Here is a 114,069-nt window from a genome sequence, read left to right on the forward strand (position 1 = left end):
AGGCGTGGTTCTGCGATCCGCAAGCACCGTAGCAAAAGGGTTCAGTCGAGAATCTGAACAAGCGCGCAAGGCGATATTTACCACGGGACGCGCCTGTGGCCGCACTCTCAAATCGAGATATGAAGTCCATTTGCGACCGCTTGAACGGCACCCCCAGAAAGTGCCTGGGATGGCGCGCACCGACTGAGGCCTTCAGGGAAGAACTGATGAAACTGAGATAGCGGAACAAGTCGCAACGTGTCTTGAGATTCCACGGGTTGATTCACAATTAAGTGCAATTTCTGTGTCATAACAAAACCTTGCAACAATGGGACGCTGCTACCTTCAGCTGGACATGGATGAACGATTGCCGATCTTCTGAGCCGTGCGCCCTGCACGATCTACCGCGAGATCCGGCGGAACTTCTATCGTGATGTCGAATTGCCGGAGCTCAACGGCGATCATGCCGTGACGGCGCAAGACCGGTCCGAAAGTCGCCGGGCTGTACATCGCAAGTCGATCCAGCATCCCCAGGTCATGACAGCGGTCCGCGATGGTCTGGATGCTGGCTGGTCCCCGGAACAGATTGCAGACCGCAGACACCGGCGGAAGTCTTTCGGGCCAATTGATGGAGCAACAGGACTCTTCCTGATACGGTAAGGCTGTGGAAATTGCGCTTCGCCGTGAGTTCACAATAGAAGAGATGATAAAACTGAGATCGCGGAAATTGTCGCAACCACTCTTGCGCCATCAAGAGCCAGACCCGCCCATTTCGCAGATTGACGATGGTTTGACGCGACACTGATGCGCTCGTGCTATCCCCAAAGCCCCGCAACCCCGATATTCTGACATCGGCTACGGGGACTGCACCGGGCCGACCAAAGGTGCCGTTGCGTAAATCGCTCGACATTGACGTACCTGCCCGGCTATTTCGTGGGTGGGAAAACAGGAAAATTTATATGACGTCTGTTCTGATACTGAACGGACCCAACCTCAATTTGTTGGGTCAACGCCAGCCGCAGGTCTATGGCCGCACCACCCTGGACGAGGTTGCCGGCATGTGCCGCACAGCCGCCGAGCGCCTGGGCGTCGACATTGTGTTTGAACAATCCAACCACGAAGGCACGATGATCGATCTGATCCATGCCACCCGCGGTCGCCATCAGGGCCTGATCCTGAACGCCGGTGCCTATACCCACACCTCGATCGCGCTGATGGATGCGATCAGTTCGTCCGAAGTTCCGACGATCGAACTGCATCTGTCGAACGTTCATGCGCGCGAGGATTTTCGCCACAGATCGTACATCGCAAAGGTCGCGCTTGGCGTGATCTGCGGCTTCGGGCCGCGGGGCTATGTCTTGGCTCTGGAAGCGATGGCGGCACATCTTCTGGAGGACAGATCATGATCGAGTATCTTGAACGGATTGTCGATGCCGCAAGTGTCGAGGACGTCTGGCAGCTGCATTGCGACAAGATGGAAACCTATGGTTTTGACCGGCTTTTGTACGGGTTTACCCGCTTTAGGACCGCCAGCGGGTTCGGTGACCGCGAAGATTTTCTGATCATGACGAACCACACCAATGATTATACGGATGAATTCATCAACGGCGGTCTGTTTTTTCACGCTCCGATGGTGCAATGGGCGCTGCACAACAATGGGGCTTGCAGTTGGAGTTGGTGGGCAGAAAATGCCGAAAGCATGAGCGCAAGCGAACGCAAAGTGGCGAAGTTCAATCGCTCCAAGGGCGTCGTTGCCGGTTATTCGATCAGCTTTCGCGACGCGTCAATTCGCAACAAGGGTGCCATTGCTCTGACCGCAAAGCCCGGTATGTCGCAGAAAACTGTCGATGAAATGTGGGTCGAACACGGACGCGATATTGTGGTGATGAACAATGTGACGCATCTGAAGCTTATCCAGCTTCCGTTCTCCAGCCCGAACCGGCAGTTGACGCCGCGCCAACGCGAGGCGCTGGAGTGGATGCGTGACGGCAAAAACACCCAGGATGCGGCCGAAATCATGGGTTTGACCCCTGCGACTGTGGAAAAGCACCTGCGTCTCGCGCGTGAGGCGTTGGACGTCGAAACCACCGCGCAGGCCGTCCTGAAAGCGTCGTTTCAAAACCAGATATTCGTGCTTGAGCGTTGAATATCGACCGATTCGAAGGGTAGGGAATCCAGTACTTTCATTCAGCCGGGCAGGCGCTCATGATTTAAATGTTCCGCACCTGTGGCATTACCGCCTTGGAACCGCCCCCTGACCTGTCCGCGATATCGGTTTCGATCAGGGGGCAACCGAACCACTTATTTCGGATTTATGGGTCCCCGCCCGACCGAAAAATGCCCGACCGACAAAAAAAGGCGCCATCGCTGGCGCCTTTTTCTTTAACGGTAGGTCCGTCGATCAGCCCATGGCGGCTTTTGCGACCTCGGCGGCGAAATCTTCTTTCACCACTTCAATGCCTTCGCCAACTTCCATCCGCACGAAACCGGTGATGGTCGCGCCGGCCTCTATGGCGGCGGCGGCGACAGTCAGGTCAGGGTTGACCACGAAAGCCTGCCCAAGAAGCGTGACTTCGGACATGAACTTGGCCATCCGCCCGACGATCATCTTTTCGATCACCGCTTCGGGTTTGCCGCTTTCGCGGGCGATGTCCATCTGGACCTGCTTTTCCTTCTCGACCACTGCGGGGTCAAGATCGGCTTCGGACAAGGATGCGGGGCCGGTGGCGGCGATATGCATCGCGACCTGTTTGCCGAACGCTTCGTCACCGCCGGTCAATGCAACCAGCACGCCGATCTTGCCCATGCCGGGGGCAGTCGCGTTGTGCACATAGGACACGACGCTGTCACCCTTCAGTACGGCCATCCGGCGCACCGACATGTTTTCGCCGATTTTGGCGATGGCATCGGTGATCATGGTTTCAACCGGCTTGCCGTCGACATTCGAGGCCTTCAGAGCCTCAACGTCGTCGACTGTCGTCGCCGCTTCGGCGATCTTGGCAACCATTCCCTGAAATTCGGCGTTCTTGCCGACGAAATCAGTTTCCGAGTTCACTTCGACGGCCACGCCCCGGCCACCCGACACGTTGACGGCCACAAGACCTTCGGCGGCGGTGCGGCCCGATTTCTTGGCGGCCTTTGCCAGACCCTTGGTGCGCAGCCAATCGACGGCTGCTTCCATGTCGCCATCGTTTTCGGTCAGTGCCTTCTTGGCGTCCATCATGCCTGCGCCGGTTGACTCGCGCAGTTCTTTCACTTGTGCAGCAGTGATTGCCATATCTTTGGCTCCTCGAATGTATGTCGGTCGATACCGGCGCGGCATGGCCGCGCCGGATGGCGGTTCCGTGATACCCTGTCTGGTCCCGGAACCGACCATCGGATCAAGAGGCGGCGGGCTCTACGACCGGTTCGCTGGCCTTTTCTCCGGCCTGCTGTTCAGCAAGCACTTCTTCTACGGCGGCTTCTTCCATGGCACCCATGTCGATTCCGGCGGCGCTCATCTGGGCCGACATGCCGTCAAGGGCAGCACGGGCGGCCAGATCGCAATACAGCGCGATGGCACGGGCCGCATCGTCGTTTCCGGGGATGATATAATCGATGCCATCGGGCGAACAGTTCGAGTCGACGATGGCGACAACCGGAATACCCAGTTTACGCGCCTCGAGGATCGCCAGATCTTCCTTGTTGACGTCGATGACGAACAACAGATCGGGAACGCCGCCCATTTCGCGGATCCCGCCCAGCGATGCGTTCAGCTTGTACTGGTCACGCTCCATGCTCAGACGTTCGCGCTTGGTCAGACCCTCGGCGCCCTGCTCCATCTTCTGGTCGATCATCTTGAGCCGTGAAATCGACTGCGAGACGGTCTTCCAGTTGGTGAGCGTGCCACCCAACCAACGGTGGTTCATGTAGTATTGCGCGCATTTTTCTGCGGCGTCAGCGATGGGCTTTTGTGCCTGACGCTTGGTGCCGACGAACAGGATGCGGCCGTTCTTGGCGACCGTGTCACGGATGACTTTCAGCGCCTGATCCAGCATTGGAACGGTTTGCGTCAGATCCATGATGTGGATGCCGTTGCGGTCGCCGTAGATGTATTCCTGCATCCGCGGGTTCCAGCGCTGCGTCTGGTGACCATAGTGAACGCCAGCTTCAAGAAGCTGACGCATAGAGAAATCGGGGAGCGCCATGTCCATAATCCTTTTCCGGTTTCATGCCTCGGCGGGACGAACAGAGCTTACGCTCAACCGGCGGACCGAACAGGATTTCTCCCCGTTACAGCCCATGCCCCACCTGTGAAGTGCACGCGGGATATGCCGAAACGCGTCCGGGCGCAAGGCCAAAGTCAACGGAGCGATCCGGTTGCGCCGAAGGTTAACCAATGTGTCGAAGCAGGCGGCGCGGAATCGATGTCATATATATTGCCCGATTGGCAGCCGAATTGCCATCCGTGCTTGACGGTGCGCATTACGGCCCCTGTTTGACAGCCAATGCTGCAGCGCCACGTCGGATATCGGCTTGTCGCGGCGATGGACCTCGCGCACAACATTGCCATGACACCGCCAGACGTCCTTTGTATCGGCTCGGTCCTCTGGGACATCATCGGCCGCGCGCCTGCCACACTGCGGGTGGGCAGCGATGTGCCCGGACGGATCACCCGCCTGCCCGGCGGCGTGGCGATGAATATTGCGATGACCCTACGCCGCTTTGGGATGACCCCCGGCTTGCTGACCGCCATCGGACGTGACGCCGAGGGCGACGATCTGGTGGCCGACGCGGCGCGGCGTGGCATGATTACCGACCATATCTATCGCTCGGACGATTTGCCCACCGACCGTTACATGGCCGTCGAAGGTGCCAACGGCCTGATTGCCGCCATTGCCGACGCCCACTCCCTTGAGGCAGCGGGCGACAAGATCCTGCGCCCGCTGGTCGACGGACGTCTGGGCAGCGCCGCAAACCCCTGGGCGGGGCCCATCGCGCTTGACGGAAACCTGACCACAGCGCTGCTGTCGGAAATCGCCGCCAGTCCGCTGTTTGCCGCCGCCGACCTGCGTGTCGCGCCTGCGTCGCCGGGCAAGGCCGAACGCCTGCTGGCGCTGCTGGCCCATCCGCGCGCGACGATCTACGTCAACCTCGAGGAAGCCGGATTGTTGATGCATACCCGTTTTGACACTGCGCTGACGGCGGCCTGCGCGCTGCATGAACGGGGCGCGCACCGGGTTCTGGTGACCGATGGCGGCCGCCCCGTGGCCGAGGCGGGCCCGGACGGGACCAACGAGGCGACACCCCCTGCGGTGCTTGTGACCCGTGTCACCGGTGCCGGTGACACTTTCATGGCGGCCCATATCGCCGCCGAGATCACGGGCGCCCCGCCCCAACAGGCGCTGCGCGATGCCCTGCGCGCCGCCGCAGACTATGTATCTGGAGATATTGCCTGATGGCCTTGCCCCTGAAGTTTTCGCCTGAAATGATCGAGGCGCGCGCCGCGCGCTTTCCCATCGTCGCGTTGGAAAGCACGATCATCACCCACGGCATGCCTTATCCGCAGAATGTCGAAACCGCGATGCTGGTCGAACGCACGGTGCGCGACAACGGTGCTGTGCCGGCAACCATCGCGGTGATCGACGGCGCCCTGCACATCGGTCTGAGCGAGGGCGAGCTGCAGGCGCTGGGGCGGGCACAGGATGTCGCCAAATTGTCCCGCGCCGATATTGCCGCCTGTATTGCAACCCGGGGCACCGGGGCGACCACGGTCGCCGCAACGATGATCGCCGCCCGGCTCGCCGGGATCGAGGTCTTTGCCACAGGTGGCATCGGCGGGGTGCATCGCGGTGGCGAACTCAGCTTTGACATCTCGGCAGACCTGCGCGAACTGGCACAGACTCCGGTCAACGTCGTCGCGGCGGGGGCAAAGGCCATTCTTGACATTCCAAAGACGCTGGAAGTGCTTGAAACTCTTGGCGTTCCGGTCATCGCCTTCGGACAAGACGCTTTTCCGGCGTTCTGGTCGCGGGACTCTGGGCTGGCTGCGCCGCTGCGGATGGACAGCCCCGCCGACATCGCGGCGTCCCATGTGATCCGGGGGCGCATGGGCATTCCGGGTGGACAGTTGATCGCAAATCCGATCCCCGAGGCGGAAGAAATTCCCCCCGCCGATCTTGCCCCGGTTATCGCCCGCGCCCTGTCCGAGGCGACAGAGCAAGGGATCGCGGCCAAGGCGGTCACTCCTTTCCTGCTGGCGCGGATATTTGAACTGACCCATGGCCGTTCGCTGCGCGCCAACATAGCGCTGGTTCTGAACAATGCGCGCCTGGCGGCCGCGATCGCCCGGGAAATCAGCGAAATGCGCATCGGCGCGTCGCAATCGCCTCTCTGAACGGATGAGCGACGTTGCACGCGGCCATTTCAGCCCCTAAATATGTGTCCTACTTCTGAAAGCCCACCAGACAATGACACGCCCCACCAAGGACGACCACGAAATCAAGCGGCGCCGGACCCTGTTCGGCAGCCTGCGAAGCAGCTTTCTGACCGGTCTGGTGGTGATCGCACCGATCTGGCTGACCATCTGGCTGATGTGGTCGGTGATCGGCTGGATCGATGGCTGGGTCCTGCCATTCGTCCCGGGAAAATTCCGCCCGGAACAATATATCGGCATCAACCTGCGCGGAGTCGGCGTCATCATCTTTTTGGTGTTTACGGTGATCGTCGGCTGGCTGGCCAAAGGGCTGATCGGGCGGTCGCTTTTGCGTTGGGGCGAAGGGCTGGTCGACCGGATGCCGGTGGTAAGATCAGTCTATAATGGTTTGAAACAGATTGCAGAAACCGTTTTCGCCCAGACCGATACATCCTTCGACACCGCCTGCCTGATTGAATATCCGCGCAAGGGAATTTGGGCGATCGCCTTTGTCTCGACCGCCGCCAAAGGGGAAATCGCCCAAAGCATTCCGGCCGACGATGCCAAGGTGTCGGTTTTTCTGCCGACCACACCCAATCCCACGTCTGGATTCCTGCTGTTTGTGCCACGCTCCGAAATCATCGAGTTGGACATGACCGTCGAGGATGCGGCGAAGCTGGTGATATCCGCCGGACTTGTCTATCCTAACCCGAAAAAACCGGGCAGTATTAAGGTGTTGACTCCGGATCAGGAGATCGCACAACCCATTGGCCAGAGCGATAGAGTCGAGTAACGGTTCAGCCGAAGATCTCGGCAAGATCAACGGTGCTTTCGCGGCCCAGATCGTCGAAATGAGCGTCAAGAAAGCGGCCCGCTGCCGCCCGGCCCGCCGATTTCAGCTGCGACAGGATTACGGTGGTCGGAATCTTCTTGGTCGCCACACCAAGGTCGTTCATCAGCGCATTATCGGCGATCATATGCACCAGAACCCATTTCATCGCCCCTTGCGGAATTTTGCCGGTGGCCAGTAGGTCTTGAACGAAGCGGATCGCAGGGATCGCGTCGGTGCTGATCGCGTCGCCACTGAACACGCGGATCTTGCCGGTGCGCACATTGGTCGCGCCAATGGAGAGCGCTGGACCCTCGGTGGCGCAGACCTTGTCGAAACGGAACTGCCGGACGGCCCGGCGCAGCGGATTGTCGATCAAATCGCCAAAGGCATAGGGGCTGGAAATCCGGGTGACCGCATCCAACGCCAGATAGGCCGGCGATGCTTCAAGCGTGGCGCTGATAAAGGATGAAGGCGGGGACGATGCGGCCAGCCATCCGGCGAACAGCGGCGGGGTCATGCCACCGACCTCGCCCCTCAACGCGTCAAGCGTGGCCCTGGCGCTGTCTGGCCCCTGTGATACAAGACCGACCTTGAGTTCCGCGCCGTTCAGCGCCGCCGCCGAGGTGTCCGAGGTGTCCGAGGTGTCCGAGGTGTCCGAGATGGCTGCGATCTCGATCCGTTCGTCGTCAAGCAGCCGGTCCAGCACGCCCCAGGTAGATGCGCCGTGCACGCCGACGCCTTGCAGGGCAAGATTGATGCGTTTCACCCCGGCGAACGCTCCTCGCGATGAGGGCCCGCAGGACCGAAGAGCGCGCCGCGCAGTCCGGCAATTTTTACAACGCCGTCCAACCGCCGTCGACCGAGATCGTCGTTCCGGTGATCTGCGCCGCTGCGTCCGAGCACAGGAACACCGCCGTGCCACCCAGTTGCTCGACGGTCACGAATTCCCTCGACGGCTGACGCGCCAGCATCACATCGCGCACCACGGTGTCTCGGTCCATGCCGTGGGTCTTCATCTGATCGGGAATCTGAGTCTCGACCAGCGGCGTCAGGACGTATCCCGGGCAGATCGCATTGCAGGTGATCGGCTGTTCGGCAGTCTCAAGCGCGACGGTCTTGGTCAACCCGACAATCCCGTGCTTTGCCGCGACATATGCGGACTTGAACGGTGATGCGGTCAGACCGTGCGCTGAAGCGATGTTCAGCACCCTGCCCCATCCCGCCTTGCGCATCATCGGCAACGCGACTGCGGTGGTGTGAAACGCGCTGGTCAGGTTGATCGCGATGATTGCATCCCACTTCGCGGCGGGGAATTCGTTGATCGGTGCCACATGCTGAATCCCGGCGTTGTTCACCAGAATATCACAGACCCCGGCCTGTTCGATCAGCGCCCGCGCCTCATCACCCTTTGTCATGTCGGCCTTGATATAGCGCGCCTTGACCCCAAATTCAGCCGCGATTTCTTTGGCCAGTGCGTGATCTTCTGTGCTGTCGGTAAAGGAATTCAGCACCACATCCGCGCCAGCCTTGGCCAGTTCGCGGGCAATGCCAAGCCCGATACCCGAGTTTGATCCGGTGATGATGGCGGTCTTTCCGGCAAGGGACATGGTGGCAGCTCCTGTTTTGTGCGCTCGCAGCATAACAGGCACAGCAGGATTGAGAAGCCGCCACGAAGCGGCTCAGCAAAACATGAAGTCCGATGAATCGACCAGCCTCCAAAGCTGTTTTTCCGGCAGATCCGGCGTTGGTGTCCCCCAGATCGCTGAAGCTCGAATCTCCTCTGGCGTAGAACCGCGTTCGATGGTCTTGGGCGTGGTATCGAATCGCGGCAACATCTAGGCGGGGATCGCATCGGGAAACAAAGTTGACTGAATTCATTTCATTCAGAAGTGACCAGATTCGATTTGACTGCGATGATGAATCCGCACGCTGTGACGAATAATTAGCGGACTTCGCAGGAGGGGGATAAAATCTCGTCAGCCAAAAAAAACGCCCGCACAAGGCGGGCGTCAAGTTATTGAGGCAGGTTTCATACAGGCAAGAAACCTATCGAGCAGTGACTTACTTATACTCGTTCTTGATCAACTGTCCAACCTAAAAGTTTGATTGTGCACAAGTCTCCCCTTAGGATCGGGTTCAATTCTTCTTGATCCCGGGAGCGGAACCTTTGATGACCCTACGGCGCTTCACTCAGCTATGGAAAGCAGGGCTTCTGGCCGTTTCGACGCTTTTTGCCACTCCTGCCCTTGCCGAACCCAGTCATGGTATCGCTATGTACGGCGACCCGGCCCTGCCCGCCGATTTCACATCCCTGCCTCAGGCGAATCAAGACGCGCCAAAGGGGGGGCGAATCGTCCAGGGCGAGGTCGGGAGCTATGATTCGCTAAACCCGTTCATCCTTAAGGGAACGGCTCCGTGGCAGCTGCAATTCCTTGCATTTGAATCGCTTATGGGGCGCAATTACGATGAGCCTTTTACGCTTTATGGTCTTTTGGCCGAAACTGTAGAAACTGATCCTGAACGGTCTTGGGTGGAATACACTCTGAATCCGGCGGCTAAATTTTCGGATGGATCGCCGGTTACTGTTGCCGATGTCATGTGGTCCTATGAAACGCTCGGGACTATCGGGCATCCGCGATATCACGACACCTGGGCCAAGGTTGAAAAGATGGAGCAGACGGGTGAGCGTTCCGTGCGTTTCACCTTCAACGTGGCTGACCGAGAACTGGCACTGATCATGGGGATGCGCCCGATCCTGCAAAAGGCCCAGTGGGAGGGCCGCGATTTCACCGCCAGCGGCATCGATGACATCCCCATCGGCAGCGCCCCCTATACCATCGCGGATTATCAGCCGGGCCGGTTCGTGACGCTGCAGCGCGATCCAAATTACTGGGGCGCCGACCTGCCGTTCCGCAAGGGCACGATGAATCTTGACGAGATCCGCATGGAGTTCTTCGGCGACGGTTCGGTCATGTTCGAAGCGTTCAAGAGCGGCATTCTGAACACCATGCGCGAAACCAACGCCGCCAAATGGGCCGAGCAATACGATTTTCCCGCCGTGCAGTCCGGCGAGGTGGTGAAATCCGAAATCCCGCACCAGCGTCCCAGCGGCATTCAGGGGCTGGTGATGAACACCCGCCTGCCGCAGTTTTCCGACTGGCGTGTGCGCGAGGCGATGATCCGCGCCTTCAACTTCGAATTCACCAACCAGACGATGAACGGCGGGGTGAACCCGCGCATCACCTCGTATTTCTCGAACTCGGTTCTGGGGATGCAACCCGGACCGGCGACGGGCAAGGTTCTGGACTATCTCGAACCCTTCACTGCCGATCTGCTGCCCGGCGCACTTGAAGGCTATGACATGCCCCGGGGTGATGGATCTGCCCGCAATCGAAAGAACATCGTAAGCGCGGTCGATTTGATGGCCGAGGCCGGTTGGACCGTAAAGAACGGCCAGATGCAGGATGCGAACGGCAGGCCCTTCAGCTTTGAAATCCTGCTGGATCAAGGCTCGAATGAAACTCAACAGATCGTTGATCTCTATCTCTCGGCGCTGTCACGGATGAGCATCACGCCAAAGATAACCGCGATCGACGGCGCACAGTACAAGCAGCGCACGAACACCTTTGACTTCGGGATGGCGTTTTATGTTCGCGGATTGTCGCTCAGCCCCGGCAACGAACAGAAACTCTACTGGGGCACAGAGGCCGCCGATCAGGAAGGCTCGCGCAACTGGATGGGCGCGAAAAACCCCGCCATCGACGCGCTGATCAACGAGATGCTGAATGCCGCCGACGGTGAGGATTTCATCGCCGCGACCCGCGCGCTGGACCGGGTGCTGACCACGGGGCGATATGTGATTCCGATCTGGCACAACCCTGTGTCCTATCTGGCCCATGCGAAACAGCTGAAGTATTCTGATCGCCTGCCGGTCTATGGCGACTGGCAGGGGTTTCTGCCCGATATCTGGTGGTGGGAGGATTGACCCGACAACCTGAACCCCAAAGATGCAGACTGGCCTGTGCATCTGCGCGCGCTTGAACTTGCTTTGTCCGGGGGGTAGCGGTGCACAATGAGTGCATTTAACCTGACCGCGCATATCCTGCGCCATGCCGACCGGCTGGGCGATGCGCCTGCCTTGCAGGTGATCGGCGAAGATGTGGAAAGCTGGAGCTTTCGCGCCTTGCAAGCGGCGGTTCTGGGCACTGCCACGGGCCTTTTGGCGATGGGTCTTGCGCCGCGTTCGCGCATCCTGATGCGTTTGGGTAATACGGTCGACTTTCCGATCCTGTATCTGGCCGCGATGGCCGCCGACATGGTGCCGGTGCCGACCTCGGCGCAACTGACCGTGCCCGAGATCACCGCGCTGACCGGGCTGATCCGTCCCGCGCTGATCGCCGGGGCGCCGGGGGTTGCGATGCCGGATGCGCAGGTGCCGGTGATGACACTGGATGACTTGCGGGCACTGCGCGACAATCCCCCGGCCACGCCCGTCATGGGCGATCCAGAGCGTCCGGGATATATCGTATTTTCGTCAGGCACCTCGGGGATGGCGCGGGGCGTCGTTCATGCCCACCGCGCGATTCTGGCGCGCGAGCGGATGATTTCAGGCTGGTATGGGATGACCGGCGATGATCGCATGCTGCATGCGGGTGCGTTCAACTGGACCTATACTCTTGGCACCGGGCTGATGGATCCGTGGAGCGTGGGCGCAACTGCGCTGATCCCCGCGGGCATTGCACCCGCCGATCTGCCGCGCGTTCTGGCGGACCATCGCGCGACGATCTTCGCCGCCGCGCCCGGGGTTTATCGCCAGATGTTGCGCCATGGCATCGCGCCCCTGCCCGCCTTGCGGCATGGGCTGTCGGCGGGCGAGAAGTTGCCCGATGCAACCCGCGCCGCGTGGGAAACCGCAACCGGCAAGCCGATATTCGAAGCCTACGGCATGTCCGAATGTTCGACCTTCATATCAGGCAGTCCCGATCATCCGGCGCGGCCCGGCACTCTGGGCCGTCCGCAACCCGGGCGGCGAGTGGCGATCCTCGGGCCCGACGGCCCGCTGCCCGCCGATACCCCCGGCATCATCTCGGTCGCCACCAACGATGCGGGGCTGATGCTCGGATACCTCGACGCGCCCGATGCCACGGCGGAAAAGCTGCGCGACGGCTGGTTTCTGACCGGCGACACAGGCGCGATGGCGGCGGATGGATCGATTACCTATATGGGCCGCGACGACGACATGATGAACGCCGGCGGATACCGCGTCTCGCCGGTCGAGGTCGAGGACGCGCTGACGGCCTTTCCCGGCGTGACCGAAGCGGCAGCGATCGAGGTTGCGGTGAAATCCGACACCACGGTGATTGCAGCGGTCTACGTCGCGCAGGATGCCATCGATGAAACCGCGCTGGCGGCCCATTGCGCCGCACGGCTCGCCCGGTACAAATGTCCCCGCCTGTTCATGCGGGCCGAGACCCTGCCCAAAGGCGCAAACGGCAAGATCCTGCGCCGCACCCTGCGCCAGACATGGCCGCAGACGTGACCACACTCCCGAAAGGCACCGCAATGCTCAAGCTCGACATCATCTCCGATCCGATCTGCCCCTGGTGCCTGATCGGCAAGACATGGCTGGACCGCGCGTTGGAACAGCGTCCCGACCATCCGTTTATCATCGAATGGCACCCGTTTCAGTTGAACCCTGACATGCCCCGCGAAGGAATGGAGCGCCGCGCCTATCTGGAGGCCAAATTCGGTGGCAAGAAAGCGGCGATCGAGGTTTATGGCAGGATCGAACAGGCGGCGAAAAGTGCCGGGATCAACGTGAATTGGGAAGGTATCACCCGCACCCCCAACACGCTAGACGCACACCGCCTGATCCATTGGGCCGGGCTGGAAGGGCGGCAGACGGCGGCAAAAAGTGCATTGATGCGGGCCTATTTCTTCGAAGGGCGCGATATCGGCAATGCCGCAGTTCTGGCCGATATCGCCGAAGCCATCGAGATGGACCGTGAAATGACCGAACGCCTGCTGGCGGGCGACGCCGACTCCGACAATATCCGAGCCCGCGACGCCCATGCGCGCGAGCGGGGCGTGAGTGGCGTTCCGACATTCATACTGGCAAATGCCCATGTTCTGACCGGTGCGCAGCAGACCGACATGTGGCTGAACATCATGGATGACCTTGCCGAAAAACAGAATCCGCAATGAGGCCGACAACACCCCTGTCGCAGGGCGAATTCATCGCGCTGATGGCAGCGCTGATCGCCACCGTGTCATTTTCCATCGATGCCATGCTGCCCGTCCTGCCCCAAATTGCGCAAGAGCTGAGCCCGGGATCGCCGAACAATGCACAGCTGATCCTGACCTCATTCGTCATGGGTATGGGGATCGGCACCCTGTTCGCCGGGCCGATCTCCGATGCGACAGGGCGCAAGGTGGTGATTCTGGGTGGCGTTGCCATCTATATCGTCGGCGCGATTCTGGCGATCTTTGCGCCGACGCTGGAAACCCTGCTGGCCGCGCGGCTGTTGCAGGGCTTGGGCGCGGCAGGCCCGAGAATCGTATCGACAGCGATGATCCGCGACCGGTTTGAAGGCCGGCGAATGGCGCAGATCATGTCATTTGTAATGACGATTTTCATTCTGGTTCCTGCCGTTGCACCGTTTATCGGATCGCTGGTGATCAATGCGTTCGGCTGGCGGGCGATCTTCGTCGCCTTCGTGATCTTTGCCCTGATCGGCGCAGTCTGGATGTCCCTGCGCCAACCCGAAACACTCGCACCCGCCGCGCGCCGGCCATTGGCTGTCGGGGCGCTGCGCAGTGCAATGTCCGAGGTTATGGGTCACCGGACGGTGCGGATCTATATCGCCGTGCTGACACTGGGCGCGGGGCAGATGTTCGCACTGCTCAGTTCGATTCAGCAGTTGTTTGGCGAAACCTTCGGCCGCGCCGAGAATTTTCCGTTGTGGTTCATGGGGATGGCTCTGATTTCGGGAACCAGCACGATCCTGAACGCCCGCTTGGTGATGCGAATCGGGATGCGGCGGCTTGCGATTTCCGCCTATGGCACACAGACCCTGCTGTCCGCGCTGTTTCTGATTGCCGGGGTGTCGGGGCTGATGCCTGCCGCGCTGGCGTTTCCGGCGTTCCTGTTCTGGGCGGTGTCGGTGTTCTTCATGGTGGGAATGACATTCGGCAATCTGAACGCGCTGGCGCTGGAGCCGATGGGTCATATCGCGGGTATGGCGGCCTCGGTCGTCGGAGCCATTTCAACCGTTCTGGCAGTGTTGATTGCCGTGCCTATCGGTCTGGCCTTTGACGGCACACCGCTGCCGCTGATGGCGGGCACGCTGGTCTGTTCCGCGCTGGCTTGGTGGCTGATGCGCAAATCGCGTGAGGCGGACCCCGCACCAAGGACCGTACCGCCAGAGATGGGTTGATTGCGGTGCGCAGGATCGCCCTTGCCAAGGGCACGGCGATGCAAACCGTCTGACCGCAGGAAACAGGGAACGGGCATATGGGATCGGTCAACAAGATGAACGGAGAACCGGTTGTTCTGGTTCTGGCGGCGGGCGCATCGTCGCGCATGGGGCCGGGGCGTGACAAGCTGCTTGAACCGGTGTCCGGCGTGCCATTGATTGTCCATGTGGCGCGACTTGCTCTTGAAACCGGGCTGCGGGTGATCGTTACCCTCCCCCCTGATCGCCCTGCCCGTCTGGCCGCATTGCAAGGCGCGATGGTCGCGCAGGACGGTGCAGCAGTCGAAACGCTGATCGTTTCCGACGCAGCCAGCGGGATGGCAGCGTCATTTCGCGCCGGGGTCCGCGCGGCATGGGATGCGCCGGCGTTGATGACAGTTTTGGGCGACATGCCGGACCTTGACGCAACGGATATCGCGGCAGTCCTGTCCGCATGGCGCGAAAGCCCGCACCGGCCTGTGCGTGGTGCCAGCGCCGAGGGCATCCCCGGTCAGCCGGTGATTTTCCCGGCATCGCTGTTTCCCGCACTTGCCGAACTGACGGGAGACGCGGGCGGACGATCGGTGCTGGCGGGGCAGGACACGCGGCTGATCCCCCTGCCCGGCCAGCACGCGATCACCGATCTGGACACACCCGAAGACTGGGCCGTCTGGCGGGCTCGGCGTTAAAATCCACAAGGCGTCCGGAACGTCAAAACCCGCCAGAGGCGGGCGCGGCGGGTTGCCGGACATCAGGCGATGAGACGTAAAAATGACCGGAGAGCAGCCCACCCTCCGGTCACGATGCGACAGCGCCGGGGACATTTCCTCGGCGCTGACAGCTGCTTAACTTGTTGGGTTACTTGAGCAGAAGCGCGGCTTCGTGCTTTTTCAAGGTGCGGCGGGCCGCTGGATAATCGGCCAGACCATCGGCATGTTCCAATTCGGGGAACAGTTCGAAGATCTCGGCGCGCTGAGCATCTGCCAGACCCTTGAGCGACCAGTCGCCGGGCTGAAAGCTCTCGGTCCAGGCACCGTCCGACAGGACGACCTCGTGACGGTCGAACATGAAGTGGATGTATGTCGTTGCAGTCGCTTCGACCTGCATGATCCCTTCATTGTCGACCAGATGTTTGGCCGCGACCAGCACTTCGCGTTCTTCAAAGTACAGCGCGGTCTTGTCGTTGGCCACCAGAACACGGTGGTTGGGCGACACCAGCATGTCACGCTCGGGCAAACCGTTGCCAAGCGCCCCTGACTTGATCAGAACCGGCTGCAAATGCGGCGCGACATGCAGATCGCGGGCTTCCAGAACTTTGTGGCCCACCCAGCGAATTTCCTGGATGCCGTTGTCGCGGGTGATCACCCGGTCACCGATTTCCAGAGTTTCGACCAGACGCTCGCCCTTTGGGGTTGCGATCAGGGTGCCGGGGGTGAAGCAGGGGATGATTTCCTCGATATTGGTGAAATCGATCTGACCCACTTGGTTGTCGTTAGCGTCGAAATACACCACCGAGCCATCGATCCCATTGCCGTCGCTGTCGGTCACGGTGTCCTGAACCTCGAACCGGACGGCGCCCGGCGTGGCCGCGACTGAGCCTGTCAGATCCATGGTGTCAAAGTCGATACCGCTGGGTCCATTTCCAGAACCACCAAGCACGGTGTCGCCACCGTTCAGCCCGTGAATGTAGTCAGCGTCAGAGCCGCCGTCGAGGTAATCATCGCCGGCGCCTCCAGTCAGGGTATCATTACCCGCACCGCCGTAGAAGTCGTTGTGACCCTCGCCGCCGATAAGGACGTCGTCCCCGGCCGACCCGATCGCACCTTCAATGCGCGATCCGCCGTCGATGCTGTCATCCCCGGCGTCGCCACCCGATAGGGTGTTGGTGTCGAGGTTGACGTTCACCGGTGCCGCGGATGCGGAATAGTCGATGATGTCATGGCCTTCGCCACCGAAGAAACTGTCGGCACCCTCGCCGCCGATGAACACGTCATCGCCTGCGCCGCCTTCAAGAAAGTTCTGGCCCGACCCGCCGACCAGCGTGTCGTCGCCATCACCGCCGCGCAGAGTGTCATCCCCGGTGCCGCCTTCGAGATAGTCGTCGCCGGCTTCGCCATAGACATCGTCGTTGCCTTCGCCGGCAAAGACCGTGTCGTTGCCTTGACCCGCCTTGATGATGTCGTCGTTCGATCCCGGATTCGGTCCGCGAATCGCATCGTTGTTGTCAACCCGGTCACCTTCGGGATCGGCACCGTAATCGATGTCGATCAAATCGTTCTGGTCCGCAGGATTCTGGTCGCCCTGAACGACTCCGCTACCCGGCGGCAGAGCGCCAGTCTGGGCATTGGAATTTGCAGCAGCAGTATTTGACGGGTCTTTAGTACTATCCGACATCGTTCGGCTCCATCTTTAAGCGACGCGCGACACTGCACCGGTTTGGCGCGCCGTCGAGCAATCAAATTCGAAATGTCCCATCGCTTGACGATGCGGACACTCCCATTCCGACCGCCCCGCTGTTCTGCGGAGCATATATAATGAAAGGCTTGGGCCGTTGGCAGCCCCTGCAGACAATCATTCGGCCCCTGCGATGCAATAATATGCAACGCCTTGGCCCGGTCGCCCCCCAACGACACTCGAAACCCAGTTCGCACCTCAAGTTACCCTACCAAGCGGCGGGTCCAAGGGGAAAATTGTCTGAAAATTGACATCGGGTCGAAAAACGCTGCGTCGCGGTGTCGCGAGCTAGACTGACGCTGGTTGTTTTCAGGGTGAGATTGTTGCTGATTTGGGAGGCTCTGCCAGGCGTCTCGGATAGGTGAGTCCCTTAAGGATATCGTCTAACATGTTGTTATATATGTTATATACCGTTTCCCGCCCTACCGAGCCGAGTTCGACACCGAAACGAAAAGCCTCATTTGTATTTTTGATTGAAACAATCCGGCAGTTTTTGCGGCCCAATACTGGCCGGTGTTGCGGGGCCATCAAGTTGCCGCAATCTTCGGAGGGGGCCGGGTCAATCCCGACGTAATCGCGGTATTGATCGCGTTCAGCGAACGATCTGATCGAATCAGAGTCAAATTCGTTCGGTCTGCGGGGATAACCGTCGCTTGTCAGAGAGCCAGAGGACCGTATTTCTTTAGAAGGATTGGATGACGGTCGAAATCAGATTGTTCCGCTCTGCCATTAATTTAAATGGCAGTGTGACAAGGAAAAGAGATTGAGAAAAAAAATCCGGACAACGGGAAGGTGCGATAAATCGCACATTCCGGAATAATTCGGAAAAAAAGGTGGTACCCGAGGCCGGACTCGAACCGGCAAGCCTTGCGGCGGGGGATTTTGAATCCCCTGCGTCTACCATTCCGCCACTCGGGCCCGGGCGCAGTGAATCGCGCCGAACGTATCTGCGTCTAACCCGGGATTGCACGGGGGAAAAGCGAAAAAAGCGCTGTCACAGCCGGTTGGCCGAAAACGTGTCGCAACTGCGCAGATCGCCCGACTCGAACCCCTGCGCGAACCACCGCTGTCGCTGGGCAGATGTGCCATGGGTAAAGGTGTGCGGTGCGGGCACCCGCCCGGCATTGCGTTGCAGCGTGTCGTCACCGATTTGCCGCGCGGCGTTCAGCGCTTCTTCCATATCGCCGGGCTCGAGCGAGCCGAATCGTGCATCGGCACTGCGCGCCCAGATCCCGGCATAGCAATCGGCCTGAAGTTCGATCCGCACCGATATGGCGTTCGACTGTTCTTCGTTGGACTGCTGGCGCATGCTATTGGCTTGACCGAGAATTCCGAGTTCGTTCTGCACATGGTGGGCGATTTCATGCGCGACCACATAGGCGGCGGCAAAATCGCCCCCGGCCCCCAGCCTTTGCGACATGGTGACAAAGAAACTGGTGTCGAGATACGCCTTTTTGTCCGACGGGCAATAGAACGGTCCACTTGCACCCGAGGCACCGCCGCAGGGGCTTTGGGTCACATCCTTGAACAGCACCATGGTCGCGGGCTGATAGGTTTCACCCACCTGTGTGCGAAACAACTCGGCCCAGACCTCTTCGGTGTCGGCAAGGGTGACGCTGACGAATTGCGCCGCCTCTTCGTCTTCGCGGGTCAACTCGGTCTGTTGACCGCCACCGCCCGGAGCGCCGCCTTGCAACAAAGGCGTCACGTCGATGCCAAGGACCCAACCGATCAACAACACGGCGACCAGACCCACGCCGCCGATCCCCCCCACAGCGCCGCCTGAAAGGCTGCGCCGATCCTCAATATTGCGGCTGCCCCGCCGTCCACGCCACTGCATTCGCTACCCTCCGGTTTGAATCACCCTAACTGATCGGACCATCATGACAATCTGCCACGTCCCGCCCCTGCGACCTTTGCGTTGACCTTGGTCAGGGCGCGTGGTGCAAGGGGCTAACGCGGGAACAGGCGGAAAAGATGCTGCGAAAACTTTATGATCGTGTCCTTGGGCTGGCGCAATCTCCCCACGCCCTTTGGGCGCTGGGAATTGTCGCGTTTGTGGAAAGTTCGATCTTTCCGATTCCGCCCGATGTTTTGATGATTCCGATGATTTTGGCGCGACCCTCCCGTGCCTGGCTGATCGCCGGCGTTGCACTGGTGGCCTCGGTTCTGGGGGGGATGCTGGGCTATTGGATCGGCGCGGGGCTGTTCGAATCTGTGGGCCGGCCGATTCTGGAGTTTTACGGCAAGGATGCGTATTTCTCCGACTTCGCCACGCGTTACAATGAATGGGGCGCCTGGGCGGTCCTGATCGCCGGTGTCACGCCGTTCCCGTATAAGGTGATCACGATTCTGTCGGGCAGCACGGGTCTGTCGCTGCCGGTGTTCATCGTTGCCAGCATCGTCGCGCGGGGCTTGCGTTTCTTTCTGGTTGCGGCGCTTTTGTGGAAATTCGGCGCGCCGATCCGCGATTTCATCGAACGGCGGCTCGGGTTGCTCTTTATTGCCTTCGTCGTAATTCTGGCGGGTGGCTTTTATCTGGTGAGGTACATGTGACGGAGCGAACCCCTGTGACCAGACGAACATTGATCCTGATTGCTGCGGCCGGATCTTTCGCCCTGCTGGCGGGCGCATTCATCTTTCAGGCGATGGGTTATGCGCCCTGTCAGATGTGCCTGTGGCAACGCTGGCCCCACGCGGCGGCGATTTTGCTGGGCGCGCTCGGAGCGGTGTTTCCCCGCGCCATCATCGCCGCAGCAGGGGCATTGGCGGCACTGACCACCGGGTTGATCGGCGTGTACCATGCGGGTGTCGAGTGGAAGCTGTGGGAAGGCCCAAGCTCGTGCACCGGCACCGGCGGATTATCCGGCCTGTCCGGGGCCGATCTGTTGGCCACCGACATTCCCGAAACTCTGGTCATGTGTGACGAGATCGTCTGGTCGCTTCTCGGCCTGTCCATGGCGGGCTGGAACGCGGCGCTGTCGCTGGTGCTGGTTGTGATCTGGCTGGCCGCAATCCGGGCGCGGTAGGGCTGGCTGACGGTGCAGTTTTGAGTATTTGTTCAAGGAGAAGGCAAAGCCCGGCGCGTGCTCAGCAGCAGGTTGGTTTCGCTTGATGTGATGCCGGGCAGTTCGCGGATTTCGGTCAGGGTGCGGTCCAGCTCCTCAAGTGTGCGGGCGTCCAGTTCGACGATCAGATCCCATTTTCCATTGGTGGAATGCACCGCCTCGACCTGAGCCAGACCGCGCAGACGATGCACGATCCGCGCGGTTCCGGCGCCCTCAATCCCCAGCATCATCAAACTGCGCACCGGGGCGCGGTCGCCCTCTCCGGTCAGCACGGTAAAGCCGCGGATCGTGCCGTCGGTCTGCATCCGTTCGATCCGAGCGCGCAAAGTGGCGCGGGAACGACCCAGCCGTTTGGCCAGTTCGGCAAGCGGCAGGCGAGCGTCGCGGCGCAGGGCCGCCAGAAGGGCGCGATCTGTATCGTCCATATCGGCGGTATTATCTTCCATTTTGGACAAAGTCAGCCCGGAATGTACATTCTATCGGCTTTATGCTGGCCCAATCCGGTCGGATAAACCTTGCCAAAGCCAAGGAGGCCAGATGACCCACATATCCCTGATCGGCGCACCGGTAGACAGCGGCAAGACCACGCGCGGTTGCCTGATGGGCCCGGACGCATTGCGCGTCGCTGGTCTGATCGAAGCGCTGGCCAGTCTGGGCCATCAAGTATCCGATCTTGGCAATCTGGTACCGGGCGCAGCCGTGGCGGCATCCGGCCTGCCCGCCCACCTGCACCAGCCGGGCGAAACCCTGGCCTGGACCATCGCCCTGCGCGAGGCTGCGCAAGCGGCGATGGCAGACAGCCTGCCGGTGTTTATGGGCGGCGATCACGCGCTGTCGCTCGGCACGGTTTCGGGGGTGATGGCCCATGCCGAAGCGATCGGGCGGCCACAGTTCGTGCTGTGGCTGGACGCGCACAGTGATTTCCACACGCCGCTGACCACATCCAGCGGCCATCTGCACGGAACGCCTGTGGCCTATGTCACCGGGCGCCCGGGCTTTGATACCTTCCCGCCCATCGCCACTCCGGTGCCCGACGCAAATGTCTGCATGATCGGCATCCGGTCCGTCGACGCGGCCGAACACGCCGCGCTGATCGACAGCGATGTGGCGGTGCACGACATGCGCCAGATCGACGAGACCGGTATCGGTGCGCCGCTGCGCAGGTTCCTTGACCGGGTGGCAGCGGCAGGCGGCATGCTGCATGTGTCGCTGGATGTTGATTTCCTCGACCCCGCCATCGCGCCCGCTGTCGGCACCACCGTGCCCGGCGGCGCGACCTTCCGCGAGGCGCATCTGGTGATGGAAATGCTGCATGAAAGCGCGCTGGTCACATCGCTGGATCTGGTCGAGCTGAACCCATTCCTTGACGACCGTGGGCGCACCGCCGCTCTGATGGTCGACCTGACCGCATCCCTTCTGGGGCGCAGGGTGTTCGACCGTCCGACGCCAAGCTTTGCGTAACCAATACCGACCCGCCTTGCCAGACAACTGCCGCGCAAGCGGACTGGCCCATCCAAATCTGACCGGAGACAAAACATGACCACCCTGCCCGGCCACCTGGCCTTTGTTCCCTTCGTATCCGTCGATAACATGATGCAGTTGATCCATCACATCGGGTTGGAACGGATGCTGATCGAACTGGCCGCCGCAATCGAGGATGATTTCAAACGGTGGGAGTCTTTCGACAAGACGCCGCGTGTCGCCTCCCATTCCGCCGACGGCGTGATCGAGCTGATGCCCACTTCGGACGGCGACATCTATGGGTTCAAATATGTAAACGGCCACCCGAAGAACACGAAATCAGGGCTTCAGACGGTCACCGCCTTTGGCATGCTGGCGGATGTGGCGACGGGGTATCCGCTTTTGCTGTCAGAAATGACGATCCTGACCGCCCTGCGCACGGCTGCGACAAGTGCGCTTGCCGCCCGCCACCTTGTCCCCAGAGGCGCGCGTTGCATGGCAATAATCGGCAATGGCGCACAGTCGGAATTTCAAGCGCTGGCGTTCAAGGCGATCTGCGGCATCGATACGGTGCGGCTTTATGACATCGACCGGGCCGCGACGGAAAAGGCGATGCGCAACCTTGCCGGACAGGGGCTCGCTCTGATCCCCTGCGACAGTCCCGAGCAGGCGATCGAGGGCGCGCAAATCATCACGACGGTCACGGCGGACAAGCAATATGCGACGATCCTGACTGACAATATGGTCGGCACCGGCGTGCATCTGAACGCCGTGGGCGGCGATTGCCCGGGCAAGACGGAACTGCACCGCGATATCCTGCTGCGGTCCCGGATATTCGTGGAATATCCGCCCCAAACCCGGATCGAAGGCGAAATCCAACAACTGGCCCCGGATCATCCGGTGACCGAACTCTGGCAGGTGATCACCGGTGCCGTGCCCGGGCGTACCAATGGCGATCAGATCACGCTATTTGATTCGGTCGGGTTCGCCACCGAGGACTTCAGCGCCCTGCGCTATATCCTTGGTCAATTGCAGCGCACCGGCCTGTTCCAGCGACTTGACCTGCTGGCTGACCCGGACGATCCGCGCGATCTGTTCGGCATGGTCCAGCGCGCAGCCCCCGGTCAGCCCGGCGGCAGGGAATAGGTAAGCGAGGCGCGTGCAACCGGCACCTCGCTGCCATCCGAGCGGATCAGAACGTCGCCCACAGCCAGAACACGGCCCAGTTTCAGCAACCGCACATCGGCGATCAGATCGACACCTGCGACAGGTTTGCGCATGAAATCGATGGAACAGCTGGTCGTCACGGCCAGCGCCCTGGGCCCCACACGGCTGAGGATGGCAAGGTAAACCGCCACATCGGCAAGCGCGAACATCGCAGGCCCCGACACGGTGCCGCCCGGGCGCAGGTGTCGGTCGCCAACATTCAGGCGCACACTCAACCCATCGGGCGAGAGGGTTTCGATGGTGAAATCTGCGGCCACCTGTCGGAACTCGGTGGCCAGAAATGCCTCCAGCGCCGCGCGATCCATCTTCAACATGCTTTTTCCCCGGCCCGTTCCTCGGTAAGGTCCGTTAAAACCGGCCGGAGGGCAAGATGACGATCCTTGAAAGACATGACATCGGGGCGGTGGCACATCTGACGATGAATTCACCTGACAACCTGAACGCGCTGTCCGATGCGATGCTGGCAGCGCTGGCAGCGGCTTTTGCCGCGCTGGAGACAGATACCGCTATTCGGGTGATCGTGTTGAAAGGGACAGGCAAGGCTTTCTGCGCCGGGCATGACCTGAAAGAAATGACCCGCGCCCGCCAGATGCCCGACGGCGGCGCCGAAGCCTGGGCGGACCTGTTCGCGCGCTGTTCTGCGGTGATGCAGTCGATTCCCCGCCTGCCTCAGCCGGTGATCGCCCAGGTGCACGGCATCGCCACCGCAGCCGGATGCCAACTGGTTGCGAGTTGCGACATGGCGCTGGCAGCCGAGGATTGCCGGTTCGGCGTGAACGGTGTGAACATCGGTTTATTCTGCTCGACACCCATGGTTGCCCTGTCGCGCAATATCCCCCGGAAACAAGCTTTCGAGATGCTGACGACAGGCGCGTTCATAACCGCCGCCCGCGCCGCCGAACTGGGGCTGATCAACCGCGCGGTACCCGCCGACACTCTGGCAAGCGAGACCGCCGCCCTGGCCGAAATCGTTGCGGCAAAACTGGGCAGCGCCGTCAGGGTCGGCAAGCGGGCGTTCTATGAACAACTGGAACTCGACCTCGCCGGCGCCTATGCGCACACCGCTCAGACCATGGTGACCAACATGCAGCGCGACGACACCGCCGAAGGCATCGCGGCTTTTCTGGCAAAGCGGCCACCGGAGTGGCAGCAATGATCGGTGTATCTGTCTGCGGCCATTGCGTTGTGAGTATTTATACAAAGAAGAAACCGGCTTCTTCTTTGTCCAAATACTCCCGCCGGAGGCTCCGACGCTGATCCAGATCACATGGCTCTGAAGCGATGCTCCTGACGGGCCGTCCAGTGTACGGCTAGGGTGAAACCTTCGTCGGTCTGGGTTTCAGACTCGACCACGCCCTGATCGTGCAGCCAGGCGCGCTTGCGTCCATCGGCGAAGGTAAGCCTCAGATCGCGGTGAGTGCGCACATCGTCGAGGTTGGCCGCGATGGCGGCATAGAGTTCATCGAGACCGGCCCCGGTCAGCGCAGAGATTGCCAGCACGCCGTCATGCCGTTCTACCCGGGTATCAAGCGCCGCGCGCGCATCATCCGAAAGCGCGTCGGTCTTGTTCAGCAGTTCCAGAAGTGGGGTTTCCTCGCCGACGCCAAGGTCCTTGAGGATCGTCGCCACATCACGAGCCTGTTCTTCCGTGTTCGGATGGCTGATGTCGCGAACGTGCAGGATCAGGTCGGCGCTCAACACTTCTTCCAGCGTGGCGCGGAAGGCGGCAACCAGTTGCGTCGGCAGGCTCGAGATGAATCCGACAGTGTCCGACAGGATTACCTTTTTCCCCGATGGCAGCTCGACACCGCGCATCGTGGGGTCCAGCGTCGCGAACAACATGTCCTCGGCCATCACATCGGCCCCGGTCATGCGGTTGAACAGCGTCGATTTTCCGGCGTTGGTATAGCCGACCAGCGCGACGACCGGAAACGGCACCTTGGCGCGGGATGCGCGGTGCAGTTTGCGGGTCTTGACCACCTTGGCCAGTTGTTTCTTCAGCCGGACGATATGATCGTCGATGGCACGCCGGTCGGACTCGATCTGGGTCTCCCCCGGCCCGCCGACAAATCCGACCCCGCCGCGTTGCCGCTCCAGGTGAGTCCAGGCTCGCACAAGGCGTGTGCGTTGATAGGACAAGGCGGCCATTTCCACCTGCAGCACACCTTCGCGCGTGCGGGCGCGATCCGAGAAAATCTCGAGAATCAGCCCGGTGCGGTCCAGCAGTTTGACCTGCCATTCCTTTTCCAGATTGCGCTGCTGAACCGGGGTGACCGGTCCGTCGATCAGCACCAGTCCGATCTCGTTCGCCTCGAGCATGGCCTTGATCTCGGCGATCTTGCCTTTGCCGAACAGCTTGCCGGGTTGCAATTTGGGCAGACGCACCACGTCACCACCGATCACCTCCAGACCGGGCAGAGCGGCGGCCAGCGCCAGCCCTTCGGCCAGCGCGATATCCGGATCGCGCCGATCACGGTCGGATTTCAGCTCGGGATGCAGAACCCAGGCGCGCATCGCCTGAGCATGGGTTTCATCCATGATCAGTCTTCACCGTCATAAAGACTGATCGGCGTCGACGGCATGATGGTGGAAATTGCATGTTTGTACACCAGTTGCGATTGCCCGTCACGGCGCAGAAGCACGCAGAAGTTGTCGAACCATGTGATAACGCCCTGAAGTTTCACACCGTTGATCAGAAATATCGTGACCGGAACCTTGGTCTTGCGAACATGATTGAGAAACGCATCCTGCAGGTTTTGTCTGTCGCCAGCCATTGTCCAGTCCATCCTGTTCTTATTGGCCAGACCTTTGTGTCCGGCATGTTTCAAACCCGTCCTATATGGAGCGGCGCGGCGGATTATTCCAGTGAAAATAGGATCAAAGCCGCCACTTAGGGTTGATTGTGCCTATCGACGCCAGAAATCGGGATTCAACAGCGCAATCAGGGCCAGTGTCTCCATCCGGCCCAGCACCATGGCGGCGGCAAAGATCGTCTTGGCCACCCCGCTGAGCTCGATCATCATAATCGGGCTTGAGGCTGCCAGATCGACCAGTGGCCCGGTGGTTGTCAGGGCGGCCAGGGTCAGCACCGTCACCGTTTCGAACGGCAGACCGGTCAGCGAGAATGCCACCATCACCAAAGCGATCGACAGCGCGAACAGCATGAAGAACACCCAGGCGACATAAGCGCCCTCGCGCCGGATCCGCCGCGCCGCCGATCCGGCACCGCCGACCGATGTGGGGTGCACCAGCTTTTCCAACTCGCGCACACCATGTTTATAAAGTGCATAGATCCTGAGAAGTTTGACGCCGCCCGCCGTGGTCGCCACCCCGCCGCCGATCAGCGCCAGCGCCATCAGTACCAGACCGGGCGTCTCCAACCCTGACCAATTGCGCGCCGTGTCCCAGTCGGCGCTCTCATATCCTGTGGTCGTCAGAAACGACATCGTGGTGAACACCGCCCCCCACAGCGCCCGCAAGGCAGCGGAGCCGGTCATCTGGTCTTCGACCTCAAACGCGCCAATCCAGTGGCGCAGAAACAGGAAAAGCGGCAGGATGGTGACACAGATCAGTCCCATCTGCATTTCCGGATCGCGCAGCAGGTTGCGGTTGCCACGGATCGTGCCCTCGGAGGAAAAGGTCAGGCGCGAGACGGCAAAGAACAGGAACACAAAGACCAGCATTTCCGCCGGAATGCCACCTTCACCGCCCTGCCCGGTGGTGATTCCACTGGTTGCCAGCGTCGACATGGCGCGGCAGACGGCGGCCAGCGGTGTTTCGCCCGCGATATACAGCCCGATCCACAGCAGCGCCGTAAGCCCGGCATAGACAGGCGCCAACCGGGCGGTGAACCGGACCAGCCGTTCCGAGCCATCGGCGACGCGGGTGATCTGCGCGGCGCCGACACCGGTTCCTTCGCCGATCTGTTCGCCTGACAGCACCTCGAATCCGCCGAGGTTCATCGGCGCGATGATCGCCACCGCCGTCACCCAGACCAGAAACCCGCCAAGCCAGCCGACCATGGCGCGCCACAGGTGAAGAGTGTCGGGCAGGCGCGCAGGTTCGTACAGGGTGGTGCCGGTCGTGGTCATCGATGAAATCATCTCGAACCATGCGCTGGTGAAGGCCGTGGTGCCCAAGGCCTCGTAGAACGGCACGGCCATAAGCGCGGGCACGACGGTAAACGCGACGACGATCGCGATGAGATATCCCCGCGCCCGGCGGCGCACGACCATGCCATTCGTTGCAATGGCGATCAGCACAACCATGATCGAGAACAGCACAAAGGAATAAAAGAACGCCCGCGCCACGGACAGGTCGCGCAGGATATAGGCGTGTATCGCGGGCACGACCATGGCCAGAGTCGCGATCCCCAGAAGGATCACGATGAACGGCAGGCGGATCAGCAGGCGTTCCATCGCCGTTTCCCTTTCCGTGACTCAGAAAAAGTCGATGCTGACCTGAAACAGCCGCTCGACCTCGGGCACGTCGCCGGACATGGCGAACAGCACGATCAGGTCGCCCTCTTCAACCCGCGTCTTGCCGTTTGGAGTGATCACCTGATCGCCCTTTTGCACCGCGCCCACAAGTACACCTTCCGGGAACGCGATGTCGCGGATCAGTTGCCCCGAGATCGGCGAGGTTGAAAGCACCTGCGCCTCGATCACCTCGGCCTCGGCATCCCCGATGGAATAAACGCCGCGCACCCGCCCCTGACGGATATGGCGCAGGATTGACGACACCGTGGTGGATCGCGGATTGACGAAAGCGTCGATGTTCAGCGGCCCCATCAGGGATTGCAGCGTCGGATCGTTCACCAGACAGATCGCCATCTTGCACCCCGCCGATTTCGCCCGGACCCCGGCCAGAACGTTGACCTTATCGTCGTCGGTCACGCAGAGCACCGCATCGGCCTTGCTGATGCTGGCCTCGGTCAGCAGTTCCATGTTCAGCCCGTCGCCGTGCAGAACAATGGTACGCTCCAGCATGTCTGCCGCGCGTTCGGCGATCGGGCGCGAGCGCTCGATGATCTTGACGCGCACCCGGTCGGTGCGTTTTTCCAGAGCAGTGGCAACCGCCAGCCCGACGTTGCCCCCTCCGATGATGACAACGCGGCGCTGTTGGGCAAAGGATTTACCAAAGATCTCCAGCGTGCGTTTTACATCGTCGCGGTGCGCCAGCACATAGATCTGATCCTCGGCGAACAGTTGGTCACCGGCATCCGGCGCGAACAGCACTCCGTTGCGCCGCACCCCCACGACAAGGGCGCGCAGGGTCGAAAACAGGTCGGTCAGCTGGCGCAGCGGCGTGTTCAGAACCGGGCAATCCGCGTCCAGCGCGATGCCGACAAGTTGGGTCATGCCGCCCAGAAACGCCTGAGTGTCAAAGGCAACGGGTGCCGCCAGCCGGCGCAGCGCGGCATCGGCCACTTCACGTTCGGGGCTGATCACCACATCGATGGGCATGTGATCGCGCCGGTAAAGATCGGAATACAGTGCGTCGAGATAGCTTTGCGAGCGCAGGCGCGCGATCTTGCGCGGCACCGAAAACACGGAATGGGCGACCTGACAGGTCACCATGTTCACCTCGTCCGAATGGGTCGCGGCAATCAGCATGTCGGCGTCCCGCGCCCCCGCCCGGTCCAGCACATCGGGATAGGAGGCGAAACCCGCGACCCCCTGCACATCCAGCGTGTCGGTGGCGCGGCGCACCAGATCGGCGTTGTTGTCGACCACGGTCACGTCGTTCTTTTCGCCCGCAAGGTGGCGCGCGATCTGCCAGCCGACCTGCCCCGCACCGCAGATGATGACCTTCATGTCGTTCTCCTGTCGGATTGCCAAAGGGCATGCCGTGTGGACAATTGCCGGGTTCGGTGTGACCCTCGCACCATCAGAGTGCAACCTGGATCACCCTGCGCCGTTGAAGCGCAGTCATGGCAACAGAAAACCGAGGAAGCAATGCAAAACCGAACGCCGCTGTCCCTGCTTCTCCTTGCGCCGGTGCTGATATCGGCCTGCGCGCCCTATTCGGGATATTACCGCGATGGCCAAAGCGTGGCGCGGCTGAATGCCGACCAGACCGGTTGCGACGTGCTGGCGGTGAATTCAGTCCCGCCCGACAAAAGGGTGCGCACGACGCCCCTTAGGGTGGTACCCGGAGAAACGGTCTGCAACAGCGAACAGGTCTGCGTCACGTCGGCGCCTCAGGTGTTCGGCGGCGAGATCTATACCGTCGATGCCAATGCCGGGTTGCGCAAACGGGTTGCGGCGCAATGCATGATCGACAAGGGATATCGCAAGGTTTCGGTGCCCGCCTGCACACCCGCTGTGGCGAAAGAGGCCGTGGCCCGGGCGCCGCAGGTTCTGCCGCCGCTGACCGGCAATGTCTGTGCGGCGCGTTCGCCCGATCAGGGTTACGTCTTTGTCGCCACAGTGCCCGCGTCCCGCGCGGGAACACCCTGAACGGTCAGGAACCGCAGAAGCATCGGATTGAACAGGTCGGCGCGTTCGCGCATCGGCCAGTGGCCGGTCTCCATCACCTCAAGCCGCGCATTCGGAATCAGCGCCGCCGCGCTCCGGGCGTGGCGCAGGGGGACCACCCGGTCGGCACTGCCATGGATGAACAGCACCGGCTGCTGCAACCCCGGCAGACGTGCCGTCAAATCACCGCGCAGCCCCTCAGGCGTCAGTTCTGCCGCCAGAAACCCATCGAATGTCCGCCGCCGCGCCTGATCGCGCGCCACCGCGCGCAGTTCGGCCACCGCCGTGTCCGTAACCCGCAGCCGGTTGCCATAGCTGGCGCCCAGACCGATCCGCGCCAACGTGCTGTTCTTTGCCGCGGCATAGACCAACCCAAGGACTCCGGCGCGGGCCGCCCGCGCGCTGATTGCGTGAAACGGCAGCCGATCCGTCAGCCCGTAAGCCCCCACGGGCACAACCCGCCTGATACGGTCGGGGTGTTCCAGCGCCACCCACAGCGCCATGCCACCGCCCATGGACACCCCCGCCACATCAGCCTGTGCAATCCCCACGATATCCATGAAATCGACCAGCCACGCTCCAAGATCGGCCAGCGAATGGGGTCCATCGAACCCTTCGCTTTCGCCGTATCCTGGCAGATCGGGCACCACCATGCGCAGCCGGTGCCGCAAATCGCGCACCGTCAACCGCCAGGTCAGTTCCGCATGATCGAACCCGCCGCCATGGAGCAGCAGGACCGGGAATCCATCGCGCGGCCCCTCATCGACATAGCCGGTGCGCCGACCCTGCACGGTGGCGAACCGGTCGGCAAAGGGCATGGTTCAGCCGTCCGCCTCTGCGTCCTCGATATGGGCGATCCGGTTGCCCATCTTTGACGATGTGACCACATTCAGCGACTTCAGCTTGCGGTGCAGCGCGCTGCGCTCCATCCCCACGAAGGTCGCCGTGCGGCTGATGTTGCCGCCGAACCGATTGATCTGGGTCAGCAGATACTCCCTTTCGAACAGTTCGCGCGCCTCGCGCAGCGGCAGCGTGGCCAGCGACCCCGACAGAACCACACGACCGTCTTCATCGGGCGAGGATTCGGTTCCGGGCAGTTCGGACGCCGCGATATCGCCCTTGTCGGCACCAAGGATCAGCACCCGTTCAATCACGTTCTTCAACTGTCGCACATTGCCCGGCCACAGCATTGTTTGCAGCAGGGCAACCGCTTCGTCGCTGAGCCGACGCAGGGGCAAGCCTTGGGTCTTGTTGAAGCCCGCGATGAAATGTTCGGCCAGTTCGGGAATATCCTCGCGCCGGTCATCCATCGACGGAACGGCGATCGGCACCACCGCCAGACGGTGAAACAGCTCTTGGCGGAAACGCCCGGCCTTGATCTCGGACGCCAGATCACGGTTGGTCGACGAAATCACCCGCATGTCCACGCGGATCTTTTCGGCCCCGCCGACGCGGGCAAAGGACTGATCGACCAGCACGCGCAGGATCTTGCTCTGGGTGCCGGGCGGCATGTCGGCCACCTCGTCAAAGAACAAAATGCCGCCGTCGGCCTGTTCCAGCAGCCCGGGTTCTATGCCCCGCTCGGCGCTTTCCCGGCCAAACAGCACGTCTTCCATGCGATCAGGTTCGATCGTCGCCGAGGAAACGGTGACAAAGGGTGCCGCGGCGCGGTTCGAATTTGCGTGGATATAGCGCGCGGCGACTTCTTTGCCGCTGCCCGCCGGACCGGTCAACATCACGCGGCCGTTGCTTTTCGTCACCTTGTCGAGGTTTGATTTCAACGTCTTGAACGCCGAACTTGCACCAATCATTTCGGAAACCGTGCCATCGCGCCGCTTCAGCTCGGTGTTTTCCCGGCGCAGGCGGCTAGTCTCCATCGCGCGGCCGATAACCATGGTCAACTGATCGATGTTGAACGGCTTTTCGATGAAGTCATAGGCGCCCTGCTTGATCGCCGCGACGGCAATTTCCACGTTGCCATGGCCCGAGATAATGATGATAGGCACGCCGGGATGATCGCGCTTGGTCGCCTTCAGGATGTCGATCCCGTCCATCTGGCTGTCTTTCAGCCAGATATCGAGGATCATCAGCGAAGGGAGTTCTTTCGCGATCTCGGCCAGACAATCGTCCGAATTTCCGGCCATCCGGGTCGTATAGCCTTCGTCTTTCAGGATGTCCGAGATCAATTCTCGAATGTCCCTTTCGTCGTCTACGATCAGAATGTCGCCCATTTGGAATCTCCTTTCGTCATACTGCCACCTCGTGTTGCTTGCCCGTGTCCTGATCGACCAGACGGGGCAATCTTATGTCGGCCCGAGCCCCGCGATGGGGGTCGTTTCCGAACGGTTGGGCGTCACTCAAAATCAGAGTGCCGCCATGTTCTTCGATGATCTTCTTGACGATCGGCAGGCCAAGGCCGGTGCCCTGGGCGCGTGTCGTCACATAGGGTTCGAACAGCCGCGTGCGATCTTCGGGCAGGCCGATCCCGTTGTCTTCGATGGTGATGTGAATGTCACCCGGATCGAACGTCATTGTCACCCGCACTTCGGGCACGTGGCCTTCTGGCTTGCCTTTTTCGTTAAGGCTTTCAATCGCTTCACCGGCGTTCTTGATCAGATTCGTCACGGCCTGACTGATCATTGTCGCGTCGAAATCGGCCATTACCGCCCCTTGCGGGATGTCCGAGGTAAATTTGATACCCGTCCGGTCCGCCTCTTGTCCCGCCTCTTGCAACGTGACGGCATCGCGCAGCAACCGGGCGATGTCATGGGTGCGGCGTTCCGGTTCGGGCATACGCGCGAACTTGGAAAATTCATCAACGATGCGGCGCAGATCGTTGGTCTGACGCACGATCACATCGGTGTAATTGGCGAGCGAGGCCGCGTCTTCTTCGTTCATCTGACGGGAGAATTTGCGCTTGATGCGTTCAGCAGAGAGCTGAATCGGGGTCAGCGGGTTCTTGATTTCATGGGCGATGCGCCGGGCCACGTCGCCCCAGGCCGCCATCCGTTGTGCCGCAACCAGATCAGTCACGTCGTCAAAGGCCACGACATACCCCTCGAGCTTGCCCGATTCCGATCGGCGGGTGGACACGCGCACCAGCAGGCTTTCCAGTGCGCCACCCCGGCTGACCTTGATTTCCTCCTGTGCCACCTCGGTGCGGCGTGCATTGCGCAACCGTTCGAACAGCGGGCCGAATTCGGGCACAGCAACCGCCAGCGCCACCTTCTGTCCCTCGCTCCCGTCCAGATTCAACAACCGCTCGGCAGACCGGTTCACAAAGGTCACACAGCCCTTGGAATCCAGCCCCACCAGCCCCGCCGTCACCGAAGACAGTACCGAATCGAACAACCGCCTGCGTCGGTCGATCTGCTCATTGGTGGCCAGCAACGTATCGCGCTGACCTTTGAGCTGTTTCGTCATCTGGTTGAACATGCGGCCCAGAACGGCGATTTCGTCGTCGCCATCTTCTTCGCGCACGCGCACATCCATATCTCCGGCCCCGACCCGCTGTGCCGCGCCCGCCAGCCGTCCGATCGGCCCTGAAAGACGTTCGGCAAACCAAAGCCCCAGCCAGATCGCCGCGAGAATCAGGATCACGGCGAACCCAAGGTACAACAGTCCGAACTCGAACAGGATTCGGCCGCGTTCGCTTTCCAACTGATTGTAAAGACGCACGGTTTCCTGCGTGTCGTCCAACAGGGCCAGAATTTCTCCGTCAACATCGCGACTGACGTACAGATATCGGTTGCCGATCCCACCCAGCCGTTTCAGAGCGCGGAATTCGTTCTGCGCCCAATCCTCGATGACCACCGTTTCACCCTTGGCCGCACGTTCAATGTCACGAGCGTCGGGTTTTTCAAAGTCGAAAAGATATGACCCCTCACCCCGGGCGCGAATTTCACCGTTACTGTCGATCACAAAGGCTTCGCGCAACCCGCGTTGAATCCGGACCTGTGCCTGCGCCAGCACCTGACGCATTTCGCCGTCCGACACCTGAAAACTCTCGCGTTGCAGCGACGACAGGAATTCGGCCAGCACATCGGTATCGGTGCGCAAATCCTGCCGCTGTTCGTCCTCATAGGCCTCGGCTGCCGAAAGCGAGGCCCCGACCACATCGCGCACCCGTTCGGAAAACCAGCCCTCAAGCCCGACATTCACCGTCAGCCCGGCAAAGATCGCCACCGTCACTGTCGGCACCAGCGCGATCAGCGCAAACACTCCGGTCAGCCGCAGGTGCAGCCGCGATCCCGCCGATTGCGCCCGCCGTGCCGCCACCATTCGCGCCAGTGCTCCAAGCACCAGAGCGGCAACCACAATCACATAGACAAGATCGGCCAGCAGCACCAACCGCAGCGACAGCGCCGATCCGCCGCCATCCAGCGGGCCGAGAACCAGAAAAGTGGCAAGCGTCAGCACCGGCCCCAGAACCACCAGACCGAAGGTCGCGAGGTTCTGCAGCCGCTTTTGTCGCCTGAGACGCACAAGGCGTTCCCAGGTGGCCATGCGGACGCGCCCCGTAACGGGCAGGCTCACGGGCATACTCCCAAATCATGTGTCGCTTTGCGCGACGTACCGCTCTATCTGGTGGTCTCTGTTCGGCCTGATACCGAACGGCCACCATTATGTTGCGGTTTTACATCAATTTGCGGCGCCGTGTCACGCGGATTTCAAGGTCGGTGATCTTTTTGCGCAATGTATTTCGGTTGATGCCCAGAAGTTCGGCGCATTTAGCCTGATTTCCGCCCGTCGCATCCAGTGCAATTTCGATTAACGGCCCTTCGACCTCTTTCAGAATCCGCTGGTGCAGACCCGATGGCGGCAGGCTGCCACCGTGCAGATCAAAGTATCGTTTCAAGTGCTTGGCGACCGCCCCTGACAGTTTTTCGCCCGGGGTGACGGGCGCACTGACCATTGCGGGCTGATTGGCCAGCGCCGCCTGCGCCTCGTCGTCGCCGATGGTCGCCTGACTGCCGGTGATCGCGATGCTGCGCACGGTATTTTCCAGCTGTCGCACGTTGCCCGGCCAGCTATAGCTGCGAATCAGGTGTTGCGCCCGGTCGGAAAACTGCCGCGCGGGCAGGCCGTCACTTTCGGCGCGTTGCAGGAAATAGGCCGCCAGCAGAGGAATGTCATCGACCCGTTCGCGCAGCGTCGGCACGGCGACCGTCACCCCGCCAATGCGATAGAAAAGATCCCGGCGAAACGCCCCGGCGTCCATGCGCGCCGCCAGATCGGTTTGCGTGGCGGCCAGGATGCGCGGCGCATTATCGCCCAGCCGGTCCAGCATCCGCACGACATTGCCTTGGGTTTCCTCATTCAGATCGCCGACTTCATCGAACAGGATCGATCCGCCGCGCGCCCGGGCGATCATTGTCGCCGGCCCATCCGTGGCCGACAGATCGGTGGCACCGGCCACCACGAAGGGCAGCGAACGGCGGTCAGAGAAATCGTGAATTGCTCGCGCGATCAGCGATTTGCCGGTGCCCGATTCGCCCGTGATCAGCACCGAAAGATCGGCGTTCAGCACGCGCGCGACCAGCCGGTACAATTCCTGCATGGCCGGGGTGCGTCCGACCAGCGGCAGATCGTCGGCGGGTTTGGCCGGGCCTTTCGATTCCGGAGCCTTGACGCGTCGCTTGATGTCCAGCGCCCGCGCCGCGCGTTTCAACAGATCGGGCAGGTCGAAAGGTTTGGGAAGGTAATCAAAGGCGTCCGCCTCGGCGGCCTTGATCGCTGTCATGATCGTGTTCTGAGCGGAAATCACGATCACCGGCAGGCCGGGACGTTCAAGCGCGATCCTCGGCAGCGCCTCAAGCCCGTTGCCGTCGGGCATGATGACATCCGAAATCACCAGATCACCCTTTCCCTCTTCGACCCAGCGCATCAGCGTCACCATCGAGGATGTGGCATGCACCTTGCAGCCTGCCCGGGTCAGCGCCTGGGTCAGGACTGTGCGGATCGTGCGGTCGTCATCGGCGACAAGTACGGTGCCATCCATGGTTCAGTCCTTTGACAGTCTGTCGAGGTGCCGGAAAAAGCGGATCATATCACGGGATCTTCGCGCGCCGCGACTGACAAGGCGCGACGGGCAGAGATATGCGGAACACCGTGCGCCCGGGCTCCGAGTCGACGCTGATCCAGCCGTTGTGGTCGTTGACGATCTTGGACACCAGCGCCAGACCCAAGCCGGTGCCGTTCTCGCGCCCCGAAACGAAGGGTTCGAAGATATCGGCTTCCAGGTCGGGTGGCAGACCGGGGCCATCATCGATGATTTCAACCTGCAACGGCAATGCCCCGTCACTGCCGTCCTTGCGGCGCAGGCGCAGCGACAGATCGAAAAAGGTGCGCAGTGTGATCCGCCCGCCCTTGACCCCCGCGGCCTCGGTCGCGTTGCGGATCAGGTTCAGGAACACCTGCAACATCTGGTCTTCATCGACAAAAGTAAGCGGCAGCGACGGGTCGTAATCCTGTGCGATATGCATATGCGCGGCAAACCCCACCATTGCGGATTTACGCGCCCGGTCCAACAGATCATGCACATTGATCGCGTGCGCAACCGGTGGGCGCAGATTGCCGAACTGTTCGACCTGATCCAGCAAGGCGACAATGCGGCGGCTTTCTGCAACGATCAACTCGGTCAGCTCCAGATCGCCACCCGACATGCCCATCGACAGCAGTTGCGCCGCGCCCGTGATCCCGGCCAGCGGGTTCTTGATCTCATGGGCCAGCATTTCAGCCATGCCAATGGCCGACCGGGCAGAGGATTTCGTAAGGTGCGAGCGGCCTAACCGGTCGGCCATCTGGCGGGGCTCGATCAGGATAAGAATATAATCCGGCATACCGGTCACCGGAGCGATCTGCATGTTGCACTGCACCGGCGGACGTTTTTCAGAGCCCGCGTCCACATTGTTGATAAACAGCGCGGCGTGATTCTGGCGAACTCGGCTGAATGCCTGCTTGACGGGGGTGTCGATGACCAGCCGGTCAAACACCAGTGCGCCCACCAAAGACCGGGACGAGGCGTTGAGAAACTGTTCGGCCGCCGGATTGACCTGCGTGATCACATCATCGGGGCCGAGAAGCACCGCAGGGACCGGCAACGAGGCCCAGAGCGTTTCAAAAAGAGCGGTCATGCGGCCAGCACCGGCGCCATATCCATCGCATCGGGCAGCAATGCGATGACCCGCTTGGGGGTGTCAGCGGTCAGAACGCGGCGCCGCAGATCGGCGGGCGTTTCGGCGTGATCCATGAACCATCCCAAATGCTTGCGCGCCACCTTTGATCCAAGGACCGTGCCATAGAACGACACCATTGCCTCGTAATGTGCCGATATCATATCGGTCAGGGCCGCACCTTGCGGCACCTTTTGTTCCGGCCTGCCATAGAGCTTTGCCGCCACCTGCGCCAACAGCCATGGCCGCCCCCGCGCACCACGCCCGACCATCACGCCATCACAGCCCGAAAGCGCCAGCGCGCGGCCCGCATCAATTGGCGTGCAGATGTCACCATTCGCGATCACCGGGATTGTCACCGCCCGTTTCACTGCCGCAATTGCCGCCCAATCCGCCGCGCCCTTATAGAACTGGCAGCGGGTACGCCCGTGGATCGTGATCATTTGAATCCCCGCATCCTGTGCCCGCCGGGCCAGTTCGGGCGCGTTCAGCCTGCAATCGTCCCAGCCCAACCGGGTTTTCAGTGTCACCGGCACATCAACTGCGGCCACCACCGCATCAATCAGCGTCAGCGCGTGATCCAGATCGCGCATCAGCGCCGACCCTGACAGCCCCGAGGTCACCCGTTTGGCCGGGCATCCCATGTTGATGTCGATGATCCGCGCACCGTTGTCGGCGACCATACGCGCCGCCTCGGCCATCCAATATGCCTCGCGGCCTGCCAGTTGCACCGCCGTGTTGGCAACGCCGAAGCCCAGTTCGGCCTTGGCCCGCATCCCGGGCGCAGCCTGCACCATTTCCTGACTTGCCACCATCTCGCTCACCACCAGACCCGCGCCGAATGACGCAACAAGCTGGCGAAACGGCAGGTCGGTAATTCCGGCCATGGGTGCCAGAAGCACCGGAGGATCAAGGGTCAGCGTTGTCACCGGATCTGGCCTGTTGTTGGGCATCTGTCGAAGGAACTAACGCGCAGTCGGTTCCAAGGCAAACGGATGGAGCGGAAATAATGTGCCTGCATGACGAATTCGGTTTTGGCTGCATTTTCCCGCAATCCAGCGGGAATGTCGCCCGTTGCGGTGCCTTGGATCATGCTGTGCCTCGGTTAACATTGTCTTGCGGTGCCCCATGCCCTAGATCAAGCGGCGTCTTACGGGGATAATCATGTCGACAGCCGCCGTCATAGTGGCCGCCGGGCGCGGAACACGCGCCGGGGGGGCGATGCCCAAGCAATGGCAGATGCTGCGCGGGCGTGCCGTTCTGGCCTGGACGCTGGATGCTTTTCGCGCCTCGCCCGAGATTGATCTTGTGGTACTGGTGCTGCATCCGTCGGACATGGACATGGCCCATGGATACGCTTCCCATGACGATGTGATCGTCGCCGGTGGCGGTGCCAGCCGCAGCGCAAGCGTTCTGGCGGGGCTTGACGCGCTGGAGCCATTGGGAATCGATCGTGTGCTGATTCATGACGTGGCCAGACCACTGGTTGACAGTGCGCTGATTGCGCGGGTCTGCCGCGCACTCGATACGTCTCCGGGCGCGGCCCCTGCCCTGCCAGTCACCGATGCATTGTGGTCCGGCGCCGATGATGCGGTCACCGGCACCCGTGATCGCGCCGGTCTGTTTCGCGCCCAGACGCCGCAGGGGTTCCACTTTACCGCGATCCTTGCCGCGCACCGCGCTTTTATTGGCGAGGCTGCCGATGATGTCGAGGTGGCGCGCGCTGCCGGTATCGCGGTGCGGATCGTCGCCGGGGATGAACGGAACCTTAAAATCACCACCGCGGCGGATTTCGACCGCGCCGAAAAACTGATGGGACAGAAGATGGATATCCGCACCGGCAACGGGTTTGACGTGCACGCGTTCTGCGATGGGTCCGAGGTGATCCTCTGCGGTCTTGCGATCCCGCACACCCATGGGTTGCTGGGCCATTCGGACGCCGATGTGGGGATGCATGCAGTGACGGATGCGATTTATGGCGCGCTCGCGGCGGGTGATATCGGGCGGCATTTCCCGCCCTCTGATCCGCAATGGAAAGGCGCCGCTTCAGAGATCTTTCTGCGCCACGCGGTCGGACTGGCCGATGAACGGGGGTTTGCGATTTCCAACATCGACTGTACGCTGATTTGCGAACTGCCGAAGATCGGCCCCCACGCCGGAGAAATGACCGCGATCATGGCCGATCTTCTGGGTATCGCGCCCGACCGGGTCAGCATAAAAGCGACGACATCCGAACGTCTGGGCTTTACCGGACGCGGCGAAGGCATTGCCGCAATCGCCACAGTGACACTGGTGGCACCATGACACGTTTCATCGCGACCTTTGCCTATGTCGGTTTGCTGCGCCCGGCGCCGGGCACCTGGGGGTCGGCGGTTGCGATTCCTCTGGCCTGGCTGCTGCACTGGTCGGGCGGTTTTCCCCTGCTGGTGGTGGCGACTGCGCTGGTGTTTGTGCTCGGCTGGTGGGCGACTCTGCGCGAAACGGCGGACACCGGCGATGATCCGTCCGAAATTGTCGTGGACGAGGTCGTGGGCCAGTGGATCGCGCTTTGGCCGCTTTCTGCCGGGCTTTGGCACGCCGGGGCCGAGGCGCATGTGTTCCCATGGCCGGGTTGGGTCGGTGCATTCGTGATGTTCCGTCTGTTCGATATCTGGAAACCGGGCCCCGTCGGCTGGGCCGATCGCCTCCACAGCCCTCTGGGTGTGATGCTTGACGATGTCATCGCGGGGCTGATGGCTGCCGTGGTCGTCGCTCTGGCTGCCGGGTTTGCCCATGGGGTGCTGATGTGACGGTTGCGCTGGCCCGCACCCTGTTGAGTGAGTCGCTGCGCACCGGCGTCATGGTCGCCTGCGCCGAAAGCTGCACGGGTGGCTTGCTGGCGGGTGCAATCACGGATGTTGCGGGTTCGTCGGCGGTGTTGGAGCGCGGCTTTGTCACCTATTCCAACGCCGCCAAACAGGCGATGTTGGGCGTTTCGCCAATGACACTGGTCGAACATGGCGCAGTCAGCGAACCGGTGGCGTCAGAAATGGCCTTGGGTGCGCTGGCCCATTCCGAGGCGCAGATGGCGGTGTCTGTCACCGGCATCGCTGGCCCCGGCGGATCGGAATTCAAACCTGAGGGGCGTGTGTGTTTCGCTGTTGCGTTTGGCGATACGGCAATCACCCACACAATGGAATTTGGCGCGATCGGCCGGGCGCGGGTGCGCGCCGCCGCCGTCACCTATGGGCTGGAGCGGCTGATCGAAGCGATGGGCGCCCTGCCCGACCGTGCTGCGATCACACTGTAAGCAACGCCGCCGTGTCGCCCTGCCGCACCGCCTGCCACAGGCTTTCTGCGGCCCGGTCGCCGAGCATCGCTGCCGCCTTGGCGCGCAGTTTGTCGGCCCGCTTGTCCATAGGAATCGGCGTCGACAGATCGTGCTCGCCAAGCTGGATTTTGCCCCCCGCCGTCACCTTTACCCGCGCTGCGGTTTCCGCCAGCGTATCGTCGGCAATCACCGTCACTTTTTCGCGCAGGGCGGTCAGGCGTGGGTCGGCGCAGGTCGCATCGCTGTAGCTGTCCAGCGCGGCGGTCGACACCCCTGCCAGACACATCGCAGCCGTCATGCGGTAACTGAACTTGGCGCCAAGACCGGTTGACGGGGCCGGCTGGTTGCAAACCGTCAGCCATCTGGAGTGCGTAAAGATCTCTACCTTTTCAACATTGTCCGGGTCGACCCTGATGTGCCCCAATGCCTCGAGCATCGCGTGTAAGCCGTGACAGCAGGCATGGAATTTGTGACTGATGTCAGGAAACAACCATCCACCGGGCACCTGCGTTGCCACGCCTGCGTGGGTTTCGCCAAAGCCCAAGGCGCAGGATAAGGCATCGGTGCGCGCCTGAAATCCAGCCCGCGCCAAAAGCGCCACCTCAACCCCATTCGACGCCGCAATTCCCGCGTTATAGGGTTTTCCCATGGTGCCGAATTGCGCCTTCAGCCCGGATGCCCGTGTTGCCGCCAAACCGATGGCATGACCGCTTTGATCCGCGTCGCAACCGAGCAACCGTGCCGCCGCAGCAGCCGCGCCGAAACAACCGGCGGTTGCCGTTTGGTGAAATCCGGTCTGATAGTGCGCCCGCCCAAGCCAGACGCCGACACGCACCGAAACCTCGGCCCCGATCAGCGCCGCCATGAGGATATCATCGAACGACGCACCCACGCTCTGCCCGACGGCCAGCGCGGCGGAGCAGACGGCGACCGAGGGGTGGCCGATATGGGCGAAATGCGTGTCGTCATAATCCAGCGCATGGGACACGGTGCCATTGACCAGAGCGGCGCCGCGCATGGGGGCCGCCCCGCCGCCGAACAGCGCACATTCGCCGCGCCCGCCTTCGGCCAGAATCATGGCCCGTACAATCCGCGACACAGGTTCATCGGCCCCGGCGCGCCCACAGGCGGCCCAGTCGAACAATGACAGGCGCATCATTTCAAGCGTGGTTTCATCCGGGACGGATCCACCCGAGATAATCGGCTGCAAGAAGTCGGATTCGAACGTCATTTTCGTGTCTCCGCCGGTGGGAATATCCGCACGACAGGGCCACGATAATCCAGCGTTGTCCAGTCGTGCACCGGACACAACCGGCAGGCGGATCGGTTAGGTCAGCCTCGTAAGGACGCAGTGCTTAGCCAAAGCCCGGACTGCGAAAGTTTCATGCCGATCCGGGTATGTTCAAGGAAGAATGAAACGGAACGAATCCATAGTGCTCAGCACTTACAGGGCTCTAGGCCAGCAACCTGAAGTGGTACATCAGCTATACAGTGTAGCCGCCCGGCGTTCAAAGGCGCGCACAATCCGTTGCATCGCCTCGTTGAAAAATACCCCCGCCGCGGTTTGCAGGATTCGGTTGCGAAACTCGAAATCCACGAAGAAATCAACTTCGCATCCCCCTTCCGCCTCGCGGAAGGTCCAGTTGCTGATCATTCGCTTGAACGGGCCGTCCAGATATTCGGTATCGATCTTCATGTCGTCAGGCCAAAGCGTGACGCTTGATCCGAACTTTTCCCGGAACACCTTGAAAGAAATGACCATTTCCGCATCCATGAGCTCGCCGGTTCGGTTCCCGTCTTCAACAGGACTGGAGCCGCGCACACGGGCCGCCGCGCACCAGGGCAGAAACTGCGGATAGGATTCCACGTCGGCCACCAGATCGTACATCTGTTGCGCGGTATATGGCAGCTTACGGGTTTCTTGATGTGTCGTCATGGCGTATCAGTCCGGTCAGGTCACTGGCCCGGAGCATTTTTCCGGACCGGGCCGATGTCGGGCATCGGCGCAGGAAAATCAAGGGGACGTCATGGCGCAACGCGATTATGTCATCGATCAGTTGATCTCGGCCAAAGCGATTGCCGCGCGAATCGAAGCGCTGGCACGCGAGATCGAGACGCATTTCGGCGGCACCGAAAAGCTGATTGTTGTGGGCCTGTTACGCGGCAGCTTTGTCTTCATCGCCGATCTGGTGCGCGAGCTGAACATGAACGTCGAGGTCGATTTTCTTGAGGCGACAAGCTATGGCGACAGCACGGTCAGCAGCCGCGAGGTGCGGATCCTGAAGGATCTGCGCGGCCAGATCGGCGGTCGCGATGTGCTGGTGGTGGAAGATATCGTCGACACCGGATTCACCCTGAGCCATGTCACCCGGATGCTGCTGAGCCGCAATCCCAAGCGGCTGGAAACGATTGCCCTGCTCGACAAACCGTCGCGGCGCGAGGTGGACATTCGCGCCACATGGACGGGGTTCGAGATCCCCGACGAATTTGTCGTGGGGTACGGCATCGACTATGCCCAGAGGAACCGCAATCTGCCCTATATCGGCAAGGTGCGCTTTACTGATTGAGTGTATCGGCCAGCGCGCGTGCGGCGGCTGTGTCCTCGGCGCTTAGGATTTCAGAGTAAACGGCGCAGGTGGCCGCGATTTCCGCCGTTTGATGGGCCGGAGCGCGATCTTGCGACCACAGGCACCAGGCCAGCGCGCGCAGGTCGTCGTGACGGGGGGCCACGTCATCGGCAAAGGCGGCGGCAAGGTTCAGCCCCGCCTGCAACGCACCCTTGCGCGCAGCAAGAAGATACAGTGCAAAGGCCGCCTGCGCATCGGTCGCGACGCCGATTCCATTGGCGTACATCGCGCCGAGATTATTGATCGACGGCCCATGTCCGCGCGCGGCCGCCCCGCGCCACAACTCCAGCGCCCGGGGAACATCAGCCGCCACACCTTCGCCACGACGCAGCATGTCGGCCAGATTGTCGGTGCCGTTCAGATCGCCCAACTCATGGGCCCGGCGAAACATTTCGACTGCCTTGACCGGATCGGCCGCACCGCCCTGACCCTTTGTGTACAGCACACCGCGGTTGTTGAAGGCCGCTGCATAGTCCTGAGCCATCGCATCTTCGTAATGCACGATCGCCTGCGCCACATCCGCCGGGATGCCGGGTCGTCCCTCGGTCAGCAGCACGCCGAGGTTATAGGATGCACGCGCCAGCCCCTGTGCCGCCGCCGCGCGGTAAAGATCAAGCGCGCGCTGCGGATCGCGATCCACGCCGTTACCCGCGTCATAGGCATCGGCAAGGATATTGCGCGCGCCCGGATGCCCGGCCCGCGCCATCGGGTCGAGAATCTCCAGAGCGGCGGCATGTTGACCGGCCAAATAGGTGGCGCGTGCGGCTTCAAATGCCGCATCGTCCCCTTGCGCGAAGGCCGAGGGAACGCCACACAGAAACAGCCACGCCGAAAAGGCGCATAATCGAAGGATCGAAGTCATGGTACCCTTCCCGGAGTCCGCATGTGCCGCCAGCCTAACCGCATGGGCGACCGGTGCAATCGAAAAGCCGCACAGATGAATTTTCACTGGCTGCTCCGCATGTCACGCTGGGCGCGCAATCCGCCGTCGCCCGGACGGGTCAAACTGGTGATTGGCGTGGTGGTGCTGTGCCTGATCCTGCTGGGAATCGAGCACTTCATCGGCTGGCCCGACATGCTGTCGGTCGAACCGGGCCGCCGCTTTCGTCCGTAAAGTGGCACGGGATGCGGCAAAAATAACCCGTGAAGCTCCGCTGCCTCTGCGATAGGTTGCGCCGGACCGATATTGACCGAAGGAATATTCATGCCCCCTTTTCTACGCTGGCTGATCGCCCTCGGCCTTGTCGGCTCGGCTGTGTATTGGGTCGTGACACGCCCCGACCCCCTGAGCGACGGCGATCTGGCCGGGTTGAGTGGCGATGCGACGGCAGGCGAGCAGGTGTTTCTGGCTGCCGGATGCGCATCCTGCCACGTCGCCCCGGGAGACCAGCCCGAGGGCGCGCCTGTGCTGGCCGGCGGGCAGAAGTTTCCATCGGATTTCGGCACATTCCTCGCACCCAACATCTCGCCCTCGGTTATGGCCGGAGTGGGCAGCTGGACCGACCGGGAGCTGGCCAGCGCAATCCAACGCGGCGTGTCACCCGAGGGATATCATTATTATCCCGCCTTTCCCTATGACGCCTATGGCAAAGCGGACACCGGAGATATCGTCAACCTGATCGCCTATCTGCGCACACTGCCCGAATCCGAACAGGCCAGTCAGCCGCACGAGGTGTCGTTTCCGTTCGATATCCGGCGCAACCTTGGCGGTTGGAAGACGTTGTTTGTCAGTGATGACTGGGTGGTCGACGGAGAATTGACCGAAACGCAGGCCCGTGGTCGGTATCTGGTCGAAGCACTGGGACACTGCGGCGCCTGTCACACGCCGCGCAACCTTTTGGGCGGACCGAACACCGGTGCATGGCTGGCGGGCGCGCCAAACCCCGAAGGAAAGGGGCGCATCCCCAATATTACCCCCGGCGCGTTGACCTGGAGCGAGGTGGATATCGCCGCATATCTGGCGACGGGGTTCACGCCCGAGTTCGACTCGGCCGGCGGACAGATGGTGGCGGTGATCGACAAGACATCCAAATTGCAGCCCGAAGACCGTGCCGCAATCGCCGCCTATCTGAAGGTGGTTCCGGCGGTCAAATGAGGCTGAGATAGGAAAAGAGGGGGCCCTGCCCCCTCTGGCCCGTTCCGGACCATTCACCCCCGGAGTATTTCCGGCAAAGAAGAAACCCGGACGACTGCGCGATCAGGGAACGCGTCAGGCCAGCCGGGCCTGACGTGCAGCGCGCAGACGCTGAAAATCGTCGCCCGCATGATAGGACGACCGCGTCAACGGCGAGGCCGACACCATCAAGAATCCTTTGCCATGCGCCGCTTTTTCATACCCGGCGAACTCTTCGGGGGTCACAAAACGGTCGATCCGGTGATGTTTTGGCGTCGGTTGCAGATATTGGCCGATGGTCAGGAAATCGATGTCGGCGGCACGCATGTCGTCCATCACCTGAAGGACAGCTTGCCGGTCTTCGCCAAGTCCGACCATGATGCCCGACTTGGTGAACATCGACGGGTCCAGCTCCTTGACCCGCTGCAACAACCGTAGAGAGTGGAAATAGCGCGCACCGGGACGCACCGCAGGGTAAAGTCCGGGCACGGTTTCCAGGTTGTGGTTGAACACATCCGGCCTTGCCGCCACGACGCTTTCCAGCGCCGAATTGTCGCAGCGAATGAAATCGGGCGTCAGGATTTCGATCGTGGTGCCGGGCGACTGGCGGCGGATGGCGCGGATCGTCTGGGCGAAATGTTCTGCCCCGCCGTCTTCGACATCGTCACGATCGACCGATGTGATCACCACATGGTTCAACCCAAGCTTCTTGACCGCATCGGCCACGCGCCCGGGTTCGAACACGTCAAGCGCTTCGGTCGGTTTGCCGGTGGCGATGTTGCAGAAGGTGCAGGCGCGGGTACAGACCTCGCCCATGATCATCATGGTGGCGTGGCCCTGGGACCAGCATTCACCGACGTTGGGGCACCGTGCCTCTTCGCATACGGTGACGAGGCGGTGTTCGCGGATGATCGATTTGGTGGCGTTATACCCTTCGCCCGAGGGTGCTTTGACACGGATCCACGCCGGTTTCTTCGGCTGGATGTTATCAGGGCGGCGGGCCTTTTCAGGGTGGCGTTGTTCGGGGATTTTCAGATCTCGTGCCATGACATCCTCTGTGACGCTTGCCCCGGGGGTATAGTGCAGCGGCGCGGTGCTGTCCAACGGGATGTCCGCCACCGGGCCGCATCGCATAACTGCCTTGCGCCCAGCAGTTTGGCCCCGCGAATTGGCCGGGTTCACTGGTGCCACGAAAACAGCGGAACGGCCCGCCGTTTATCATCGATATTGCTGGTCAGCCGATCATCTGCGACCAGCGGTCGCCGGCTTCGTCATAGTGACGGCGCAGACGTTGCAGCGCGATACGCAGCACGATCTTGCCCGACCGCGCGGCCCAGCCCATGCGACGCTCTACCGCTTCCATGCCTTCCAGCTGACAACAGCAGCGCAGCACAACATCGCCCAGGCCGGGCCCGAGTTCGCGCAACGCAAGTGCGACGCGGGCGCGCGCTGCTTCAGAGGTCGTTCCACCCGGATCGCCGCCGGTGTCAGCCCCGTCACCGGCCACCACCGCGCTCCAGCTTTGCGGACCATCCGGGGCCATCTGCGCCAGCTCGAAATCCTCGCGCAGGCGTTCCCCCGCACTGACAAGTACATCCGCCAGAAATGGCGTGCCGTCCCGGTCGCGCCGCCGCGCCAATGCGATCAGCGGGCTTTCGGCGATGCCATATCGCATCCTGCCGGGGCGGTCGGCCTTATCTTCCGGTCCGTGGGCGGCGTCGTCCAGAAGATGTTTCAGCGCCTGACGTCCGGCCGGGGTCAGTTGATACCGTGCTACGCGCCCGCCTGAGGCGGATGCGATCCAGCCGCGCAGCGCCATGGCTTCGGCCACTTTGGTCAGAACCACGCCGGTGCGCAGGGTCTGGCCATCGGTTCCGTCCCGCACCACCACAGCGTTTTCCATCCCCGCTGCCACCGCCAGACAGGCGCCCGGTTCGGCCAGACGCCGCAGGATCCGCCGCGCTTCACGTTCGATCAATGCGTCATCCGGGGCGGCTGGGCAAAGCGTGGAGGTATGTTTCATGGCTGTGCCTCTGACGGTTTCCTTTGATGTAGGGGGTTCCTTCGGGGGCAAGGGTGCCACCTGTTTCCCCAGTCTGCGCAAGGCCAGATCGATCAGCGGATCGTCGCGCCGCTGTTCAACCTTTCGGATCTGTCGCAGCACGGTCGATGCGTGACATCCGGCTGCACGGGCCAGAGCCCGGATCGACGTGCCTTGTTCGGTATGAGCGAGATAGACTTTCGCGGCGGACGGAACCCAAGCGGGCGAAACCGCTCCGGACGGTCGTGATAACATACTGATGTCCCCTCGTTCTGACGGCTGTCGGGACTGTTTATCCACAGTCTTATCCCCAACAGAAATCAACCCTTGATTGTATTGGTTAGCGGTTCGTTAACAATCCTCCGCATTTCCAAACTCTGATGCTTAAACGTGAACAATGCCATTTGGGTGCGAACGGCGAATGCCGACTTCGCGCAACACACGCCGCGGTTGTGCCAATGTGTCGCCACGATTTTGCCACGATTGGTCTGACACAATTGGAAGGTCTGAAATGTTCGACACATCCGCCTCTGCTGCTGCCGCCGCCTTTTCGACCCTGCGCCGCCCGCGTCTTTTGATCCGCGCCGCCCGCTTTGGGCTGGCTGATTATGACCGCACCCGCACATTGCGCCGCATCTTTGGCGAACCGACCACCGGTCCCGCCCTGACGCCGCTGTTAGAAAAAGAGGCCGAATGCGATGCGCGGCGCAGGGCGGGCGACTCGGGATACAGCATTGCGCGGCACGTCGAAATTCTGGTCGCGCTGATGGATGAGGCACGGCGCGTTCAGGTGCCGCAAACTATGGTCTGAACCATAGCAATGGCCTGTCCCGGGCGAATTTCCTGTTGCCATTTGCGCCGGGACGTTCAAGCATCGCCGCCGCAGGCAAGCCCGGGACGGCATCATGAAATTAAAAGGATTCGGAACGTCCGACACCGCCCGCGGGCTGACGCTGATCGCGCCGCCCGCTCTTTTTGCGCTTTTGCTCTTGGCGGTGCCGCTGGTGGCAATCTTTGCGTTCAGTTTCTGGTCGCAGGATTTCCTGACGATCGATTATACCCCGACGCTGAAAAATTACCGTGAGGCGCTGAGCGAGCCGCTTTATGGTCAGCTTATCCTGCGTTCGGTATTGATTGCCGGAGCGGTGACGCTGACCACTGTGGTTCTGGCCTTTCCCATCGCCTATTTCGTATCCTTCCACGTTCCGGCGAACCGGAAATCCCTGTGGATCTTCATGATCACCATTCCGTTCTGGACGTCCTATCTGATCCGCGTCTTCCTGTGGAAGGTCATACTGGGATACAATGGCGTGCTGAATTCAACGCTGATCGGCGTTGGTATCATCGACGAACCACTGACTTTCATCCTCTACAATGCCAATGCAGTGGTCATCACCCTGGCCCATGCCTTTGCGCCCTTTGCGATCCTGCCGATCTTTGTCAGTCTGGAAAAGATCGACCGTTCGCTGCTTGAGGCATCACGGGATCTGGGCGAGAATCATGTGATGACGTTTTTGCGCGTGACCCTGCCACTGGCGGTGCCGGGAGTCGTTGCTGCGACGCTGATCGTGTTCATCCCGACCATCGGCGATTATGTGACACCGCGTCTCGTCGGCGGGCCCGGCGGGCTGATGATTGCGAACATGATCCAGACGCAGTTTTTAAAGCTGAACAACGCACCCATGGGGGCAACGCTGGCAGTGATCGCGATGGCAATCGTCACGGTGATCGCGCTTGTGTTCATCTTTCTCAACCGCCGCTGGCTAAAGGCCCGGTCATGACGGGGCGCGGAGGCTGGCTGCGCGGCTATGCGGTTTTGTATCTGTTGTTTCTATACGCGCCGATCATTCTTTTGCCGATCTTTGCGTTCAACGACAGCACGATCATCGCTTTTCCCTTGTCCGACTTCACGACAAAATGGTTCACCGAGATTCCCAACACGCCTGCACTGGTTCGGTCGGTCCAGACCTCGTTGATTGTGGCGGTGACGACGGCGGTGCTTTCAACATTACTGGGGATCTGCGCCGCCCGGGCCGGGGCGCGGTATTCGTTTCCGTTCAAGACGCCGGTGATGGGGTTCATCATGCTGCCACTGGTGCTGCCTGAAATCATCGTCGCGGTGTCGATGCTGGTGGTTCTGATGGCGCTGGATCTGCCATTGGGCAGTTGGACGGTGGTTCTGGGGCATACTCTGATCTGTACGCCGTTCTGCATCGCGATCCTGAATTCGGCCTTCGGTAATCTGGATGTTTCGCTTGAGGAGGCGGCGTTCGATCTGGGTGAATCGCGCTGGTCGACCTTTCGGCTGATCACCCTGCCACTGGTGATGCCGGGGATCATTTCGGCGCTGCTGATTTCGTTCACCATATCGCTTGATGAATTCATCATCGCGTTCTTTCTGACCGGCACCGAACCGACTCTGCCGGTTTACCTGTGGGGGCAGTTGCGGTTTCCGCAGAAGATTCCCGTGGTGATGGCGCTTGGCACGATTTTAGTGGCGCTGTCGGTGGTTCTGCTGACCATCGCGGAAATCGCCCGCCGCCGCGGCATTGCCCGTGCGGGTGGCAAGGATACCGGAGGATTCCTGTAGTTATGACAACAACCCCGCCCATCGTTTCCCTGCGCGACGTGCACAAATACTATGGCACCTATCACGCCCTGCGCGGCATCGACCTCGACATCGGCGCGGGCGAGTTCTTTTCGCTGCTTGGGCCATCGGGGTGTGGCAAGACGACCCTGCTGCGCACCATCGCCGGGTTCGAGGATCTCTCGTCGGGCACCTTGTTGCTGTCGGGTCAGGACATGGCAGGCGTTCCGGCGAACCGGCGCCCGACAAATATGGTGTTCCAGTCCTATGCGATCTTTCCGCATCTCAGCGTGGCGGAAAACGTTGCTTTCGGGTTGCGCCGCCGGTCCGATCTGAACCGGCAGGCAAAAGCCGCTCTGGTCGAAGATGCGCTCGATATGGTCGGGCTTGACGGTTTCGGCGCGCGGGCGGCGCATGCGCTTTCCGGCGGTCAAAGACAGCGGGTGGCACTGGCCCGTGCGCTAATCCTTAAACCCAAAGTGTTGTTGCTGGACGAACCGCTGTCGGCGCTGGACAAGAAGCTGCGCGAGCAGATGCAGAACGAGCTGCGCCGCCTGCAACGCCACGTGGGAATCACCTTTGTTCTGGTTACCCATGATCAGGAAGAGGCGCTGATCATGTCCGACCGGATCGCCGTGATGTTTGAGGGCGAGATCGCGCAACTGGCCGATCCTCAGACGCTGTATCGCCGTCCGACATCGCGCCAAGTGGCGGATTTCATTGGTGTGATGAACTTTCTTCCAGCCAGTCTGACTGCGGGCAGTACTGCGGCCAGTGTGGAAATCGCCGGGCTGGGACGTGCGGCAATCACGCCGGAACAATGCCCCGCAGGTATGCCGACGGGCGATTGCACGATCGGAATCCGCCCCGAAACCATGTCGATCCTGTTTGATGGTGAACCCGCCCCGGCACGCGAAACCTCGGGTCAGGTGCACGAACTCGCCTATTACGGCGATATGACCTATTACGACATCGCGCTGGATGGCGTGGAAAAACCTGTCACCCTGTCGATGAAAAACCTTGTTGGGCGCCGGGTGCTTGAACGGGGGGAAACTGCACGCATTTCATGGGATGAACGCGCGCTGATCGCCTTTGCAAAGTGACGCTTACCGCCCTTTGAACAGCGTGCCGAAAATTCCGCGCACAATCCGCCGCCCGGTGGTTCCGGTCAATTCCTTCACCACCATCTTGCTCATCGCCTCGCCGAAACTGTCACCGCGCGGCTTTGGCGCGGCGCCACCGGGGGAATAGCGGCGGCCGCTGCTGAACTCGCGGTCCTTGACCTGCTCGGCCCCGGCCTGTTGCGCGTCCCGCGCGGCATGACCCGCACGAAGGGCAAGGATTTCAAACGCGCTTTCGCGGTCGATCCGGGTTTCGTATTTTCCCTTTACAGGTGAGGCCGCGATGATTTCGGCGCGTTGCATGTCCGTAATCGGGCCAAGCTGGGTCGAGGGCGGGCGGATCAGCGTGCGCTGCACCACACCGGGCACGCCCTTACGTTCGAGCATCGACGTCACCGCTTCGCCCACGCCCACCTCGCGGATTGCCTGTTCGGTCGAAAACGTCGGGTTGTCGCGATAGGTTTGTGCGGCCTTGCGCAGATCGCTCTGGTCGCGGGCGGTAAAGGCGCGCAGGGCGTGCTGCACCCGGTTGCCAAGCTGGCCCAGAATGTCGTCAGGCACATCGGCGGGGTTCTGGGTGACGAAATAGACCCCGACCCCCTTCGAGCGGATCAGCCGCGCCACCTGTTCCACCTTGTTCACCAAGGCCTTTGGGGCATCGTCGAACAGCAAATGCGCCTCGTCAAAAAAGAACACCAGCTTTGGCTTGTCCGGATCGCCGACCTCGGGCAGCGTCTCGAACAACTCGCTCAGCAGCCACAGCAAAAACGTGGCATAAAGCCGGGGCGATTGCATCAGACGGTCGGCAGCCAGAATGTTGATCCGCCCCTGCCCAGCGTCATCCGTAGCAATGATATCGGCCAGTTCCAGCGCCGGTTCGCCAAACAGTTCCGCGCCACCCTGATTTTCCAGCACCAGCAGACGGCGCTGGATCGCACCGATCGAGGCGCCTGACACATTGCCATACCGCAGCGACAGTGTTTTTGCATTCTCGCCCGCCCAGACCAGCATCGCCTGAAGGTCCTTCAGATCGAACAGCGCCATATTCTCTTCGTCGGCGACGCGGAAACAGATGTTGACGATGCCTTCCTGCGCCTCGGTCAGGTCGAGCAGGCGCGACAGCAACAGGGGCCCCATTTCCGCCACCGTGGTGCGAACCGGATGGCCCTTTTCGCCGAACAGATCCCAGAATGTCACCGGACAGGCGTGATAGGCATAGTCGGTCAATCCGATGGTCGTCGCCCGGTCAGAGAACGCCTGATGCAGCTTGAAATCCACCGAACCTGCCCGCGCCAGCCCGGCAAGATCGCCCTTAACGTCGGACAGGAACACCGGCACGCCGGCTGCCGAAAACCCCTCGGCCAGAATCTGCAACGTCACCGTCTTGCCGGTGCCCGTGGCCCCGGCAATCAGCCCATGACGGTTCGCATAGCCAAGCAAAAGCGATTGCGCGTCGCCATAGGCTTCGCCGCCGCCGCCGATGAAAATTCTGTCAGCCACACTGTCATTCACTTTGCCCGCCACACGACCGCCCCTGATTTGGTTGGGGTGAGGATACAAAATTAATGCCTGTGTGCCAGAGTCCATTCACCGCGTTCATTATTTGACCGGGCTTTGGGCGGGTCTTGGTCGGGCGTCCCCTAATCGGGACGGGGCGCGGTATTCTCCCTGCCAGACTGGCCGCGCCGCTATGGCGCGGTCCCTTTTTGGCAAAGGTGTGAGACCGTTTAGCCCGCTTGCAACTGCGAAAATATTCACTGTTGACGGATTGTGGCAAGTTTCATAATCTTTCCCTAATTACAAGCCGGTCAGTCCGGCAGGGAGAGACGAGTTAGAAAAGGGGCCTGTTCTTGCAGGCCCTTTTTTCCGTCCCGGGGCCTGTTTGAAGCTGTTTGAAATCGGGCCTGACAGCAACGGCGCGGCATGTTAGAGCGTCGTCAGACCACGATCTGAGTGATGGGAACGACATGTCTGATCTTATGAAAACCTTGTCCGTTGCGGCGCTTGTCGCCTTTGGTGCCCTTGCCGCACAGGCACAGACACCAGCGGCGGAAACACCAGCCGAAACTGCAACGGAAACCCCGGCTGCCACCCCGACCGAACCCGCCGTTGCGGCGGATGGAGTCGGCACCAACGGCCTTAACCTCGGTGAAGAAGTGGGCGCAGAGGCGTCCGAAGGCGGCGTCGGATCAACCTATGTTCAAGCAGAACATGGCGATTGGGAAGTGCGCTGTGTACGCGCTGAAGAGGGCAAGGATCCTTGCCAGCTGTATCAGCTTTTGTCTGACGAAGCCGGTAATGCCGTGGCCGAAATCAGCATTTTCGGTCTGCCCGCTGGCCAGCAGGCCGCTGCCGGGGCCACCGTCATCACCCCGCTGGAAACTCTGCTGACCGCGCAGCTGACCATTGCCGTGGATACGGCCAAGGCGAAACGCTATCCCTATACCTTCTGCGCCGCGGCAGGTTGTTTTGCGCGAATCGGTTTTACCGCACCGGACGTTGCCGGTTTCAAAGCGGGCGCCAAGGCGGCGCTGACAATCGTTCCAGCGGCAGCCCCTGATGAAAAGGTGGTTCTGAACCTGTCTCTCAAGGGGTTTACCGCCGGATACGATGCAGTGAACGCCGCCAACGGCAACTGATCTGAAAACGTTTCGGGTTAAATCCGAGACACAATAGGCGCCGTGCCCCGAAAAGGCGCGGCGCCTATATTTTTTTCAGCGCCAGAACCGCGTTCAGCCCACCAAAGGCGAATGCGTTCGACAAAACCACCTGGACATCCGCATCGCGGGCGACGTTCGGCACCACATCCAGCGCACATTCGGGATCTGGCTCTTCATAGCCGATGGTCGGCGCAATCACGCCATCGCGCAGCGCCATGATACAGGCAAGTAATTCTACCGCGCCGGTGCCGCCGATCAGGTGGCCATGCATGGATTTGGTGGATGAAATCATCAGATCGTTCGCATGTGGCCCGAAGACATCCGCCACTGCCGCACATTCCGTCTTGTCGTTGGCTGCCGTGCCGGTGCCATGGGCGTTGATATATCCCACATCCTCGCGGTTTACGCCGGCGTCGCGCATCGCTCCGGCAATCGCCCGTGCGGCGCCCTGTTTGCTGGGCATCACGATGTCGGAAGCGTCCGAAGTCATCGCGAAACCGACAACCTCGGCCAACATTTCGGCACCACGGGCGCGGGCATGGTCCATATCCTCGAATACGAAGATCCCGGCGCCTTCACCCTGAACCATACCGTTGCGACCCAGCGAGAATGGCCGGCACGCGTCCTTGGACATCACCCGCAGCCCTTCCCATGCCTTGACCCCACCGAAACACAGCATGGATTCCGAACCACCCGTCACCATGACCTCGGCCATACCGCTGCGCACCATGGTGAACGCCTGTCCCATGGCGTGATTGGACGACGCACAAGCCGTGGCCACAGTGAACGACGGGCCCTTCAGATTGTACTCCATGCTGACGTGGGACGCGGCGGCGTTGTTCATCAGTTTGGGCACGACAAAGGGGTGAACGCGGTTCTTACCCTCTTCATATACAGCGCGGTAATTTTCGTCCCAGGTCTGTACACCGCCACCCGCGGTGCCCAGAACGACACCGGCGCGCGCCGACAGTTCCCCATGAAATTCCAACCCGGATTGCGCCACCGCCTCGCGGGCCGCCAAAAGGGTGAATTGGGTGAACCGGTCATAGAGCGCGATCTGCTGGCGATTGAATTCAGTTTCGGGATCATATCCCAAAACCTGCCCGCCGATCCGGATCGAAAGCCGTTCGACATCGCGAAACGCAAGCGGACCAATGCCACAGCGCCCCTCGCGCATCGCCTCAAGCGTGGCGGGAACCGAATGCCCCAGCGCGTTGATCGTGCCCGCGCCGGTAATCACCACCCGCTTCATTGGGTCATCCGCGTCATCGGATCATCCGGGTTTCTGGTCCGCGACCAGCCGTCGCACCGCCGCGATGATCGCCGCCACCGAGGAGATGTCGAAATCGCTTTCACTGGGATCATTCGCGTTAAACGGCACTTCGATATCGAATGTCTCTTCGATCGCGAAGATCGATTCGACCAGCCCCAGACTGTCGATGCCAAGGTCGGCCAATGTCTGGTCCAGACTGACGTCAGAGCGTTCGACGACCGCCTGTTCGGCGATGATGCGTATCACCGCGTCCTGGATACTGTCGGTCATCCCGGCCTCGCTGCCTGTTGCGCATTCGATGGTGATGTAGTCACTCCGCTTCGGGTTTGGAACCGCTATCTTTGCGTGCCGCTGCCATATCGCGCATCAACCGGGGCAATCGACGGGCTGCCTTATACATCTCGACATGCTGATCCATCCTGACCGCCGGATAGCCCATCATCACCCGCCCCGAGGGTACGTTCGACAAAAGCTTGGTGGCGCCGGTGCAGATCACATCATCCCCGATGGAGATGTTGTCCACCGCGCCGCTTTGACCGCCAAAGATGCAACGGTCGCCCACGGTCGTCGATCCGGCGATGCCGGTCTGCGCGGCCAACAGACAATCACGGCCCAGCACGACGTTGTGCGCAAGGTGGACCAGATTGTCGATCTTGCATCCCGATCCGATGCGCGTGTCGCGGATCGTGCCCCGGTCGATACATGAGTTTGCGCCGACCTCGACGTCGTCACCGATCACGACCGAGCCAAGCGAATGGATCCGCGTCCAGCTTTGGTGCAGGATTTCGCCCTGATCGCCCAGCGATTTGCGCGCCCGCTCAACGCCCGAAGTCTGGGGCGTGACAAAGGACAATCCATCCGCCCCGAGAACCGCCGCGGGTTGTGCGATGAACCGGTCGCCGATCACCACCGCATGCCCGATCCGCACCCCAGCCATGATCAGCGCATCGTCACCGATCTGTGAATTTTCGCCGATGCTGACATGGGATGCAATCCGCGCCCGCGCGCCAATCCGCACATCCGCGCCAATGACGACCAGCGGCCCGATTGCCGCGTCCGGGCCAATCACGGCGGATGGATCGATCACGGACGACGGATGGATGCCCGGCGCAATCCGTGGCCCGGGATCAAGCAGTGCCGTCAGATGCGCCATGGCGTAACGCGGGCGCTGCACAACCAGCGCCGCCTCAAGCCCCAGAGCCTGCCAATCGGCCCCTTCCCACAGGATCGCAGCACGCGCGCGGCCCTGCGCCAGCCCATCGGCATATTCCGGCTGCATCGCCAGTGCGATGTCGTCCGGCCCGGCCATCGAGGGCTCGGCCGCTCCGGTGATCAAAAGATCAGCGGCGCCAAAGACCTGAGCCCCCAGCGCCGCTGCGATTTCTGCGATTGTGTGCGACATGTCGGCCTCCGGCAATTCCGGAGCCGAGATTAGCTTCCGACGGCTGGGATGGCCACCCCGGCGGAACGCAGAGCCGACAGAATCCGCGCGTCACGGCCATAGACATCGCCGCGATACTCCATCCCGCCCGTGGGTTTCGTATAGGCGGTGCGATAGACCAGATGGATCGGCACCGGAGTATCCAAATTCACCCGGGTTTCTGCTCCGGTGCGCAGATACCGTTGGAACAGGCCCTCGGGATCATCTGTCTGTTTCGCCAGAAGCGCATAGGCGAAATCGAAAGGATCGCTCAGCCGGATACAACCATGGCTGAACGCGCGCCGCTCGCGGTTGAACAGATCTTTCGCAGGCGTATCATGCAGATAGATGTTGTACTTGTTGGGGAACATGAACTTGACCAGTCCCAGCGCATTGCGCGGGCTGGGCGGTTGGCGCATGGAAAACGGAAAGCTTCTGGCGGAGTACTGATTGAAATTGTGACGCGCCACACGACGACCCTGACGGTCGGTGATTTCAAGATAGGACAATGCGTTCGGGTTGCGTTGTAGCACCGGCAGATATTCGTTCACGATGATCGAACGCGGGATATACCAGCTCGGGTTGATGACCATGTGGTTCATCACGTCCGAGAATTCCGGCGTCTCGCGGTCGCTGACATTCTTGCCGATCACCGAACGGGTTTCGAAAGTCACTTCGTCGTCGTCGATAAGCTTGGTCTTGAAATCGGTCAGGTTGACCCAAATATGGCGCTTTCCCCGCTCGATATTCATCCAGCGTTCACGCTCCAGTGCAACAAAGATCAGGCCAAGCCGATCTTCTGGCGCCGTGTTCAGCGCGGTGATCGTGGTCTCACCGGCCACACCGTCGTCCGTCAGGCCGTTGTCACGCTGGAACTCGGCAACGGCATTCTGCATCTCGGCGTCATAAAGGCTTGTCGCGCCGCGCCGCAGATATCCCTGTGTCGTCAAACGGTTGCGCAGCGCGACGACCTGATCGCCGGAATCGCCGGGGCGCAGTGACCCGGCGGCGACACGCGCACCCCAGCCGCCCTGCCCGATCTGCTGTTCGATCTTCAGCTTTTCGCGGATCAGCCGGGTGTACTCCGGTGATTTCGGCGTCAGGTTGCGCAAGAAGGCCAGCGGCAGGCTGTTTTCAAAGGTCTTCAGTGTCTCCAGCCCGTCGCGCAGCGGCACCTCGCGCTTGATGTTACTGTCGACCCGCGAAGGCGTCAGAATTCCGGTCTGTATGTCGTGGGCATAGGCCAGAAACATCCGGCTCATCTCGACCTCGATCCGGCCCCTGTCACGGCTGCTGCGGGCCGAGGCCAAAAGCGCACGCACATCTTCCACACGATACCGGTCGGCGGGCAACCCGTGGTCGCCGGACATTTCGATGATTTGCAAAAATGCGGCGCGGCGTTTCAGATCATCGTCCCCATCACCGACCCAGATCGGTTCGAACCCGTTGCCCCGGTAAAATGCGGAAAGCGATTCGTCTTGCGCCGCGTTTTCGGCAATCGCCTGCTTGAAGGCGGTGACCTGCGCCAGCGCCGTTCCTGCTCCCGACGCCAGTGTGGCCACGGATAAAAAAGCGGCGACCAGAAAGTTGCGCGGCATGAAGGGCGAGGGACGGCAGGCAGACTTGGTCACAAAATTCCTCCGAATCAATAAAGTGGCGGTTTTACGCGCAGAATACAGTCAACACAGCGTTGCCGCGGCACGCTCCTGCGTCCAGTCACAAAACAGACAGATACAGAAGGCAGTCCCGGGCAGCCGACCCGTAATAAAGGAATTATTTTGCCACTCTTGCCAGCGCCGTTAAGCAAATTTTTGCCGATCTGGCGCAAACAGCACACAGTGGCGATCTCGGCCCTTGGTCGTTCCGGTTGTTCGTGCAATACAAACCGGGCACCTGGGGACGAGGTAGCAATGCCGCGAAAAGCGGCTACAGGAATCAAGACGGGACGCAAATATCATGACAAATGCACGCCCTGGCGGGCTGAGCCGACGCGCCTTGCTCGGCGCTTTTGCAGCGACCACTGTTGTCGCGGCGCCGACATATGCGAACGCATTCGGGATTCTGCGTGGCGCCGGCGATGTCAGGCGTCTGCGGATGTATTCTGGTCGGACGGGTGAAAGCCTCGATATGATTTATTGGATCGAAGGCAAATACATCAAGGACGCGTTGGACGAAATCACCGTCTTCATGCGCGACTGGCGCAACAACAAGATGATCGGGATCGATGCCCGCACCGTCGATATTATGACCGCCGCCCACAACCTGATGGATGTGAACGAACCCTATATGCTCCTGTCCGGCTATCGCTCACCCGAAACGAATGCGATGTTGCGCAGCCGCTCGTCCGGCGTGGCGAAAAATTCTCTGCATCTCCGGGGACAGGCAGCAGATCTCAGGCTGCAGTCACGCTCTGTGGGTCAAATGGCGCGCGCTGCTACGGCCTGTGCCGCTGGCGGGGTCGGCACATATTCGCGATCGGACTTCGTGCATATGGATTGCGGTCAGGTTCGCAACTGGGGGCGTTAGTCCTTTATTTGCTCAGCATCCCATTCTGATCAGGCGGTCCTTCGGGGCCGCTTTTCGTTTTGGTGCGCCTTGATCCTATATTTCAAACGCGCGGTTACCGATGGGGTTCCCGACGGTTCATAAAAAATCCAACAATGGACGCATTCAACCGAATGCGTCTTCCATCGATTCCTTCTTGCGGGTCACGAAATCTTCCAGCGATTCAGCGGTGCCTGGGTCCATCGCAGGCTGCTGATAATCGTTCAGCAGCTTTTCCACCCGCACGGTCGCCAGCGCCTGGGTGTCACGGGCGCCTTCCTCGTCCCAGGTCTCGAACGGCTTATAGTCCAGAAGATCGCTGCGCCAGAACGCGGATTTGAAATTCGCCTGGGTATGCGCACAGCCGAGGAAATGCCCCCCCGGCCCGACTTCGGCCAGCGCATCCATCGCCTGGCCGTTCTCAGTGATATCCACGCCACGCGCCAAGCCGTGCAGCACGCCCAGTTGATCGGCATCCATCACGAATTTCTCATAAGATGACACCAGCCCACCCTCAAGCCAGCCACAGGCGTGCAGCATGAAATTGACACCTGACAGCAATCCTAAATTCAAGCTGTTGGCAGATTCATAGGCCGCCTGCGCGTCGGGCAGTTTCGATCCGCAGAACGCGCCCGCGCTGCGATACGGCAGACCAAGACGGCGCACCAACTGTCCGGTGCCATAAGTGATCTGTGCCGCCTCAGGTGTGCCAAAGGTGGGCGCGCCGCTGTTCATATCGATCGAGGTGACAAAAGCCCCGGCAATCACCGGCGCGCCTTTGCGCACAAGTTGCGAATAGGCGACGCCGGCCATGATCTCGGCCAGAACTTGCGTCAGCGTACCCGCCACCGATACCGGCGCCATCGCACCGCCGACGATAAACGGCGAAATGATCGCCGCCTGATTGTTCGCGGCGTAAACCTCAAGCGCACCCATCATCGTCGCATCAAAGGTCAGCGGCGAGTTTATGTTGATCAGCGAAGTCATGACCGTATTGGCCTGCACAAAATCCGCCCCGAACAGCAGACTGCACATATCCACCGAATCCTGTGCGCGTGACGGTTCGGTGACCGACCCCATGAAGGGTTTGTCGCTGAGAGTCATATGGGCGTGGATCATATCCAGATGCCGCTTGTTCACCGCCACATCCGTGGGTTCGCACACCGTGCCACCCGAATGGTGCAGCCACTTCGACATATAGCCCAGCTTCACGAAATTGCGGAAATCGCCCATGGTGGCATAGCGACGCCCCCCCGCCGCATCCCGCACAAACGGCGGTCCATAAACCGGCGCCAGCACCAGACTGTTCCCGCCGATCTCGACGTTGCGCTCCGGGTTGCGGGCATGCTGCGTGAACTTCGACGGCGCGGTGGCACAAAGGGCACGGGCCAATCCCGGCGGAATGCGCACACGCTCTCCGTCAACCTCGGCCCCTGCAGCCCGCCAGAGCTCCAACGCGCCGGGGTTCTCGGGAAAATTGACGCCGATCTCGGCGAGCAGCCGTTCCGCATTCGCTTCAATGATCTCGATCGCCTCGGCGTTGAGAATCTCAAGGTTCGGGATCTGCCGTTCGATGAATCGTGCGGTTTCGATCCGCACCGCTGTGCGTTCTGCCCGCCGCGCGGCACCGCCGCCTCCCCGAACCCGCCGGGGCGCCTGTGTCTCGCTCATCACATATCTCCTCGATCCCTTATCCCTGCCTAGCCGCGGCGCGCCTTCCGCCGTCGCCGGATTGCGCCACTTAAGCGACAGAAACGACGCCGCTGCTTCTTCTTTGCAAAAATACTCAAATTCCGGCCTGGCAACCCGCACCATCTTGCAAGGTTGCGCGCCCTGCCCTATCCCCCCGGACATGAACGATATCGCAACAGCACCCGAACACGAACGCCTTTTGATCATCGACTTCGGCAGTCAGGTGACCCAACTGATCGCGCGCCGCCTGCGCGAATTGAACGTGTATTGTGAAATTCACCCGTTCCAGAACGTGACCGAAGCCCTGCTGGCTGAATTCGCGCCGCGGGCGGTGATTCTGTCGGGCGGCCCGGCCTCGGTGATCGACAAGGATTCGCCGCGCCCGCCGAAACAGGTTTTTGAACTCGGCGTGCCGGTTCTGGGTATTTGTTATGGTCAGCAGGTGATGATGCAAATGCTGGGCGGCGAGGTTCTGCGCGGCCATGGCACTGCAGAATTTGGCCGCGCCTGGGTGACGACGACGGATCACAAGACCGACCTGCTTACAGGCTGGTTCCTGGAGAATCGCGAACAGGTCTGGATGAGCCACGGCGACCATGTGGCAAAGATTGCGCCGGGATTCGAGGTTTCAGCCACGTCGCCGAACGCGCCCTTCGCGGTGATCTCTGACACTGACCGGCGGTTTTATGCGGTGCAGTTCCATCCCGAGGTCCACCACACCCCGAACGGCAAGACGCTGCTCGAGAATTTCATCAAGATTGCCGGTTTCACCGGTGACTGGACCATGCGCTCGTACCGCGAACAGGCGGTGCAGGCGATCCGCGATCAGGTGGGCAGTGAAAAGGTGATCTGCGCCCTGTCTGGCGGCGTCGATTCGTCCGTCGCCGCAGTGCTGATCCACGAGGCGATTGGCGATCAACTGACCTGTGTCTATGTCGATCACGGTTTGATGCGCGAAGGCGAGAGCGAGCAGGTCGTGGGTATGTTCCGCGAACACTATAACCTGCCGCTGATCCACGCCGATGAATCCGCGTTGTTTTTGGGTGAACTTGACGGTGTAAGTGATCCGGAAACCAAAAGAAAAATCATTGGCCGCCTGTTCATCGACGTGTTCCAGAAACATGCTGATGCGATTGGCGGCGCCAAGTTTCTGGCCCAGGGAACACTGTACCCCGACGTGATCGAATCCGTCAGCTTCAGCGGCGGGCCGTCGGTGACGATCAAGAGTCACCATAATGTCGGCGGTCTGCCCGAGAAGATGGGCATGAAACTGGTCGAACCCCTGCGCGAGTTGTTCAAGGATGAGGTGCGCGCATTGGGCCGGGAATTGGGCCTGCCCGACAGCTTTATCGGCCGCCATCCCTTCCCCGGACCCGGCCTTGCGATCCGGTGCCCGGGTGAGATTACCCGCGAAAAGCTGGTGATCCTGCGTCGCGCCGATGCCGTCTATATCGATCAGATTCGCAAACACGGCTTGTACGACGAGATCTGGCAGGCATTCGTTGCAATTCTGCCGGTGCGGACCGTTGGCGTGATGGGCGACGGGCGGACCTATGATTTCGCCTGTGCCCTGCGCGCGGTCACATCCGTCGATGGGATGACGGCGGACTATTACCCGTTCACCCATGAATTCCTTGGTGAAACCGCCACGCGGATCATCAATGAGGTGCCGGGGATCAACCGCGTCACCTATGACATCACGTCAAAGCCTCCGGGCACGATCGAGTGGGAATAATCCGGGGTATTGGTACCCCTGATCCGACTCAATACCACCCGCTGAAAGCTGCCATCTGGATGATCGGCGCCATTGTGGCGTTTTCGTCCATGGCCGTGGGCGGGCGCAGCCTGTCCGGCGAACTCGATACCTTCGAGATCATGTTTTACCGGTCCTTGATCGGATTCGCGCTGGTGATCGCTATCGCCTCTGCCGGTGGGACGATCAATCAGATCCGGACCGATCGGCTGGGCCTGCATTTCATCCGTAACCTGTGCCATTTTTTTGGCCAGAATCTGTGGTTCTTCGCGATCGCCACGATTCCGCTGGCGCAGGTCTTCGCGCTGGAGTTTTCTTCGCCGCTCTGGGTCACGCTGGCGGCGCCGCTGTTTCTGGGTGAACGGCTTACGGCGACAAAACTGTTCTGTGCCTTGGTGGGATTCGGTGGAATCATGGTCGTCGCCCGCCCGGATCTCTCAAGCCTTGATCCCGGTCTGATCGCTGCGGCGCTGGCCGCTATCGGTTTCGCCGGATCTGCGATCTTTACCAAAATGCTGACCAGAGATCAGTCGATCACCTGTATCCTGTTCTGGCTGACTGGGATGCAGTTGGTATTCGGGCTGATAACCGCCGCGGGTGATGGGGATCTCGCCCTGCCCTCTGCGCCGCTCTGGCCTTGGGTGGTGCTGGTGGCAATCGCCGGATTGGTCGGCCATTTGTGCCTGACCAAGGCGCTGACCCTTGCACCTGCGACGATGGTGATGCCGTTCGATTTCTTGCGCCTGCCGGTCATCGCCATCATCGGAATGCTCGCATATGGCGAGCCGCTGAATATTTATGTTCTGATCGGCGCGGCGATTATTTTTGGCGCCAACTATCTCAACATCTGGACCGACACCAAATCGCGGCGCAAATGACGCTATACTGATAAAAATATCATGACGGCGCGTCAAGAATTGACCCGATTTTAACTTTCGTCAAGGTTGTATGAGTAGACGGATGCATGGGGGGAGTTTTGATGAGTAAATTCGCAGCGGTCGCAATCGGCAGTCTGCTTTTCACCGTGGCCGGTCAGGTTCCCAGCGCCGATGCCGCAGGTGTCGAACGCTCGACGCAATCCACCGCCATCCTGTTCGAAGAGGGCGGTTATGCTGAACTGACCTTCGGACATGTGGCCCCCAAAGTCAGCGGCACCCAGAGTGTCAACGCCGGACCGGGATCGCTTATCGGCGCGTCGTCAGGCGATATGACCGGTGATTACACGACCTTCAACCTCGGCGTTAAAACCCAGTTGGACGATCGTTTTTCACTGGCCGTCGTTCTGGATCAACCGATCGGTGCGGACGTGAATTACCCGGCTGCCACCGGCTATCTCTATGGCGGGTCGACAGCGACGCTGGATTCAAACGCCGTGACCGCAATGGCGAAATACACCCTGCCCTCCAACGTCAGCCTGATCGGCGGATTGCGGGCCATGCGGACCAAGGGCAATGTGTCTCTGTTCAATGGCTATCAGTTGCGGACCAGCACAGAGACCGATTACGGCTATCTGTTGGGCGTCGCCTATGAAAAGCCGGATATCGCTTTGCGGGTCTCGCTGACCTATATCTCCGCCATCAAGCACAAATTCGCGATCACCGAGAACAGCGTGCCGTCGCTGCCACTGAACGTTGAGATTCCGCAATCGGTGAACCTCGAATTTCAAACCGGCATCGCGAAAGACACGCTGTTGTTCGGCTCGGCGCGCTGGGTCGACTGGACGGCGTTCGAAATCGCACCGGCCGGCTATATGGTTGCAACCGGTGGGCGGCCGCTGGTGGATTACAACGGCGACACGACCACCTTCACCCTCGGGCTGGGTCGGCGGTTCAATGAAAACTGGTCGGGCGCCGTCATCCTTGGCTATGAAGAGCCAGTGGGTGGGTTCTCGGGCAACCTCGGGCCGACGGACGGTCAGAAATCCATCGGCCTGGCCGTGACATATGAACAGGACAGCTTCGAGATCACAGGCGGCCTGCGCTATGTCGATCTGGGCGGCACAAGCACCGAAGCCCCGCTGCCCTTCCCCCCTGGCACGACTTTCTCCAGTTTCACGAACAACCACGCTCTCGGGGTTGGTGTCAAAGTTGCCTACAAGTTTTGATTTTACTTCTTTAACCAGTTCCATGGCCCCGGTTTCGCACCGGGGCCTTTTTTTTATGTCCGTTCGCGCAGGAATCGGATCGTTCCGCGCGCCACATCTTGATAGCTCTGCAGCATGAATATCCAGAAAACCATATCACCCCGCGCCGGGGCCGAGCTGTTCGCGTTGTCGCTGATCTGGGGCGGTTCGTTCCTCGCGATCCGCATCGCGCTGGACGAGGTAGGGGTGGCGACGGCAGTGGCCCACCGGGTCGGCTGGGCCGCGCTGATCCTCTGGGGTGTTGTGGCCCTGCGTCGCATCGCCCTGCCGCGCGATCCGCGTATCTGGGGCGCGTTTCTGGTCATGGGTCTGCTGAACAACGTGATCCCGTTTTCACTGATGGCCTGGGGGCAATTGACCATCGAGACCGGTCTGACATCGATTCTGAACGCGTCGACGGCGATTTTCGGCGTTCTGGTGGCTGCCGCATTGTTTGCTGATGAAAAACTGACCCTGCGTCGGGCTGTCGGTGTGGGACTGGGGTTCTTCGGGGTGGCCACCGCGATCGGGCTGGATGCGCTCAGCGGTTTTGATCTGCGGTCGCTGGCACAATTGGCGGTGCTGGCGGGCACTTTGTCCTATGCGTTTGCCGGGGCATGGGCGCGGCGGAGACTGAGCGGTCTGCGCCCCGAACTCGCCGCCGCGGGCATGCTGACCGGGGCCAGTCTGATCATGATACCAGCTGCAAGGATCATCGACGGGCCGTTCACGCTTGCGCTGCAAACCGACACGATTCTGGCGATCGGATATTACGCAGTGGTGGCGACCGCTCTGGCCTATCTGTTGTATTACCGGGTGCTGGCGATGGCGGGCGCAGGCAACCTGATGCTGTGCACCCTGCTGGTTGCGCCTGTGGCGATAATTCTGGGTGCCGTCGTGCTGGGCGAGACGCTGCATGCCTCGGCCTATGTCGGGTTTGGTCTGTTGGCGCTGGGGCTGGTTATCCTGAATGGCGGTCGACGGAAGACCCGTCCGCCCATGACCCCCCTGTCCAAGGCGCCACAGCCACGCTAGAGGATGCTCAGTAAAGCGGGGGCGACGATGATCTATCCAACGGCGGCGGCATGGCGGGACGCGCCAGCGAAACGAGTGATGCTGTTCGGCATGTCGGGGCTGGGCAAGACCTATCTGTCCAACATGCTGCGCGGATCACAGGGGTGGTTTCACTATTCCATCGATTACCGCATCGGCACCCGCTACATGGGCGAACACATCGCCGACAATTTCAAGCGTGAGGCAATGAAGGTTCCACTGCTGCGCGACCTGCTGATGACCGACAGCATTTATGTTGCATCGAACATCACCTTCGACAATCTCGCGCCGCTGTCGACCTATCTTGGTAAACCGGGCAATCCTGAAAAGGGTGGTCTGTCGTTCGATGAATACCTGCACCGGCAGGGCCAGCACCGCGAGGCAGAGACACAGGCGCTGATGGACAGTGTGCCGTTCATCGTCCGTGCCGCCGATCTTTATGGCTATGACAACTTTGTCTGCGATACCGGCGGGTCGATTTGTGAGGTGGTCGATCCGAAAGATCCTGAGGACCCGGTGATGGGGATTTTGTCGTCCCATCTGCTGCCGGTCTGGATCGAAGGGTCCGATGCGCATACCGCCGAACTGATCCGTCGGTTCGATCGCGCGCCAAAACCGATGTACTATCACCCTGACTTTCTGATTCCTGCCTGGCAGGAATATCTGAGCGTTAACAATGTGTCAGATGCCGAAGTTGATCCTGATGCCTTCGTGCGTTGGACCTATGCGCGGGCGATGGCGCACCGGCAACCGCGCTATGCCGCCATGGCCCGCACATGGGGCGTCAGCGTCACCGCCGAAGAGGTGAGTCAGGTGCGCGACACCGCAGATTTCGACGCAATGATTGCAGCCGCCATCGACCGGCGTACCGCCTGACCCCATCGTGACCGCAGCGCGGGTTGAGCGTTGCGCCGCAACCACCTATGTCAAACCTCTGCCCCGAGGACCGTCATCATGCCGATAAAACTGCCATCCGACCTGCCCGCCTTTACCGTGCTGCGCAAAGAAGGCGTCATGGTGATGGACGAAACCGAAGCCGACCGTCAGGATATCCGCCCCCTGAAGATCGGCTTGCTGAATTTGATGCCGAAAAAGATCCAGACCGAAAATCAGTTTGCCCGTCTGATCGGTGCGACGCCGTTGCAGATTGACCTGCACCTGATCCGCATGTCGGAACATCAGACGAAAAACACCGCCGCCGAACATATGGAGACATTCTATCGCCCGTTTCAGGACGTGCGCGATGAGAAATTCGACGGTCTGATCATCACCGGCGCGCCAATCGAACACCTGCCGTTCACCGAGGTGACCTATTGGGACGAGCTGAAGCAGGTGATGGACTGGACCCAGACCAACGTGCAATCCACCTTTGGCGTCTGCTGGGGGGGAATGGCGATGATCAACCATTTCCATGGTGTCGACAAACACATGCTGCCGGCCAAGACGTTTGGCTGTTACCGCCAGCGCAATCTTGCCCCGAACTCGCCGCTGCTGAACGGGTTTTCCGATGAATGCGTGATCCCGGTATCGCGTTGGACGGAAATGAAGCAGGCGGAAATCGATGCTGCACCGGGCCTGACAACCCTTCTCGGGAGCGAGGATTCCGGACCATGTCTGGTCGAGGATCCGGACCATCGGGCGCTCTATATCTTTAATCATTTCGAATATGACAGCGACACGCTGAAGCAGGAATATGACCGCGATGTCGCGCAGGATGTCCCGATCAACGTGCCGAAAAATTACTATCCCGGTGACGATCCAACACAAAAACCGCTGAATCGCTGGAGATCCCACGCGCACCTTCTATATGGCAACTGGATCAACCGGATTTATCAGACGACACCCTATGACATTGCTGAAATCGGCCGCTAGCCTTCTGTTCGCCGCTGTTGCCCTTGCCGGGTGCGGGGTACTCGTCGACGGTCGCGCTGACCGGCGCGAAGCCGTGTCCGAGGCGGCATTCCCCCCCGAGGGCAAGTTCCTGACGGTGAACGGACGGCGCGTGCATTACGTAAGCGCCGGCACCCGCGGGCCAAACCTGATCCTGATCCATGGCGCCAGCGGCAACACCCGGGATTTCACCTTTGATTTCGTCGACCGGGTCAAAGACCGCTACCGCGTCTGGGTCTTCGACCGCCCCGGTCTGGGATACACGGACCACATTTCGCCCGCGTTCGAAGGTGCAACCAACACCGCCGCCGAAAGTCCCGCCCAGCAGGCGGCGTTTCTGAAATCCGCCGCATATCAGCTGGGCGTGACGCGTCCTGTGGTGTTGGGCCATTCCTATGGTGGTGCGGTGGCCTTGGCTTGGGCGCTGAACCATGATCCGGCCGCGCTGGTGACTGTTTCCGCCGCATCCGAACCTTGGCCGGGGGGATTGGGTCTGCTCTACGGCATCGCCGCCTCACCCCTTGGCGGCGCGGGTATCGTCCCGCTGATCACCGCGTTCGCCCCCGAGGACCGGGTGACCGACACGATTGAATCGGTCTTTGCGCCCCAGCAGGCCCCCAAAGGTTATGCGCAGCATCTCGGCCCGGGTCTTACGCTGCGCCGCGACAGTTTTCGCGCCAACGCCCGGCAGGTCAATTCGCTGCGTCCCCATGTGGTCGAGATGTCGAAACGGTATTCAGGACTGACGCTGCCGGTTGAAATTTTGCACGGCACGGCGGACGATATCGTGCCGATCGACATCCATTCGGATGTGCTGGTTAAACAGGTGCCCGGCGCGGTTCTGACCCGGCTTGACGGTGTCGGACACATGCCGCACCACGTCGCGCCCGAGGCGGTGATCGCCGCCATCGACCGCGCTGCACAAAGGGCCGGATTGCGCTGACCCGCGTCGCGTCCTAGGGTCGCGAAAGGAAACGAAAGGCCCGCCATGTCCCTGCCCTTTGACGGCGCAATCAGCGCGTTCCACGACAACGAAGCACCCGAAGACGTGCGCGAGGCGATCCGCGACGCCCGCAAGAAGGATGTTCTCGATCCGTCGTTTCCCTACAAGCGCGAGATGGACAGCGACGATTATGAGGCGCAGATGCAAGCCCTGCAACTCAACCTCGTCCGGCTTCAGGCCGATGTAAAACTGACGGGCAAACGCATCGCCGTGGTGTTCGAAGGTCGCGATGCCGCCGGCAAGGGTGGTACGATCCAGCGGTTCCGCGAAAACCTGAACCCCCGCGTTGCCCATGTCGTCGCCCTGTCGAAGCCGACCACACGGGAATCCGGCGAATGGTATTTCCAGCGCTTCGTCGATCACTTGCCCAGCAGCGGCGAAATCGTCCTGTTCGACCGGTCTTGGTACAACAGGGGCGTGGTCGAACATGTGTTCGGCTTTTGCACCCCCGATCAGCGGGAGCGGTTCTTTGCTCAGGTTCCCAAGTTCGAGGAGATGCTGGTGAATGACGGGATCACGCTGGTCAAACTCTGGCTGAACGCCGGGCGGGCCGAACAGTTGCGCCGGTTCCTGAAACGCGAACGCGACCCGCTGAAACAGTGGAAACTGTCGTGGATCGATGTCGAAGGGCTGAAGCGTTGGGATGCCTATTCCGAAGCCATCAGCGAAACCCTTGATCGCAGCCATACCGAAACCGCGCCCTGGACGGTGATCCGGTCGGACGACAAGAAACGCGCCCGGATCGCCGGCATTCAAAGCGTTCTGAACCGCGTTGATTTCGCCGGAAAATCCGATGCCGTCGAAGCTCCCGACCCGAAGATCGCCGGAGGCCCTGGCCTTTGGCATGGTTAAACGCGGGTATCATCACGGCAACCTGAAACAGGCGCTTGTCGAAGCCGCGCTGGAGCTGATCCGCGTCCGCGGGCCGACCGGTTTCACGCTGTCCGAGGCGGCCAAGAATGCCGGCGTCACCCCCGCCGCCGTCTATCGCCATTTCGAGGGCCGAGAAGATCTGATCGCCGAGGCCGCCGCTCAGGGGTTTGAAATCTTTGCCGATCTGATGGATTTCGCCTATGACAGCGGGCAGCCTTCGGATCTTGCCTCATTCGAGGCGACCGGTCGCGCCTATCTGGCCTTCGCGCGCCGCCATCCCGGGCATTATGTGGCGATGTTTGAATCCGGTATTTCAGTCAACCGCACACCGGAACTCGCCCGTGTCGCGGCGCGGGCCATGGGGGTGCTGGAAAAGGCTGCCGTCAAGCTGTCCGAACATATCCCACCCGAAAAACGCCCGCCGCCGCAGATGTTTTCTGCCCACATCTGGGCCTTGTCCCATGGGGTGGTCGAACTGTTTGCCCGCGGAAATCCGGGAACGAAATCACCTTTCCCGCCCGAGGATCTGCTGGAAACCGGGATCGGCATCTATCTGCGCGGGCTGGGCCTGATCGCGCCCGACACTTAGGTCGGGCGGATTTCGTCATCACGCAGGATATTTCGTCACGCCCTGGGCTGAGCGATGACACCGACGCAATCGCCCATCGCGACGAGCCCCGGAAAATGCCGTGCGGTCAGCAGCCCCGACAGGCGCGCGCAAAGCTGCCGGGGCGGCGCGCCGCTGCGGTCGGCGGGCCAAAGGCGGGCGATGGGCTGGCCTTCTTCGACAGTGGCGCCCAGATCGACCATGGGTTCCAGCAGGCCGGGGTGTTCACTGAATACGAAACAACGCGCATCGGGCATGTCGAGCATGACCGATCCCGCGGTTTCCGGCGCGCCCTCCAGAATTCCGGCGTGGATCAAAAGGTTGCGCGCACCCTTTCGGGCAACAGCGACGCTTGCGGCGGTTGATGTGCCGCCTCCGCCCAGTTCGGTGGTGACGAAAACCTTACCTTGGGATTCGACTTCGGTGTCGAACATGCCGACATTGTCGATTTCCAGCATCTGCATGGAATAGGGCGCGTCAAAAGCCTTCATTGCCGCCACGCATTTGGCCTCTTGTCCCTTGTCAGGCAGGATATGGGCCGCAGCAAAGGGCAGAAAATCCAAAGTGCGCCCGCCCGAATGATAGTCGAGCACGATATCGGCCATCGGGACCAGTTCGGTGGCGATAAAATGCGCGATCTTCTGGGTTACAGTGCCATCGGGGCGGCCCGGAAAGCAGCGGTTCATATTGCCGCCGTCAATCGGCGAGCAGCGCCGCCCAACGGCAAAGGCAGGCAGGTTCATCATCGGCAGGATGATCACCCGGCCGTTGATCATCGCCGGATCCAGCGTCGAGGCAAGGTCCTGCAGGGCGATCGGCCCCTCGTATTCATCGCCGTGGTTGCCGCCGGTCAACAGCGCGGTCGGACCCTGCCCGCCCGAAATCACGCTGATCGGGATCATCACCGACCCCCATGCGCTGTCGTCGCGGCTGTGGGGCAGACGAAGAAAACCGTGGTGTGCGCCTTTGGCATCCAGCGGAATCGTCGGGGAAACGGGGCTGACGGTCATGTTTTCACGAACAGTTTGCGGGGCGTGGTGCAGAAACACTCATGCCCGGTTTCGGTAATGCGGATCGGTTCGGTGATCTCCAGCCCGCCGTCATCAAGCCAGAGTGCGGGCATGAAATGAAACGTCATGTCGGGTTCCAGAACGGTCATATCGCCGCGCCGGAATGAAATGGTACGCTCGCCCCAGTCCGGGGGATAGCTGATGCCGATGGCGTAACCACAACGGCTGTCCTTTTCGAACCCGGCCTTGTTCAGCACGGCGTTGAAGGCATTGGCGATATCTTCGGCCCGGTTGCCGGGCTGGGCCTGCTCCAATCCTGCTTCGATGGCGTCAAGAACGGCGGACTCGGCATCGCGGTATTTCTGCGGCACCTCGCCCAGAAACAAAGTGCGCGACTGCGGGCATTGATAACGACGGTGCGCGCCGGCGATCTCGAAGAAGGTGGATTCACCGGTTTCCATCGGCCGGTCGTCCCATGTCAGATGAGGCGCGGTCGCGTCCAGACCAGAGGGCGCCATGGGCACGATGGCAGGATAGTCGCCCCAGTACCCGTGGGCGCCCCGAATGCCCGCCGCATAGATTTCGGCGACAAGATCGTTCTTGCGCATCCCCGGTTCGGCCACTTCAAGGATACGTTCGTGCATCACCTCGACGATGCGTGCCGCGCGCTGCATATATTCGATCTCGCGTTCGGATTTCACCGCACGTTGCCAGTTCACCAACGCCGTCGCATCGGCAATACGCGCGTCGGGCAGTTCGCGCACAAGGGTCGCGTGGGCGGCAGCGGAATAGTAATAGTTGTCCATCTCGACGCCGATCCGCGCCTTTTCCAGCCCCAGTTCTTTCAACAACCCGGCGAGATTGGTCATTGGATGCTTTTCGGGGTTCTGCACGAATGTATCGTCATAACCGCGAATGCAGGCATCATCATCCATGAACACCGTGCGCCTTGCCCCCAGCGTATCCATGGCGCGCCCCCACCAGACCGGATCGCCCTCATGGGTCAGGATCACCGCCTGATAGACGTAAAACGACCAGCCGTCATAGCCTGAGAGCCAGGAAATGTTGGACGGATCGCACACCACGATTGCATCCAACCCCTTGTGTGACATCGCCTTTCGGGTCTTTACGATACGGCGCTGGTATTCTCCCTTGGTGAAATTCGCCTCGAAGGTTGTCATGTCCTGCCCCCTGTCACTTTCGCCATTCCGCCTGCTTCGTTACGGGCCGATCCCACGCGCAAAATCTGTCGGCAGGGCGCAATCGAACAAACGCCCGAAACCTTTGGGTCGACCGTCCAGACCGGCCATCCGGCCAAGCGCCCAGCACAGTGCCTGATTTGAGGTGACGACAGGCTTGCCCAGCCGCGCCTCGATCCGGTCGATCACGTCGACGCCGCGCATGGCCGTGCAGGACAGGAACAGCGCGTCGACCTCGGGACCGTCCAGCGCACAGGCGGCCTCGATCATGCTGTGGTCATCGATGCGGGCCATGTCGCGATCATCTTCCAGGGCGAAACACGCGCTTCTGATGATATCGAGGCCCTGCCCTGCAAGATAGTCCGCCATCGGCTCGGTCGTTTCCGGCAGATAGGGGGTAAGAAGCGCGACACGCCCCGTGCCAAGCGCCGCCAGGCCGGCCAGTGCGGCAAACGACGGCGTCACGACGGGAACGCCCGGCAGGCTGGTATGGATGGCATCGGCGACCGCCACGTTGCCAATGGTGACCGAAGCGGATGTGCAGGCAAAGGCCACCGCGGAAAGTTCCGCTCCGGGCACCAGCAATCCGGCAGTGCGCGACAGGTCCGGCGCCATGGCGCGCAGCCTTTCGGGCGTTGTCGGATTTTCAAACCCGATCCGCGCGACATGCAGAGCGGTCCGATCCCGGTCAAGCAAACGGGCCGCGTCCGTCTCGAACACCTGATCGGTTGAAAGAAGGATCGCCCCCAATCGTCGCGGACCTTCGGAGTGATCCCGAAGCCTGCAGTCGATGATTTCGGTCTGCGGTGATCTGGTCATGGTGTCATCGCCCATCATACTACAAGAACCGGGCATTTCGACAGGCCCGTCACCTTATGCGACACACTGCCCAGCAAATATCCGTCACCGGATGCGCCAAGTCCCCGACTGCCCAGGATGATCAGGTCGACGCCATGTTTCACCGCAAATTCGTTGATCGCACGCGCCGGACCGCCCGAGCGGACGAAGGCGCGCACATTCTGCGCGCCGGCCTCGTGAAGCAGGTTCTTTCCATGCACAATGACCTCGGTGGCGTGTTCCCGCATGGCATCGTCAATGCTGCCCGGATCGTGGACCCGCACCATCGAAAGCGAAGCCTCAAGCATGGAATGATGCCGATAGACCGTCAGCAGGGTGATGCGGGCATCGGTTAGCTTTGCCAGTTGCGCAGCCTTTTGCAACGCACGGTCCGCGTTCTTTGATCCGTCATAGGGCGCAAGGATATGGGTGAACATTCGAGGCTCCTCGACGGATTACTTGGGGAACGCCAGATCGCGCAGAAACAGAGCGATCTGCGGAAAGTAGATCAGCGCGACCGAAACACTCAGCAGCATCACGATAAACGGGGGTGTCCCGCGGATCACTTCGAAATACGGGCGTTTGAACACTGCTATGGCGGTGAAGATGTCACAGCCGAAGGGTGGCGTGGCCGATCCGATGGCCACCTGAAGCGTGATCACCGTCCCCACCAAAACCGGGTCAAGCCCGACGGATTCAACGACCGGGGCAAAGATCGGCACGAAGACAAGAATGACGACGATCGGATCGACGAACATGCAGCCGATGAAGAATGCGATCGAGATGACGAACAACACGCCGGTCGGTCCCATCTGATCGATGCCGATGCCACCAAGAATTGCCTGCGGGATCTGGGCGAATGAAATGACCCAGGAAAATGCAGCCCCCGCCGCAACAAGGATGAAAACCACGGCGGTGATCAGGCCGGTGGATTTCGCGGTTTCATACAACCCGCGCAGGTTCAGCGAGCGGAACACGATCAATTCGAGGAAGATCGCATAGAGCACACAGGCGGCTGCCGCCTCGGTCGGGGAAAAGATGCCGCCATAGATGCCGCCGATGATGATCGCCGGAAAACCCAGCGGCCAGAGCGCCTGTTGAACTGCCCTCATCCGCTGGCCCCATGTGGTCTTTTCTTCGGTCGGGACATTGTTGCGGATCGCATAGATCACCGAATAGATCGAAAACATCACAAGGATCAGCAGACCCGGCCCGATCCCGGCGATGAACAGCTCGGCAATCGAGGTATTGGAGACCACGCCATAGATGATCATGCCGATAGAGGGCGGAATCAGGAAGGCGATGTCGGATGAATTGACGATCAGGGCCAGCACGAAGCTGTCCTTATATCCGGCCTTCAGCATCCGGGGCCGCATCGGCGATCCGATGGCAACGACGGTCGCCTGAGTTGATCCCGACACCGCACCGAACATCGTACAGGCCGCCGCGGTCGACACCGCCAGCCCACCCTTAATGTGGCCGACGAAAGACATGACCATATCAATCAACCGCCCCGCCGATTGCCCGCGGGTCATGATATCGGCGGCGAATATGAACATCGGCACCGCGATCAGCGATGCGGGCCGAATGCCCGCCATCATCTGCTGCACCATGGTTTCAAGCTGCCCGAACCCGCCAAACAGCGTATAAAATCCCACGAAGGCGCCGACGATCAGCGGGATCATCATCGGAAAACCCAGCAAAAGCAGGGCGATCATGATGGAGAATATCGAAATTGCCATGTCTCAGACCTCCATCTCGTTGTCGTCGTAACCTTCCAGAACATTGGTCGAGAGATAGATGTCCTTTTCGATCATGTTCTTGATGGCGGTCAGAAGATATTGCAGCCCGGTCATGAAAAATCCGACCGGCACCCAGACCAGCGTGAGCCAGACCGGAATCTGCAACGAGGGAAGGACGCGGCCGCGACCCGCCTGAGTCAGGATGTATTGCAATGAATACCATGCCAGCCCCAGCATGAAGACTGCGGTCACCAACGAAATCACGATCATCAGGAATTTGCGCGCCCTGCCCGGCAGCGCGTCGAAAATCGCCGACATGCGGATGTGCCGTCCGTGCCGCGCCGCATAAGAGATCCCGGCGAATGTGATAAGGATTATCAGAATGCGGTTCAGTTCTTCCGAGAAGAACAGCGAACTTTGAAAGACGAACCGCCCGACGACATTTGCGCTGGTATTTGCCGCCATCAGCAACACGCCAAAGGCGAGCATCACTGATTCAACCTTACTGATCCAGGTGTCGATCGTGCCCAGAAACCCCGGCAGGCTGGATTTATAGACTTCGAGTGACGCGTCGTCCGTGCCGGTGGTGTCGGTTTGCGATTTCAGTTGCGAGCCCTGTTTTTCGTTTGTCACCGGCGTTGTCCCGTCGCAATGGTTGCGCGACAAGGCCCCCGACAGCTCTGCGCCGGGGGCCCTGTTCTGTGCTTTTTACTTCTTGACGGCGTCGAGGTCGGCCTTGAATTGCTCCAGCAGCGCCTTGCCACTGTCGCCGGTCATTTCGATAAAGGCTGCTTCGACCTGTGCCGATGCATCCTTGAACGGCTGACGCTCTTCTTCGGTCAGGGTTGTGACGGTATAGCCGGGTTTGGCTTCCATGATGCCCTTGATCGATTCCTCGGTCTGACCCTGCTGGTAGTCGAGGATATATTCGAAGGCGACGTCGATGGCATCACCGACCATCGTCTTGTCCTCATCCGACAGTCCCGAAAAGAAATCCTGATTGGCCATCACCGCGGTCGTGAAGTTGTTGTGACCGATATAGGTCATGTAATCGCTGACTTCGTAGAGCTTGTTGGACAGGATATAGAAGGTCGGATTTTCCTGCCCCTGAATGATGCCAGTCTGAAGCGCGCCGTAAACCTCGCCCCAAGGCAGCGGAGTCGGTGTGGCGCCAAACGCCTTATAGCTTTCGACCAGCAGCGGGTTGGTCATGACCCGCACTTTGACCTCATTGAAATCGGCGGGCGATTTCACCGGCTCGCGCGTGGTGATCGCCACGTCGCCCTCGGGGAACATGGTCAAAAGCTCCAGCCCTTGCTCGGCATAAAGCTTGGGGAACATCTCGGTGATCGCTTTCGAGGTGCGGAAGAAATCGAACAGTTCCTGATCGTCCTGCGGCAGCAGATAGGGCACAAAGAAAACCTGTGCCTCGGGGATCAGCGCGCCGGTAAAGCCCGGTGACTGGTCAACGAACTGAAGGATGCCGGCCTGCGCCTGCTCCATTATGTCGGCGGATTCACCCAGAGTGCCATAGGGGAAGAGTTGAATTTCGTGATCGGAATTGGCCTCGACCTCTTCCTTGAACTTCTGGGCAAACTTGCCCTGAACCTCGTCTTTCGCCTCTTCAAAGGCATAGCGCCAGGTGTCGGCGTGAACCGTGCTTACCCCTGCGATTGTGGTTGCGACGGCAAGGATGCTCCCTGCCAGAACGGTGTTATAAGCAGCCATCGTTCTCCCTTTCTCTCTCATTTATATCCAATGCACACGGTCAGGTGGCCGCGGCCTGTGGATTGTCCTGATTGCCGGATCATTTAAAGCTGGGGCAATCATGTCAATGCGATAATTGGATCATAACAATATTAGCATTAAAATTCAAGCCCTTAATCCTAACGCACTTATCGGGCGATCGGCCAATTGTCGCGCTGCGCGCTCGATAACCCGCATCCCGCGCGCAAAATCGGGGAAAGATTGCCCCCCAAGTGCGACCCGAATACCCGTGTGAAGGAAATGTGGGCCGATGGAAAAGCTGGCCGCAGGCGCAACCGCGACGCCTTCCCTGCGCGTCGCCGCGATCAGGTCGTTTTCCTCTTGTGCATCGCGGCAATCAATCCAGACATGCAGGCCATTCGGGCTTGTGCGGTGGCTTAACCCCTCGAGGGTCCGCATCGCGTAATCCGACCGATCGCCCAGCGCCAACCGCTGACGGTTCAGCAGTTTTTCCGCCGTACCGTCGGCCAACCAACGGTCGGCAATTTCCGTCATCAGGCCGGTGGTCATCCAGTTGGACACCAGATGGCGGTTCGCGGCAGCCGAGCCCAGATGATCCGGCACAATCAGATACCCAACCCGCAGTCCGGGCATCAGGCATTTCGTCAGGCTGGTGAAGAACAGTGTCCGTTCCGGTGCAAGCGCCGCGAGAGGCGGCGGCGGCGCATCCTGAAGCGGGCCCCAGGCCTGATTCTCGATGATCAAAAGATCGTGCCGCCGGGCAATATCCACCACCTCTGCGCGCCGCCTTTCGGTCATGTTGAAGGCCAGTGGATTGGCACCGTTCGGCATGATGTAAACCGCCTTGACGCCTTGATTGCGACACGCCTCCTCCAAGGCCTGCGGACAAATCCCACCTTCATCAACGGTGACGCCCTGCAACCTGAGCCCCAGGAACCGTGTCAAAGGCCGCAGGGTGTGGTGACCGATATCTTCGGTCACGATCAGGTCGCCGGGCTGCGCCGCTGTCATCAGCGCGACGGTCATCGCACTGGTACTGCCGTTGGTCGCAATCACCGCGACATCGCCCATGTCCAACCCGCACAGCCCAAGCCAACGCTTCAGCGGCGCCAGTTCCGCGGCGGTCCGAAAGTCTGTCCTGAACCCATCAAGCACCGAGCGTGGCAATGACCGGGCCACTTTGCGCAACACGTCCTGCAGGGCTTCTTCGTGGGCATGGTCGATCACTGGTTTCAGGATCGACATGTCCCACAGCTCGCGCGACGTTTTGCGGGTGACAAACGGCATCCTGAGTTCATCGTGGGCGGCGCGAACGAAGGTACCGCGCCCGACCTCGCCCGCGATCTGACCTGTCTCGATCAGCTTGCCATAGGCGCGGCTGACAGTCTGCACACTGAGCTTCAGATCATAGGCAAGCTTGCGCTGCGTTGGCAGTCGCTCCCCCGCTTTCAGGGCGCCGTTCTGGATCGCCGCCTCGATTGCCTTGACCAGCGACCGATAGGCGGGACGTTTCAGCGTGCCGGGGTCTGGTGGCCAACTTGTCATGATTGGCACCATTGCCAAAATCATGACAATTGACAACCCTGCTGCCCCTGCGCATCACTTCGCCATGAGCTTTTTGAAACTTGACGCACGCGATATCGCGATCCTCAGGGTGCTGTCCACCGATGGGCGGATCTCGAAATCCGCGCTGGCCGATCGGGTCAATCTGGGCGCCAGTGCCTGCGGTGATCGCCTTGCCCGCCTTGAAAGTGCGGGGGTCATAGCGGGGTATCGCGCCGAGGTCGCGTTGCGCCGTTTGGCCCCCCATGTCACTGTATTTGTTATGGCCGAACTCAGCAGCCACAAGGCAGCGGCGTTCCAGATTTTCGAAGCGGCAATCGAACGGCACACTGAGATTACCGGCTGTTGGGCACTGGGCGGCGGCTATGATTATCTGTTGCAAATCATCACCCGCGACATCGACAGTTATCAACGGCTGATAGATGTGATTTTGGCCGAACGGGTCGGGTTGGCACGATACTTTACCTATGTCGTGACCAAGGCGATCAAGGACAGCCCGCCGCCCTTCGACATATTGCACCCCAGCGCCACGGACTGAGACGGCGGAGTTTTCCCGTCAAACCTTTCTCATTGGCGCAGATCCTCGCGACAATTCCCGCGTATTCCGGCGTTTCTGCGCAGGATCGGCGTTAGCCTGTCCCGGCAGACAGCGATCAGACCAAGGAGGACGTCCGAAAAATGAGCAAACCAACCCCGCCCCCTGCCAATGGCCTGCCGGTTTTGCAACGTCCGGAATTGGCGCGCAGTTTTGCCTATGTCGGCGGTGCATGGGTGGCCGGCACCGAAAATACCACGGTGAAGGTGACCGATCCGGCAACCGGCGCGACGCTGGCCGAGGTTGCCAGGTTGAACGCCGCAGACAGCCGCCGAGCGGTCGATGCCGCGCAGGATGCCTGGGCGGGATGGGCCGGCCTGTTGCCACAGGAACGCTCGGTGATCCTGCGCCGCTGGTTCGAGTTGATGATCGAAAATCGCGAGGATCTGGCCCGCATCATGACCGCAGAACAGGGCAAACCGATCTCGGAATCTCGGGGCGAAATTGACTATGCTGCGGCGTTTCTTGAATTTTACGCAGAAGAGGCACGCCGCCCGAATATCGAGGGTGTCACATCGCACCTGCCCGATGCCGAGGTCGAGGTCTGGCGTGAGCCCGTTGGCGTTGCCGCGCTGATCACACCGTGGAATTTTCCCGCGGCCATGCTGACCCGCAAGGCGGGCGCAGCGCTGGCGGCTGGCTGTACCGTGGTGGCGCATCCGTCGTCGGAAACCCCATGTTCGGCATTGGCACTGGCCGAGTTGGGCGAACGGGCCGGGCTGCCTGCGGGCGTGTTCAATGTGGTGACGGGCGATGCCCCCGAAGTTGTCGGGGCATGGATGAAGGATGCCCGCGTGCGCGCTGTGTCATTCACCGGATCGACCGAAATTGGCCGCCTGCTCTATGCTCAGGGCGCCGATACGATCAAACGGCTGGTGTTGGAGCTGGGCGGTCACGCGCCGTTTCTAGTGTTCGGTGATGCCGACATGGACCGCGCGGTGGAAGAGGCGATCAAGGCGAAATTCGCCACCTCGGGTCAGGATTGCCTTGGTGCCAACCGGTTTTTCGTGGCTCGCGATGTGTACGAAACCTTTTGCACCCGCTTTGCCGAAGCGGCCAAAGCGCTCACCATCGGTCCGGGCATCACCGACCCCGACATCGGACCACTGATGAATGAAAGGGCTGTCGCCAAGCAAGAAGAGCACATTGCGGACGCCCTGTCAGGCGGTGCACGACTGCTGTGCGGTGGCAAACGCGACGACGCCGGTCCACTGTTCTTTCAGCCCACGGTTCTGGCCGATGTGGCGCCGGACGCAAAGATCATGAACGAAGAAACCTTTGGTCCGGTCGCCGCCATCGCCGCCTTTGATACCGAAGAACAGGCCATTACCCGCGCCAACGATACGGAATACGGGCTTATTGCCTATCTGCACACGCAGGATCCGCGGCGGATTTATCGCGCCAGCCGGGCGTTGCAATTTGGTATGGTTGCGGTGAACCGCACCAAGGTGACCGGCGCGCCAATCCCCTTTGGCGGGATGAAGCAATCGGGTCTTGGGCGCGAAGGATCGCGGCTTGGGATGGAAGCCTTTACCGAAGTGAAATACGTTTGCCGCGACTGGGCCTGACGCTTGAAATGTGAAAAGGCGGACGCGACCGCCAGACGAAAGGAACAACGATGCTGAAGAATGACCTGCTGGAACAATGGGACCGCGAGAATTTCTTTCATCCCTCCACCCACCTTGCGCAGCACGCCCGCGGTGATACCCCCACACGCGTCATCAAGACCGCCAAGGGCTGCCACATCACCGACCGCGATGGCAACCGCTCGCTCGATGCCTTTGCCGGGCTGTATTGCGTCAACGCAGGCTATGGCCGCAGCGAGATCGCCGATGCGATTGCCGCACAGGCCCATGAACTGGCCTATTACCACGCCTATGTCGGCCACGGCACCGAAGCGTCGATCACCCTGTCCAAGATGATCCTCGACCGCGCCCCCAAGGGGATGAGCAAGGTTTATTTTGGGCAATCCGGCTCGGATGCGAATGAAACCAACGTCAAATTGATCTGGTATTACAACAACATCCTGAACCGTCCCGAGAAGAAAAAGATCATCAGCCGCTGGCGTGGCTACCACGGCTCGGGCCTGATGACCGGGTCGCTGACGGGATTGGAAACCTTCCACCGCAAGTTTGATTTGCCGCTCCCCTATGTCATCCACACCGACGCACCCTATTACTATCGTCGCGAAAATGACGACATGAGCCCTGAACAATTCACCGACCATCTGGTGGCCGAGCTTGAGGCGCTGATCGAGCGCGAGGGTGCGGACAATATCGCCGCCTTCATCGGCGAGCCGGTGCTCGGGACAGGTGGGATCGTACCGCCGCCGCCGGGTTATTGGCCTGCCATCCAAAAGGTGCTGGACAAGAATGATATCCTGCTGGTCGCGGATGAGGTGGTAACCGGTTTCGGACGTCTGGGGACGATGTTCGGCTCTGAGCACTATGGTATGCGCCCGGATCTTATCACCATCGCCAAGGGGCTGACCTCGGCCTATGCGCCTCTGTCGGGGTCGATCGTGGGGGACAAGATGTGGAAAGTGCTGGAACACGGCACCGACGAAAATGGCCCGATCGGCCACGGCTGGACCTATTCGGCCCATCCCATCGGCGCGGCTGCGGGTGTTGCCAACCTCAAGCTGATTGACGATCTGAACCTGATCGGCAATGTGAAAGAGGTTGGTGCCTATCTGAACGAACAGATGCATGCCGCCGTCGGTGATCACCCCCACGTGGGCGAAGTGCGTGGCGAGGGTATGCTCTGCGCCGTCGAACTGGTCGAGAACAAAGGCGGTCGGATATCCTTTGATCCGTCGCGCAAAGTCGGTCCTGCCATCTCTGCCGAAATGGCGAAACAGGGCGTTATTGCCCGCGCCATGCCACAGGGCGATATCATCGGCTATGCGCCGCCGTTCTGCCTGACGCGAGAGGAAGCGGATACAGTTGTCTCTACGACCGTGGGTGCCCTGAAGACAGTTCTGGGCGGCTGAGCGCAGGGGCCAGTCCAGAGGCGGGCACCCCATGGGTGAATTGCACGCTGATTTGCCCCATCCCGGACGCCTGTTGCGCGTCCGGGAATTTCGATTCAGGGCGGTCCGGTTAGTGCAGAGCGTGTCACCCGCCACGGTAAGGAGCACTGCTCCGCCTTGTTCCCTGTCCAAGATAGCGTCGACCCGGATCGGGTCTGACGTATCAGCAAACCCCTAAGCCCTGTCGCAAACGAACAGCATGCAGCGCGTTTTCAAGGCAGGCGATATGCGGCGCCAGATCGCGCGCGCGCAGGCGGTCCTGCGCCGCTACCTGCAACGGCCAAGGACCGAGATTGCCGTTGGTGGCGGCGTCGACAAGGGCCTGTGCCGGCGGCAACGCGTCGTCGATCAGGTAATCCCGGCGCTCGGCCCGGGCACGCAGCGCGTCCGACATCCCGCCCCCGGCCCGGCCATCAAGACGGCAGGACGCAGCGACGCGAACATCGCCTGCATGGAAGACGCCGAACCCGCCGGTCTTCAGGCGCCGCACCAGATCGCGGTCCTCGCCCGTGGCGACATCGGCAAATCCGCCCACAGCCCGATAGGCCGAGGCGTGAACCGCAAGGCTCGCCCCCGCAGCGCCCCCGTGATCGCCGTCCAGCCCGCAGGGGCCGGGCCGGAAATGGCGGTAAAATTCGATCACCAGCCTCTCATATAGCCCCTCCATTTCGGCAGGCAAGATCTCGATATCGCTCAGGACCGACAGTTCGCCCGCCATCGGCTCGACCCTGCCGCAGACCGCGGGGAACTGCGCGAGATGAAACCGATTTCGGGTAATCCAATCGGGCGCGACAAGACAATCTGCGTCGGTCGAGAGCAGATAAGCGGCCTCCGGCCAGAGCGCGAGCGCGTGGTCACAGCCAAGCCGGCGGGCGGTGCCGACCCCTGCCCCGGAATTGAGCGTGCATTCCAAGACATCAAGCCGCAATCCCGCTGTATTGGCCAGATCGCGGGCCATCGGCACTGTCCGGTCGTCGCAATTGTTGGCGACCAGAACGACCGCGGTTCCGTCAACCGGCTGCGCGGCTAAGGCCCCAAGGCAGTCGGCGACGCGCAACTCTTCATTGCGGGCGGGCACAATCACCACTGTCGTGACGGGATCTGCGGCGCGCCTCATGCGACCCGGCCCATTTCGCCGCGATCAATACGGTAGAGGCCCGTATTGATGACCGGCTCAAGGTTGATTAGTCCGCGTATCCCGGCCCTGAAAAGGTCCAGTGCATCCGCGCCCTGCAAGGTCTGTTCAGTATCCCCAAGGTACGTGATGCAGATGATTTCGGCACGGGGTGCGCAGTCGGCAATGTCCCGGCCAAGGTGCGCGATCTCTCCGGGGGTCAGAAAATACAGGAACTCTGACAGGATCACGAGGTCAAAATTACCCTGCGGCAACGGACAGGGATAACAGCCGACAAGGAAGTCGCCGCCGGGCACCTTTGTGCGCGCAGCGATCACTGCCCGGTCCACGGCGTCGATCCCGGTATAGCGCGCGCAATGCGGCGCAAGGTGACGCGCGAGCGCGCCGTTGCCGCACCCGATCTCCAATGCCGCGTGGTATCGATCTTTCGTCAACGCGTTGCGTGTAGCGATGAACTTGCCCTGTTCATAGGGGCTGTCGTCAAAACCCCATGGATCGTCCGTCTGGGCATAAAGCTGGTGAAGATGATCGAGGGTTGCGGTCATACCGGTGCCCGCCAATAGATTTCGGGCGCCTCAACGAAGGCGTCGACAAACTCCGCTGACATGGTGAACCCCGTTGGATCGTCTCGCACAACCCGGCCCAACTGTGTCGCATGGGCGTCGATGGCGGCGCGTTTGGCATCGCGCCACCGCCCGGGATCGAGTGCGAGCGGCCCATGACACAGGATCCGCGACATCAGGTCTGGATCGTCCCAACGGCTCCAAAGCGGATAGCTGAACACGGTGACACCGGGCACTTTGGGAGCAACCCATCCGGCGATACGGTCGGTCGATCTGTGGTCTTCGTGATGATCCTGCGGCGCGGGGGCGAAAAGGTGCCGCGCGCCCCGCGCCCGGCAGATTTCTGCGATGCTGGCAACGATGGCGCCCTGATCCTGTGCGCCGAGCCAGCCGTCGGGATGGCCGAGCCAGGTCACATCCTTTGACGCTCCACCCAGACAGGCGACCGCGCACAACAATTCCTGTCGCCGTGCCGCCGCAAGCCGTGCCGGGGGCCAATCCCGCGAGCCGGGATGCGAGGCTGAACCGTCAGTCATGCAGATCACCTGTGCGCCATCCTGCGCAAAGGCATGGGCAAGAAGCGCACCGCACCCCAGACTTTCGTCGTCGGGATGCGGCGCCAGAACCACGATTGGTGCGCCGCCAGTCAGGGCGTCAGCCGCGACCGTCGTAAGGACGGGCGGTGTCAGAACATGGCCCACAAATCACCCTCTCGTTTGAAACAAACCTCGCCAACGCGGGTCTGGAACGCATCGCGCGCCGCCTGCCGCAAATAAACCGACAGATCACGTGCCTTGCGCCCCGTTGGCGATCCTTCCGCGAAATGCGCAAGGCCAAGACATTGCTCGACCGCGCGGATCGCCTCAAGCCCGATTTCCTCGGTCAACAGCCGGGCCGCGGCAGACAGGGCGGCGGATTCCTCGGGCGATTGCACCGCGCCGGGGGCCGCAGCAAGGGCTGCACGGGTCACAAGGGCAGAGGCGCCGAGGGCGCGGATGGCGACCGAGGAAAGCCGCGCCATCTGTGCGGGTGCCTCAAGCCGGTCACGCCCCCGCAAATCTGCCGCCGCCGCGTCAAGCAGACCCAATGCGCCACCGATCTGCAACGCACCGATCCGCCAGACACCGCCAACGAAATGCGGTTCTTTGAGATAATCGCCGGGACCGCCCAACCAGAGGATGTCGCGCTTGGCAATCCCCTCGAACTCATAGCGCCCCGAGGCTGTCGCGCGCATTCCCTGCATCTGCCAGCCCGAGGCATCCGCGCGCCCTGCGTCACGCACGTCGACAAGACCAAGGCGCACCTGCGGACCGGATGAGACCGTCACGACAGCATGGCTCACCGTGCCGAGCCCGGACGCGAACAGCTTGTGCCCCGTCAGTGTGGCCTCGTCCTCAGTTTGCTCCACCGGTGTCGCGCCGTCGGCCCCCCAGACGCCCAGAAGCGCACCCCCGCCCACCAGCGACTCGACCCGTGCCCTCGCGGTTGCGTCGCCATGAACGCGTGCAAGATAGAGGGCGTTGATGTGCCCCTCCCACAGACGCCCGACCGACAGGTTGGCCGCGCCCACACGGCGCAGGCGAACGGCAGTCAGGGCCGGGTCCGATGCGCCATCATCGCTCAGCCATCCCGCCTGCCGCAGCAGCGCGACAGAGACGGCAATATCGGCAGCCCCGGTCTCTTCCGCATCGGCGGCGGCGTCGAGTTCTGCCGCGATTTGGTCAAGCGGTGTACGGTCCTTCAATGGGTTTTCCGCACTCGTCGGTCGGATTTTTCGGATGTTCTGCGGTCGGCTCATCTATGCCACCTTTCGGGATTGAACGGAGAATTCCTTGTCGAGCGCGAGCATTTCGACCCATCGCTGCGCGACTGTGGAAAGGCGAAACGCGTGATTTGCCCGAACCACCGGCGGCGTCTCGCGCCATTGCCGCAGACGTTCAAGGATTTGTGCCGGATCATTTCCGTCGACAAGTTGCGCGGGATCGCCTGCCACCTCAGCGTTCGCCCCGAGATCGCGATGGACCAGAACCGGAGTTCCCACCGCGTTGGAATCGGCCAGTACCAGACCGAAGGTTTCTGCAAATGTGGTCTGCGGATAGAACAGGCACAGCGAACGGCGCATCTCGCAGATGAGGGCATCATGCGACAATGTACCAAGAAACGTCACGCCCTCGGGCACCGGTCCAGTGTCCCAGGCAAGATATCCGGGATCGGCGACCGCAAGCGTCAGACCGGGCATCATCGAACGTGCATCCCGGAACTGAGCAAACACTTGCGCCAGCCCTTTGTGCGGCGAACTGGCGAACAGCAGCCGGTCGGGATCGCGCGGCGTTGCATCCGGACCAAGATCATCGGCGATGGGGTTGTAGATATGATCTATCCGCGGCGACGGGTGATCGGCCAGAAACGCCCGCAAGTGCGATGCGTGGCTTTGCGAGACGCAAATGACGCCGATATCCGCCGCATTCAACGCCTTGGCCATCGGCCGGTTGTGGCGGCCCGGATGGATGTGCAGCCAGAGCAGGATCCGTGCCTGCGGATGCACCTTGCGCAGCTTGCACGCGACCTTCCAGGAATTGATCACCACGAATGTCATGTCGCCCCGCGGCGCGAAGGCATCGGTCAGCGGCAGCATGTGTCCCACCTCGGTTCTCTCTGCGTGGTCACGCCCGTTCTGAAAGTGGGTAATCTCTGCGTGCTGCGCGAGCGCACCGGCGATCCGCAGCACGGTCGCCTCGGTCCCGCCAAGCCCGCCCGCCGAAAGACACGCAGGGGTATAACCGCTGGCGCAGCAGGGATCGACGATGGCGACCGTGGCGAAAGACGTAAGGGACGGCGCGGCGGTCATTCTGCCGCAACCCAGCGCGATGCCTCGAGACCCTGCCAACGGGTCAGACAGGCCATCACCGCATCGCGCGTTGCGCCGGTCATCGGCATGTCCCGGGCGCGCAGGTGGGCGGGGTTGCTGACGAAGGCGACATCAAGCTCCGGCAGATCGATAGGGACGGGATCCACCCGTCCGGTCGTGCGCCATTGCGCCACCTTGTCCCAGACCATCGCCCGGTCTGCCTTGCGCTGTTGGCTGTCGTAATCTGTAGACTGCGATTGGGTCAGACTGTCAGCTGTCTCGATCTTGGTCAGCAGCAGTTCAGGTACGACCCAGATGATTTCACCGTTGAACATCAGCCGGTTGCGAAACTCGCGATCTTCCTCGATGCAGGGCGCGAAACCGCCGTTGCGGGCCAGCACCTCGTGGCGGAAAAGCCCTGAATTGATATGGGTCCATTCGCCCGGCACCTGCCCGCCCATCTGCAGGTTTGGAAACACGTCGTCAAACAGCGACAGGTCGCGCCGGATCGCCACGCGGCGTCCATCGGGCAGGATCAATTCGTGGTGCACGAGCGCCGCACCCACCTGAAGTACAGAATTCGGCTCCTGTCCGACCATCCGCCAGTTCAGGCATTCATGCGCCCCGATCCCCGGCTGGCTAAGGATGCGGACCTGCTGCAGGATCTTATCGCGGTGCGGAATGTCATCGGAATCGTGGAAGGTGACAGCATCGCCCCCGGTCAGCAGAAGCCCTGCGTTCTTCGCCTGTGCCGTGCCGACATTCATCGCAAGCCGGATATAGGTGAACGCCGGATCGTCGAAATACCGCGAAAGCGTGTCCTGTGTGCGGTCACTGCTGCCGTCATCCACCACCGTGACGTGGCAATTCCACCATGACTGCTCAAGCGCGGTGCGCACGGCGGTCCCGATCAGATGCGCGCGATTGTGGGTCGGGATGATGATATCTACGGCAAGGTCGGTCATGCTGTTGCTCCGGCGCGGGTCAGGATTACACGATATCGGTCAAGCGTCCGCGCCGTTGCCAAGGCGGCCGGAAACGGCGTCATCAGGGCAAGGATGGCCGCACTGGTCAGCCAGCCGTCTTGCAGCGCCACCGGCAGCGCGAAGGCGGCGACCGTGAAAAGCACAAAGCTGATAATCGGAAATCCGTAGAGACGGCCCCGCACGGTGCCTGTTTTATCGGTCACGACGAACCGCATCTGTCGCCCCGCCAGAACCTCAATCGTGGCAAGCGCCGAGATCGGAGCGAGGGCGAGACGGTGAGCGATGGCGGCGGCGAAGACGGCCCAAGGCGTTTCATCGCGCAGCCCACGCCAGACAAGACGGCCAACGATATCGGCAAAGCTCAGCAAGACGGAACCGGCAGCCAGCATCAGCAGCATATTCCCACCCCACCCGGTCAGAAGCCCACCCAGAAGCAAGAGCGCAGGGATCAGCGACAGGTTCAGCCAGGCGGTAAGCTGTGTCAGGATCGCGCCGCGCCGGTGCCAGCCCATATCATCCCGGCCAAACAGGATCGCGGGCGAATGGAGGATGAGGGTTTGCAGGTTGCCACTGGCCCAACGATGGCGCTGCTGCTCAAGATCGCGCAGCGAGAATGGCAGGTAGCCGCGTCCGACGATCCTGTCGATGAAACGTCCGCTGTATCCCTTGCGGCACAGCCGCACGCCGATCTCGGCGTCTTCTGTCGTGGTCCGTCCAGACCAGCCGCCCACAGCCGTCAGCGCCTTTCGTGAGATCACGCAGAGCGTACCGGTCAACAGGACCGCTTCGGACCCGTCGGCCATCTGTGCGTTCGTGCGGAAATACTCCTCAAGCTCGGCATCGACTCCGGCGGCGACCCTTGCGCATCCGGCGTAAGCCTGCGGGAACTGCACATAGTCAGCCCCCGTCTTGCGCAGCGCCTGTGCGGCAAAGCCAAGGAATCGTGGCGCAACGACATAGTCGGCGTCCACTGTTACAATATGGGTCACATCCTCGCGGGTCTGCTCCAGCGCGATGTTCAGCGCACCTGCCTTGGCCCCCGTGACCCCCATCCGGTGCACAAATCGAAACTGCGGCCCAAGCCGGGTGCACAGATCGCGAACCGGTTGCCACAGCGCGGGATCTGCCGTGTTGTTGTCGATCACGATGACTTCATAACTCTCGGCGGGCCAGTCCTGCACCGCCAGCGCCTGCAAAGTTCGCGCCACCATCAAAGGCGGTTCCTCATGGGTGGCCACATGAACGGAAAAGACGGGTGCGACGACTTCACCGGGTTGCATCAGGCGCGGCGCATCATTGCGCGCCACCGCCGCGCGGACCGCCATGAAGGCAATTTGGATGACAAGCAAAAGGATACAAAAGGCCACCCCGACGCCCGGAACAAGCAGGGCACACAAGACCCCGAACGCCAATAAAAGCACAGCCGACATCGTTCACCTCTTGGGTGGTCATGGAACTTTAAAGTTTGAAACGGGCTCTTTCAGATCCCACTCTTTAACCATTCAGCAAGCCGGAGGTTCCCAGTTAGAATTTTGTCTTGCGAGGCTCCGGATGAGACGGCGCAGATATCCGCCTCTCAAGCCTGCATAAGGCACGACAGCTGAGGGATGAGCGGGGAAGCGCAAATGGCGGGAGGGGCGTCATGCCCGTCGCCCCGCACCGGTCACTGACGTTCCGCCAAGCAAACTCTGGCTCATACAAACGCGGGTATCGCGATCTTGACCCAGTGATTACAGAGCCGCAAAGAAACGCCACCATCGACCAGATTAAATCGCATTCCGGTCAATGGATTGCGTCCCTACGATTGACGCGCCGAATTGCCAGCCATTTTCTGCAGGGCATCGATAATTGTCTGCGCCGGATAGGGCTTTGGAAAAAACAACGACCCAACTGGAAGTGCCGTCTCGTCCACCCCGACCGCACCAGAGGCGAAGATGATGAAAACAGAGGGTCGATGATCCCGAACATAGAGCGCGAGCCCGAGACCGTCCATTGAACCCGGCAGTTCGATGTCGGTAAACAGAATGCCGATGTCGCCGTGGGCTTCCAATATAGCGATGGCTTTGTCTGCGGCACTTGCCTCATAAGCCCGAAATCCGGCATCCTCGATCATGGCGACCGCGTCCATGCGAATGAGCGGTTCATCTTCGACGACAAGAACGGCAGGCTGTGACGCAGTGTCCATTGCAGAGGGTTCCCCCGGTTCTTGATTCTGCTGCAAATCGAAACCCTAGGCCGTCAAACCGGCAAGCGGCGCTGTAAGGTTAAAAGACAAACCGCTAGGATCATAGGATAGTTCCGCGTTGCCGTCGAAATATCCGGCAAGCGCATTTTCCACCATGCGGCTTCCGAACCCCCGGCGTACCGGGGGCTGCACCGGCGGTCCATGGCGTTCGGTCCATGAAAAGCTGAACACGTCGTCGCCGTCGATCCGTTCGACCGACCAGATGATTGCGACCTTTCCGCCCTCGACCGACAAAGCGCCGTATTTGACGGCGTTCGTCGCAAGCTCGTGCAGGGCCATCGTCAGGGCCAGCGCCTGCTTCGAACCGATCGCGATATCAGGCCCGGCAAGCGAAAACCGGCCCTCGCCCGAGCGGTGCGGAGTCAGCGTCGTCTCGACAACCTCAATGATACGGGTTTCGGCCCATGTGGAATTAATCAACTGGTCATGCGCCTTGGCCATCATGCCAATCCGTGACTGGATCGACGCGCTCGCGTCCTTCAGATTGTCGGCCTGTCGCAAGGTCTGCGACACCATAGCATGCACCATGGCAAGCGTGTTTTTCACCCGGTGGTTCATCTCGGCGAGCATCAGTTGACGCTGTTCTTCCGCGACCTTGAGATCATGGATGTCGGTGCAGGTGCCCAGCCAGCGAACGATCTCCCCGTCGCGGTTGCGCACGGCCTGCGCCCTGCCAAGAGCCCACCGAAATTGTCCGGAGTGATGGCGCAGCCGGTATTCGACCTCGTATGGGTCGCCGGTTTTCAAGGAATGAAGCCAACGCTGCCTTGCCCCACGTTGATCGTCCAAGTGAAAGATATCGCTCCAGCCCTCGCCGTCGGTCGATCCTTCCGGCACGCCGGTAAACTCGTACCAGCGCGCATTATAGAAATCGTGATGGCCGTCCGGGCGGGTGGCCCAGACGATCTGTGGCATCGCCTCGGTGATCGTGCGGAACTCTGCCTCGCTCTTGCGAAGCGATTCCCGGGTCAGTTTTTCTGCGGTCACGTCACGAAAAACGACCGCAAACCGCCCATACGGCAAAACCGGGGTCGCAAACACGTCGAACCACCTGCCCATGGCCTCGGATTGATCTTCAAAGCGCACTGTCTTGCCGTCAAACGCCACACGCCCGTATATTTTCGCCCACTTGTCTTCAAGGTTGGGCACAAGATCGAGCATCCTGCGACCGGTGGCATTCTTCAGCCCTGTCATCTGCTCGAACTGCGGATTCACCTCGATATAGCGATAGTCCACCGGCTCTCCGGCGGCGTCGCGGATCATTTCTGCAACGCAGTAGCCCTGATCGAGAGAGGTAAGGACGGTTCTCAGCCTTGTCTCGCTTTCGCGCAGGGCGTGTTTGTCCCGGTGCTGTTTCGAAATATCGACCACGATACCCGTGAAACGGTTGGGTTTTCCTTGCGCGTCACGCAGGCAGGCGCCCCGGGCCAGCAGATGACGATCGGCGCCACCTTTGCCATTTACCCGGTATTCTTCTTCATAGTCTTCGCCTGTATCGATGGCGCGTTGCACTGCCGCCGCAACCCGCGTCCTGTCGTCCTCGTGAATGGCGTTAAGGAAATCCTTTAGTGGCAAATCATTATGCGATTGGGCGGGATTTAGTCCAAAAGCACTTAAAAAGCGCGCATCGACCTTCATGGCATCCCGGTCGACATCCCAGTCGAAAATCCCAACCCCCTCGCCAACCTCCAACGCGAAGGACAGGTGACGCTCACTTGCCTCGGCACGAAGCCGCGCTTCAACCTGTTCGGTGACATCGAAGGCAAAGCTCATCACACCCGCGATGGCACCCCCCGCGTCACGCCATGGCTGAAGGGTCTGACGATAAAAACTCCGCGTTGGCTGGGTACGTCCAACTTTCAGCGTGACCTCAAACTCGGGAATCTCAAGTGTCGTGCCAAGTTCGAACACATGGTCCAGTCTTTCGGACAGGCCCTGATCTTCATGCGCGGGACATGCATCCCGCAATTTGCGCCCAATGAGATCTCTGTTGCCGAAGGCCCTGTTGTGGGCGGGGTTGGTATAGATGCAGAGGTGATCGGGCCCGCGGTATACGGCGATAAGCGCCGGTGCCGCATCAAAAATTTCCTCAAAAGGGAGGTGCTCAGTCTTGGGGGGCACGTCGCCGACTATAGGGTTGCCAACCTTGGTAACCGGCATCGGCTAGCACCTCTACAAAATTTGGACGATTTACATCTTCAGGCAACCCGGAACCTCGCGCCTGTGCAGTGGACGGGTTCTGACGACATTTGTCCACTGTTAACATGTCGATCTTCGCGCAGCATTGGCATAGATCGCCAGATAGAACCCGTCGTGATTCAAGCCATCTGCCCCCTGCCCCGGCGCGTCACGTAAGGCATTGATATTCTCAGAACATCTTGACGCACATACGGGATGATTTGTTCAATCAGGACCCCCGGATAGCAAGAAGCCCTCTTCCGGGTTCAGATCATCGGCTCAGAGCGGCGTTTCTTGGTGGTGCGATGACGCAGAAGAAAGCGAACCATTTCTCGCGAGGCATCGGGGCCGTTCGCGTCGGTGAAACTTCCGGCCGCATTCCCGCCTGACCAGGCGTGGCCAAGGCCGTGAACAACCCAATGTTCGGCATAAGAACGCCCCTTGCCGACGCGATAGATCTTGCGGGTAAACTGTCGGCCGTCAGAGGTTCGCCCGGTTTTCTCCGTCTGCTCAAGACTATCAAAAGGTTCCAGCGCCCGCATGGCGACAAACCGGCCGTTGCGTGGATTTACCACTTTGTCAGCCTCGCCATGGAAGATGATCGTCGGCATCCGGGCATCGTGACGCTGGCCAGGATCACCGCCCTGCATAGCGCGCGCAGCCGAGGCTGCATCATGGGCAGAGCCGACCGCCAGACCAGAGTGGACGCCAACCGCAGCAAATATATCCGGATACCCCGTGGCCAGGATCAACGCGGCCGAGCCACCGGCAGACAATCCCGCCGCATAAACCTTGGCTGGATCGATGTTCTGTTCGGCGATGACATGGCGCGTCAGGCTGGCGATCAGCGCCGGCTCTCCTGCACCGCGCACCTGATCTGCGCGTTTGAACCAGTTCCAGCACCGATTGAGCTGCACCTTGCGCGCCTGCGCCGGATAAAGCACCAAAAATCCGAACTCCTCGGCCAGTGTGTTCATCCCGGTGCCATGGGCGAAATCCTCGGGGGTTTGTCCACACCCGTGCAGCATCACGATCAATGGCAGCGGATCGGTCGCCGTCTTGGCAACCGCCGGCACATAGAGCTTGTAGGAGCGCGTGCCAAACTCGCTTGCATGCGATCCGTTGGCAAACAAAGCGCCCCGCGGAATGGTTGATTTCGCACGCGATGTGGCCGGGATCCTTGGCTTGGCGGCGGTTCTGACCGTTCCCTTAGCTGTCACCTTACGGGCCTTTGCCGGGGCCTTTGTGACGGGTTTCACAGCTTTGACGGACTTGCGCCTTGCCGGTTTGGCAGGCGAGATCATGGCCCCCCAAACATCGGTGATTGCCGAAAGCGTGGAGCGCCTGATCTGTCGTGTCGACCTTGCGCGCAGGCGCTTGAACGGATCGTGCATCTGACCTCAAATCTGGTGGGGAGCGTGGATATTATCACCGCTCAAAGTGCGATCCATAAGGGGGGTAACGCAATTTTGCGTTGTGAGTCTGGCAATTAGCCGATCCATGGCGCGTCGACTTGGGGGCCAAGGAAGACGGATCCGCCCAAAACCCGCCAATCGACAATCAAGAAAAACGAGGGTCGCATGGGCGAGGCCAGCCGGGCCCGCACAATACCGCGCGGGCCCGGACCGGAGCGTGCCGATGGCCTATTTCTTCTTGTTCACCGTCTCGACCGCCAGACTTGTCAGTTTGGCATTTGCACCCTTTTCCATGTCCAGGATCTGGGTCAACAGGTCATGGGCTTCGTCATGTCCAAGCACTTTGGCCCATTCACGCAACGTGCCGTAACGTGCGATCTCATAGTGTTCGATGGCCTGTGAGGACGCGATCAGCGCGGCGTCAAGCGCGACACCGCTTGCTTCCTTGATGATGCCGTCAGTTTCCTTGATCAAACCTTCGATGGCGTCGCATTTTTCGCCTTCGGGCTTTTGGTCGATCGAGGCAAACACCTTTTCCAGCAGTTTGATCTGTTGCTTGGTTTCGTCAAGATGATGTTCAACGGTCTTTTTCAGGGCCGACGATCCAGCGGCCTTTGCGACATTCGGGAGGGCCTTGGTCAGTGCCTTCTCGGCGTAATAGACGTCTTTCAGCGTGTGGTGAAAAGCTTCTTCCAGGGTCTTCATGGCAGCTCTCCTGAGCATTGAATAATGGTTAACTTCTTGTCCGGGCCGTATCACTGGCTGGTCAATCCTGTTGGGCCGGGAGAGGCACCCTCAGGACTTTGACAGCCCGCCAAACTAAAGAACCAATCGGGCGATATGGTTCCGCTTGGTGCGCCGCTCCGGCACGTTCGCCGCTTCCATGATCGTGTAACGCCGGATCGCTTTGGTTCGCACGCTGCCAATCCCCATCCGGGTTGGCAGCGATGCGGCATGAGCCTGAAAAGTCTTCTGAAGTTATGGCTGCAACCGGTGAAAGTGCCGGGCGTCCGGATGAGTGATACCCGTCCCGTCAAGCCCCACTCTGCCCTCGCGCAGTTCAACCCGCCGCAGCTGACCCCGATAGACGAGAGTGTTATCAACCGCCTATGTCACCCATTCGGCCAAGGTGGACCAACGAATGCGGTTAAGGCCAGCGGGCTTTCCGCTTGCATCGCGCGGGCACCAATCGCGAAAGGGTTTCACGGAATGTGGTCGCCCAGCCAATTACCATGCGCCCAGCCAAGCCGATTGTTCGGCCCGAAACTGATCGCGTACCAGTTTCCTTGCCCCCCGAAAGTTTCGACGCGATCGCCGTTATAGACCTCGCCGATCTTGGAATAGTTGGACCCCGGACCGGATCTCACCGCAAGAAATCCATCGCCGTTCGGGTCAAGCCCCATCACCCGGGCCGCACCGAAACAGGCAGCCTGGGCATCGGGGGGGCAGTAGGTGCTGAACGGTACGTCCAACATCTGCGCCATAGCCGAGGTGGGGGAAACCAGTAACGCGAGTGCGCCGACAACGGCTGCACGGGAAACAAACCGCATTGCAAATTCCTTTCGATAAAAAAGGTCACTTGATCTGCAGACGGTAACATGAGTCGGGCGCGATGCTCTTATCAAGGGCCAGGAACAACTCATTTTTCTCGGACGACAGCCGGGAGGCGCGAACTGTCAGCGTTCCTCTCGGGTGACGGGATCAAGCGCAATGACCGCATTTTTCGGGGTACACTGAGACATCGTGTCGTCACCAATCAGCGGGGTGGATTACAACCCGGGGCCGGGCAGATCCACATGGACTTCTCCGGCGTGATATTGCCATGCGACCTGCAGACTGGCCACGTTTTCCGGCGTCATCTGTGCCAAATGCCGTTGCTCCGCACCTGTCCGCCCCTAGGACGACCCTTCACCGTCTTCGACCTCGGTGGATGCCACGGGCTGTGGTGCCATACGGTCATCGGAAAAGCGCCTGACGGTGTCATAGGGTTCGCTCACCATGGACGTGATCACGGTGACAGTTGCGATAAACATGCTGGCGACAAGCGTCATGCCCTCGATCCCATAGCCGCGAAACCCGGATGTCCCGCCTGACCCGTTCAAGCGCACCCTGCCTTCCGGCCAGCGGAAGGGCGGTCGGGCCGCTCATGGCGCAAGCAAGCGCGATCCGACCCCCGTGTTCGTATAAGATTATCGCTGGGCGAGGTTCAGGGGTGGTTGGCGCTTCTGGATTTCGCCAGCACGCAAAGCAGTTCGAACATGATCGAAACCCCGACCCAGGCCGTGCCCCCGGACGGATCGAAGGGCGGAGAAACCTCGACCAGATCGGCACCGATCAGATTGAGCCCGTCCAGAGCGCGCACAAGCTGTTGCGCCTCAAATGTGGTGAAGCCGCCAATTTCCGGGGTGCCAGTACCTGGAGCGAAAGCGGGATCGATGCAGTCGATGTCGAAACTCACATATGTCGGTTGATCGCCGACAATCGAACGCGCCTCGTCCATCACCGAGGCTATGCCGCGGTCATAGAACTCCTCGATTTCGATGATCCGCACGCCCTGATCCAGCGCCCAGTCAAAATCGGTGACGTCATATTTCACGCCCCGAATGCCAATCTGGATCGTGCGCGCAGGGTCGAGAAAACCGCCTTCGATCGCGCGCCGGAACGGTGTACCATGGGTAAACCGGCTGTCGCCGAAATAGGTGTCGTTCATGTCCGTATGGGCGTCGAAATGGATCATCCCAACCGGCCGTTTCGCTCCGACCGCCCGCAGAATGGGAAACGAGATCAGATGATCGCCCCCTGCCGTCATCGGCATGATGTTTTTCGAGACCAGACCGGCATAAAATTCAGTGATCAGATCCAGCGATTCCATCAGATCGATGGGGTTCACCGGTGAATCGCCGAGGTCAGCACAGTTCATCAATTCGAAAGGATTCACACCGCTGCGCGGGTGGGTCGTGCGGATCATCGTCGACAGATCGCGCAACTGGCGCGGTCCATGACGCGGTCCCGGCCGGTTTGATGTTCCGCCGTCAAACGGCACGCCGACAATGGCAATATCGGTATCGTCAATCATACGGTCACCCGGTGCGAGATAGGGCAGCCGCATGAACGTCGGCATTCCTGCAAAGCGCGGGGTCGTCATGCCGGAAATAGGCTGAAAGCGGGTATCTTTGGGAGCCATGTGCGGTTCTCGATATGGTTTGATTTCAAGGCGTTTCGAGAAGTCTTGCATTGAAGCGTTAGACCTATAAACTCGGGAACATCGTACTTCAGTTCTGGATAATCGGACGTAATGGCCAGCCCCCTTCCCCGTCTCTCTGATATTGATATCAAGTTGCTCAGAATTTTCTGTTCGATCGTCGAATGCGGTGGCTTCACCCAAGCGCAGATCGAGCTGAACCTCGCGCGATCAACAGTCAGCACGCATATGTCGAACCTCGAAACCCGTTTGGGATTCCGGTTGTGTCGACGCGGGCGCGGTGGTTTCTCGCTGACCTCGCGCGGGCGGGTGGTTTATGAGGCATCCCGCGGGCTGCTGGCATCCGTCGAAGGCTATCACGCCCGGATCACCCAGTTGCGCGAGCAGATCGTCGGCGAAATCACGGTGGGCGTTCTGGATAATATCATCACCAACCACCTGTGCCGTTTGCCGCATGCGGTTGAACGCAGCTATGACACGTCGCAGGATCTGCGGATCATTCTGCGGGTTGCGCCACCTGATCAGGTGCAGGAATTGTTGATCCGGGGCCAGTTGCAAATGGCGATCATTCCCGGATCACTGACGCTCAAACACGTCTCGCAGACGCCGCTGTTCAGCGAAACGCAGCGCCTGTATTGCGGGCGACGTCACCCCCTGTTTGAAACCAGTGATGATGCGATCACACCTGAATTGATCGCCAGCCAGGATTTCGTCAGGCGTGGCTATGTCTCGACATTGACGCCTTACTCGGCAATCTTTCAGCGCCCGGCGATTGCCGTTTCGCACCAGATGGAGGGGCTGGCGCATTTCGTTTTGAGCGGCAAATGCCTGGGGTTCCTGCCTGAGGATTTTGCGCGTTATTGGGTGGAGCGCGGCGAAATGCGGGTTCTGATGGAAGAACAGCACCGCTTTGAGGTGCCGATCTGTATCGCACGTGACGAAACCGCCGAACATTCCCTTGCCGCAAGGCATGTCTATGACTTGATCATAGAGGCCCATCAAAGCGACGATTAACGCACCACATGAACCGCGCAATTTGCATGACGCACGACGCGGGCCGCCGTCGAGCCAAGCAAAAGATGCTGCAAGCCGGGTTTGTGCGATGAGATCACGATGCAATCCGCGCCGATATTTTCAGCGAGTTCGGTGATCGCCCAACCTGCGTGGCCGGAAAGCACAACGGCCCGCGCATTGTCCATGTTCGCGATACGCTCTTCCAGAACAGCCTTGGCACGGTCCTCGGTCTCTTGGGTCTGCTGCGCGCTGATATAATGGCGCACAGCGCGGGGGATCGGCTCAAGCGCATGAAAGGCGATGATTTCACCACCTGCGCTGCGCAGCCCCCTTGCAATATCCATCCCTTTGTTGCCGACGCCATGATCCAGCGCCATGGGAACGATGATCTTCTTGTACATGTCCGGCCCCTTTATTGCAGCAGCGCGCCAATCTCTGGATGCGCCGCAAGAAATTGCGGATTCCCGAGCAGGAAACTGTCCATCGGCGGGATGCTGACCAACCAGTCATCGCTTTTCAGCATCTGGGCAAAATCCGCATTGTTCAGCAGGAACCCCGAAAAATCCGGAGTTGCGAGCAGTTGATTGGCAACCTCGGTGTTGCTCAGGATGCTTGCCATATTACCAGCATCGAACAACATCGCCGGGTTGTCGATAAACACCTTGTACAGATCCGGATAGTCCAACACCGCCCCAAGCTTTGACATCAGCAGGTCGGGGTTCAGGATCAACTGGTAATAGTCAAAGATCAGCCCGGGCAGCCAGAGCGCGATGATCGGAAATACCAGCAGCAACACAAGCGCCAGCGCCTGAATGCCCAGAAACGGGACAATCGAACGATAGATGTCGGACAGAGTGATTTCCTTGGGTGCGACCGCCTTCATATAAAATAGATTCAGCCCGTATGGCGGCGTGATATAGGCCATCTGCATGTTCACCACATAAAGCACAGCAAACCAGACCGGATCAAAGCCAAGCGCCTTGATGATCGGCACATAGATCGGCATGCACAGAAACAGGATCGCGATATCATCAAGGAACATGCCCAGCAGGAAAAAGCTGAGCTGCATGATGATGATAACAACCCAAGGGTTCACATCCAGCCCGGTGACGGTATCGCGGATGATCGCCGAGGCGCCAAGCCCGCTGTAGACCGCACTGAACGTCACCGCGCCGATGATGATATAGGCGTTGAACCCCGACAGGCTCAGGGTGCGCAAAAGGCTGTCTTTGAACCCTTGCCGGGTGAACTTGCCACGGATGACCGCACTGACCAACGCACTGCTGGCACCAAGCGCTGCGGCCTCGGTCGGCGAGGTGATGCCCGTGAAGATGCAAAACAGCACACTGAAGATAATCAGGAATGGCAGGATGAGAAACTTCAGCGCGGCCAGTTTCTCCTTCAGATCGCCGCGCTGATCCTCCGGGATCGGCGGCGCCAGAGTAGGATCGAGATGAGCGCGGATGCCGATATAGATGATATACATCGTGGCCAGCATCAGCCCCGGCATCAACCCGGCGGCGAACAATCGGCCCACAGATTCCTGCGCCACAAAAGCATACATGATCATCATGATGCTGGGCGGAATCAGAAACCCAAGCGCCCCACCTGCCTGCACGATTCCCGTCGCCATCCGCTTGTCATAGTTTCGCGCCAGCATTGCCGGGACCGCAATGATTCCCATCGACAGGGTGGCCGCACTGCTGACACCGATCATCGCCGCCATGACCGCGCAGATCAGGACCGTTCCCATGCCAAGGCCGCCCTTCAAGCGACCCGACCACAGATAGACAGCGTCAAACAGATCCTTGGCGATCCCGGAGTTGTGCAGAACAAACCCCATGAAAATGAACAGCGGGATGGCGATCAGGGTCTTGCCGGATTCGAGGGAGAATTCCTTGAACTGGAACAACAGCATGTTCGCGAGCGCAGGCTGAAAGACCCAAGCCGTGATGATCGCGACCGACGCAAGACAAAAAGCAATCGGAAAGCCGGTGGCCATCATGACCAGCATGCTTGAAAACATGAAAATCGTCACGCCAGCGGGGCTGTCAGCATTCAACATTCCAAGCCCTGTAAGGATCGAAATCAACATCCCATAGCCGACAATGACCAGCCCGAGCGTCAGAACAGACCTGTTATTGAGAATCGATCCCATCAGAGTTTTTCTCCGTAAATGGCAAACCAGAGGTTTCGAATGAAGGCCGCGGTGCCCTGCAAAAACACCAGAAACACCCCAAGAACCAAAAGGGCGCGCCAGTGATACAGCGGTTGCGACATTGTAGAATTCGATTTCTCGCCGCCGTCGATCGCACTCAGCGCGTCCAGACCGATAAGTTTGAGAAGCGTGAGGAACAGGATGAGAAAGAAGATGTAGGTGAACACATCCATCGCCGCCTGCATGCGCGGTGGCCATTTGTCGTAAAACAGGTCCATGCTGACATGTTCATTGCACACCAGCGTATAGCCGCCGGCCCAGATCATATAGAATCCGAAAACCATCTTGCTGGTTTCAAAGGCCCAGGTCGTCGGATTGTCGAAAAAGTGCCGGGAAATCGCCTCCCAGAGCATGATCCCGCCGAACACCAGAACCAGCAGCGAAACGCCGTATCCGATATAACGGTTGAGCGCCGAAATGGTGTTGGCTGTAAAACTCAGGGCAGGCTTAAACCGTTGCACCATAACGCTCCCGTTGAAATCGACCGGCGCGAAGGATGAGCCCCCGCGCCGGTCCGGTTAGAACACTAATAATATCAGAGCCGTCCGGCGGCCTTGGCATTTTCCATGATGATCTCGACCGCCTTGGCGTTGGCTGGCGATCTTTTTGCCTCTTCTTCCCAGACCTTGACTGCGGCCTCGGTCATGATGCGCATGTCTTCTTCGGAAAAGGACGTCGAAGTGTTCTTGAACAACTCCTGAATGGCTTCGGCGTCCCGCTCGGTGATCCAGTCATAGTAACCGCTGCGCATCTCGTCGGCGGCATTCTGAACAATTGTTTGCAGGTCCGCAGGCAGGGAATTCCAAACATCGGGATTGATCACCAGCGCGTCGGTAATCGGATCAAGCACCGGCGTGGTGTTGAAAAAACGCCCGCCCTCATAATACTTGGTTTCCTTGTATTCGAATGCAGAACCGTAAAGCACACCGTCTATCTGACCGGTTGTGAGGGCCAGATAGATGTCTTCGGGTGGCATCGAAACCGTCTGGACACCAACTTCGGCCAACATCTTGGCGCTTGCCCCGACAGCGCGAATTTTCATGCTGCGCATGTCTTCGATGCTTTTGATCGGACGCTTGCTCAGGAAATGATATGGCGCGGCCCAGACCGGACCAAGATAATTCACGCCGTGCTTGCTATATTCCTCGGCCACAATATCCCGGAGCCCAAGGTCAAAGAAAACCCGGTTTGCCTCCTCCACCGAGGTCCACGCCATCGGCATGCCCGCTTCGATCGCGCCGATGGGGGTTTCGGTAAAGAGTTGCCCGATGCCGCGCCCAAGATCGATGGTGCCGGTCCTGACCGCATTCAGGATCTGACTGGTCGGCACAAGTTCGCCGCCGGAAAACGTCTGAATCTCGATTCGCCCGTCGCTTTCGCGATTGATCGTTTCGGCAAAGGTCGTCTCGGCATTCAACATCGCCGAGGGATAATAGCTTTGCATCTTAAGCTTGAATTCGGCCTCGGCCATGGCCGGAAGCGCAAGAATCGCCAGCGCGATGGCCCCTGGTATCGTGGTAAATAGGTTCATGGTCGTTTTCCCCGCTGTTGGTGTGTAAGTCGGACGATATGACATGGGATTTCTTCGGGTCCCTTGTGCGAATCTTGGGCGGTCGGTGTTGTTTGCGATTCATGCATCTTGTTAAAGGACCGGCCCCCTTGGTCTGTGGCGTCCGGGCACAGGCGCGCCTGACCCAAGCCCATTCTTCCCGCCAACACTGTTACATTCATTCAGGTTCTGTAACCCCGATGTTTCGAACTTTAGTTCGGTAAGCTCGAACTAAACTACCGGGGGATGTGTGATCTGCATTCTGATCGCGGGAGGGCGTGCCTTTTGAGTTGCTCACAGTCGGTCAAGGTGATCGATCTGGCTTGGCTCAAGACATGGAAAGACGGATTTTTGAACGGTGCAACACTTCATCTGATCGGTATATTTCGCCGGAAGACATGACAAGATCGCGGATTTGGTGCGAGTTCCGGGCGGGTTTTTCACGGCGCAGGGTGCAGCATTCGCGTTTGCAACCGCGGCATGATTGGCCGATGGTGGCCGCAGTTACGCGTATCATCTCTAAAGGAAATTCTGCCATGCTTCTCGCCCATTTTCCACGTGTTTTTCTGGCCCATCTGCCGACCCCTCTCGAAAAGATGGATCGGCTGTCGAAAGAATTGGGCGGACCGGAAGTCTGGATCAAGCGCGACGATTGCACCGGCGTTTCCACGGGCGGCAACAAGACCCGCAAGCTGGAATTTGTCTTTGGCGAAGCGCTGGCGGCGGGATGCGACACGGTGATCACGCAGGGCGCGACGCAATCGAACCACGCGCGGCAGACGGCGGCGTTTGCGGCCAAGCTTGGGTTGCAATGCCATATCCTGCTGGAAGATCGCACCGGCAGCAACGCCGACGACTATAACAACAGCGGCAACGTCTTGCTTGATCATCTGCACGGCGCGACCACAACGAAATTTGCCGGGGGCACAGACATGCCCGCCGAGATGGAAGCAGCGGCAGAACGTCTGCGGGCCAAGGGGCACAAGGTCGCCACCATCCCCGGCGGCGCGTCGAATCCGACCGGGGCACTGGGTTATGTCAACTGTGCGTTCGAGTTGATCGGACAGTTGAACGATCGCGGAATGGTCATTGACCATCTGGTCCATGCCACAGGCAGCGCGGGCACGCAGGCGGGCCTGATCACCGGGATCAAGGCGGCCAACGCGGGCATTTCGCTGCTGGGCATCGGCACCCGGTCGCCCAAGGCCAAACAAGAGGAAAACGTATTCAAACTGGCGCAGTTGACGGCTGAAAAGCTGGGTGCGCCGGGCGTGGTCACGCGGGAAGATGTCGTCGCCAACACCGATTATGTCGGCGATGGTTACGGCATCCCGACAGAATCCGGACTGGAGGCGATCGCGATGTTCGCCGAGCTTGAGGGCATTCTGCTTGATCCCGTCTATTCGGCCAAGGGTGCCGCAGGATTGATCGACCTGATCCGCAAGGGGCACTTCAAGAAGGGCGAGAGGATCGTCTTTTTGCATACGGGCGGCTCTGTGGGTCTCTTCGGATATACCGGATCTTTCGATCACGGCGCACGGCAAGTTGCGCAGGTCGGATGAACCGGCCCCGCGAAATCTCGCTGCGCCGGGCTGCATCATGAGCGCGCCCCGTCGCATCGGAATTCTGGGCGGGATGGGGCCCGAGGCAACCGTCTTGCTGATGTCGCGGCTTATTGCTGCGACACCGGCGACGGATGACTCGGATCATATCCCGCTCAGCGTCGACATGAATCCGCAGGTGCCGTCACGCATTGCGCGGCTGATCGAGGGCAAAGGCGACGACCCTGCGCCGGTACTCGCTGCGATGGCACAGGGGTTAGAGGCAGCCGGGGCAAAGGCGCTCGCCATGCCCTGCAACACCGCGCATAATTACGCGTCTGCGATCCGGGATGCCGTAAGTATTCCGCTGCTGGATATGGTGGAATTGTCGGCGACCGAGGCGGCCACACGCGCCGCACCCGGCTGTCGCGTCGGCGTGCTTGGCTCGCCTGCATTGCAACTGACCGGGCTGTTTGACCGGGTGCTTGCCCGACATGGCCTTACCGCCGTCTATCCCGACAACCCGGATGCGATGCTGGCAGCGATCCGCGAGATAAAAAGGGGTGGTTCTGTCGACATGGCGCGCGACATCCTTGCGACGGCGGCCGAGAAACTGGCGGCAAAGGGGACTTCGGTGCAGCTGGTGGCCTGTACAGAGTTCTCGCTGATCGCAGATGCGGCGGAAGGGGCCATTCCGGTGATCGACACGCTCGATGTTCTGGTGGACGCAATCGCGGCCTTCGCTTTTGGCAACACAGACTTCGCCGCGACGCTCTGATTGCGTGCGGCTGCAACGAAAAGAATGGGAGCATGGAAACAATGAGCAGGGATTTCAGTCAGCCCACCGCCGCCCTTATCGACGCAATCAAGGCGGTTGTCGGCGATGCGGGATGGAAGATCGGCGCGGACGCCGAGCGTTATTTCAGCGATCCGCGCGACAGGTTCTCTGGCGCCGGTTGCCTTGTCGCCCTGCCCCGCTCGACCGACGAAGTTGCGGCGATCCTGCGGCTTTGCAATGCGGCTGGCGCGGGTGTGATCCCCTATGGCGGCGGCACCGGCGTCGTGGCGGGGCAGCTTTCAATCGACAGTGACAATGCGATCATCCTGTCGCTGGAACGGATGAACCGCGTCCGAAGCGTTTCGCCCGAAGACGGCGTGATGATCGTCGAGGCGGGTTGCATCCTGTACGATGTCCACAATACCGCGCGCGAACAGGGGCTGATGTTTCCACTGGGCATGGCCTCCGAGGGCAGTTGCACCATCGGCGGCAATCTCGCGACCAATGCGGGCGGGATTCAGGTGGTGCGGCACGGCAATGCCCGCGATCTCTGCCTTGGGATTGAGGCGGTGCTGGCCAACGGCGAAGTGATCGAAGACCTTGAACCGCTGCGCAAGGACAACACCGGCTATAACCTGCGCCATCTGCTGATCGGCAGCGAAGGCACGCTTGCCGTGATCACGGCGGCGACGCTGATCGTCAAACCGGTTGATCCCGAAACCGTCACCGCGCTCTGCGCCATCGCCTCGCCCGCTGATGCGCTGGGGTTGTATCACCGGCTTTCCCGCGCGCTTGGAGCCAGCATTTCAGGGCTGGAATTGATGAGCGATTTTGGCATCGGTCTGGTCACCGGCCATTTCCCGACCCTCAGCCTGCCCTTTGCCGAACGCCAGCCCTGGTATTTGCTGATCGAGGCCAGCGGGCGTATCGGTCTGCGGAATGATGTCGAAGAAGCGCTGGCGGGCTGTATGGAGGATGATCTGTTAAGCGATGCGGTGCTGGCCGAATCCGAAGCGCAGCGCATGAACCTCTGGGCGCTGCGCGAAAACACGCCCGAGGCCAACCGCCTGACGGGTGCAATTTGCAGCAGCGACACATCGGTCGCGATTTCCCGTGTCGAGTCGTTCATTACCGAAGCCACCGACGCCGTGACAAAGGTTCACCCCGGCCTGCGGATCAACAGCTATGGGCATATCGGCGACGGCAACATCCACCACAACGTCTTTCCGCCCGAAGGTGTCGCAAAACCCGCGTTCATCGCCGCCAATCCCGGTATCGTCGATGCGGTCCGCATCGCGATCAGCGAAGCCACGGTCAAATGCGGCGGTTCAATCAGTGCCGAACATGGTATCGGGCGGTTAAAGGCCGACGATCTGCAACACTATGCCAGCAAGGCAAAGCTGAACGCGATGCAGGCGATCAAACAGGCGCTTGACCCGAATGGCATCCTTAATCCCGGTGCGGTTTTGAAATAACCGACCGGGAAAGACCCACCGCCCTATTGCGCGATCTCTTTCATCACCCGGTAAAGCGCTGATTTCGCCTCGAACCCGACACCGGGGATCTGCGGCAGCGCGACCCGGCCATTTTCAACCGCGGTATCATCGGCAAAACCGCCGAACGGCTGGAACACATCGGGGTAGCTTTCGTTGCCGCCCAGATGCAGACCGGCGGCGATGTTCAGCGACATCTGATGCCCGCCATGGGGAACCACGCGCCGGGATGACCAGCCAAGATCCTGCATCACATCCAGCGTCCGCAGGTATTCGACCAGCCCATAGGACAGCGCACAGTCAAATTGCAGCCAATCGCGGTCGGGACGCATACCGCCATAGCGCAGCAGATTTCGGGCGTCCTGATGCGAAAACAGGTTCTCACCCGTGGCCATCGGCGGTGCGTAATGCTCGGCCAATTCGGCTTGCAACGCATAGTCCAGCGGATCGCCCGCCTCTTCATACCAAAGCAGCCCGTAAGGGGCCAACGCCTTGGCATAGGCTATAGAGGTCGGCAGATCGAACCGCCCGTTGGCGTCGACCGCGAGATGCGCGCCGTCGCCCACGACCTTGATCACCGCCTCGATCCGGGCGATATCTTCGGCCAAACTCGCGCCACCGATTTTCATCTTTACATCGGCATAGCCCAGATCCAGATAGCCGCGCATTTCGTCCTGCAGCCGCGAGTGGTCCTTACCGGGATAGTAATACCCCCCCGCCGCATAGACCCAGACCGTTTCATCCGCCACGCCACCGCGATACCGGTCGGCGAGCAATCGCCACAGCGGCACACCGGCGATCTTGGCCACGGCATCCCAGATTGCCATGTCGATGGTGCCCACCGCGACCGACCGTTCGCCGTGCCCACCCGGCTTTTCGTTGCGCATCATCACGTCCCAGATCGCGAACGGATCAAGGTTGTCCCCCGCTTCGTCGATCAGGCTGTCGGGGTCCGCCTCGGCAATACGGTCAAAAAACCGCTCGCGCATCAGTGCGCCCTGCCCGTAACGACCATTGGAGTTGAAACCATAGCCGATCACCGGCTTGCCGTCGCGGATCACGTCCGTAATCACCGCCACGACCGAACAGGTCATTTTCGAGAAATCGATATAGGCATTGGCCATCGGCGAGGCGATGGAGACAGTCTTTTCGCGGATCTCAACGATTTTCATAGTCGGTCTATTTCACTCCAGCGCATCGGCAATCGCCTGTCCACAGGTCACCGTATCGGCCTTGCCACCCAGATCGGCAGTGCGCAATTTCGGATCGGTCAGCACCTGCTCAATCGCAGTGACGATACCCGCTGCGGCCTCGGGATGACCAAGGTGGTCCAGCATCATCGCCCCGGCCCAGATCTGCCCGATCGGGTTGGCGATACCCTTGCCCGCGATATCGGGCGCCGAGCCATGTACCGGCTCGAACAATGACGGAAATTTGCGGTCGGGGTTGATGTTGCCCGAGGGCGCAATACCGATGGTGCCGGTACAGGCGGGGCCAAGATCGGACAGGATATCGCCGAACAGGTTCGACGCCACCACCACATCAAAACGGTCAGGGTGCAGCACGAACAGCGCGACGAGAATATCGATATGGTATTTCTCGACCGCAATGTCGGGATAGGTTTTCGCCATCTCGGCCACCCGTTCATCCCAATAGGGCATGGTGATCGAAATACCGTTCGACTTGGTCGCTGACGTCAGCCGCCCTTCGCGCTTTTGCGCCAGATCAAAGGCATAGCGCAGGATCCGGTCGATGCCGGTGCGGGTCATCACGGTTTCCTGCATGACCATCTCGCGGTCCGTGCCCTCAAACATGCGCCCACCGATCGAGGAATATTCGCCCTCGGTATTTTCGCGCACGATCATCATGTCGATGTCGCCCGGCCCTCGCCCGGCCAGCGGCGAGGTAACACCCGGCATCAACCGCGCCGGGCGCAGGTTGACGTATTGATCGAACTCGCGCCGAAACAGCAAAAGCGAGCCCCAGAGCGAAACGTGATCCGGCACTGTTTCGGGCCAGCCGACAGCGCCGAAAAAGATCGCGTCATGGCCGCCGATCTGCGCCTTCCAATCTTCGGGCATCATTCGGCCGTGGCGGCTGTAGTAGTCGCAGTTGGCAAAATCGAAGGTATCGAATTCAAGCGGTATATCGTATTTCGTGGCGGCAGCTTTCAGAACCCGCAGCCCTTCGGGCACGGTCTCGACGCCAATCCCGTCACCGGCGATGACGGCGATGCGATGCGGTTTGTCTGTCATTGTCTTATCTCCTTCAACCGGAATGGCGATGCCGTCCGGGGATTTTCTGTCAGATCAGGAACCCGCCGGGGATCCGCAAAAGCAGCACGTCGTTCATGATCCACCAGAACACCCCGACGGTGACCATGGCGACGATGCCGCGTATCATCAGGGTCTTGGCTGGGACCGGATCATGTTCTGCGATAAAGGCCATGGCGATGAATGCGATCAGGCTGGTCGTGGCAAAGCCCAACACGGGGATCAGCCAGACCCAAAGGCCAAAGGTCACGACGACCAGAACCCGTCTGATCGAGGATGCGCCCTGTGCATCCGGCGTGGTTGCCGGATGTCCGCGGCCTAAAACGCCCAGCAGGATCAGCACCAAGCTCAACCCACCAAGCCCGAGCGTAATCGCGGTCGGAAAGACCGACCCCATGACCGACATGCCGCGCGCCTCGCGAAACATCACCGCGGCAATGACCACCAGCACGGCCGCGATGATGACGCCGGACCAGTCATGGCTGCGGGCGCGAACTGTCGGTTGAACCGGCGCGGTCTGGATGTTGGCCGGATGGCCTTCGGCCTGTGCTGCAACCGCGCCCAAGGGCACCTGCCCGCGCCGCTTTGCCCGCCACTCTGCATAGAATGGATAGGCCAGCGTGAGCGTCGCCGCCACGATGATGCCGATACTGATTGGCCGACCAAAGAACATGCCGCCAAGATTGTTCGTCGCATTGCCGATCAGATAGGTCTGCACGAACCCCTGTTCGGCAATCGCACCAAGTACAATGCCCAACACGATCGGCGACGCGTCATATCCATTGCGCCCCAAAATCCAGGATATCACGCCAAGACCGAACATGATCTGGGCGTCCTGCAGGTTGGAGTGGATGGCAAATGAGCCGATCACCGTCAGCAGCGCCACCGTGGGCACCAACATCGCCTTGGGCACTGCCACGACCGATTTATACGCATAGCGCCCGATCAGCAGCCCAACCGGCAACATGATCGCGGTCGCAATCAGCAGTCCGAAGATGAAGGTATAGACCACATGCCCTTCGGACGAAAACAGCGTCGGCCCGATCTTGATGCCCTGCACCAAAAGCGCGCCAAGGATGATCGCGTCGGGCGGCGTGCCGGGGATGCCCAGCACCAGCGTCGGAATGAAACCGCCGCCGACGGTCGCGTTGTTCGCCGCTTCGGTCGCGATCACGCCGCCGGGTTCGCCCTTGCCGAACTCGGATGAGCGGGGCGACGACCGACGGGCCTCGGAATAGCTGACCAGCCCGGCAATCGAGCCGCCTGCCCCGGGCAGAATGCCGATGACAGTGCCGATAATGGACGAGCGGACGACGTTGAATTTATCGCGCCAGGCAATGCCGAACGCTTCGCGCAGGCGCATGCCCTCATGGCCATGCTCGACTTTCAGATGCGGATCGCGGGTCGCCACAAGGTCAATAATGACCGGTACACAATACAGCCCGATCAGTGCCGAAACGATGTCGATACCGCCCAGAAACGCCGGGAATCCTGCGGTAAAGCGCACATCGCCACCGACAACTGCGACCCCGACCATCGACAGCAGCAGCCCGATACAGGCGCCGATCAGCCCCTTCAGCGTGTTGCCGACCGACAACGCCGAGATCAGAGTCAGTCCGAATAGGGCCAGCCAGAAATATTCCGGCGGCCCAAAGGCCAGCGCCACGCGCGCCAGCGGCGGAGCAAGGAAAAGCAGGCTGAACCCGCCGATCAATCCACCGACGACCGACGCCAGCGTCGCCAGCGTGACCGCCAGCCCGCCATCGCCGCGCCGCGCCATCGGATAACCGTCGAAAGTGGTGGCAATGGATGACGGCGTTCCCGGCGTGTTCACCAGAATCGCCGCAAAAGCTCCGCCATAGATCGCGCCGGTATAAATCGCTCCCAGCGCGATCAATCCCGCGGCGGGGTCCATTGTGAAGGTAAAGGGAACCAGCACGGCCACTGCCATCGTGGCCGAAAGTCCCGGCAAAGCGCCCACCACCGTGCCCAGCACCACGCCAACAACGGCGAGCATCAGGTTGAACGGGGTGAGCGCGTTCAGGAAATAGTCAAACAGCTCCATCACGGACGTCGATTACTTGCCAATGCCAAGCACTTCGGCCGCGCCTTCATAGGCCGCCTTCTGCTTTGCCATGAAGTCACCCATTTTGTCATAGGTGATGTCGGTCAGAACAAAGGCCGCGTCTTCCATCTGTTTCCGGAAGTCAGGGTTCTGGTTGATCTCTTCGATGATGTCGGAAACCCGGGTGCGCAGTTCTTCGGGCGTGGAGGCCGGAACCCCGACACCGCGATAGGCACCACTTACCAGATCATAGCCAAGCTCCTTGAAGGTCGGAACATCCGGAAAGGCTGGCATCCGCTCTTCGGTTGCGACGGCAAGCATCCGCACCTGATCGCCTTGCGACGCCAGTACGGTGGAATAACCCCAATAGCCCACTGTCTGGCCGCCCAAAAGCGCAGGCGTGGCAGTGCCGGTTCCCGAGAACGGAATATAAGTGGACTGAATCCCGGCAAGCCCGTCAAAGGTCACCTGTGCCACATGGTTGGCCGAGTTCACAGCCGAGCCCGCAAAGGTGGTCATCCCGGGGTTCGCCTTGGCGTATTCCACAAGGTCGGCCAGCGTCTCATAGGGGCTGTCCTTGGCCACAAGGAGCGCATCCGGCGTGTAATGGAACATATGCACGGGAACCAGATCGTCGGTCTTGTAGCCCACCTCACTCGCCATCGGCTGGAGGATGATGTGCGGCAGGTTGACCCCCATGATGGTATAGCCATCGCCCGCGATCCCGTTCAACTGCGACCACGCCTGCGCGCCGCCGCCGCCCGGCTGATACTGGACCACAACGTCCTGCCCGGTCACTTCTTTCCAATGGGCCTGCTGGAACCGCGCCGAGATGTCGGATTCGCCGCCTGCATTGAATGGAAGGATATAGGTCATCGATTTTGTCGGAAAGTCCGCCGCTGACTGTGCCGAAACCGGCATAGCAGTGGTCATGGCCAGCGTCGCCGCTGCCAAAATGGTTGTCTTTAAGAATCTCATGATTTCCTCCCAGAATTCATATAGTTGCAAGTTCTAGCTAACATGCTGGGCGAAGTTAAGCAGAAACGTCACCAATGGTCTAGCGCTTGAATGAGATCAAATTGAACCCGCAGCCCCAAGCCCAGGCAGCATTGATCGCGGCGCAGCCGAAGGTCAGCGCTGCGCGGTGTCCGCCATGACATCAGCCGTGACCGTGCCAAGATCGCGCAGGCCCAACTGGGCCAGTGTGATGCTTGTCTCCTCGGCCAGAAGCGTCGCAAGCTGCGCAAGCCCCCGTGCGCCGCCCGCTGCAATCGCAAATGAGAACGGTCGCCCGAGAAACACGAAATCGGCTCCCATCGCATAGGCTTTGACGATATCCTCGCCGCTGCGGATGCCGCTGTCATAGAACAGCGGAAATTCCGGCCCGACCGCCGTGCGGATTGCGCGCAGGGCCAGGATCGGCGCAGGCGCACTGTCAAGCTGCCGACCGCCATGGCTGGACACCTGAATCGCATCGACACCTGCACTTTTCAGCCGCAGCGCATCCTGCGGGTCAAGCACGCCCTTGACCACCAGCCTGCCCTTCCAACGCTCGCGGATTGCATCCAACACCGCCCAGTTCGCTGCGGCCCGGCTGCCGGTTCGGTCAAATTCGCCGAAAGCACCGCCGAAATTGGCCATCGTCGGCGCGCCACGCAGCAGTTGTGGCAGCGACCAGCCGGGATGACAGGCGAAATCCACGAACTGACGTGGCCCGATGCGAAACGGCATGGTGAACCCGTGGCGCAACTCACGCGGGCGACGCCCCACCTCGGGAACATCGACCGTCAGGACCAGCACGTCATACCCGGCCGCCTCGGCCCGGTTGATCAGCCCGTCCGACGATTCCCGTGCGCCGCTCAGGTAAAGCTGAAACCATGCATTCCCCTCGGCCAGTTCAATCATTTTTTCCAGCGAGGTGGAGGCCACAGTGGACACACCGACCGGCACATCATGCTGCGCCGCGAATTTTGCGAGCAAGGTATCGGCGGAAGGGTTTGCAAGATTGCACATCCCCATCGGACTGACCCCAAAGGGCAGCCGGGCGGTTCGGCCAAACAGTGGCATCTCGATGCTTCGGTGCTCTACGCCGTTCAGCACCCGGGGTTGCAGACGGATGGCGCGCAGTGTCTCGCGGTTCAGCCGCTCGCCGTGGCCGCTGCCTGCCGCACCGTCGATATAGTCGAACACCATCCATGGCAGACGTCGCCGGGCGATCCGGCGGGCGTCTTCGCTGGAATGAACCGTGGTGTCAAAAAACATCGCCGCGCCACCTTTCTGGATTGGTTTGCTGCATGTTAATCTCATGCAGGTCCTGCATTAATGCCGGATGCTGAGTCAGACCGCCAGTCAAGAGCGCACCCTTGCACTCGGTATCAAAGTCAGCCAACATCGATGTGCCGCCTTTTCGGGGTGGCAAGATATTCACTGCAAAATGGCCCGCAAAAGGCCATGCAGAAAAAACAATCGACAAGGGAGAAGTTTATGTTGATCGGGAAAAAGCTCGCGGCGATTGCGTTCGCCGCCGGTCTGGGGCTGGGCGTCGGGCTGCCGGCCTTTGCGCAGGACCTTACCGGCACGCTGAAGAAGATTTCCGACAGTGGCGAGATCGTCATCGGTCACCGGGAATCCTCTGTGCCGTTCTCTTATCTCGATTCAGACCAGAAACCGATCGGCTATTCGATCGACATCTGCGCCCGGATCGTCGATGAGATTTCGACCGAGCTTGGCAAGGAAATTTCCGTCCGTTACGTGCCGATCAATCCCAAGACGCGTATTCCCCTGCTGGCCAACGGCACAATCAATATGGAATGCGGATCGACCACCAACACGCTGACCCGTCAGCAACAGGTCGAATATCTGCCGACCACATTCATCACCGGCACGAAGATCCTGACCAAGACCGACAGCGGCATCAACTCCATCGATGATCTGGGTGGCAAGATCATCGGCCTTGCACCGGGCACGACAAATGATCGCGTGATCCGCGAAGAAGCCGAGAAACGCGGCATCGATGTCGATTTTCTGGTGGTGAACGACCACGCCGAGGGCATGCTGGCGCTTGAGACCGGTCGCGCCGACGCTTATTCGACGGACCACATCCTTTTGTTCGGCCTGATTGAGACGTCGAAAAGCCCCGATGATTTCGCGGTGGTCGGCGACTTCCTGTCCTATGACCCCTATGCCCTGATGGTTCCGCGCGACGACAGCGCCTTTGAGCTGATCGGCAAACGCGCACTCGCCAATCTGTTCCGCACGGGCGAGATCAACGACATCTATGCCAAATGGTTCGACCCGATGGGGATCGAACAGACGCCCCTGCTGCAGGCTGCTTTCCAGCTTGCCACCCTGCCGGAATAATCCGCCAAGGTTTCATCACAGGCCGGTCCGGGCAAATCCCGGCCCGGCCTTTTCTGACGACGCCGGGGGTAGGCGATGAACTATAATTGGAACTGGGCCGTCCTCTTCCAGGATCCCTATCTTGGCTGGCTGATCAGCGGGCTTGGCTGGACCGTGTCCGTTTCGCTGTGCGCCTGGGTCGTCGCCTTTGTGATCGGTGCGCTGATCGGTGTCGGACGGACCGTGAACAATCGGCTTATATCCGGTCTTTGCACCGCCTATGTTGAACTTTTCCGCAATGTGCCTTTGCTGGTCCAGCTTTTCGTCTGGTATTTCGCTATCCCGGAAATGGTGCCTGACGGGGTGGGTCACTGGATGAAGCGCGAGATGCCGATGCCCGAGTTCACCACGACGGTCATCGCTCTGGGGCTGTACACTGCGTCCCGCGTGGCCGAGCAGGTGCGCGCCGGTATCGACTCGATCCCAAAGGGTCTGAAAGCTGCGGCAAAGGCCAATGGGCTATCGGGCACTCAGGTCTACCGCTATATTCTTTTGCCGATCTCGTTCCGGATCATCGTGCCGCCGCTCACCTCGGAATTCCTGACCGTTTTCAAGAATTCGTCGCTTGCGCTGACCATCGGGCTGCTGGAACTGACGGCACAAAGTCAGCAAATCGCCGATTATACCTATAACAGTTTCGAAGCGTTCACCGCCGCGACAGTGATCTATATCTTCATAGCACTTGTGGTGACAGGGCTGATGCAGATCGTCGAAACGCGCACGGCCATTCCCGGCCAGTCAGGAAAGGGTGCCTGATGTCCGGCTTCGACTTCAGCGTTATCGTGAGCGCCCTGCCCTTCCTCTGGGAAGGGTTACAACTCAGCTTTCTGCTGACAATTCTGGCCATCATCGGGGGCTTGGGCTTTGGCGTCTTGCTGGCACTGGCACGGATGTCGGGGTTCCGACTGCTGTCCCTTGTTGCAGCGACCTATGTAAACCTGATCCGCTCTGTGCCGCTGATCCTTGTCATCTTCTGGTTCTATTTTCTGGTGCCGCTGGTTCTTGGCCGCCCTGTGGGGGGCTTTTATTCGGCACTGATCGCCTTTGTGATGTTCGAGGCGGCCTATTATTCCGAGATCATGCGGGCCGGTATCAAAAGCGTGGCAAAAGGCCAGGTTCAGGCCGGAAAATCCACCGGGCTTGGCTATTGGCGGATCCAGCGCCACATCGTGCTGCCGCAAGCCTTTCGTAATATGATCCCGGTTCTGGTAACGCAGGCGATCATCCTGTTTCAGGACACATCGCTTGTCTTCGTTGTCAGTCTGCGGGACTTCATGACCGCAAGCTCGATTGTCGCCCGCACCGAGGGTCGGCTGGTCGAGATGTATCTCTTTGCTGCGGTTGTATATTTTGTCATCTGCTTTGCCGGCTCACTGACTGTCCGCCGTCTCCAATCCAAGGTTGCCACATGATCGAAATTGACAACATCTCAAAAAAATACGGGACGTTTCAGGTCCTGCGTGATTGTTCGACATCCGTGGCAAAGGGCGAGGTGGTGGTGATATGCGGCCCCTCCGGCTCGGGCAAATCCACGCTGATTCAGTGTGTTAACGGGCTGGAACCGGTGCAGCAAGGGCGCATCACCGTCGATGGTATGAACGTCACCGACAAAAAAACCAACCTTACCCAGTTGCGCGCGCGCATCGGCATGGTCTTCCAGCATTTCGAACTTTACCCGCATATGAACGTTCTGGAAAATCTCTGTCTCGCACAGGAAAAGGTGCTGAATCGAACGCGGTCAGAAGCAGTCGCCAAGGCCGAAGCCCTGATTGAGCGCGTCGGATTGTCCGACCATATCCACAAACATCCCGGCCAGCTGTCCGGCGGCCAGCAACAGCGCGTGGCGATTGCCCGATCATTGGCGATGGACCCGATCGCGATGCTATTCGACGAGCCGACATCCGCGCTTGATCCCGAGATGATCAACGAAGTTCTGGACGTGATGGTTCAACTTGCCACCGATGGTATGACGATGATGGTCGTGACCCACGAGATGGGGTTTGCCCGAAAAGTCGCGGATCGCGTGGTGTTCATGGACGAGGGCCGGATCGTCGAGGACCGGAAAACCGAAGACTTCTTTTCGGACCCCGAGAGCCCGCGTTTGCGCGATTTTCTTTCGAAGATCCTTCAATATTGATTGCCCGGCTGTTCCCGCTGAATGTAACGCGTGAGACCATGAATACGGCGGGGATCAGCGGGCAAGAAAACGCGGTTATGCTGCCCCTATACCGGTCCTGATTAGGAACGGCG

At 60.6% G+C, this 114,069-nt stretch carries 110 protein-coding genes, 1 tRNA gene and 2 pseudogenes; 51 read left to right on the top strand and 62 right to left on the bottom strand.

Annotation, left to right across the window (positions count from 1 at the left end; translation table 11 throughout):
• The 4 genes and pseudogenes from FQ320_RS26340 to FQ320_RS07585 all read left to right on the top strand — a co-directional run.
• Positions 1-221: pseudogene (locus FQ320_RS26340) on the top strand (transposase); the annotation flags it as partial.
• An 86-nt stretch (positions 222-307) separates the two neighbouring features.
• A pseudogene (locus FQ320_RS26345) lies at positions 308-576 on the top strand (IS30 family transposase); the annotation flags it as partial.
• A gap of 362 nt (positions 577-938) precedes the next feature.
• The gene (gene aroQ / locus FQ320_RS07580; RefSeq protein ID WP_148471123.1) at positions 939-1,385 is read left to right on the top strand and encodes a type II 3-dehydroquinate dehydratase; all 447 of its coding nucleotides are present in this window, start codon (positions 939-941) and stop codon (positions 1,383-1,385) included.
• Positions 1,382-2,125, top strand: coding sequence for a LuxR family transcriptional regulator (locus FQ320_RS07585; protein WP_148471124.1), 744 nt, complete (start codon positions 1,382-1,384; stop codon positions 2,123-2,125). The genes aroQ and FQ320_RS07585 overlap by 4 nt, the downstream gene beginning before the upstream one ends.
• A 255-nt stretch (positions 2,126-2,380) precedes the next feature.
• Here FQ320_RS07585 and tsf read toward each other — a convergent pair whose 3' ends face one another.
• A complete protein-coding gene (tsf, locus tag FQ320_RS07590; RefSeq protein ID WP_148471125.1) occupies positions 2,381-3,256 on the bottom strand; it encodes a translation elongation factor Ts in 876 nt (291 codons plus the stop codon).
• A gap of 103 nt (positions 3,257-3,359) precedes the next feature.
• Positions 3,360-4,166, bottom strand: a complete 807-nt coding sequence (gene rpsB, locus FQ320_RS07595) for a 30S ribosomal protein S2 (protein WP_148471351.1) — start codon at positions 4,164-4,166, stop codon at positions 3,360-3,362.
• 363 nt (positions 4,167-4,529) lie between these two features.
• On the opposite strand from rpsB, the gene FQ320_RS07600 reads away from it, so the two are divergent.
• The 3 genes from FQ320_RS07600 (at position 4,530) to FQ320_RS07610 (ending at position 7,166) form a co-directional block, all read left to right on the top strand.
• Positions 4,530-5,417 carry a PfkB family carbohydrate kinase gene (locus tag FQ320_RS07600; RefSeq protein ID WP_148471352.1) on the top strand — a complete coding sequence of 296 codons (888 nt, stop codon included), beginning with the start codon at positions 4,530-4,532 and terminating at the stop codon, positions 5,415-5,417.
• The gene (locus FQ320_RS07605; RefSeq protein ID WP_148471126.1) at positions 5,417-6,355 is read left to right on the top strand and encodes a pseudouridine-5'-phosphate glycosidase; all 939 of its coding nucleotides are present in this window, start codon (positions 5,417-5,419) and stop codon (positions 6,353-6,355) included. Before FQ320_RS07600 ends, FQ320_RS07605 begins: the two co-directional genes overlap by 1 nt.
• Positions 6,356-6,428: 73 nt before the next feature.
• Positions 6,429-7,166: a DUF502 domain-containing protein gene (locus tag FQ320_RS07610; RefSeq protein ID WP_148471127.1), complete on the top strand. Its 738-nt coding sequence runs from the start codon at positions 6,429-6,431 to the stop codon at positions 7,164-7,166.
• Between the two features lie 4 nt (positions 7,167-7,170).
• Here FQ320_RS07610 and FQ320_RS07615 read toward each other — a convergent pair whose 3' ends face one another.
• Entirely contained in the window at positions 7,171-7,971 is an 801-nt protein-coding gene (locus tag FQ320_RS07615) for a hypothetical protein (protein ID WP_148471128.1), read from the bottom strand.
• 67 nt (positions 7,972-8,038) lie between these two features.
• Positions 8,039-8,812, bottom strand: coding sequence for a 3-hydroxybutyrate dehydrogenase (locus tag FQ320_RS07620; RefSeq protein WP_148471129.1), 774 nt, complete (start codon positions 8,810-8,812; stop codon positions 8,039-8,041).
• Between the two features lie 563 nt (positions 8,813-9,375).
• Here FQ320_RS07620 and FQ320_RS07625 point away from each other — a divergent pair.
• The 5 genes from FQ320_RS07625 (at position 9,376) to FQ320_RS07645 (ending at position 15,348) form a co-directional block, all read left to right on the top strand.
• Positions 9,376-11,190 (top strand): extracellular solute-binding protein, encoded by a 1,815-nt coding sequence (locus FQ320_RS07625; protein ID WP_148471130.1) that lies wholly within the window; start codon positions 9,376-9,378, stop codon positions 11,188-11,190.
• An 87-nt stretch (positions 11,191-11,277) separates the two neighbouring features.
• A complete protein-coding gene (locus FQ320_RS07630; protein WP_148471131.1) occupies positions 11,278-12,744 on the top strand; it encodes a class I adenylate-forming enzyme family protein in 1,467 nt (488 codons plus the stop codon).
• 23 nt (positions 12,745-12,767) lie between these two features.
• Positions 12,768-13,409, top strand: a complete 642-nt coding sequence (locus tag FQ320_RS07635; RefSeq protein ID WP_148471353.1) for a DsbA family protein — start codon at positions 12,768-12,770, stop codon at positions 13,407-13,409.
• A complete protein-coding gene (locus FQ320_RS07640; protein WP_148471132.1) occupies positions 13,406-14,641 on the top strand; it encodes a multidrug effflux MFS transporter in 1,236 nt (411 codons plus the stop codon). The genes FQ320_RS07635 and FQ320_RS07640 overlap by 4 nt, the downstream gene beginning before the upstream one ends.
• A gap of 77 nt (positions 14,642-14,718) precedes the next feature.
• Positions 14,719-15,348 carry an NTP transferase domain-containing protein gene (locus FQ320_RS07645; RefSeq protein WP_255509413.1) on the top strand — a complete coding sequence of 210 codons (630 nt, stop codon included), beginning with the start codon at positions 14,719-14,721 and terminating at the stop codon, positions 15,346-15,348.
• A 169-nt stretch (positions 15,349-15,517) separates the two neighbouring features.
• On the opposite strand, the gene FQ320_RS07650 is transcribed toward FQ320_RS07645, so the two are convergent.
• The 3 genes from FQ320_RS07650 to FQ320_RS07660 form a co-directional block, all read right to left on the bottom strand.
• The gene (locus FQ320_RS07650) at positions 15,518-17,053 is read right to left on the bottom strand and encodes a Hint domain-containing protein (protein ID WP_148471133.1); all 1,536 of its coding nucleotides are present in this window, start codon (positions 17,051-17,053) and stop codon (positions 15,518-15,520) included.
• Positions 17,054-17,947: 894 nt separating this feature from the next.
• Positions 17,948-18,031 (bottom strand) — tRNA-Leu (locus FQ320_RS07655).
• 76 nt (positions 18,032-18,107) lie between these two features.
• Positions 18,108-18,953, bottom strand: coding sequence for a neutral zinc metallopeptidase (locus tag FQ320_RS07660; protein ID WP_148471134.1), 846 nt, complete (start codon positions 18,951-18,953; stop codon positions 18,108-18,110).
• 137 nt (positions 18,954-19,090) lie between these two features.
• Between FQ320_RS07660 and FQ320_RS07665 the strand changes: the two genes are divergently transcribed.
• The gene (locus FQ320_RS07665; RefSeq protein ID WP_148471135.1) at positions 19,091-19,669 is read left to right on the top strand and encodes a YqaA family protein; all 579 of its coding nucleotides are present in this window, start codon (positions 19,091-19,093) and stop codon (positions 19,667-19,669) included.
• Between the two features lie 14 nt (positions 19,670-19,683).
• On the top strand, positions 19,684-20,142 hold the full coding sequence (locus FQ320_RS07670) for a disulfide bond formation protein B (protein ID WP_148471136.1): 459 nt from the start codon (positions 19,684-19,686) through the stop codon (positions 20,140-20,142).
• Between the two features lie 32 nt (positions 20,143-20,174).
• Here the strand turns inward: FQ320_RS07670 and FQ320_RS07675 are convergent, their stop codons facing one another.
• Positions 20,175-20,627 carry an Lrp/AsnC family transcriptional regulator gene (locus FQ320_RS07675; RefSeq protein WP_370513040.1) on the bottom strand — a complete coding sequence of 151 codons (453 nt, stop codon included), beginning with the start codon at positions 20,625-20,627 and terminating at the stop codon, positions 20,175-20,177.
• 91 nt (positions 20,628-20,718) lie between these two features.
• On the opposite strand from FQ320_RS07675, the gene rocF reads away from it, so the two are divergent.
• Positions 20,719-21,642: an arginase gene (rocF, locus tag FQ320_RS07680; RefSeq protein WP_148471137.1), complete on the top strand. Its 924-nt coding sequence runs from the start codon at positions 20,719-20,721 to the stop codon at positions 21,640-21,642.
• A gap of 75 nt (positions 21,643-21,717) precedes the next feature.
• A complete protein-coding gene (locus tag FQ320_RS07685; protein ID WP_148471138.1) occupies positions 21,718-22,788 on the top strand; it encodes an ornithine cyclodeaminase in 1,071 nt (356 codons plus the stop codon).
• Here FQ320_RS07685 and FQ320_RS07690 read toward each other — a convergent pair.
• Positions 22,767-23,183, bottom strand: a complete 417-nt coding sequence (locus FQ320_RS07690; protein WP_148471139.1) for a PaaI family thioesterase — start codon at positions 23,181-23,183, stop codon at positions 22,767-22,769. The genes FQ320_RS07685 and FQ320_RS07690 overlap by 22 nt on opposite strands.
• Positions 23,184-23,239: 56 nt before the next feature.
• On the opposite strand from FQ320_RS07690, the gene FQ320_RS07695 reads away from it, so the two are divergent.
• Positions 23,240-24,025 carry an enoyl-CoA hydratase gene (locus FQ320_RS07695; RefSeq protein ID WP_148471140.1) on the top strand — a complete coding sequence of 262 codons (786 nt, stop codon included), beginning with the start codon at positions 23,240-23,242 and terminating at the stop codon, positions 24,023-24,025.
• A gap of 107 nt (positions 24,026-24,132) precedes the next feature.
• Here FQ320_RS07695 and hflX read toward each other — a convergent pair whose 3' ends face one another.
• From hflX to trkA, 4 genes are all read right to left on the bottom strand, one after another.
• Entirely contained in the window at positions 24,133-25,407 is a 1,275-nt protein-coding gene (hflX, locus tag FQ320_RS07700; RefSeq protein WP_187393815.1) for a GTPase HflX, read from the bottom strand.
• A 2-nt stretch (positions 25,408-25,409) separates the two neighbouring features.
• Positions 25,410-25,643: an RNA chaperone Hfq gene (hfq, locus tag FQ320_RS07705; RefSeq protein ID WP_148471141.1), complete on the bottom strand. Its 234-nt coding sequence runs from the start codon at positions 25,641-25,643 to the stop codon at positions 25,410-25,412.
• A gap of 132 nt (positions 25,644-25,775) precedes the next feature.
• Entirely contained in the window at positions 25,776-27,287 is a 1,512-nt protein-coding gene (locus tag FQ320_RS07710) for a TrkH family potassium uptake protein (RefSeq protein WP_148471142.1), read from the bottom strand.
• A 21-nt stretch (positions 27,288-27,308) separates the two neighbouring features.
• A complete protein-coding gene (trkA, locus tag FQ320_RS07715; RefSeq protein WP_148471143.1) occupies positions 27,309-28,685 on the bottom strand; it encodes a Trk system potassium transporter TrkA in 1,377 nt (458 codons plus the stop codon).
• 141 nt (positions 28,686-28,826) lie between these two features.
• On the opposite strand from trkA, the gene FQ320_RS07720 reads away from it, so the two are divergent.
• Entirely contained in the window at positions 28,827-29,330 is a 504-nt protein-coding gene (locus tag FQ320_RS07720) for a hypothetical protein (RefSeq protein ID WP_148471144.1), read from the top strand.
• Here the strand turns inward: FQ320_RS07720 and FQ320_RS07725 are convergent.
• The 6 genes from FQ320_RS07725 to dusB all read right to left on the bottom strand — a co-directional run bounded on the left by FQ320_RS07725 (position 29,282) and on the right by dusB (position 37,452).
• Positions 29,282-30,166 (bottom strand): alpha/beta fold hydrolase, encoded by an 885-nt coding sequence (locus FQ320_RS07725; RefSeq protein WP_148471145.1) that lies wholly within the window; start codon positions 30,164-30,166, stop codon positions 29,282-29,284. The genes FQ320_RS07720 and FQ320_RS07725 overlap by 49 nt on opposite strands.
• Before the next feature lie 3 nt (positions 30,167-30,169).
• A complete protein-coding gene (locus FQ320_RS07730) occupies positions 30,170-31,579 on the bottom strand; it encodes a sigma-54 dependent transcriptional regulator (protein WP_148471146.1) in 1,410 nt (469 codons plus the stop codon).
• A 16-nt stretch (positions 31,580-31,595) separates the two neighbouring features.
• Positions 31,596-33,890, bottom strand: coding sequence for a PAS domain-containing sensor histidine kinase (locus tag FQ320_RS07735; protein ID WP_148471147.1), 2,295 nt, complete (start codon positions 33,888-33,890; stop codon positions 31,596-31,598).
• Positions 33,891-33,984: 94 nt separating this feature from the next.
• On the bottom strand, positions 33,985-35,349 hold the full coding sequence (locus FQ320_RS07740; RefSeq protein ID WP_148471148.1) for a response regulator: 1,365 nt from the start codon (positions 35,347-35,349) through the stop codon (positions 33,985-33,987).
• Positions 35,350-35,398: 49 nt separating this feature from the next.
• Positions 35,399-36,484: a nitrogen regulation protein NR(II) gene (locus FQ320_RS07745; protein WP_148471149.1), complete on the bottom strand. Its 1,086-nt coding sequence runs from the start codon at positions 36,482-36,484 to the stop codon at positions 35,399-35,401.
• A complete protein-coding gene (dusB, locus tag FQ320_RS07750) occupies positions 36,481-37,452 on the bottom strand; it encodes a tRNA dihydrouridine synthase DusB (protein ID WP_255509414.1) in 972 nt (323 codons plus the stop codon). Before dusB ends, FQ320_RS07745 begins: the two co-directional genes overlap by 4 nt.
• Before the next feature lie 235 nt (positions 37,453-37,687).
• Between dusB and FQ320_RS07755 the strand changes: the two genes are divergently transcribed.
• From FQ320_RS07755 to FQ320_RS07765, 3 genes are read left to right on the top strand one after another with little or no spacing between them, the layout of a single operon-like run.
• Positions 37,688-38,827 carry a bifunctional 2-C-methyl-D-erythritol 4-phosphate cytidylyltransferase/2-C-methyl-D-erythritol 2,4-cyclodiphosphate synthase gene (locus tag FQ320_RS07755; RefSeq protein ID WP_148471151.1) on the top strand — a complete coding sequence of 380 codons (1,140 nt, stop codon included), beginning with the start codon at positions 37,688-37,690 and terminating at the stop codon, positions 38,825-38,827.
• On the top strand, positions 38,824-39,312 hold the full coding sequence (locus FQ320_RS07760; protein WP_148471152.1) for a phosphatidylglycerophosphatase A: 489 nt from the start codon (positions 38,824-38,826) through the stop codon (positions 39,310-39,312). Before FQ320_RS07755 ends, FQ320_RS07760 begins: the two co-directional genes overlap by 4 nt.
• Complete coding sequence (locus FQ320_RS07765; protein WP_255509415.1) at positions 39,309-39,812, top strand: CinA family protein; 504 nt, start codon at positions 39,309-39,311, stop codon at positions 39,810-39,812. The genes FQ320_RS07760 and FQ320_RS07765 overlap by 4 nt, the downstream gene beginning before the upstream one ends.
• Here the strand turns inward: FQ320_RS07765 and FQ320_RS07770 are convergent.
• Both FQ320_RS07770 and FQ320_RS07775 read right to left on the bottom strand, forming a co-directional pair.
• Positions 39,802-41,064, bottom strand: coding sequence for an MmgE/PrpD family protein (locus FQ320_RS07770; protein ID WP_148471153.1), 1,263 nt, complete (start codon positions 41,062-41,064; stop codon positions 39,802-39,804). The genes FQ320_RS07765 and FQ320_RS07770 overlap by 11 nt on opposite strands.
• 249 nt (positions 41,065-41,313) lie before the next feature.
• Positions 41,314-41,769 (bottom strand): type II toxin-antitoxin system RatA family toxin, encoded by a 456-nt coding sequence (locus FQ320_RS07775; protein WP_148471154.1) that lies wholly within the window; start codon positions 41,767-41,769, stop codon positions 41,314-41,316.
• A 91-nt stretch (positions 41,770-41,860) separates the two neighbouring features.
• Between FQ320_RS07775 and hpt the strand changes: the two genes are divergently transcribed.
• Entirely contained in the window at positions 41,861-42,400 is a 540-nt protein-coding gene (gene hpt / locus FQ320_RS07780; protein WP_148471155.1) for a hypoxanthine phosphoribosyltransferase, read from the top strand.
• Here hpt and FQ320_RS07785 read toward each other — a convergent pair.
• Positions 42,390-43,322, bottom strand: coding sequence for a tetratricopeptide repeat protein (locus FQ320_RS07785; RefSeq protein ID WP_148471156.1), 933 nt, complete (start codon positions 43,320-43,322; stop codon positions 42,390-42,392). The genes hpt and FQ320_RS07785 overlap by 11 nt on opposite strands.
• 21 nt (positions 43,323-43,343) lie before the next feature.
• On the opposite strand from FQ320_RS07785, the gene FQ320_RS07790 reads away from it, so the two are divergent.
• Both FQ320_RS07790 and FQ320_RS07795 read left to right on the top strand, forming a co-directional pair.
• On the top strand, positions 43,344-43,574 hold the full coding sequence (locus FQ320_RS07790) for a hypothetical protein (protein WP_148471157.1): 231 nt from the start codon (positions 43,344-43,346) through the stop codon (positions 43,572-43,574).
• Positions 43,575-43,664: 90 nt separating this feature from the next.
• On the top strand, positions 43,665-44,555 hold the full coding sequence (locus tag FQ320_RS07795) for a cytochrome c (RefSeq protein ID WP_148471158.1): 891 nt from the start codon (positions 43,665-43,667) through the stop codon (positions 44,553-44,555).
• Positions 44,556-44,669: 114 nt separating this feature from the next.
• Here FQ320_RS07795 and lipA read toward each other — a convergent pair whose 3' ends face one another.
• On the bottom strand, positions 44,670-45,620 hold the full coding sequence (gene lipA, locus FQ320_RS07800) for a lipoyl synthase (RefSeq protein WP_148471358.1): 951 nt from the start codon (positions 45,618-45,620) through the stop codon (positions 44,670-44,672).
• A gap of 187 nt (positions 45,621-45,807) precedes the next feature.
• A complete protein-coding gene (locus FQ320_RS07805; protein WP_148471159.1) occupies positions 45,808-46,869 on the bottom strand; it encodes a DUF6456 domain-containing protein in 1,062 nt (353 codons plus the stop codon).
• A 256-nt stretch (positions 46,870-47,125) separates the two neighbouring features.
• Here FQ320_RS07805 and FQ320_RS07810 point away from each other — a divergent pair, with 256 nt between their 5' ends.
• The 4 genes from FQ320_RS07810 (at position 47,126) to FQ320_RS07825 (ending at position 50,304) form a co-directional block, all read left to right on the top strand.
• Positions 47,126-47,425: a DUF6477 family protein gene (locus tag FQ320_RS07810; RefSeq protein ID WP_148471160.1), complete on the top strand. Its 300-nt coding sequence runs from the start codon at positions 47,126-47,128 to the stop codon at positions 47,423-47,425.
• A gap of 94 nt (positions 47,426-47,519) precedes the next feature.
• Positions 47,520-48,395 carry an ABC transporter permease gene (locus FQ320_RS07815; protein ID WP_148471161.1) on the top strand — a complete coding sequence of 292 codons (876 nt, stop codon included), beginning with the start codon at positions 47,520-47,522 and terminating at the stop codon, positions 48,393-48,395.
• Positions 48,392-49,204 (top strand): ABC transporter permease, encoded by an 813-nt coding sequence (locus tag FQ320_RS07820; protein WP_148471162.1) that lies wholly within the window; start codon positions 48,392-48,394, stop codon positions 49,202-49,204. The genes FQ320_RS07815 and FQ320_RS07820 overlap by 4 nt, the downstream gene beginning before the upstream one ends.
• Before the next feature lie 2 nt (positions 49,205-49,206).
• Complete coding sequence (locus tag FQ320_RS07825) at positions 49,207-50,304, top strand: ABC transporter ATP-binding protein (RefSeq protein WP_148471163.1); 1,098 nt, start codon at positions 49,207-49,209, stop codon at positions 50,302-50,304.
• Between the two features lie 3 nt (positions 50,305-50,307).
• On the opposite strand, the gene FQ320_RS07830 is transcribed toward FQ320_RS07825, so the two are convergent.
• Complete coding sequence (locus FQ320_RS07830; protein WP_148471164.1) at positions 50,308-51,822, bottom strand: helicase HerA-like domain-containing protein; 1,515 nt, start codon at positions 51,820-51,822, stop codon at positions 50,308-50,310.
• Positions 51,823-52,289: 467 nt separating this feature from the next.
• Between FQ320_RS07830 and FQ320_RS07835 the strand changes: the two genes are divergently transcribed.
• On the top strand, positions 52,290-52,961 hold the full coding sequence (locus FQ320_RS07835; RefSeq protein ID WP_148471165.1) for an invasion associated locus B family protein: 672 nt from the start codon (positions 52,290-52,292) through the stop codon (positions 52,959-52,961).
• Positions 52,962-53,025: 64 nt separating this feature from the next.
• Here the strand turns inward: FQ320_RS07835 and FQ320_RS07840 are convergent, their stop codons facing one another.
• The 4 genes from FQ320_RS07840 to FQ320_RS07855 are packed head-to-tail and all read right to left on the bottom strand — an operon-like array spanning position 53,026 to position 57,273.
• Complete coding sequence (locus FQ320_RS07840; RefSeq protein ID WP_148471166.1) at positions 53,026-54,234, bottom strand: beta-ketoacyl synthase; 1,209 nt, start codon at positions 54,232-54,234, stop codon at positions 53,026-53,028.
• A gap of 21 nt (positions 54,235-54,255) precedes the next feature.
• The gene (locus FQ320_RS07845) at positions 54,256-54,525 is read right to left on the bottom strand and encodes an acyl carrier protein (RefSeq protein WP_148471167.1); all 270 of its coding nucleotides are present in this window, start codon (positions 54,523-54,525) and stop codon (positions 54,256-54,258) included.
• A 40-nt stretch (positions 54,526-54,565) separates the two neighbouring features.
• Positions 54,566-55,657: a UDP-3-O-(3-hydroxymyristoyl)glucosamine N-acyltransferase gene (gene lpxD, locus FQ320_RS07850; RefSeq protein WP_148471168.1), complete on the bottom strand. Its 1,092-nt coding sequence runs from the start codon at positions 55,655-55,657 to the stop codon at positions 54,566-54,568.
• Positions 55,658-55,686: 29 nt separating this feature from the next.
• Positions 55,687-57,273, bottom strand: a complete 1,587-nt coding sequence (locus FQ320_RS07855) for a murein L,D-transpeptidase (protein WP_148471359.1) — start codon at positions 57,271-57,273, stop codon at positions 55,687-55,689.
• A 358-nt stretch (positions 57,274-57,631) separates the two neighbouring features.
• On the opposite strand from FQ320_RS07855, the gene FQ320_RS07860 reads away from it, so the two are divergent.
• Positions 57,632-58,201, top strand: coding sequence for a DUF882 domain-containing protein (locus tag FQ320_RS07860; protein WP_148471169.1), 570 nt, complete (start codon positions 57,632-57,634; stop codon positions 58,199-58,201).
• Between the two features lie 144 nt (positions 58,202-58,345).
• Here the strand turns inward: FQ320_RS07860 and FQ320_RS07865 are convergent, their stop codons facing one another.
• A complete protein-coding gene (locus FQ320_RS07865; RefSeq protein WP_148471170.1) occupies positions 58,346-59,890 on the bottom strand; it encodes a trimethylamine methyltransferase family protein in 1,545 nt (514 codons plus the stop codon).
• 181 nt (positions 59,891-60,071) lie between these two features.
• On the opposite strand from FQ320_RS07865, the gene guaA reads away from it, so the two are divergent.
• The 9 genes from guaA (at position 60,072) to FQ320_RS07910 (ending at position 69,194) form a co-directional block, all read left to right on the top strand.
• Positions 60,072-61,646, top strand: coding sequence for a glutamine-hydrolyzing GMP synthase (guaA, locus tag FQ320_RS07870; protein WP_148471171.1), 1,575 nt, complete (start codon positions 60,072-60,074; stop codon positions 61,644-61,646).
• Between the two features lie 8 nt (positions 61,647-61,654).
• A complete protein-coding gene (locus tag FQ320_RS07875; RefSeq protein WP_255509434.1) occupies positions 61,655-62,542 on the top strand; it encodes a DMT family transporter in 888 nt (295 codons plus the stop codon).
• Between the two features lie 101 nt (positions 62,543-62,643).
• The gene (locus FQ320_RS07880) at positions 62,644-63,768 is read left to right on the top strand and encodes a hypothetical protein (protein ID WP_255509417.1); all 1,125 of its coding nucleotides are present in this window, start codon (positions 62,644-62,646) and stop codon (positions 63,766-63,768) included.
• Positions 63,769-63,882: 114 nt separating this feature from the next.
• Positions 63,883-64,821, top strand: a complete 939-nt coding sequence (locus tag FQ320_RS07885; RefSeq protein ID WP_148471173.1) for a DMT family transporter — start codon at positions 63,883-63,885, stop codon at positions 64,819-64,821.
• Between the two features lie 27 nt (positions 64,822-64,848).
• On the top strand, positions 64,849-65,715 hold the full coding sequence (locus FQ320_RS07890; protein ID WP_148471174.1) for an ATPase: 867 nt from the start codon (positions 64,849-64,851) through the stop codon (positions 65,713-65,715).
• A 78-nt stretch (positions 65,716-65,793) separates the two neighbouring features.
• On the top strand, positions 65,794-66,711 hold the full coding sequence (metA, locus tag FQ320_RS07895) for a homoserine O-succinyltransferase (RefSeq protein WP_148471175.1): 918 nt from the start codon (positions 65,794-65,796) through the stop codon (positions 66,709-66,711).
• On the top strand, positions 66,686-67,672 hold the full coding sequence (locus FQ320_RS07900; protein ID WP_148471176.1) for an alpha/beta fold hydrolase: 987 nt from the start codon (positions 66,686-66,688) through the stop codon (positions 67,670-67,672). Before metA ends, FQ320_RS07900 begins: the two co-directional genes overlap by 26 nt.
• A gap of 45 nt (positions 67,673-67,717) precedes the next feature.
• Positions 67,718-68,584: a polyphosphate kinase 2 gene (gene ppk2 / locus FQ320_RS07905; protein WP_148471177.1), complete on the top strand. Its 867-nt coding sequence runs from the start codon at positions 67,718-67,720 to the stop codon at positions 68,582-68,584.
• Positions 68,577-69,194, top strand: coding sequence for a TetR/AcrR family transcriptional regulator (locus tag FQ320_RS07910; RefSeq protein ID WP_148471178.1), 618 nt, complete (start codon positions 68,577-68,579; stop codon positions 69,192-69,194). The genes ppk2 and FQ320_RS07910 overlap by 8 nt, the downstream gene beginning before the upstream one ends.
• A gap of 35 nt (positions 69,195-69,229) precedes the next feature.
• Here the strand turns inward: FQ320_RS07910 and doeB are convergent, their stop codons facing one another.
• From doeB to FQ320_RS07950, 8 genes are all read right to left on the bottom strand, one after another.
• Positions 69,230-70,222 carry a N(2)-acetyl-L-2,4-diaminobutanoate deacetylase DoeB gene (gene doeB, locus FQ320_RS07915; protein WP_148471179.1) on the bottom strand — a complete coding sequence of 331 codons (993 nt, stop codon included), beginning with the start codon at positions 70,220-70,222 and terminating at the stop codon, positions 69,230-69,232.
• Positions 70,219-71,403, bottom strand: a complete 1,185-nt coding sequence (gene doeA, locus FQ320_RS07920) for an ectoine hydrolase DoeA (protein ID WP_148471180.1) — start codon at positions 71,401-71,403, stop codon at positions 70,219-70,221. Before doeA ends, doeB begins: the two co-directional genes overlap by 4 nt.
• A gap of 39 nt (positions 71,404-71,442) precedes the next feature.
• Positions 71,443-72,240, bottom strand: coding sequence for an aspartate/glutamate racemase family protein (locus FQ320_RS07925; protein WP_187393816.1), 798 nt, complete (start codon positions 72,238-72,240; stop codon positions 71,443-71,445).
• Between the two features lie 14 nt (positions 72,241-72,254).
• Complete coding sequence (locus tag FQ320_RS07930) at positions 72,255-72,695, bottom strand: universal stress protein (RefSeq protein ID WP_148471182.1); 441 nt, start codon at positions 72,693-72,695, stop codon at positions 72,255-72,257.
• Between the two features lie 18 nt (positions 72,696-72,713).
• Positions 72,714-74,000, bottom strand: coding sequence for a TRAP transporter large permease (locus FQ320_RS07935; RefSeq protein ID WP_148471183.1), 1,287 nt, complete (start codon positions 73,998-74,000; stop codon positions 72,714-72,716).
• 3 nt (positions 74,001-74,003) lie between these two features.
• Positions 74,004-74,606, bottom strand: coding sequence for a TRAP transporter small permease (locus FQ320_RS07940; protein WP_148471361.1), 603 nt, complete (start codon positions 74,604-74,606; stop codon positions 74,004-74,006).
• 102 nt (positions 74,607-74,708) lie between these two features.
• Complete coding sequence (gene dctP, locus FQ320_RS07945; RefSeq protein WP_148471184.1) at positions 74,709-75,728, bottom strand: TRAP transporter substrate-binding protein DctP; 1,020 nt, start codon at positions 75,726-75,728, stop codon at positions 74,709-74,711.
• A 144-nt stretch (positions 75,729-75,872) separates the two neighbouring features.
• Positions 75,873-77,273, bottom strand: coding sequence for a PLP-dependent aminotransferase family protein (locus tag FQ320_RS07950; protein WP_255509418.1), 1,401 nt, complete (start codon positions 77,271-77,273; stop codon positions 75,873-75,875).
• Positions 77,274-77,346: 73 nt separating this feature from the next.
• Between FQ320_RS07950 and FQ320_RS07955 the strand changes: the two genes are divergently transcribed.
• From FQ320_RS07955 to FQ320_RS07965, 3 genes are all read left to right on the top strand, one after another.
• Entirely contained in the window at positions 77,347-77,829 is a 483-nt protein-coding gene (locus FQ320_RS07955; protein ID WP_222861588.1) for an Lrp/AsnC family transcriptional regulator, read from the top strand.
• A 140-nt stretch (positions 77,830-77,969) separates the two neighbouring features.
• On the top strand, positions 77,970-79,454 hold the full coding sequence (locus FQ320_RS07960) for an NAD-dependent succinate-semialdehyde dehydrogenase (RefSeq protein WP_148471186.1): 1,485 nt from the start codon (positions 77,970-77,972) through the stop codon (positions 79,452-79,454).
• A 50-nt stretch (positions 79,455-79,504) separates the two neighbouring features.
• On the top strand, positions 79,505-80,878 hold the full coding sequence (locus tag FQ320_RS07965) for an aspartate aminotransferase family protein (protein ID WP_148471187.1): 1,374 nt from the start codon (positions 79,505-79,507) through the stop codon (positions 80,876-80,878).
• Positions 80,879-81,080: 202 nt separating this feature from the next.
• Here FQ320_RS07965 and FQ320_RS07970 read toward each other — a convergent pair whose 3' ends face one another.
• The 10 genes from FQ320_RS07970 to FQ320_RS08015 all read right to left on the bottom strand — a co-directional run bounded on the left by FQ320_RS07970 (position 81,081) and on the right by FQ320_RS08015 (position 92,005).
• On the bottom strand, positions 81,081-82,034 hold the full coding sequence (locus tag FQ320_RS07970; protein WP_148471188.1) for a glycosyltransferase family 2 protein: 954 nt from the start codon (positions 82,032-82,034) through the stop codon (positions 81,081-81,083).
• Entirely contained in the window at positions 82,031-82,597 is a 567-nt protein-coding gene (locus FQ320_RS07975; protein ID WP_148471189.1) for an SAM-dependent methyltransferase, read from the bottom strand. The genes FQ320_RS07970 and FQ320_RS07975 overlap by 4 nt, the downstream gene beginning before the upstream one ends.
• Positions 82,594-83,316, bottom strand: a complete 723-nt coding sequence (locus tag FQ320_RS07980; protein WP_255509419.1) for a PIG-L deacetylase family protein — start codon at positions 83,314-83,316, stop codon at positions 82,594-82,596. The genes FQ320_RS07975 and FQ320_RS07980 overlap by 4 nt, the downstream gene beginning before the upstream one ends.
• The gene (locus FQ320_RS07985) at positions 83,301-84,413 is read right to left on the bottom strand and encodes an acyl-CoA/acyl-ACP dehydrogenase (protein WP_187393818.1); all 1,113 of its coding nucleotides are present in this window, start codon (positions 84,411-84,413) and stop codon (positions 83,301-83,303) included. The genes FQ320_RS07980 and FQ320_RS07985 overlap by 16 nt, the downstream gene beginning before the upstream one ends.
• On the bottom strand, positions 84,414-85,463 hold the full coding sequence (locus tag FQ320_RS07990) for a glycosyltransferase (protein ID WP_148471191.1): 1,050 nt from the start codon (positions 85,461-85,463) through the stop codon (positions 84,414-84,416).
• Positions 85,460-86,428, bottom strand: coding sequence for a glycosyltransferase family 2 protein (locus FQ320_RS07995; protein WP_148471192.1), 969 nt, complete (start codon positions 86,426-86,428; stop codon positions 85,460-85,462). The genes FQ320_RS07990 and FQ320_RS07995 overlap by 4 nt, the downstream gene beginning before the upstream one ends.
• The gene (locus tag FQ320_RS08000; protein ID WP_148471193.1) at positions 86,425-87,879 is read right to left on the bottom strand and encodes a glycosyltransferase family 2 protein; all 1,455 of its coding nucleotides are present in this window, start codon (positions 87,877-87,879) and stop codon (positions 86,425-86,427) included. Before FQ320_RS08000 ends, FQ320_RS07995 begins: the two co-directional genes overlap by 4 nt.
• 368 nt (positions 87,880-88,247) lie before the next feature.
• Positions 88,248-88,634 (bottom strand): response regulator, encoded by a 387-nt coding sequence (locus tag FQ320_RS08005; protein ID WP_148471194.1) that lies wholly within the window; start codon positions 88,632-88,634, stop codon positions 88,248-88,250.
• Between the two features lie 45 nt (positions 88,635-88,679).
• Positions 88,680-90,854 carry a PAS domain-containing protein gene (locus FQ320_RS08010; RefSeq protein WP_148471195.1) on the bottom strand — a complete coding sequence of 725 codons (2,175 nt, stop codon included), beginning with the start codon at positions 90,852-90,854 and terminating at the stop codon, positions 88,680-88,682.
• Positions 90,855-91,138: 284 nt separating this feature from the next.
• Complete coding sequence (locus FQ320_RS08015; protein ID WP_255509420.1) at positions 91,139-92,005, bottom strand: PHB depolymerase family esterase; 867 nt, start codon at positions 92,003-92,005, stop codon at positions 91,139-91,141.
• A gap of 13 nt (positions 92,006-92,018) precedes the next feature.
• Between FQ320_RS08015 and FQ320_RS26350 the strand changes: the two genes are divergently transcribed.
• Complete coding sequence (locus FQ320_RS26350; protein WP_255509421.1) at positions 92,019-92,270, top strand: hypothetical protein; 252 nt, start codon at positions 92,019-92,021, stop codon at positions 92,268-92,270.
• Positions 92,271-92,515: 245 nt separating this feature from the next.
• Here the strand turns inward: FQ320_RS26350 and FQ320_RS08020 are convergent, their stop codons facing one another.
• The 4 genes from FQ320_RS08020 to speB all read right to left on the bottom strand — a co-directional run bounded on the left by FQ320_RS08020 (position 92,516) and on the right by speB (position 95,471).
• The gene (locus tag FQ320_RS08020) at positions 92,516-92,992 is read right to left on the bottom strand and encodes a ferritin-like domain-containing protein (protein ID WP_148471197.1); all 477 of its coding nucleotides are present in this window, start codon (positions 92,990-92,992) and stop codon (positions 92,516-92,518) included.
• Between the two features lie 497 nt (positions 92,993-93,489).
• A complete protein-coding gene (locus FQ320_RS08025) occupies positions 93,490-93,837 on the bottom strand; it encodes an SH3 domain-containing protein (RefSeq protein ID WP_187393819.1) in 348 nt (115 codons plus the stop codon).
• Positions 93,838-94,182: 345 nt separating this feature from the next.
• Positions 94,183-94,395, bottom strand: a complete 213-nt coding sequence (locus tag FQ320_RS08030; RefSeq protein ID WP_148471199.1) for a hypothetical protein — start codon at positions 94,393-94,395, stop codon at positions 94,183-94,185.
• A 98-nt stretch (positions 94,396-94,493) separates the two neighbouring features.
• A complete protein-coding gene (speB, locus tag FQ320_RS08035; RefSeq protein WP_148471200.1) occupies positions 94,494-95,471 on the bottom strand; it encodes an agmatinase in 978 nt (325 codons plus the stop codon).
• Between the two features lie 111 nt (positions 95,472-95,582).
• Between speB and FQ320_RS08040 the strand changes: the two genes are divergently transcribed.
• Positions 95,583-96,503 (top strand): LysR family transcriptional regulator, encoded by a 921-nt coding sequence (locus tag FQ320_RS08040; RefSeq protein ID WP_148471201.1) that lies wholly within the window; start codon positions 95,583-95,585, stop codon positions 96,501-96,503.
• Here the strand turns inward: FQ320_RS08040 and FQ320_RS08045 are convergent.
• The 4 genes from FQ320_RS08045 to dctP (FQ320_RS08060) form a co-directional block, all read right to left on the bottom strand.
• Positions 96,500-96,904 (bottom strand): universal stress protein, encoded by a 405-nt coding sequence (locus tag FQ320_RS08045; protein WP_148471202.1) that lies wholly within the window; start codon positions 96,902-96,904, stop codon positions 96,500-96,502. The two genes, FQ320_RS08040 and FQ320_RS08045, sit on opposite strands and share 4 nt — an antisense overlap.
• A gap of 11 nt (positions 96,905-96,915) precedes the next feature.
• On the bottom strand, positions 96,916-98,661 hold the full coding sequence (locus FQ320_RS08050) for a TRAP transporter large permease subunit (protein ID WP_255509422.1): 1,746 nt from the start codon (positions 98,659-98,661) through the stop codon (positions 96,916-96,918).
• Positions 98,661-99,182, bottom strand: coding sequence for a TRAP transporter small permease subunit (locus FQ320_RS08055; protein ID WP_187393820.1), 522 nt, complete (start codon positions 99,180-99,182; stop codon positions 98,661-98,663). The genes FQ320_RS08050 and FQ320_RS08055 overlap by 1 nt, the downstream gene beginning before the upstream one ends.
• 74 nt (positions 99,183-99,256) lie before the next feature.
• Complete coding sequence (dctP, locus tag FQ320_RS08060) at positions 99,257-100,252, bottom strand: TRAP transporter substrate-binding protein DctP (RefSeq protein ID WP_187393821.1); 996 nt, start codon at positions 100,250-100,252, stop codon at positions 99,257-99,259.
• 554 nt (positions 100,253-100,806) lie between these two features.
• Here dctP (FQ320_RS08060) and FQ320_RS08065 point away from each other — a divergent pair.
• Genes FQ320_RS08065 through FQ320_RS08075 form a run of 3 tightly spaced genes read left to right on the top strand, consistent with a single transcriptional unit; the run spans position 100,807 to position 104,064 of the window.
• The gene (locus FQ320_RS08065; RefSeq protein ID WP_148471205.1) at positions 100,807-101,832 is read left to right on the top strand and encodes a D-cysteine desulfhydrase; all 1,026 of its coding nucleotides are present in this window, start codon (positions 100,807-100,809) and stop codon (positions 101,830-101,832) included.
• A gap of 37 nt (positions 101,833-101,869) precedes the next feature.
• Entirely contained in the window at positions 101,870-102,589 is a 720-nt protein-coding gene (locus FQ320_RS08070) for an aspartate/glutamate racemase family protein (RefSeq protein WP_148471206.1), read from the top strand.
• Positions 102,590-102,621: 32 nt separating this feature from the next.
• Positions 102,622-104,064, top strand: a complete 1,443-nt coding sequence (locus tag FQ320_RS08075) for an FAD-binding oxidoreductase (protein ID WP_148471207.1) — start codon at positions 102,622-102,624, stop codon at positions 104,062-104,064.
• Positions 104,065-104,087: 23 nt separating this feature from the next.
• Here the strand turns inward: FQ320_RS08075 and FQ320_RS08080 are convergent, their stop codons facing one another.
• The 6 genes from FQ320_RS08080 to FQ320_RS26000 all read right to left on the bottom strand — a co-directional run bounded on the left by FQ320_RS08080 (position 104,088) and on the right by FQ320_RS26000 (position 110,812).
• Entirely contained in the window at positions 104,088-105,254 is a 1,167-nt protein-coding gene (locus FQ320_RS08080) for a mandelate racemase/muconate lactonizing enzyme family protein (protein ID WP_148471208.1), read from the bottom strand.
• 12 nt (positions 105,255-105,266) lie between these two features.
• Entirely contained in the window at positions 105,267-106,337 is a 1,071-nt protein-coding gene (locus tag FQ320_RS08085; RefSeq protein ID WP_148471209.1) for a tartrate dehydrogenase, read from the bottom strand.
• A gap of 49 nt (positions 106,338-106,386) precedes the next feature.
• Complete coding sequence (locus FQ320_RS08090; protein WP_148471210.1) at positions 106,387-108,420, bottom strand: tripartite tricarboxylate transporter permease; 2,034 nt, start codon at positions 108,418-108,420, stop codon at positions 106,387-106,389.
• Positions 108,421-108,432: 12 nt separating this feature from the next.
• Complete coding sequence (locus tag FQ320_RS08095; RefSeq protein ID WP_148471211.1) at positions 108,433-109,398, bottom strand: tripartite tricarboxylate transporter substrate binding protein; 966 nt, start codon at positions 109,396-109,398, stop codon at positions 108,433-108,435.
• 153 nt (positions 109,399-109,551) lie between these two features.
• On the bottom strand, positions 109,552-110,682 hold the full coding sequence (locus FQ320_RS08100; protein ID WP_148471212.1) for an alpha-hydroxy acid oxidase: 1,131 nt from the start codon (positions 110,680-110,682) through the stop codon (positions 109,552-109,554).
• The gene (locus FQ320_RS26000; RefSeq protein WP_222861580.1) at positions 110,672-110,812 is read right to left on the bottom strand and encodes a hypothetical protein; all 141 of its coding nucleotides are present in this window, start codon (positions 110,810-110,812) and stop codon (positions 110,672-110,674) included. The genes FQ320_RS08100 and FQ320_RS26000 overlap by 11 nt, the downstream gene beginning before the upstream one ends.
• Positions 110,813-110,904: 92 nt before the next feature.
• On the opposite strand from FQ320_RS26000, the gene FQ320_RS08110 reads away from it, so the two are divergent.
• The 4 genes from FQ320_RS08110 (at position 110,905) to FQ320_RS08125 (ending at position 113,956) form a co-directional block, all read left to right on the top strand.
• Positions 110,905-111,780: an amino acid ABC transporter substrate-binding protein gene (locus FQ320_RS08110; RefSeq protein ID WP_148471214.1), complete on the top strand. Its 876-nt coding sequence runs from the start codon at positions 110,905-110,907 to the stop codon at positions 111,778-111,780.
• Between the two features lie 75 nt (positions 111,781-111,855).
• Positions 111,856-112,575: an amino acid ABC transporter permease gene (locus tag FQ320_RS08115; protein WP_148471215.1), complete on the top strand. Its 720-nt coding sequence runs from the start codon at positions 111,856-111,858 to the stop codon at positions 112,573-112,575.
• The gene (locus FQ320_RS08120) at positions 112,575-113,231 is read left to right on the top strand and encodes an amino acid ABC transporter permease (RefSeq protein ID WP_148471216.1); all 657 of its coding nucleotides are present in this window, start codon (positions 112,575-112,577) and stop codon (positions 113,229-113,231) included. The genes FQ320_RS08115 and FQ320_RS08120 overlap by 1 nt, the downstream gene beginning before the upstream one ends.
• Entirely contained in the window at positions 113,228-113,956 is a 729-nt protein-coding gene (locus FQ320_RS08125) for an amino acid ABC transporter ATP-binding protein (RefSeq protein WP_148471217.1), read from the top strand. Before FQ320_RS08120 ends, FQ320_RS08125 begins: the two co-directional genes overlap by 4 nt.
• Positions 113,957-114,069 lie beyond the last annotated feature (113 nt).

It is taken from the genome of Oceaniovalibus sp. ACAM 378 (genome assembly GCF_008085915.1).
Taxonomy (GTDB): Bacteria; Pseudomonadota; Alphaproteobacteria; order Rhodobacterales; family Rhodobacteraceae; genus Oceaniglobus.

Coding starts and splice junctions, on each gene's coding strand:
- FQ320_RS07880 (WP_255509417.1), top strand. CDS start 62,644: ATGAGTAAATTCGCAGCGGTCGCAATCGGCAGTCTGCTTTTCACCGTG.
- FQ320_RS07925 (WP_187393816.1), bottom strand. CDS start 72,240: ATGACCAGATCACCGCAGACCGAAATCATCGACTGCAGGCTTCGGGAT.
- FQ320_RS07860 (WP_148471169.1), top strand. CDS start 57,632: ATGACAAATGCACGCCCTGGCGGGCTGAGCCGACGCGCCTTGCTCGGC.
- FQ320_RS07660 (WP_148471134.1), bottom strand. CDS start 18,953: ATGCAGTGGCGTGGACGGCGGGGCAGCCGCAATATTGAGGATCGGCGC.
- FQ320_RS07685 (WP_148471138.1), top strand. CDS start 21,718: ATGACCACCCTGCCCGGCCACCTGGCCTTTGTTCCCTTCGTATCCGTC.
- metA (WP_148471175.1), top strand. CDS start 65,794: ATGCCGATAAAACTGCCATCCGACCTGCCCGCCTTTACCGTGCTGCGC.
- lpxD (WP_148471168.1), bottom strand. CDS start 55,657: ATGTCGCACACAATCGCAGAAATCGCAGCGGCGCTGGGGGCTCAGGTC.
- FQ320_RS07890 (WP_148471174.1), top strand. CDS start 64,849: ATGATCTATCCAACGGCGGCGGCATGGCGGGACGCGCCAGCGAAACGA.
- FQ320_RS07865 (WP_148471170.1), bottom strand. CDS start 59,890: ATGAGCGAGACACAGGCGCCCCGGCGGGTTCGGGGAGGCGGCGGTGCC.
- FQ320_RS07645 (WP_255509413.1), top strand. CDS start 14,719: ATGGGATCGGTCAACAAGATGAACGGAGAACCGGTTGTTCTGGTTCTG.
- FQ320_RS07990 (WP_148471191.1), bottom strand. CDS start 85,463: ATGACCGCCGCGCCGTCCCTTACGTCTTTCGCCACGGTCGCCATCGTC.
- FQ320_RS07665 (WP_148471135.1), top strand. CDS start 19,091: ATGCTGCGAAAACTTTATGATCGTGTCCTTGGGCTGGCGCAATCTCCC.
- FQ320_RS07735 (WP_148471147.1), bottom strand. CDS start 33,890: ATGCCCGTGAGCCTGCCCGTTACGGGGCGCGTCCGCATGGCCACCTGG.
- FQ320_RS07725 (WP_148471145.1), bottom strand. CDS start 30,166: ATGCCCTTTGCCGACCGGTTCGCCACCGTGCAGGGTCGGCGCACCGGC.
- FQ320_RS07845 (WP_148471167.1), bottom strand. CDS start 54,525: ATGACCGACAGTATCCAGGACGCGGTGATACGCATCATCGCCGAACAG.
- FQ320_RS08120 (WP_148471216.1), top strand. CDS start 112,575: ATGTCCGGCTTCGACTTCAGCGTTATCGTGAGCGCCCTGCCCTTCCTC.
- FQ320_RS07775 (WP_148471154.1), bottom strand. CDS start 41,769: ATGACGACACATCAAGAAACCCGTAAGCTGCCATATACCGCGCAACAG.
- FQ320_RS07610 (WP_148471127.1), top strand. CDS start 6,429: ATGACACGCCCCACCAAGGACGACCACGAAATCAAGCGGCGCCGGACC.
- FQ320_RS07790 (WP_148471157.1), top strand. CDS start 43,344: ATGTGCCGCCAGCCTAACCGCATGGGCGACCGGTGCAATCGAAAAGCC.
- FQ320_RS08040 (WP_148471201.1), top strand. CDS start 95,583: ATGGCCAGCCCCCTTCCCCGTCTCTCTGATATTGATATCAAGTTGCTC.
- FQ320_RS07770 (WP_148471153.1), bottom strand. CDS start 41,064: ATGACGTTCGAATCCGACTTCTTGCAGCCGATTATCTCGGGTGGATCC.
- FQ320_RS08125 (WP_148471217.1), top strand. CDS start 113,228: ATGATCGAAATTGACAACATCTCAAAAAAATACGGGACGTTTCAGGTC.
- FQ320_RS26000 (WP_222861580.1), bottom strand. CDS start 110,812: ATGTTGGCTGACTTTGATACCGAGTGCAAGGGTGCGCTCTTGACTGGC.
- FQ320_RS07815 (WP_148471161.1), top strand. CDS start 47,520: ATGAAATTAAAAGGATTCGGAACGTCCGACACCGCCCGCGGGCTGACG.
- FQ320_RS07995 (WP_148471192.1), bottom strand. CDS start 86,428: ATGACCGACCTTGCCGTAGATATCATCATCCCGACCCACAATCGCGCG.
- FQ320_RS07635 (WP_148471353.1), top strand. CDS start 12,768: ATGCTCAAGCTCGACATCATCTCCGATCCGATCTGCCCCTGGTGCCTG.
- FQ320_RS08110 (WP_148471214.1), top strand. CDS start 110,905: ATGTTGATCGGGAAAAAGCTCGCGGCGATTGCGTTCGCCGCCGGTCTG.
- lipA (WP_148471358.1), bottom strand. CDS start 45,620: ATGGCACGAGATCTGAAAATCCCCGAACAACGCCACCCTGAAAAGGCC.
- FQ320_RS07935 (WP_148471183.1), bottom strand. CDS start 74,000: ATGGCAATTTCGATATTCTCCATCATGATCGCCCTGCTTTTGCTGGGT.
- FQ320_RS08090 (WP_148471210.1), bottom strand. CDS start 108,420: ATGGAGCTGTTTGACTATTTCCTGAACGCGCTCACCCCGTTCAACCTG.
- guaA (WP_148471171.1), top strand. CDS start 60,072: ATGAACGATATCGCAACAGCACCCGAACACGAACGCCTTTTGATCATC.
- rocF (WP_148471137.1), top strand. CDS start 20,719: ATGACCCACATATCCCTGATCGGCGCACCGGTAGACAGCGGCAAGACC.
- FQ320_RS07630 (WP_148471131.1), top strand. CDS start 11,278: ATGAGTGCATTTAACCTGACCGCGCATATCCTGCGCCATGCCGACCGG.
- FQ320_RS07855 (WP_148471359.1), bottom strand. CDS start 57,273: ATGCCGCGCAACTTTCTGGTCGCCGCTTTTTTATCCGTGGCCACACTG.
- FQ320_RS08080 (WP_148471208.1), bottom strand. CDS start 105,254: ATGAAAATCGTTGAGATCCGCGAAAAGACTGTCTCCATCGCCTCGCCG.
- FQ320_RS07985 (WP_187393818.1), bottom strand. CDS start 84,413: ATGAGCCGACCGCAGAACATCCGAAAAATCCGACCGACGAGTGCGGAA.
- FQ320_RS07840 (WP_148471166.1), bottom strand. CDS start 54,234: ATGAAGCGGGTGGTGATTACCGGCGCGGGCACGATCAACGCGCTGGGG.
- FQ320_RS07605 (WP_148471126.1), top strand. CDS start 5,417: ATGGCCTTGCCCCTGAAGTTTTCGCCTGAAATGATCGAGGCGCGCGCC.
- trkA (WP_148471143.1), bottom strand. CDS start 28,685: ATGAAGGTCATCATCTGCGGTGCGGGGCAGGTCGGCTGGCAGATCGCG.
- FQ320_RS08100 (WP_148471212.1), bottom strand. CDS start 110,682: ATGTTTTTTGACACCACGGTTCATTCCAGCGAAGACGCCCGCCGGATC.
- hflX (WP_187393815.1), bottom strand. CDS start 25,407: ATGGATGAAACCCATGCTCAGGCGATGCGCGCCTGGGTTCTGCATCCC.
- FQ320_RS07730 (WP_148471146.1), bottom strand. CDS start 31,579: ATGGGCGACATTCTGATCGTAGACGACGAAAGGGACATTCGAGAATTG.
- FQ320_RS08085 (WP_148471209.1), bottom strand. CDS start 106,337: ATGACAGACAAACCGCATCGCATCGCCGTCATCGCCGGTGACGGGATT.
- FQ320_RS07675 (WP_370513040.1), bottom strand. CDS start 20,627: ATGGAAGATAATACCGCCGATATGGACGATACAGATCGCGCCCTTCTG.
- FQ320_RS08045 (WP_148471202.1), bottom strand. CDS start 96,904: ATGTACAAGAAGATCATCGTTCCCATGGCGCTGGATCATGGCGTCGGC.
- FQ320_RS07975 (WP_148471189.1), bottom strand. CDS start 82,597: ATGACCGCAACCCTCGATCATCTTCACCAGCTTTATGCCCAGACGGAC.
- FQ320_RS07600 (WP_148471352.1), top strand. CDS start 4,530: ATGACACCGCCAGACGTCCTTTGTATCGGCTCGGTCCTCTGGGACATC.
- ppk2 (WP_148471177.1), top strand. CDS start 67,718: ATGTCCCTGCCCTTTGACGGCGCAATCAGCGCGTTCCACGACAACGAA.
- dctP (WP_187393821.1), bottom strand. CDS start 100,252: ATGAACCTATTTACCACGATACCAGGGGCCATCGCGCTGGCGATTCTT.
- FQ320_RS07760 (WP_148471152.1), top strand. CDS start 38,824: ATGACACGTTTCATCGCGACCTTTGCCTATGTCGGTTTGCTGCGCCCG.
- FQ320_RS07745 (WP_148471149.1), bottom strand. CDS start 36,484: ATGACCGCTCTTTTTGAAACGCTCTGGGCCTCGTTGCCGGTCCCTGCG.
- FQ320_RS07690 (WP_148471139.1), bottom strand. CDS start 23,183: ATGTTGAAGATGGATCGCGCGGCGCTGGAGGCATTTCTGGCCACCGAG.
- FQ320_RS08065 (WP_148471205.1), top strand. CDS start 100,807: ATGCTTCTCGCCCATTTTCCACGTGTTTTTCTGGCCCATCTGCCGACC.
- FQ320_RS07970 (WP_148471188.1), bottom strand. CDS start 82,034: ATGAGGCGCGCCGCAGATCCCGTCACGACAGTGGTGATTGTGCCCGCC.
- FQ320_RS07835 (WP_148471165.1), top strand. CDS start 52,290: ATGTCTGATCTTATGAAAACCTTGTCCGTTGCGGCGCTTGTCGCCTTT.
- FQ320_RS07930 (WP_148471182.1), bottom strand. CDS start 72,695: ATGTTCACCCATATCCTTGCGCCCTATGACGGATCAAAGAACGCGGAC.
- FQ320_RS08075 (WP_148471207.1), top strand. CDS start 102,622: ATGGAAACAATGAGCAGGGATTTCAGTCAGCCCACCGCCGCCCTTATC.
- FQ320_RS07785 (WP_148471156.1), bottom strand. CDS start 43,322: ATGACTTCGATCCTTCGATTATGCGCCTTTTCGGCGTGGCTGTTTCTG.
- FQ320_RS07825 (WP_148471163.1), top strand. CDS start 49,207: ATGACAACAACCCCGCCCATCGTTTCCCTGCGCGACGTGCACAAATAC.
- hpt (WP_148471155.1), top strand. CDS start 41,861: ATGGCGCAACGCGATTATGTCATCGATCAGTTGATCTCGGCCAAAGCG.
- FQ320_RS07965 (WP_148471187.1), top strand. CDS start 79,505: ATGCTGAAGAATGACCTGCTGGAACAATGGGACCGCGAGAATTTCTTT.
- FQ320_RS07805 (WP_148471159.1), bottom strand. CDS start 46,869: ATGTTATCACGACCGTCCGGAGCGGTTTCGCCCGCTTGGGTTCCGTCC.
- FQ320_RS07640 (WP_148471132.1), top strand. CDS start 13,406: ATGAGGCCGACAACACCCCTGTCGCAGGGCGAATTCATCGCGCTGATG.
- aroQ (WP_148471123.1), top strand. CDS start 939: ATGACGTCTGTTCTGATACTGAACGGACCCAACCTCAATTTGTTGGGT.
- FQ320_RS26350 (WP_255509421.1), top strand. CDS start 92,019: ATGGTTGATTTCGCACGCGATGTGGCCGGGATCCTTGGCTTGGCGGCG.
- FQ320_RS08115 (WP_148471215.1), top strand. CDS start 111,856: ATGAACTATAATTGGAACTGGGCCGTCCTCTTCCAGGATCCCTATCTT.
- FQ320_RS07755 (WP_148471151.1), top strand. CDS start 37,688: ATGTCGACAGCCGCCGTCATAGTGGCCGCCGGGCGCGGAACACGCGCC.
- FQ320_RS07960 (WP_148471186.1), top strand. CDS start 77,970: ATGAGCAAACCAACCCCGCCCCCTGCCAATGGCCTGCCGGTTTTGCAA.
- FQ320_RS07950 (WP_255509418.1), bottom strand. CDS start 77,273: ATGACAAGTTGGCCACCAGACCCCGGCACGCTGAAACGTCCCGCCTAT.
- FQ320_RS08000 (WP_148471193.1), bottom strand. CDS start 87,879: ATGTCGGCTGTGCTTTTATTGGCGTTCGGGGTCTTGTGTGCCCTGCTT.
- doeB (WP_148471179.1), bottom strand. CDS start 70,222: ATGACCGTCAGCCCCGTTTCCCCGACGATTCCGCTGGATGCCAAAGGC.
- FQ320_RS07740 (WP_148471148.1), bottom strand. CDS start 35,349: ATGGATGGCACCGTACTTGTCGCCGATGACGACCGCACGATCCGCACA.
- FQ320_RS07900 (WP_148471176.1), top strand. CDS start 66,686: ATGACATTGCTGAAATCGGCCGCTAGCCTTCTGTTCGCCGCTGTTGCC.
- FQ320_RS07810 (WP_148471160.1), top strand. CDS start 47,126: ATGTTCGACACATCCGCCTCTGCTGCTGCCGCCGCCTTTTCGACCCTG.
- FQ320_RS08070 (WP_148471206.1), top strand. CDS start 101,870: ATGAGCGCGCCCCGTCGCATCGGAATTCTGGGCGGGATGGGGCCCGAG.
- FQ320_RS07620 (WP_148471129.1), bottom strand. CDS start 8,812: ATGTCCCTTGCCGGAAAGACCGCCATCATCACCGGATCAAACTCGGGT.
- FQ320_RS07820 (WP_148471162.1), top strand. CDS start 48,392: ATGACGGGGCGCGGAGGCTGGCTGCGCGGCTATGCGGTTTTGTATCTG.
- FQ320_RS07695 (WP_148471140.1), top strand. CDS start 23,240: ATGACGATCCTTGAAAGACATGACATCGGGGCGGTGGCACATCTGACG.
- doeA (WP_148471180.1), bottom strand. CDS start 71,403: ATGACAACCTTCGAGGCGAATTTCACCAAGGGAGAATACCAGCGCCGT.
- speB (WP_148471200.1), bottom strand. CDS start 95,471: ATGGCTCCCAAAGATACCCGCTTTCAGCCTATTTCCGGCATGACGACC.
- rpsB (WP_148471351.1), bottom strand. CDS start 4,166: ATGGCGCTCCCCGATTTCTCTATGCGTCAGCTTCTTGAAGCTGGCGTT.
- FQ320_RS08010 (WP_148471195.1), bottom strand. CDS start 90,854: ATGCCGGTTACCAAGGTTGGCAACCCTATAGTCGGCGACGTGCCCCCC.
- FQ320_RS07885 (WP_148471173.1), top strand. CDS start 63,883: ATGAATATCCAGAAAACCATATCACCCCGCGCCGGGGCCGAGCTGTTC.
- dctP (WP_148471184.1), bottom strand. CDS start 75,728: ATGGCTGCTTATAACACCGTTCTGGCAGGGAGCATCCTTGCCGTCGCA.
- FQ320_RS08025 (WP_187393819.1), bottom strand. CDS start 93,837: ATGCGGTTTGTTTCCCGTGCAGCCGTTGTCGGCGCACTCGCGTTACTG.
- FQ320_RS07625 (WP_148471130.1), top strand. CDS start 9,376: ATGACCCTACGGCGCTTCACTCAGCTATGGAAAGCAGGGCTTCTGGCC.
- FQ320_RS08020 (WP_148471197.1), bottom strand. CDS start 92,992: ATGAAGACCCTGGAAGAAGCTTTTCACCACACGCTGAAAGACGTCTAT.
- tsf (WP_148471125.1), bottom strand. CDS start 3,256: ATGGCAATCACTGCTGCACAAGTGAAAGAACTGCGCGAGTCAACCGGC.
- FQ320_RS08095 (WP_148471211.1), bottom strand. CDS start 109,398: ATGAGATTCTTAAAGACAACCATTTTGGCAGCGGCGACGCTGGCCATG.
- FQ320_RS07795 (WP_148471158.1), top strand. CDS start 43,665: ATGCCCCCTTTTCTACGCTGGCTGATCGCCCTCGGCCTTGTCGGCTCG.
- FQ320_RS07720 (WP_148471144.1), top strand. CDS start 28,827: ATGCAAAACCGAACGCCGCTGTCCCTGCTTCTCCTTGCGCCGGTGCTG.
- FQ320_RS08005 (WP_148471194.1), bottom strand. CDS start 88,634: ATGGACACTGCGTCACAGCCTGCCGTTCTTGTCGTCGAAGATGAACCG.
- hfq (WP_148471141.1), bottom strand. CDS start 25,643: ATGGCTGGCGACAGACAAAACCTGCAGGATGCGTTTCTCAATCATGTT.
- FQ320_RS07650 (WP_148471133.1), bottom strand. CDS start 17,053: ATGTCGGATAGTACTAAAGACCCGTCAAATACTGCTGCTGCAAATTCC.
- FQ320_RS07910 (WP_148471178.1), top strand. CDS start 68,577: ATGGTTAAACGCGGGTATCATCACGGCAACCTGAAACAGGCGCTTGTC.
- FQ320_RS08050 (WP_255509422.1), bottom strand. CDS start 98,661: ATGGGATCGATTCTCAATAACAGGTCTGTTCTGACGCTCGGGCTGGTC.
- FQ320_RS07710 (WP_148471142.1), bottom strand. CDS start 27,287: ATGGAACGCCTGCTGATCCGCCTGCCGTTCATCGTGATCCTTCTGGGG.
- FQ320_RS07585 (WP_148471124.1), top strand. CDS start 1,382: ATGATCGAGTATCTTGAACGGATTGTCGATGCCGCAAGTGTCGAGGAC.